The following is a 112,975-nucleotide window of genomic DNA, read 5'->3' as shown; positions in this document are numbered from 1 at the left end:
GTTTATCACCTCCACGGTGGTCGCCTGGGGGCAATATTTCTGCGTGAGCTTCTTTATTAACGACACCATTCCGGATACCGCACTCTGGGCCGGTGACAGCGATATGTTCGTGCTGGCACCGCTGATCGGTGCCTTAACCCGACTGCTGACCTTCTAAGGAGCCTCGATGAGCCAGGCGTTACGTGATTACTATACGCAGATCCAGCAGAAGCTCGGCGCACTGGCGCAACAGCAGGCGACGATCGACAGCGCTGCGGGTCTGATGCTGGAAAGCGTAACGCAGGGCAGGAACCTGTTTGTATTCGGGGCCAGCCATGCGGGGATCCTTGCTGAAGAGATGAGCTATCGCGCAGGCGGGCTGGCGATTGTTAATCCGCTATTCTCTGCGGCGCTGATGCTGAACGTGCGTCCGCTGACGCTTACCAGCGCCGTGGAGAATGTAGAAGGGCTGGGCCGGGTGCTGGTGGAAGCCTCTCCGCTGCAGCGTGGCGATACGCTGCTGATCCACTCCGTCTCCGGGCGTAATGCCATTACCATCGACGTGGCGCTGGCCGCCCGGGAACGGGGCGTCAGCCTGGTGGCTATCACCAGCCTGGCAACGGCGGCGCAGGTCACGTCGCGTCACTCCAGCGGCAAACTCCTTGCCGATCTTGCCGATGTTACCCTCGATAACCACTGCGATTATGGCGATGCGGCGGTCAGTCTGCCGGGCATGGCGCAGAAGGTCGCACCGCTATCGACCATCATGGGCGCGACCCTTGCCAACAGCCTGGTTTTGCGCCTGTGCGAGATGATGCTTGCACGTGGGCAGGTGCCGCCGGTGCTGGCGAGCGCGAACATAGACGGAAATCAGCAAATAAATAAGGATATAATGGCAAGCTGGTGCGACCAGATACACTATCTCTGAGCGGAGTTTATGCATGTACGAGTCAGATGGACTCCCCTTATACCTGAAAATAAAAGAGATCATTCTGCAAAGGATTATCTCTTTTACGTATGACGACCGCCTGCCGGGCGAACTGCTGCTGGCGGATGAATTTAAAGTGGCGCGGGGCACCATCAAACAGGCGATTGATGCCCTGGTCACTACCGGCCTGCTGTACCGGGAGCAGGGCAAAGGCACCTTTATTAACCGCGATGCGCTCCTTAAGCAATATAACGATCTGCCGGATACCCTGGTTGCCTTTATCGATCCCTGGCCGGTTCGCTTTGAGGTCATCTCATTTCTGCCGACCATGGCCGACGGTCGGGTAGCGGAGAAAATGGGTGTGTCGATTGGCACCCAGGTATTACGGCTGGAGCGCACCATTCAGCAGGGCGATAACGTCGTCGGGCATATGCTGAGCTGGTTAAACGGCCGGGTCTACAACGGCATGAGCCGTATTGATGAAGACCGATCGTTATATACCCAGCTACGTCAGAGCTTCGGTTTTTCACCCACCCGGGCGCACGAGCAGTATGCGCCGGTCGTCTGCGACGCGGCACGGGCAAGGATCCTGTCCGTTCCCGAAGGCAGCGCCATGTTTCGTATTGAACGTATTGCCAGCAATGTCGATGATGTGATTTTTGAATACAGCGTCACTTATGTGAAAGGCGCCTCGCTCTCTCTCCATCTGGCAACCAGCCAGAGCGTGGATAACGAGCAGTGGAGCTGTCGAATCTCACATTAACCTGCTTCTGGCCGCCGAGTGTCTATACTTAACCATTCGTAAGTCAAAAAGGAGTGGAACGATGACGATTCACAAGAAGGGTCAGGCCCACTGGGAAGGCGATATCAAAGGCGGGAAAGGGACCGTATCGACCGAAAGCGGCGTGCTGAACCAGCAGCCCTACGGTTTTAATACCCGTTTCGAAGGTGCGAAGGGCACCAATCCGGAGGAGTTAATTGGTGCGGCTCACGCGGCCTGCTTCTCAATGGCCCTGTCGCTGATGCTGGGTGAGGCCGGGTTTACACCGACGTCTATCGACACCGAAGCCGATGTGTCGCTGGACAAAAAAGACGGCGGCTTTGCGATTACCAAAATCGCGCTGCACAGTAAGGTGGCTGTTCCAGGGATTGAGGAATCGACGTTTGATGAAATCATCAATAAAGCCAAAGCAGGCTGCCCGGTGTCGCAGGTGCTGAAGGCCGAAATCACCCTCGATTATCAGCTCTCCCGCTAATGAATTGCGCCCGCTTCGGCGGGCGTAATAGCGTGCGCTATATCGCACGAAGCCTGAAACGACCATGCGATAAATCCTATAATCGCGCAGCGGCGCGTTAATTCCCGTGCTCGTCAGGCAGGACAGTCTTGAACTGCACCCATAGTGCGGTAAAATTATGTTGTAGTATTCAATAGATTGTAACGATAATGATGGTTTTCTGAAGCCCGGTGGATGCCGCGTTTTAGTCCGCATTATCGGATGATGGGATCGGGTTGCCGGCTGTTTAGCCAAGTACAATCATATGTTTGCAATGGAAAACTGCTATGAATATGCGAATTGCGTTAGCCCTTCTTTTTGTGATGAGTGTTGCGGGCTGTAGGGCGCCCTCTGGTCCGCCATTAAATGACGATACTATTGTGACCAGCCAGGTAAACGGCATGACGCTGACCCATCGTTACGTTGTCACACCGCCGACGGAGTTTAAGCCGGTTAACGAAGCCAATCGCGCGCTTTATCCAGCATCGCTAATGAGTCGTCCTGACTACGGCGGAAAGCTTATTCGTCAGTTGCAAACCGGAAAAACCTATATCGTGCTCGGCCAGGTGGAACACAACTGGCTGGCGCTGGCGGATGAAGACACCCCGGAGCAGCTCATTGGCTATGTTCCGCTACGCGCGGTGGTGAAAAGCGCCCTGTATGAGGCAACCGTCCGCAAACAGACGCCGCGACTGAAAGCGCGTCAGAAGACGACCTGCGTCAACGTAGACGGCAACAGTAAAGCCTGTAAGAACGCCAGCAGTGGAACCTGGATCCTCGACTAATTGACCGACCTGATTTCCGGCCGTGCGGGGAGCGCGCCGCCGGAACCTCTGTCTACGCTCCCGCGTACAGCATTTGAACGTTGTTTATTTCTTTTCGCTTTTGCATGACTTTTTAGCCCGCGCGGTACCGACGTTGTTCGTCATGAAGACCGCTGTGGCGCGTTTCATACTGAGCAGGAATACGCTATGCGATTCACCATTATTTCGACCAAACCCGGTCACCAGCCGCCACAGGGCAGCTGTGACTTTTACTCGCCGGGCGGCACCATCGGTCGCGGAACCGACAATAGTCTGGTGCTGCCCGATGACGCACGGGGCATTTCGCGACTACAGGCGATTGTTCGGATCACCGCCGACGGCGAGTGCTATATCACTAACCGTGGCAATGTCACCCGCATGGCCATCAATGATATCCCCCTTGAACGCGATCGCCAGGCAGAGCTGCAGGATGGCGACGTGCTGAGCATCGATGAGTATCGTATTGCGATTGCCGATGCGATCCTCGATACCCGACCGGTCAGCCGACTCTCCGCGATGGCGGCACCTCAGCCCACGCCTCTGTCGCCGCCGGAAGAAGGCAGGCCGACGGCGGTGCCCGGCGATGTCTGGGAAACGCTGATGGAACGCTTCTCCATCTCCGACAATATCTCCAGCAGTCGCCACAGGCCAGCGCCCGTGGCCCCGGTGGATGATGCGCTGCCGGTCTCCGTGGAAGAGACACCGTCCCGGACGCTTCCCCGAAGCGGCGTGAAGCCCCCGAAAAGACGTCTGGGTATCGATCCGCTCCCCGGCGACAGCGCTCCCGCAATCGCCAGTGAAAAGAACGGCGAGCAACTGGAGGGCGAACTGCTTGAGGCATTACTGGAAGGGATGGGGCTGAGCGACGTTCAGCCTCAGCCCCAGTTCGATCGCGAAGCGATGCGGCAGCTGGGCCAGATGTTCAGCATGTTCTCGCAGGGTACCGTGGCGCTGTTGGCCTCGCGCTCCATCCTCAAGCGCGGTGTTAAAGCCGATATGACGATGGTGCTGGACGACGCCAATAACCCGTTCAAACTGCTGCCGTCCGGTAAAACCGTGCTGATGCAGATGTTCGGCACCCGCATGCCGGGCTTTATGCCCGCGGATAAATCGGTGCGCGATGCGCTGCTCGATCTGCAGGCGCACCAGCTGGGGATGATCGCCGGGATCCGCGCCATTATTAACGCGATGCTGGCCTCATTTGACCCGGAGCGGCTGGAAGAGGCGGCAAAACGCGACGGTGTGAGCTCGCGACTGGCTCGTAAAGCCGCGTTGTGGGACTATTTCGTGCGCAGCTACGGGAAAACCGCCGGTGAGATCGACAACGACTTCCACACCCTGTTTGGCGAGGCTTTCCTGCATGCCTATGACCAGGAAGTCAATCAGTATAAAGATGCGCAAAGCGAGGCGGATAACGTATGATCGTCATAAGGCGGCTGCGCAGTGCTGCGCCGTTAAAACCGGTGATTGAGAAACACTTACAAGGATTTTTATGAAACGTTGGCTTCCGGGTTTGGCCCTGCTTGCCGTCTCTGTCGGCGCGCAGGCTGAAAACTACCGAATTGTGCAATCACCCTCGCAGAAGCTGGATGTCTGGATCGACAACATCAAAGACAACACCACCCAGAGCTGGTGCGGGCAGTCATTGCAGCTGCGCATCGTCGCAAACGGTGAGAAAAACCTCTCGCTGCTCGATAGCTTTATGCCGCGTCTTGGCGCACTGCTGGAAAGCCAGTGCGCAGCCCTGCAGCAGGTCAACTGGCTGTTTACCGCCCCTGATAATCAGATCCTCGGACAGGGGGCTGCCAGCAAAAAGAAAGAGTGGGCGTCGGAAATACACAGCGATTTAACCCTGACGCTAAATTCAGACCCCGCCTCTGACGGCCAGTCACAGCCTGCGGATCGCACGCCGTGGCAGGAGTTTACCCTTCAGGACGGCTGCCATCTGCGGACGTTCTGGCAGGGTGATGTCGGAGCCTCCGCGCTGTTTATCCCGGCGAAAGCGGACGGGAAATGCGAGAAGGGCGGCTGGCTTAACGGACGCAGCGAAGTCACGCAGGAGGGCAACGGCGGCACGAAACAGATTACGATGACCTTCGTTCACGGCTTCCCGGTAAGCGGCCTGAGTGAGACGGTCGATGCCGATCGCCTGCTGATCACCTCCGTCAACAATGAACGGATGGTAGTCAGTGCGGAAAACGCTGACCAGAGCTGGCTGATCCTGCCCTATGTCTCAGCACTCAACGGCTGGAAAGCCGACGGTACGGTGGCGGTCGAACTCCCCCGCGATATGGCCAGCGACGACGTGCGGCTGCGCGCTCGCCTTGACGCCGTACGTGCGCGCTGGACGCCCTGGCTTGAGCCAGGCACAAAACTGAATATTCTGCTGGTTGATGCGCTGCACCCGCAGCTGCGTAATCCGGCGGCAGGCACTTACCGGACTGTGAATTGAGGAATCGCCATGCATAGCGCATCTTTGCGTCAAACGATCTGCGTCGGCGCGGGACTCTTCATTAAGAGAATGACCTTATGACGGATCACGAGAATAACCGGACGGTCCCGAACGCGCTCCCGGTCGGCTATCGCTTTAACGAATTTGAAATACAGGAAGCGATTGGCGGTGGCGGTTTCGGCATTGTTTATCGTGCCTGGGACCATCAGCTGGAACGCACCATCGCCATTAAAGAATTTATGCCGTCAACGCTTGCGGTGCGCGGCGACGATATGACTCTGGCGCTGCGCAGCGAGCGCTGTAGTAAGGCTTTTTCCGCAGGGCTAAGCAGCTTTATCCAGGAAGCGCGCCTGCTGGCAAAGTTTAATCATCCTAATCTGCTGCACGTTTTGCGCTTCTGGGTGCAGAACGATACGGCCTATATGGGTACGCTGTTTTACAGCGGCACAACGCTTGCGGCTCTGCACGAGCAGCAGCCGTTGTCTATTGACGAAGCCTGGATCCGCCGGGTCCTGCCGATGCTGCTGGGTGCCGTAAAGACCCTGCACGACGATGGCTACCTGCACCGCGATATTTCCCTGGATAATATCCAGATCCAGGACAATGAGGTGCCGGTACTGCTGGATTTCGGCTCGGCCAGGCAGACGATCGGCAACCTTGTCGATGAAACGGAAACCATGCTGCGTCCCGGCTATGCGCCTATCGAACAATACACGGACGATAACGAAAGCGAGCAGGGACCCTGGACCGATATTTACGCCGTTGGCGCGGTGCTGCATACGCTGATTACGGGCGCACCGCCGCCGATAAGCGTCGTACGCAGCATCCAGGATGCCTGGCTCCCGCTGGCAGAGCGCCAGCTGCAGGGCTATTCTGTTGAGCTGCTGCAGGCGGTCGATCGGGCTCTGGCGCTACAGCCCGCCGCACGTCCCCAGTCCATAGAAGAGTTTGCCGCGCTGCTCGGCCTGCCGATTGCCGGTATTGGCGATGTCCCGACGGTCAAAAACCCCGGCACCATGCTGGTTCCGGTCGAGAGTGCTGCACAGCCTCCCGTGGTGGCCGCCTGGACGCGCTATAAAGTGCCGGGGATGGTGGCTGCGGGCGTACTGGCGGGTATTCTGGTCGGTGGCCTGATTTTCAGTGGCGGTTCGCCGTCGGAGCCTGCCGTTACGAGAGAGGGAGAGACGGCCACCACCGTAACCCCGGGTAACCCGACGACCGAACCTGCAGCGGCCGATAGCGGGACGCCGCAGCTGGTGCAGATTTATATCCGCATGCAAGAAGGCGAACAGCTCACGCTCAACGGCGAGGCGCGTAACGTCATGCCGGCGGTCAGCGGCTTTGCCTCCCTAAAGTTAAGCCCGGGACGCTACGAATTTATTCTCCGGGGTAACGGGCAGACCCGTAGTCAAACCATCACCGTGAGTCAGGCGGGCACCTGGCTGCTTAATCCCCAGCGTTAATCAATGACGCCCGAAAGGGCGTCGTTTCCTTCAGCATTTTCCGATATCATAGCGCCTCTAATAATAAACCGGGTTACAGCCCAGCAGAGCGCAACACATGTCATCACAGAAATTAGCCAGTAGAGTAAAAGACCTGCACCCGTCCGCGATCAGAGAACTGTTAAAACACAGCAAGATGGAAGGGGTGATCTCCCTTGGCGGCGGCATCCCGAACCCGCAGCTATTTGATACCGAAGGCCTGCAGATTGCGCTCGACAGAGTGATGTCCTCCGACGTCAATGAAGCCTTCCAGTACGGGATTAGCGAAGGTATCCCGGCGCTGCGTGAAGCCATTTGCGGCATCGTGGCGGATCGTTCTATTCACTGTTCAGCGGACAGCGTTCTGATCACTTCCGGCTCCCAGCAGTCGCTGGATATCCTGGCCCGTGCTCTGATTAATCCCGGCGATGTGATTGTTGTCGAACGTCCGACCTATCTGGCGGCTCTGCAGGTTTTCCAGCTGGCGGAAGCCTCCCTGGAGTCGGTGAGTACCGACGGGGAAGGGATGAACGTTGACGAGCTTGAAGCCCTGGTCCAGCGTCAGCGTATCAAGGCGGTGTATATCGTCCCGACCTTTGGTAACCCGGGTGGCGTAACCCTCTCTGAACCGCGCCGCAAGCAGCTGGTCGAGCTGTCAAAACGCCACGATTTCCTGATTATTGAGGACGATCCCTACAGCGAGATCAACTTCAGCAATACGCAGTTTAAAACCCTGCGCGGCTATGCCGAAGAGTGCGATAACCTGGATAACGTTATCTATACCTCAACCTTCTCCAAAATTCTGGCGCCGGGTGCGCGCGTTGGCTGGCTGATCGTCCCGGACTGGTTAAAACAGGCAGTGGTTAACCTCAAGCAGGCCACCGATCTGCATACCAGCACGCTGTCCCAGTCCTTAACGCTGCATTATTTGCAGACCGGGCGTCTGCCTGCGCAGCTGGAACTGATCCGCGCCTCTTACAAAGAGAAGTGTGACGTGCTGTGCCACGAGCTGGAAAAAGAGCTGGGCGACCGCCTCTCGTTCCATCGTCCGCTGGGCGGTATGTTCCTGTGGGCGACGTTTAAGGAAGAGTTTGATACGACGCTCTGGCTCAGCAAAACGCTGGAGCACGGCGTGGTCTATGTGCCGGGCGAGTTCTTCTACTGCAGCGAACCGAATCGTTCGACCCTGCGTCTGTCATACGCCAGCGTGTCTAATGAAGGCCTGCGCGAAGCCGTTGCACGTCTGAAAGCCGCCTTGCCATAAGCGTTAAGAGGCCCGGTGTTGCCGGGCCTAAAACCCTTCCTGCCGATAAAAATCGTCCAGTCGTTTTTCGCAATGCGCCAGCAGGGCGCTGTCTGACGTTGCATGATATCCCAGAAGCGCGCTATCGCCTGTCCAGACGCTTTCTGTCCTGGGGTAGTAGCGCGTGCGCAACGCAGGATCGATCGAGGTAAAAATGGCCCGCGTCGGGACGTTAAAGGCGGCAGCAATATGCAGCGCCGAGGAGTCCGCGGTATAGACAACGCTTGCCTGAGCAATCGCCCCGATAAACGCTGCGCTGGTAGTGATTTGCGGGCTGATATCTTCATAACCGGCCACGACCTGCGAGCTGAACCCTTTTACCGGCAGCGAATAACGACGCTGAAGTTCGCGGATAATCTGCGCGTGCCAGCGGGCCGGAATCGCCCGCAGCGGGGTACTGGCCCCGGGACAAAACAGGACATACGGCGCGGGGGTTTTATCGACGTTGTTCAGAGCCAGCCAGCGATTGCTTTTATATTCAGCGAGGACTTCGTCAGGCGCGATCCCGGCATGCAGGAAGAAGTAATCATGCATCTCAAGACGCTGAAAATCTGCCCTGAAAAGTTGGTTACCCATATCAATATTCATATCAAAATCCTGACACCGGTCCAGCGGCCAGGGCATATGATCCAGGCTGTCAATAATTCCGGCGGTTATCGCCGCACGATAGATAGCCTCCACGGCGGAAGATAAAACGGCGGGGCGCACGATATTGATGGTCAGACTGCGATAGCGCTGCTTCAGATAGTGGCAAACGCAAAGCCCGACGATGGAATCCCCAAGCGTTACGCCCATTCCGTTGATTACGTTGACGCGGCAGCCGTCGCGATAAGCTGCCGGACCGTGCTCAGCGTTATAGTTCTGCACCCAGGGATGAGAGAGCGGTTGCAGGTCAGGCCAGCTTTTCCCTTGTTCAATATCCCAGGAGGCGACTATCCATTTATCCGCGGCAATGAGGCTTCCGGGGAATGTCATGATATCTGTTGTCACGGGACCACCTGCAGAGAGTCGATCCCGGAAGCATAACATCTATTCGGTAAATGAGAGTGCGTCATACATGACCGCACCGCCCAGCAGCTCAAGGCTTACCCTGTTCTCGCCATGATGCAGCAGAGCGGCGTCGACGGGCAGAGCGACCGAATGATACCGACCGCTTTGTAACGCTCCACGATACAGCGTCTTATCGTTTTCATAGTGCAGCGTATCCAGCAAATGTCCGTTCACCTTTACCCGCAGTTCGGGCGAGGTCGGTTTTTGCATATCGCTGTTACTGGCGGCCGCCAGGGCGATATTAAGGTGATATTCGGGTTTATCCGCCCGCAGCGGAAACAGGATCGTCCAGGTGCCGGGACGAGTCTGAGCGTAATACCAGTCGCGTGAATAATCGCTGCGTTGTGTATCGAATATCAGGTCGGCGGGCACTTCGTTATGCCAGCGGAAATTGCGTGCCCGATCGCCAAATTTAAACTCTCCGGCCTTTCTGTCGGCAATGCCAATTGCCCAGACGGTCGGAGCAGGCGAGGACAGCGTAAAGTCGCCGAGGCTTTGCGTTTCACCACTAATTTTCACCTTCTGCTCAAGTGGATAGCCCATCTGCGTACCATCGTATGCCGCGATGGTCAGCCTGTAGTCTCCGGGCGGGGCCTTATCAATACTGAAAAATCCCTGAGCGTCAGCCCTGGCCGCATAAACATAGCCAAGCGTTTGCTGGTCCACGCGCTCATTCAGCGAAGAGGAAAGCTGAACCGTGACCGGATAGTCGGCTTTGACGCGCCCCGTCACCCGGGTGCGATCCTGGCTGTAACGCGTATCGGCAAGCCAGTGATAGGGCCAGGAAACCTGCTCGCTAAAGGCCTGTCTCTTCGCGTCCAGGAACATCTGTTCACTATCGCCCTGGTTGAAATAAAGGAGCCAGGGGCCGTAAAGTTTCTTCCAGCCGGGTGGAGCCATCATATCGGGCGTGCCGAAATGCGCACCGGTCATATAGTTAAGGATGATAGCGTCCTGATGGACCAACAGCTCCTGCTTTAGCGCATCACCGGAAAAGTATTCTCCGCTGGCATGAATCAGCCATGCGCCCTGGTGGTGTCCATAAATACCCCAGAAGGGCTGCGTACGCTGATAGCCAGCAAAATCATACTTTGAGTAAATTGAACCGTCCGGCAGGCGCCAGGTTTCATCCTGTATTTTCGGCATCTGTTCCAGCGCGGCGTAGCGCTCAGGTCGGCCGGTCTGCTCTCCGCTGTAGAGATGGTCCAGCCGTGAGGGGTCAAAACGGTAGACGTTGCGTAATTCGCTAACCTTGACGGTTTTAGGTCCGTTATTTTCCGCAACGACGTAGCTATAAATGCCCTTAACGCCTTTGCGCATAATCAGATGATACTCAAGACGCAGAAGTCCGTTCTGCTCGCTTATCCAGGCGATATGCGCCATTTCCGGCGTTTGTGCGATCACCTGTAACCGCTCGGGTTTAAAATCCTTAACGCCACCAGAGTGATAGTCAAGATAGGCGCTTCGCGTGCGGCTCGGATCGCGGGCCGCTCCAGAGAGAGAGGTAACCAGCTCCGTTCCGTCGACGCGTATCTGGCGTGCGCTGGCGTCCTCATTAAAGGACACCGTCAGCAATCCGTTATCAAAGGTGGGGCTCATGCCTTCAATGGAGAGGGTTACGGGGGCCGAGTTAGCGCTCCAGGCAACAGGAACCAGCATTGACAGGGCGATCGCGCAGCAGAACGTTCTGATCACAGAGGACTCCTTACAGAGGTCGGATATCCTGTTATTCTGGCCCGCCGACCGGGAGCTAATCCTTTGTATTATTGCCTTTTCTTCGCCTTTTCTGGCAACAGGATAAAGAAGGCCCTGTCGGGTTTCTAAAAACGATTCGTTTTTAAAATACTAACGACAAAGCCTGCACCGGATTACTCGCTGAGTAACGGCAGAGAGGCCAGCATATTTTTCAGGTTTATCGCGTCCCAGGGGAGATGTTCCGCAATGGTGATGCCCACAGCGGTGGTCCGGTTCGTGGCATGGCTGATTAACGTTATAATGTCACCAATATCCAGCATGCCTTCAGCCACATCCCCAAAATCATGCGCGCCTCGCCCCGGTCGGGCAAAGAGAACCGAGCGGAATGCCACCGGGTTCAACACATCTAAATCAACATGGATGGCAAGGTATTCGATACCTTCACGTTCAATCCAGTTCAGCACAGCTTGTGAACCACGCTTCACCTCTTCAGGAGAGCAGGTTTCGATGCCGTGGCGCGTAATAAATGCGGCTTCATACTCAAGAGGATCGTGAAGGCCGGCGAGCATCACGTTCTTCGCAGAGAGTGGCTTAGGGCCCACTTTTGCCAGTTGCGGATCGCCATGTCCCATCAGTGCCCCCAGCACATGTGCGTGGGAATGAGGAAATTGCTCCGGGGTCATCACGTCAGGGTGCGAGTCAATCCACAATACGCCAAGTCTATCGCCGTATTTATCGACCAGATAAGAGAAGGGAGCCAAAGAGACCAGACAGTCGCCGCCCAGCACGACCAGGGTATCCGGATTGTGCTGACGTATAAGCGCTTCGGCACTCTTGAGCTGGCTTATGACCTGGTGGCGGCCAACAATGCCATTCTCATTGGCAAGCGAGGTACCGCCAGGAGGAATGACAGGAACTTCCTCAACCACACCTTGCGTTTGGGGAGCGAGCCAGGCCAGCAGCTGTGAACCAAAGTAGTAGGGCGCATTGTTACCGCCCTGCCACTGGGGAAAGAGGAGACGCAGGTTGACGGAGGGCTTAGACATAAGCATGGGTCCTTAAAAATGAATGAACGTTCGTTCATTTTGAAGGCTCCCCGATGACACAGCAATACCTCCGCACCGTTCAACGCACCGATTGCTAATCACATCTTCTGCAAGGGATGGCTGGCACAGCCAGAGAAACCGCGCTAGAGTGCAGCCATTCATCTGGAGCCGGACTAAGCATGAGCAGGGATACCACCACCTATCACAACTTAATTAGCGCAGCGGCGGAATGCTTCGCAGAAAAAGGATTTAATGCAACAAGCGTAAGGGAGATTGCGACGCGTGCCGGACTGAGTCTTGGGGCGATGTATACCTATTTCAAAGGCAAGGATGAACTGATTTCCGCGATTGTACTGGAAGAGCAAAAAACGGCCCTTGCCGCACAGAACCAGCCCCTGTCAGGTACTCATCTACAGCGTCTCTGTAAGCTACTGGAGTCCTGCATCGGCGATGTGGGTTATCCGGCATCCCATCGTCTGTGGGTAGAGATCATGGCAGAATCTGCCCGTAATTCGGTTTTGCGGGATACTTTTATTGCCAGTGATAAAGTGATGAGGCAGGGGATCGCCAGAATGATTAAAGACGGAATTGAGGCCGGTGAATTCAGCGTCGATGTTGATGCAGAGGCAATGACAATACTCCTCTTCGCTATCCTTGATGGGTTGATTGCCCGGAAAGCCATCAACCCAATATTCTCTGCTGAAACGGAGATCGCAACCTTTCGCAGAACTATCCAGAAGATGCTCTCCTGATCAGGCTTTAACAATCGCCACGCCTTTCGCGGCAAAGCGCTCCAGTTCTGCATCATCCGTTGAGGCTTCAACCACCAGCGTGTTGGCCAGTGAGATATCGCCGATAACCCAGGCCGAAGCCCGGTTAATCTTCTCAGCGGAGGCGAGCACCACCGTTTCCGCCGCCCGACTGGCGAGCGCACGTTTGATGCATGATTCTTCATAGTCGCCGGTGCTGAGGCCCGCTTCGGTATGGATTCCCGTTACGCCCATAAAAAAGAGATCCGCCCGCACGTTGGCCATCGCTTCAATGGCGCTGGCGCCCACCGCCACCAGAGAGTGTTTATACAGTCGGCCACCAATCATAATCACCTCTATCAGAGGATAGTCAGCCAGACCGACGGCGATGCCGGGGCTGTGGGTGATCGCGGTAAAGGCCAGATCCCGGGGCAGACAGGCGATCATTTCGCTGGTGGTGGTCCCGCCGTCGATAATCACCACCTGACCTGATGCGATAAGTGAGGCGCCTTTACGGGCAACGATGCGCTTTGAGTCCAGCTGCAGGGTTTTACGTTCGGCAAAGGTCGCGATGGCCGCAGAGGCAGGCAGTGCGCCGCCGTGAACGCGCTGAAGCTGTCCCTCCGCGGCCAGTTCCCGCAGATCGCGACGCACCGTATCTTCCGAGACGCCAAAGTCTTCGCTGAGCTGGCGGGACTGCACCTGCCCGGCGAGAGCCAGTTTTTCGAGGATCAGCTTTTTACGTTGTGATGTCAGCATAGCGTAGGATTACCTTTGCACGATATTTCTTGAAATTGCACGATTATGCGTCTTAGTATAGTGAATCTACTGACGGAGGAGCATAAATGCAATCTGAACGTGCAAAAGTACGCATTATCGGCAGCGAAGTTTTATCCGACGACTGGTATTTGCTGAAAAAATACACCTTTGACTTCCCGCGCCGCGATGGCGAGTGGCAGCGTCAGACGCGTGAAGTCTATGACCGGGGCAACGGTGCGGCGATCCTGCTCTACAACGTTGCCCGCCAGACGCTGATCCTGACTCGCCAGTTTCGCTGCCCGCTCTACGTTAACGGGCACGATGGTTTTCTGCTGGAAGTGCCCGCGGGACTGCTGGATAACCTGGCCCCGGAAGAACGCATCAAGGCCGAGGCGGAAGAGGAAACCGGCTACAGAATCGACCACGTTCAGAAGGTCTTTGACGCCTTTATGAGCCCGGGGTCGGTAACCGAAAAGCTCAGCTTCTTTATCGCGGAATACGATGCCAGCCAGCAGACCGGCGACGGCGGTGGCGTGAAGGAAGAGGGCGAGGATATCGAAGTGGTCGAGATGGCCTGGTCCGATGCGCTGGCGGCGGTAGAGAGCGGCGAAATTGCCGATGCCAAAACCATTATGCTGATTCAGTATGCGGCGTTAAAAGGCATTATGGGTCGGGAATAAGATCTCAGGAGGCGCTGACGCACCTCCTGTATTCATTTCAGGCCGTCATAATCAGGAAAGAGCGCCTTAATGCTGGACTCAATCTCATTATACAGCTTCACATCGTAGCTCAGCCGTTTTCTCAAATAATTCATGATGATATGCATCTCTTTATTGTTTGCCGGCATATCGATACAGAAAATCTTAAACAGTTGCAGCGGAGTAAGCCAGGTAACAGGCTCAGTTGTGGCACTTTGCAGAGAGGGAAGGTGGCGCTCTATTAAGCGGCCAAAACCGCTGTTGGCCTCAGCAGGGACTTCAACCAGCAACATCCAGGGATCGCAGGTGTTATAAATTTCCTTCTTCAGAGATCCACGGAATAAAACATGATCGGCATGGATGTGAGAACAGAGTTTATCCGTAATAAAACGATTGCTCTGATTCTTAATAATGATGGCCTGGCGATAGCTCGACCATCTGGCACGCACAAAAAGAAGAGACAGCCAGTGTTTTGTTTGTTTATAGAAACCTTCATATAACACGGCATTATGGGGCGACAGACGGCCCAGTTTTTTAGACGAAGGATTAAGACCCATCTCCTCCATTGTACTGCTCATGCTCTCATGAGTCAGAAACATGGCTGGAATTTTTCCGCCTTCTTCGTAAATGTACTGAATATCAATACTTGAAAAGACAGGAACGCGGGACTGCTCGCCGCGCAGTTTCCCGAAACCGTCTATCGTTTTCTTATTCATTTAACGCCTTCCTATATCCCCCCAGCGGCTTCTCAGATAGCTCACCGCTTCCCGGGCCTGGGGCTGATTAAGATAATCTTCTCTGAACAGGATCGTGCCGTGGATCTGCGGCACGGACTCGTTGAGGTCGAGCTGTCTTTTTAGCTCCGGCACGCCGCCGCTCACCGTCCAGTCCGGCTCCATCTTTGAAGGCTCGCCCACTTTATAGAGTGCCACGCCGATATAAAGCCGCGTGCGGGTGGGTTTAACCACCTCAGCCCACCATTTTGCCAGCACGTCGTAGCGCGCCGCATCCCGGGCGAAAGGCCAGTAAATCTGCGGAGCAATGTAGTCCAGCAGGCCTTGTTCTACCCAGCGCCGGGTATCGGCATAGGACTCGTCATAGGCGGCTGCGCCACGCGTCTCGGACCCGGCCGGATCCTGACCGCGATTACGCCATACGCCGGCGGGGCTGACGCCGAATTCGACCTCAGGTTTGAGCTGCTTAATGGTGCGCGACACCTGCTCGATCAGCACCTGCGTGTTATGCCGCCGCCAGTCAGCTTTTGCAGCAAACCCCTGCCCATACTGGCGGAAGGTCTGGCTGTCGTTAAGGGCTGAACCGGGGGCTTCGGCATAGAAGTAATCGTCAAACTGCACGCCGTCGACGGGATAGCGGGCGACAACTTCCGCCACGATGCTGGTGATCCAGTCCCGTACTTCCGGAATGCCAGGGTCCAGCACATAGCGATTGCCTGCGGTGCGGATCCAGTCCCGATGCAGCACAAAAACGCTGGCCGGATGCAGCGACAACGTGCCGTTTAGCTCTGCAACGGTAGAAGGGCGTGTATTAACGGAGACGCGATAGGGATTAAACCAGGCGTGCACCCGGATACCTCGCTTATGCGCTTCATCAAGCATAAACTGCAGCGGATCGTAGCCCGGATCTTCGCCAATGGTGCCGGTGAGCATATCTGACCACGGCAGAATTTTTGATGGCCAGAGCGCGGTGCCGTCCGGCTTAACCTGGAAATAGACGGTATTAATCCCGAGGCTTTTAAGTTTATCCAGCTTGTCGGTCAGAGCCTTCTGCTGCACGCTTTTGCGTTTATCGGCGGCAAGGTTGATCGATGTTACCGGCGGCCAGTCGAGTCGGGAAACGGTAGTCAGCCAGACGCCACGAACCGGTTCCTGCTGCTGCGGCACGGTTTGCCTCGCCGGAGGAGGCGTCACCAGCGACGTTGTCGGCTTTGAGCCACATCCGGCAAGTAACAACAGGGCGATCAGAACGGCGACCGGCTTGTTCATCGTGCTTATCGTGCCTTATTGCGGCTATTAGCCCAGGGATCGTCCGCCGGAGCCGGGGCGGCTTCATTCAGCGAATCGAGATAAAGCGCTTCGACTTCAGCACGTGCCCAGGGCGTACGGCGCAGGAAAGTGAGGCTGGACTTCACGCTGGGATCTTTTTTAAAGCAGTTGATATTAATCAGCTCGCCCAGTTTCGCCCATCCGTAGCGGGCGACCAGAGCATTTATCTGCATCTCAAGCGTAACGCCATGCAGAGGATCTTTTGAAGCGTGAACAGTCATAGTGGGTCCGGTAAAGAGAAGACATACGCGCGAAAGGTTACAAGAAAGCCGAACCTGCGGCAATCAGGCTTTATCCGCCGCGTCTGTCGCCGTCCGGTAATGCGCCTCCATCGCATCCAGTGCATCCTGGTTCTCCAGCCCCCACTGGTACATCTGCTCTATGGGTTCGGCAAAGGTTCTGCCCAGGGGCGTAAGTCGATAGTCGACTTTGGGGGGACCACATCATAAACATGTCGGGTGATTAATCCGCGCTGCTCCAGCTCTTTCAGCGTCTGAAACAGCATCTTCTTTGAAATTCCCTGCAGGCTGCGCTGCAGTTCGCCGGTGCGGGCCCGATGATCCGGCCAGTGATACAGCGCATGTAACACCATGGTGCTCCACTTGACCGAAAAAAGATCCATCAGGCGGCGCGGGGGAGAATCCGCAAAGAAACACAGTTTTCCGTCTATCCAGGCAGGCATGGTTATTCTCTGTGGTTATGGTCACCAAAAGGTGACTACTATCATTATGGAACCCGTTTGCGTAAAGTTTGCCGCCTTCACTTCAAGAACGCCAGAGGCCCGATGAAAATTAACGCCCTCGTTGCCAGAGACGCAACACACCCCCTCACGTCCACGCCGATTTCCCTGCGCCCGCTTCAGAAGCAGGATGTCAAAATTGAGATCCTTTACTGCGGCGTTTGCCACTCCGACCTGCATATGGCGCGCAATGAGTGGGCGGCCAGCCGCTATCCGCTGGTACCGGGCCATGAAATCGTCGGACGGGTGGTTGAAACCGGCGATGAGGTGGGCAAATTTAAAGCCGGGGATATCGTCGGCGTTGGCGTTATGGTCGATTCCTGCCGGGAATGTCACTTCTGCAAACAGCAGGAAGAGCAATACTGCGAGGCGGGCTTTACCGCAACCTATAACGGCATCGATAAGTACACCGGCGACAGCACCTGGGGTGGCTACGCGGAGAATGTGATAGTCGATCAGCATTTTGTGGTGTCGGTTCCGCAAAACCTGCCTCTGGCGGGCGTCGCACCGCTGCTGTGCGCCGGGGTTACCGTCTGGTCGCCGCTGCGTCACTTTGACGTCAAAGCGGGGGATCGCGTTGGCGTGGTCGGGCTGGGCGGTCTTGGACATATGGCGGTTAAGCTGGCCAGCGCGATGGGCGCGGAAGTCACCCTCTTTACCACCTCGCCGGAGAAGGGCGAAGATGCCCGTCGTCTGGGGGCCAGCCACGTGGTGGTGTCGCGTGATGCGGCGCAGATGGACGCCAGTCGGCTGTCGCTGGATGTGATTATTGACTGTGTGGCCGCTCCGCACGATCTCGACCCATACCTGGCAACGCTGAAAACCAACGGTCGCCTGGTGCTGGTCGGCATTCCCGACAGTCCGCACCTGGCGCCGGATATCACGCCGATGGTGTTCCGCCGCTTAAGCATCAGCGGCTCGTCGATTGGCAGTATTAAAGAGACGCAGGAGATGCTGGATTTCTGCGGTGAAAACCAGATTACCGCCGATATTGAAATGATTGCCGGTGAGGATGTGGAGAATGCCTTTGCGCGTATGCTGAAAGGCGACGTGCGCTACCGCTTTGTTATCGATATGCAGGCAACGCGCTGGTAAAAATGAGCGTCGGCCGGGGCCGACGCTTTTCAGATTACCAGTTATCCAGCACGCGCTGGCGGACATCCTCAGGGTATCCCTGCTCAAACGAGGCGTGAAGGTGGCGCACGCTCTGTAGCGTATCAAACACCACTTTTGCGCCCTTACCGGCCACATACTCTTCTTCTTCGTAGCACTGTGGAAGGCGGATCACTCGCTGCTCGTCAAATACGACGCGGCGTCCGACCGGATGGACGCGGGTCGAGAGTACCCAGACGACCTCGCGCAGATTGGTCGGGTCAAAATCATCATCCACCACGTACACTTTCGGGATAAAGACCATCGCGTCGGTCTTAAACAGCACCTCACCGATCCGCTGAGCCAGCGCTTCACTGCTCATGCCCGGCAACTGCTCGCGCCAGTTCTGCGGTACGACAACCAGCAGCCAGTGCACCGTAGAATCTTCCGGGATCCAGGTCGTTTTAACCGGCAATCCGGCATCGCGCAGATACGTCAACGCATCCGCGGCCAGTCCCATCGCCCAGAGCGTATGGGACTCGTCCGTCGGGCGGCCGGTGATCGACATCGGCCAGATAGGATCGTCCCGGTGGGTAATGGTCTCCACGTGGAATGTCGGCTGGGCGGAAGAGCCTTCGCCCAGATAACCGCCGTATTCGCCGTAAGGGCCTTCCTGGCAGTCGCGCTCAATGGACACATGGCCCTCAATGACGATTTCCGCCGTGGCGGGGACATCCAGATCGAGGCTGACCGCTTTGACCACCGGGACCGGTTCACCGGCCAGGGTGCCGATATAGTCCGCTTCATCAGCATGCGCCGGAATGGGAATACCGGAAACGCAGGAGATCGCCGGGGCGGGACCCTGAACCAGCGCGTAGGGCATCGGCTGGCCCAGCTTGACCCATTCGGACCAGATCTGGCCGATATGCTGGCTCGGGACCATCAGCCCGACCATACGTTTGCTGTCCACCTTCATCACACGGGCAATGGACCAGTTGACCCATTTTCCGTCCGGGGTTTTCACAATCAGCGTGCCCCAGGTGTTGGTATAGCGGCCGCCGTCTTTATCATGGGCAAAAGGAATGGGGAAGCGGTCAAGGCTTGCCTCCTCGCCGCGCAAAATATTCTGCTGGCAGGGCGCATCGGCGGATGCCACGCGCACCGGCGGAATGCCTGGCTTATGACGTGCGGCCGAGAGCGCCTCAACAATATCCGGGCCGCTGGAGGCGGGATCGAGCCCGAGCGACATGGCGACGCGGGCATAGGGCATATCGCTTCGCGACGAGAGACCTGCGGGTGCGCCGAAAAGACGGAAGCCTGGCGCAACGCCCGCCACATTATGGAACAGCGGAGCCGGTGACTGAATTTCATAGCTGCGACGGGTGATGGCGCTGGGTTCAAAATCGCAGTCCACTTCACGTCTGACGTGCATAATATCGCCCATCGCGTCGAGTGCATCGATATAACTTCTTAGATCATTGTAATATTTCATCAGGCTCTCCTTAAGCCGTGGCGTGGGACGTCGGGGTTTCACCCCAGCGTTTGGTGAGATTATTTTCAAGGCCGAACTGATCGAGAATGCGGGAGGCGACGTGATTAATAATGTCGTCCGTCGATTCAGGGTGGTTATAGAAGGCCGGCATCGGCGGCATCATCATCGCGCCAGCCCGCGTCAGGGCGAGCATATTCTCAAGATGAATGGCGTTAAGCGGGGATTCGCGGGGTACCAGCACCAGTTTGCGCTGCTCTTTCAGCGTGACGTCGGCCGCACGGGCGATAAGACCCTCACCGTAGCCGCAGCGGATAGCGGCCAGGGTTTTCATACTGCAGGGAACAACGATCATCCCGTCAACGCGAAAGGATCCGCTGGAGATGGCCGCAGCCTGATCCCGCTCGCTGTAAGTCTTTGAGGCAAGAGCGATAACCTCCTGTACACTGTACGGCGTTTCCAGCTCTATGGTTGTACGTGCCCATCTGGAGATAACAAGATGGGTTTCGACATCGAGCTCTTTTAGTGCACGAAGAACACGGACGCCAATTGCAGCGCCAGTAGCGCCAGTCATGCCTACAATAAGCTTCATGGGGTTCTCTTTTCAGAAGGTTTTAAGATATAGTTTGAACTCAAACTGTTTGCGCTCGAACTGTATGCTCATCGTTTCAGGGAGTCAAGGCTGTCCATGTCAGAAAATCGCGATCTTATTCTCGCGGCCCCGCTATGGCCGCACGGTGAAAGTTCCCTTATGCACCTGATGCGGCGTGCCGGTCAGTACTCCACGACCTGCTGGGCGCAGAGCGTGGATACCGGGCTGTCGGCCGTGCAATACGCCATTCTGGTGGTCCTGGCGGAGGAGAGCGTGTGCGATCAGCAAACCCTGGGAAACCGGGCAGGATTTGATAAAGCCACCGGCACTTACGTTATCGACAGGATGAACAAAAGCGGGCTGCTCCACGTCGAGACCGACCCGGAAAATCGCCGCCGCAAGCGGGTGTCGATGACGCCGGAGGGTGAGGCTATGCTGACGCAGATGATTGCGCAGGCAATAAATGCGGAAAAGCTGATCGCCAGCGGGCTGGACGCGCAGGATATTGCCGATCTTAAGCGTCTGCTGAGCAAAATCGGTGGCGTGCAGGAGCCTGATGAAAATGCCGAAAACCACGACACCTGATCTCCCGGCAGCGCCAAAGCCCGATCTGACGATCGGTTTTTTGCTGATGCGGCAATTTACCCTGGCTTCGGTCGCAGGCCTGGTGGAATCCCTGCGCTTTGCCGCCGATGAGTCCTTCGCCAGCCGACAGATTTTTTGCCGCTGGGAGTGGATGACCTGCGATAACCAGCCGGTTACGGCCAGCTGCGGACTGCCGGTTTCACCGACGGCCATCCTCGATTTTGCCAAAGAGTGGGACTACTTTGTGATTGCTGGCGGGCTTCTGGAAGAAACGCGGCAGTCACCGGCCTGGCTCCTGGAGGCTCTGCAGGATCTGCATAAGCGCAATATCCCGATTATCACGCTGTGCAGCGGGGCCTTTGTCGCCGGTAGCGCGGGGCTGCTGGATGGTCGTCACTGTGCGATCCATTTCACCACCCGGGATGAGTTCAGAACGCGTTTTCCCAAAGCGATTCCGGTTATCGACAAAACGTATATCAAAGACGGCGGCATTATCTCCTGTCCGGGCGGAACGGCTATCGATCTGGCCGCCGATCTGATCCGCCAGCACTGCGGGCTGGTACGTTCGCAAAAGGTACTGAAATATCTGCTGGTGGATGACGCACCCGCAGGCAAAACGAAGAAGCAGACGCCCGTTAACCAGCCCGATATCTATGAGAATGAACTGGTCACGAAAGTGATTGCGTTTATGAAACACCATCTTGATTCGCCGGTGCCGCTGGCCGAGGTTGCGGAGTTTGCCGGCGTGACGTTCCGCCAGCTCAATCTGATTTTTACTAAGTGTACCAGCCACTCTGCGGCGGTGTACTGGCGGCAGATGCGGCTGGAGAAGGCGCGCAGACTGATGGCCGATTCCAGCAACAGCATCCATGCCATTGCCGCCGCTACCGGGTTTTCAGATGCGTCGCATCTTATTGCCTGGTTTCGTAAACACTATGGTGAAACGCCGAGTTCATTCAGAAAACGGCGTCGGGAAGTGGAAAAACTGATTAAAGAGTAGCTTACAGCGAGTTACGTTTGGCTATCTGCGCGGGCATATAGCCTTCTCGCGGGCTTTCTTCCTCAAGAGAAGAGGCTTCAGCCAGGCTACGGGCGTTGGTTTCCGGGGCAAGGAACCAGGACGCAATCAGTCCGAAGAAGGTAATGCCCGCGGCGATATACATGGTTGTCCCGATCCCCTGCGTCTGCAGAGAGAAGGGCACCAGCCAGGTCCCCACCGCCGCACCCACGCGCGACAGAGAAGTGCCGACACCGACCGCGCAGGCGCGGATCTCGGTGGGGAAAATCTCATTCGGATAGACCAGCTGCAGCACCTGCGCACCGCCAATAAACAGCGCATAGGCACCGAACATCAGCAGGATCAGCGCCGACGGCCCGTCACGCAGCATCCCCAACAGCAGCAGCGCCAGCCCGGACCACAGGAAGCTGTGCAGCAGCAGTTTACGTCGCCCGAGCACATTCACCAGTCTTGTGGCGATAATGCAGCCCACCACAAACAGCAGCGTAATGGCCACCGAGCCGTAAGATGCCCAGCCACCGGTGAGATGGAGCGCATCCAGCACCCTCGGGGCAAAGGCGTATACGGCAAATACCGGGATCACGGAGCAGGTCCAGAAAATGGTCACAAAGGCCATGCGCTTGCCGTAACCCGAATGCAGCAGGCTGGTGAAAGAGAGGTTTTTGCTCTCCACCTGTTCAGGCAGGTTCTCAAGGCCAAAATCGTTGCCGTAGACCTTGCGAATGACCGCTTCTGCCTCTGCGTGTCGACCTTTGCTGAGCAGCCAGCGCGGAGATTCCGGCGTGCCAAGACGGACCAGGAACAGCAGGGCACCAATCACTGCGGTACTGGCCAGCGCGAAACGCCAGGCGTTTTCACCGCCGAAATGCAGGATGGCTTCACCGGTAAGATAGGCCGCTGCCGCCCCGGCAAACCACAGGATTGTCAGGGTCGCGAGGCACGGACCGCGATTTTTCTTCGGCAGAAACTCCACCAGAAAAGCGGTTGCTACGGGATATTCAATCCCGACGGCCACGCCGCTCATAAAGCGCAGTGCAAACAACATCTCACCGCTCTGCACCCAGAACTGGGCCAGGGAGCAGACAACAAACAGCGTCGGCCCGACAAAGTAGAGCAGGCGCCTGCCAAACCGGTCGGTCAGTGCGCCACCGAAAAAACCACCAAAGAAGATACCAATCAGCGCCGAGGCGGCAATCAGACCTTCCCAGAAAGCGCTCAGACCGAGCGCGGGGGAGACCTTCATCATGGCAATGCCGATAATACTCAGGACATAACCATCGACAAAGGATCCGCCGCCGGATCGGACGGTCAGCAGCCGGTGAAAGCGATTCAGCGGCACATCTTCAACAGAAAGCGTATTTGACATAGAAACTCCTGTCTTTCCATAACGTTGTTAAATTACCTGCACGTAATTAGCGATGGGTTTTATAACAACCACGCGCATTGAGGTTTTTAATAACAACGGATATGAAATCAATATAGTTCAGGTAAGATCGTTAAACCGTTATCCATTGCAGATAAAAAGATCTTCATAAAATAATTAATGGGATGGTGCGCTCTTATATTATAGGGATCATGTTAAATACTCCTCCGGTGCAGGATAGTCGGATAAGATGTTGGTTTTATATTATTGGTTTTGCACAACATTACGCTTCACTACCGGGAGGGGCGAACCCCTCCCTTAAAAAATCAGGCGACTTCGTCTGAAAGCCGCTTAGTGACAACCACGCGGGTTGACCACCAGCAGATCAGCGACCCCAGGCTGACCATCGCCGTACCTTGCCAGAACGCCAGCGTCAGGTGCGAGTCGAGCATAAACGCGGCAAGAACGGCGGAGATAATCGGGATAAAGTAGGAGGCGGCTGCCAGTACCGTCACGTTACCGTGCAGGATCCCTATGTTCCACGCCGCGTAGCCAAAGCCCATCGCGATCGCCGCCAGGCCGAGACTGACCCACACCTGCCAGGAAAGAATAAACTCCGGCTGCGGCGCAATAAGAAATTTAATCCATAACGTTAATGCCGTTAAAATAAAGAACAACGTGATCCCATTATTGCCCTGGGCAATAATTTTGGTTACCACGCAATATATGGCCCAGATAACCGCTCCGGAAAATGCCAGGCCATAACTTAAGGGATTATCCATCACGTTATTTATCATTTCGTTGAGAGAGAATCCCTGGTCGCCACCTAATACTCTGGCAATCCCCACTACCGCGAGGAGTATCCCGGGAATAATAAACAGGCTGGTTTTCTGTCGGTTAACAATCACCGCCAGCAGAATAGTCATACTTGGCCAGAGGTAGTTCACCATACCGACTTCAATCGCCTGGCGTCCGCTGTGGGTAAAGCCCAGAGAGAGTGACAGGCACAGCTCGTAGCAGACAAACAACACGCTGCCGAGGATCAGATAGCTTCGCGGAAAGGTGCGGATCTTCGGAAAACCCACGGTAAACAGTAGCAGTACGGCGCTGCAGGTGTAGATCAACGCCGCACCTCCGATAGCACCGAAGCCATCGCTGACGCTTTTAATCAGTCCCACAATGGCGCTCCAGAGAAGGATGGCAATCAATCCAATGAGCGTCGCTTTCTTTTGGGGCATAACCCTGTACCTCTGTTTACATTTTGATCACGATCGGGGCGTCTGGTACGGCGATCTGTTAAATCCTGGTTAAATACAGTCTTAAAACTATGCCTCCGGGAAGGGGCTGTAAATACGTCAAAGAGTGCAATAATTCCGGAATGTGATCGTTATCTGAATTCATATAGAAAATTACTACGTCGAATAAACAATTTTAACAAATTGAATATAAACAACTTATTTCCTATTCATGGTACAAATTTACTATTTATACGTATTTATATTGTATTTTATATGTATACAAAAAAACATTCCTTTGTTGACCTCCCTCGAATACACATGCAAATGTTTAACAAACGCAGCGTGCCTGTGCGCAGCAGACCGTCAAGGTCGTGAATTCCCACTCTGGAGGTTAACGTGTTTACATTTGAAGGTATCTATACCCCGGCCATTACCCCGTACGCAGCCGATGGCAGCATTGATTTTGCACGTTTCTCCGATGTGCTGGAGTCCCTCATTGAAGCACGCGTGCACGGCATTATTATCGGCGGCTCCACCGGGGAGTATTACGCCCAGAGTCCTGAAGAGCGTTTTGCGCTGGTGGAGCACGCCCGCAAAGTAACGGTAGGGCGTACGGCGCTGATCGTCGGGACCGGTGCTATCCGTACCGAAGATGCGGTCACCTATGCCAAACACGCCCGTGAAAACAATGCAGATGCCATTCTGGTGACCTCCCCGCCGTACGCGCTGCCAACCGAACTGGAAAATGCGCATCATGCCCTGACCGTCGATAAAGCGGCCCAGCTGCCCATCATGCTTTACAACTATCCTGGACGGATGGGGGTCACCATGGGGGAAACCTACTTCCGTGAGGTGAGCCGCTCTGCCAACGTGGTCGCGATTAAAGAGAGCTCCGGCGATTTTAATAACCTGCATCTGCTGGCCTGCCAGTTCCCGCAGATCGGGCTCTCCTGCGGCTGGGACGATCAGGCCCTGGAATTCTTTGCCTGGGGCGCACGCAGCTGGGTCTGCGCCGGTTCCAACTTTATTCCGCGTGAACATATTGCGCTTTATAACGCCTGCGTGGTGGAGAAGGACTTCGACAAGGGCCGTAAAATTATGGCGGCGATGATGCCGCTGATGAATTTCCTCGACGGCGGTAAGTTTGTGCAGTCTATTCGCTATGGCTGCGAGCTGGCGGGCCTGAGCTCCGGCCCGGTTCGCGCGCCATTGCTCGGACTGGATGAAGAAGAAAAAGCGCAGCTGCAGGCCGTGATTGCCGACGTGAAGCGCAACGTGGCTGCGGTTTCGGCCGTGTAAGGAGGGGAAATGATACAGCTGAAAACCCTGGCCGATGTCACACGCCTGGCCCGCGAACTGCCGTTCCCGGATAAGGCATTTATAAACGGTCGTTTTGTTACGGCAGCCTCGGGCAGAACCCTGCCGACCACCAATCCGGCGACCGGAGAGCCGCTGACGGCTATCGCGGCCTGCGACAGCACGGACGTTGACGCGGCAGTCCGTGCCGCTCGCACGGTCTTCGACGCGGGAGACTGGAGCAAGCTTGCACCCGGCGAGCGCAAAACGGTGCTGCTTAAGCTGGCTGACTTGATGGAGCGCGAGCTAAACCCGCTGGCGGTGCTGGAAAGCCTCGACAGTGGCAAACCGGTGAGTGAATGCCTGGCGGTAGATGTGCCTGAGACCATTCATATTATCAGGTGGTATGCCGAAGCTATTGATAAGCTCTACGATCAGACTGCGCCCGTTGGCAACGGTGCGATGGCGCTGGTGGTGCGTGAACCTGTTGGCGTGGTGGGCTGCGTACTGCCGTGGAACTTCCCGCTGCTGATGCTGGCCTGGAAGATTGGCCCGGCGCTGGCGGCCGGCTGTTCGGTGGTAGTCAAACCCGCCGAACAAACCTCCCTGACCGCGCTGCGTGTTGCCGAGCTGGCACACGAAGCGGGGTTACCGGCGGGCGTGCTGAATATTGTCACCGGAACGGGCAAAGAGGTCGGCGAGCCGATTGGCCTGCATCCGGATATCGATATGGTGAGCTTTACCGGATCTACGGCGACCGGGCGACGCTTTCTGCACTACGCTGCCGACTCCAACCTGAAAAAGGTGGTGCTTGAATGCGGCGGCAAAAATCCGGCGATTGTTTTCGCTGATGCAGACGATCTGCACAGCGTTGCCGGACACGTGCTGAACGGTGCTTTCTGGAACATGGGTGAGAACTGTTCCGCGACGTCACGTTTGCTGGTGCAGGAAGAGGTGAAAGAGGCGCTTCTGGCTATCCTGGCAGAGCAGCTCGGCAGCTGGCGGATGGGTGAGCCTCTGGATCCGGACAACAACCTGGGCACGCTCATTTCAGCGGAGCATTTCAGCAAGGTCAGCGGCTATCTCGATACCGCCCGTCAGGAAGGACTGCGTATTCTGCACGGCGGCGCGACAGAGCAGGAGATCTATGTTCAGCCGACGATTATTGACGGGGTTACGCCGCAGAGCGCGCTGTTCCGGGAAGAGATCTTTGGCCCAATCCTCTGTATCACCACCTTCAAAACGGAAGCCGAAGCCGTTGCACTGGCAAACGACACGCCTTATGGCCTGGCGGCGTCGGTCTATACCGGCACGCTTAACCGGGCGATCCGCGTTTCCCGCGCCGTTCGCGCGGGTACGGTGACGGTTAACTGCTTCGGTGAAGGCGATGCGACGACGCCGTTCGGCGGCTATAAACAGTCCGGTTTTGGTGGGCGTGATAAATCGGTTTTCGCCCTCGATCAATATACCGAGCTGAAGACGATCTGGATCGATATCCCCAACGGCGAGGCCTGAATGAACGCCTTCTGACGCCATGTTATTAAGTGAAAGAGTGTGATGCCGTTCAGGCAGTAAATTTTTGTATTATTTTTGCTGTATACAGCCTTTTTCTGTAGGTTGAACGGCATAGCACTCAGGATACATGCGTTATTACAGGAGGCGGCAGTGGCAACGGGTAAAGCAGCGTTATATGAGGATTTAAAGCGTCAAATCTTAACGATGGAACGCGATCCGGATGAGTTACTGGACGAAGCCAGCCTGACGGCGCAGTACGGTTTATCCCGCACGCCGGTCAGGGAAGTTTTTCAGCGCCTGGCGGGAGAAGGGTATCTGGATATCGTCGAGAAACGCGGCGTGCGGGTGATCCCCATGAGCCACGCCACGCTGCGTAATTTCTTCCTGGTGGCTCCGATGATCTACGCGGCAATCGGACGCCTTGCCGTCCAGCACTACAAACCCGTCCAGCTTAAGGCGCTGAAGGAGACCCAGAAACGTTTTCGTAAGGCGGTGCAAACCCGCGATGCCGAAGCGCTGGCGCTGGAGAATAATCGCTTCCATGAAATTATGGGTGAGATGGCGGGCAATCCGTATCTGCAGCCAAGCCTGGGACGATTGCTGATCGACCACTGCCGTATCGGCCACACTTTTTTCCGCCCGCGAAATGAAGATATGAACCAGCGTCTGCACCTTGCCGCCGATCACCACGATGCTTTTATCGTGGCCATTGAGGCGCATGACGAACAGGCGGTTGTCGATCTGGTCTTCGAACACTGGGAATTGTCCCGTGAAAATATGGAAATTTTTATCGCGCCGCAGGCGCTAAAAGCCGACGACCTGATTCAGTCGTCCAACTGAATCCCCGCTATTTAAACGCTGCTGACCTCCGTCGGCGGCGTCTCTTCTGACCTTATTTTTTACCTCTTATTGACGCTTGCAGTAATTTTGCAATCCACTTAACATTTCTTAAACATAAAATATACATCATGTATACATCGTGTATTTGCGAGCCTATGATGATTGTCATAAACCCTGCATCACAGGCCCCGCGTTATCAGGGCCGGTGAATATAAAAAATGAAACCATACCGGAGTAAATACCGTGCAAAAGGTAACCTCGCTGCCCGCCGATGACGCGCTGCCGGGCTGGTATCACACCAGCGCATCCCGTACCCCACGCCCGGCGCACGTCGGACAAAAACAGGCCCGTTGGGCGATCGTAGGGGCGGGGCTAACCGGCCTCGCCGCCGCCCGTCAGCTGGCGCTGAATTTCCCCGACGATGAGATCGTGCTGATTGAAGCCCAGGAGGTGGGCTTTGGTTCCTCCGGGCGTAATGCCGGGTTCGCGATTGATGTCCCGCATGATATTGGCGCGAAGGACTATATTGGCGAGGTGAAGACCGCGAATTTAATATTGCAACTCAACACGCTGGGGCAAAACTATTTACGCGATATCGTGCGGGAAAATGGTATCGACTGTCAGATGTCAGAATCCGGGAAATATCAGGCGGCGGTGGGCGAGCAGGGGATTGCGATTCTGGAAGCCTACCGGAGCGGTCTGGAAAAAATTGGTCGTAAAACGCAGATGATTGACGGTAAGGATCTGCCGGAACATATCGGTATCTCTTACTATAAAAAAGCGCTGTTTATTCCGGGAACCATGCTGCTACAACCTTCGGCGCTGGTGAAAGGGCTGGCGGACAGCCTGCCTTCCAACGTCACGCTGTATGAATATACGCCGATTAGCGGCATTCACTACGGCGATAAAGTCACGCTGGTGCACGATAAAGGCAGCATTACCGCCGACAAGCTGATTCTGGCCAACAACGCCTTTGCGTCGCACTTTGGTTTTCTGCGCGGGCGGCTGCTGCCGACCTTCCTGTACGGCAGCCTTTCGCGGCAGCTGACCCCCGAAGAGCAGGCCAGACTGGGTGGAAAACCGGTGTGGGGCGTGATCCCGGCGCATCCGTTTGGCAGCACCCTCCGCCGTACGGTGGATAATCGCATACTGGTCCGTAACAGCTTTAGCTTCCACTCCAACGGGCGTCCCAACGAGAAGCTGCTCCGACACTATACGGAGAATCACCGGAAATCCTTCGAACGGCGTTTCCCGCTGCTGTCAGACGTTGATTTTGAATACTCGTGGAGCGGCGCGATTTGCCTGTCGGAAAACCATGAAGGCTTCTTTGGTCAACTGGCTCCAAATGTCTACGGCGCATTGTGCTGTAACGGCCTCGGCATTACGCGCGGTACGGCTACCGGTAAACTGCTGGCCGATATGATTGCCGGGAAGCAACATCCGCTGATTGATTTCCTTAAGGCGTCGCCGGGACCGAATAAAACGCCGCCGGAGCCATTCCTCTCTATCGGGGTGAATTCGGTGCTTAAATGGGGTCACTATCGGGCGGGGATGGAAGTGTAACTTACTGAAACCGGGGGAACGGCCAGGCCGTTTCCCCCTTTACGTCTTTACAGCTCAAACAGACGGCGATGCAGCGCTTTTATTGCGTCATCCGTCGATTCCGCCGGGAGCAGGATGCACAGGTTGTGGTGAGATGCGCCGTGGCAAATCATCCGCACCGGATGCGTTTCCAGTTCAGCAAAGACCGCGTTGCAGGCACCGGATGCCCGGGAGAGATCGTTCCCCACCAGGGTGACCAGATCGAGACCGGTTTCCACTTCGACGCGACAGTGGGATGACAGCTCCGTCAGCAGAGACGTGGTCAGCGTATCCGCTTCCCCGGAGGTGGCTCCGCTGGCGTTAAGGATCAGCGCGAGGCTCGATTCTGACGCCGTCATCAGGTCCAGAGACGCTTCGTGGCGTGACAGGATCCCAAAGATATCGGCCAGGAAGGCGTGGGTCGGCTGCGTATTCACATTCTGCAGCTTCAGCAGCGTCTGTCGACGGCGCACGGCCAGGGCGCGATAGCGCGGCGGATTTTCGGCATCGCGGCATACCAGGGTGCCACCGGCAGACGGATTTTTGCTCGAGCCGACAAATACCGGGATATTCTTGCGCACCGCCGGCAGCATCGTCGCCGGATGCAGGACTTTTGCCCCGAAGGTGGCCATTTCGCTGGCTTCGGAAAACGAGATCCGGTCAATACGCTGTGCCCGGGCCACGACGCGTGGGTCCGTGGTATAGATACCGGCGACATCGGTCCAGATATCGACCCGCGCTGCGGACAAGGCTTCACCCAGCAGGGATGCGGTATAATCGCTGCCGCCGCGGCCCAGTGTGGTGGTTTGCCCCGTCGAATCGCTGCCGATAAAGCCCTGGGTCACAATCAGCGCCTGTTCAGTACGCGGGCGCAGCTGTTTTTCTGCAAGCTCCGCGATGGCCGCGGGCTGCGGTTCGGCACAGCCAAAACAGTTATCGGTACGGATAACCTTGCGTGCGTCAAACCACTCGGTTTCTACGCCGCGTTCGCGCAGAACTTCCACGAACAGCAGGCTGGAGATCAGCTCTCCGTGACTCACCAGCGCATCGCTCAGCGCGACTGAACTCTCATTCGCGGCGGCGTCGGCAAGACGGCTAATATTATCGAGCAGATGATCGATTTCCTCCCCAATAGCCGTCGGCTGTTTCAGGCGAGAAATAATGTTGTATTGAATAGCGCGGAGGGTGTCTATCTTATCCAGACGATCCTGGTTTTCCAGGCCCGCAGAAAGCTCAACCAGGAGGTTAGTCACGCCTGCAGAGGCGGATAAAACAACGAGGCGAACATCCTGGTCGGCAAGGATGATATCGGCGCTGTGGCTCATCGCATCAAAGTCAGCAACGCTGGTGCCGCCGAATTTGGCAACGACAATGTGTGGAACAATGGAGGTCATAACGGTCTCATATCAGGGCGCCATTAAAAATGGCATGAAAATTTTCATTCCCGGCATAAGGGACGTACGCGGTTATCCGGTGACGTTCTCCTTACGAAATGTCCGCCCGCGAACATTTCTGATTACAACCCAGGAGCCAGCTCCCGTTGTCGATAGCCTGTTTTGCCTGTCTCAGGTTACCGGGTGTGATGCGTGTGAGTGGATTAAATACAGCGTCCTTCTTCTTTTTATGGCGTCGGTCGACGCGATCATTAAAACGTCATCTCTTCCCGCTACTGTCCGGGTAAATTTGGCGCAGAGAAAATTGAGCGCGGGCATAGTAAGTGATTTGCTCCGCTGAATCGATACTTTCCTGACGGATTGCGACAAACTTATGGCAAAAAGTCATACTCAGGCCAATAGTTTCCTCCGTTATTGCCCATAAATAGCTCAATGGACAGTAAACGACGACATTGGTATGGGTTAAGCCTAAAGCCAAATTGTTTTTTATTGTTGATTTTTAAGGTTATTTTTTGAAAGAAATTGCAAAAAATTAACTATTGAGTCCATCGTTAAAACAACATATATTAGCCGCGCTTTTTTATAGCTAACCCTTTTATGTACCCTAAATAATTCGAGTTGCATCAAGGCGGCAAGAGAGTGAATCCCCTGGAGCTTACATCAGTAAGTGACTGGGGTGAGCGAACGCAGCCAACGCAGAGGCAGCTTGAAGTATGACGGGTAAAACATTAATTCAACCCGGCGTCGAGATACCCGCGGTTGTAGGAGAGATATGATGACGGATAAAGTCCGTATTGATACTTTGAGTGCTAATTCATTACCGCAACGCAATGAAACCTTTTTAGCAAGACAAGCTGAGTTTGAATCGAACGTCAGGAGTTATCCACGCAAACTGCCATTCGCGATTGCTAAAGCGAAGGGCGTCTGGATCACCGATGTTGAAAATAATCAATATCTTGACTGCCTCGCAGGTGCCGGGACTCTGGCGCTTGGTCATAACCATCCTGATGTGCTTGAAAGCATCCAAAGTGTCATTACCAGTGGCTTACCGTTACATACGCTCGACCTGACCACTCCGCTGAAAGATGAGTTTTCCGCTTATCTGCTGTCGCTGCTGCCGGGTCAGGGCAAAGAGTACTGCCTGCAGTTTACCGGTCCTTCCGGTGCCGATGCCGTTGAAGCGGCGTTAAAGCTGGCTAAAAAAGTGACCGGTCGTTCCGGCATTATCAGCTTCTCCGGTGGCTATCACGGTATGACCCACGGCGCGCTCTCGGTGACCGGTAACCTGTCTCCGAAAGAAGCGGTCGACGGCATGATGCCGGAAGTCCAGTTTATGCCTTACCCGAACGAGTACCGTTGCCCGCTGGGTATCGGTGGCGAAGCCGGCGTGAAAGCGCTGACTTACTACTTCGACAACCTGATCAACGACGTCGAAAGCGGCGTGCGCAAACCTGCTGCGGTGATCCTTGAAGCCGTACAGGGCGAGGGCGGTGTTAACCCGGCCCCGAAAGAGTGGCTGCAGCGCATCCGTAAAGTGACGCAGGAACACGGCATTCTGCTGATCCTCGACGAAGTGCAGGCGGGCTTTGCCCGTACCGGCAAATTCTTCGCCTTCGAGCACGCCGGTATCGAGCCGGATATCATTGTGATGTCAAAAGCCGTAGGCGGCGGTTTACCGCTGGCCGTTCTCGGTATCAAAAAGCAGTTCGATGCCTGGGCACCTGGCCACCACACCGGGACTTTCCGTGGCAACCAGCTGGCGATGGCGACCGGCCTGACCACGCTGAAGATCCTGAAAAACCAGGATATTGCCGCTAAAGTTGCCGCTAAGGGCGACTGGCTGAAAGCCAAACTGGCAGAGCTGCAGAAACGTTACCCGGTTATTGGTCACGTACGCGGTCTGGGCCTGATGATCGGTATTGAGATCGTTAAGCCGCAGGAAGCTCAGGACCATATGGGTTGCTACCCGGCAGATGGCGAACTCTCTGCGCTGCTGCAGAAAAAATGCTTTGAAGCAGGCCTGATCCTGGAGCGCGGTGGCCGTCACGGTAGCGTGCTGCGTCTGCTGCCTTCTCTGCTGATCGATAACGCAGAGCTGGAAGTGTTCCTCGATAAATTTGAGAACGCGATGCTGGCTGCCGGCGTGAAGCCGGTTTAATCGGAGTGAGTGAGCGAATGTCTGATATCAATCCGATTCTGTCTGGCTCGGCGGAGAGCATTGCCGCCTACCAGGACGCTATCGAGCAGAGCACCAAAGCCGTTGTGCAGTGGTTACAGCAGCCTGAGATGTATCAGGGTAAAACCGTTGAGCAGCTGCGCGAGCGCATCAATTTAGACTTTACCTCTCAGGGCCTGGGTAACCAGGTCGCTATTGAGCGCGCGGTTGAGTATTTCCTCAAGGACAGCCTCTCCGTGCACCATCCTCAGTGCGTGGCCCATCTCCACTGCCCGAGCCTGGTCATTAGCCAGGCGGCGGAAGTGCTGATCAACGCCACCAACCAGAGTATGGATTCCTGGGATCAGAGCCCGTCCGCGACCATCATTGAGGTTAAACTCATTGAGTGGCTGCGCGAGCAGGTGGGTTACACCGCCGGCGATTCCGGGGTGTTCACCAGCGGCGGCACCCAGAGCAACCTGATGGGTCTGATGCTGGCCAGGGACGCATTTTTTGCCCGCCAGGGCCACTCTGTTCAGCAGAATGGCTTAACCGGAAACCTCAGTAAAATCAAAGTCTTCTGCTCTGAGAACGCACACTTCTCCGTACAGAAGAATATGGCGCTGATGGGGCTGGGTTATCAGTCCGTGACGCTGGTGAAAACCGACGAATTCTCGCGGATGGATGTGAGCGATCTGGCTGATAAGCTGGCCCAGGCGAAAGCCAACGGCGAGCAGGTTCTGGCCATTGTTGCCACGGCGGGTACCACTGACGCGGGCGCTATCGATCCGTTAACGGAAATCGTTGCGCTGGCAGAAAAAGAGCAGATCTGGGTACACGTTGATGCGGCATGGGGCGGTGCGCTGCTGCTCTCTGAGAAGTATCGCCACTACCTGGACGGCCTTGAGCTGGCGGATTCCGTCACTCTGGACTTCCATAAGCAGTACTTCCAGACCATTAGCTGTGGCGCATTCCTGCTTAAGGATGCCCGTCATTACCAACTGATGCGCTATCAGGCGGCTTACCTGAACTCTGACTTTGACGAAGAGCAGGGCGTGCCGAACCTGGTATCGAAATCTCTGCAGACCACCCGTCGTTTCGACGCGCTGAAACTGTGGATGGGTCTCGAAGCGCTGGGCAAAAAGCAGTACGCCGAAATCATTGATAACGGCGTGACCCTCGCACAGCAGGTCGCAGAGTTCGTTTCTGCCCAGCCTGAGCTGGAGCTGGTCATGCAGCCGCAGCTGGCGAGCGTACTGTTCCGCTTCCGTCCGGGTCAGGGCGACACGGCGTTTGTTGCGCTGCTGAACCAGCGGATCGGCGATGCGCTGCTGGCCTCCGGTGCCGCCAACGTTGGCGTAACCGAAGCCGACGGCGTGACTTGTCTGAAGCTGACGCTGCTGAACCCGGTGGTAAACCTTGCAGACGTTAAAGTTCTGCTGGCCAGCGTCACCGCCTGTGGGCAGCAACTGCTGAACGCGTAGTCTCTGCGCTGAGATAAGAGCCGACGTCAGAAATGCCGTCGGCTTTTTTATATCTGCAGGATTGATAAAGACCGGATTTCACCGGACACTAGCAATAACCTTATTTTGTTACCAGGAAACGAGCTGATATGGCCATTATCCCGAAAAACTATACGCGCCTCGAAAGTGGCTATCGCGAAAAAGCGCTGAAACTCTTCCCGTGGGTCTGCGGACGTTGCTCCCGCGAATTCGTCTATTCAAACCTGCGCGAACTGACCGTCCATCATATGGATCACGATCACACCAATAACCCGGAAGACGGAAGCAACTGGGAGCTGTTGTGCCTGTACTGCCACGATCACGAGCACTCCAAATACACCGAAGCCGACCAGTATGGTTCAACCGTTATCGCCGGTGACGATGCCCAGAAGGATGTGGGTGAGGCGACCTATAATCCCTTTGCCGATTTAAAGGCGATGATGAACAAGAAATAGTCCGCTCAGTCCGAATTAATATGCTCTTTACAGTAGCGGCGCTTCCAGGCTGCGGGCGTCAGTCCCACGGCCTTGCGAAAGATCTGGCGGAGATGGGTAAGCTTAGCCAGCATCATCGCCGACGGCCTTTTTGTCGTCGGCTTTGCCTGGCAGTTTTTTTCCGCGTAAACTTCCTGCCACTCCCTGAATGAAAATAGTTTGGCAGGAAATTCAACGATGGATTATGTAGACAGTGAATTAAACCCCGTAACAGATAGCGTAAAAAACCGATTTATAGATTTAGAAAATCATCTACAGACGCTGAGTGGGCAGGGTGAGGTGCAACTGCTTTACCGTGGAGAACAACTGCATAATATCAAAAAACGCCTGATAAAAAATCCTGGTACAGAGCAAGAAAAAGAAATTTATGAACGAGCATTTTACTTTGGCGATAAGGCCAGGCATTTTTCAGTCGATGTTTTTACGCCGGGGCGGAATTACCTCACCAATATCAATGACCATTCAAACAACACCTTCGCGTTTATTCACGATCGTATCTGCAATATTCTTAAAGACCCCAAATCATCAACCAGAGTCGAAAAATGCACCGATAATAAATTCAGACGGTACTTTCTCGGAGCAGACTCCAAAGATGATTTTCTGAAGAAAATCAACACCTGTTATACCGATAAGACCAAAATCAATGCCCGGGACTACTATTTGTACTTTCTGCACGTCGCTGGTTCTCCGGGTATCCGCAAGGAAACAATGCTGGTCTCAACATCAAAAGATAAATCCGTAGCATTGCATTTTTTAAAATCCGCGAAGAAAGATAAGGTGATCTTTCATTACTTTGTTCCTGCGCCATTCCAGGATTATGCAATCGGCCCCTGGGAAATTGAACACCACGCAAAAATCATCCATGCTACGGGACTTCCGCAGTACTCACCCAAAGGGTTATATCCAGATCAGAATGAAATCGCGATCAAAGGCGCTCTGTTCCCACAGTTTTTGTTAGGGATTGAACTGGTCGGGAAAGATAAATTTATTATAAATGCTAGTTTTAACAAATCGATTAACAAGGATAACATTCCATCAATTGTCCAGCATGGTTTAGTTATAGACCAAAGCGATTTCGGCAACTCTATCTTTGGCACCGGATATATACGCTATGGTGAAAGCGATGGCGATGGGACATTTAGCTCTTATGATGTCTGACGGTTCAACCGCTGTTTTTAGTAGTTATTCAGGTAGCATATTGACCATCGCGACGCGGGAAGTCACAGTTGCTGGGTTTATCGAGGAAACTGGTTTACCTAAGGGATAAGAAAACAATGAAAACTGCAGCAAAATTAAGTGTACTTGGCGCAAGCGTTTTACTGTTGGCCGCCTGTGACAGCCTGGATCCGGACAGTACCAAAAATGAATTCTGGTACAGCAACCCAACCGGACAGACCCTCACTTTTAAGGTTGATGACAAGGATTACACGCTGGAGCCGGGCAAAGCCGCCATGCTGAAGCTGTCGCCGGGCATGCATAAAATGCAAACGGCTAAAGGGACGCAGCAGGACTTTATGGTGTATGAGAACAACAGCGGCGGTATTATTAATCCCAATAGCTATGTCTACTATATGATGTCGGAAGTTTATGCGGTGGAAGGGAACGCGAAAAGCTTCAGGCCAGCCGTGTATGACGTCACCATCAACGGGCATGAGCTCAGTATGCCGGTTCGCAGCAGCAATGCTGTCCTGATTGACCATAACCTGTTTAACTGCAGTTATCCTCTCGGCGAAGCTTTCCCGACCGAGATCACCACCAGTAGTCAGTCTAAGGGCAACATTAAAACCAAATGCTTCGATAAAACGGAGCTGCTGGCCTATCTCGCTTCGGAATATGGTGAGAAACTGGAGCCCGCAACGCCCGCAGATGCGGCTAAAGACAGCATCAACCGAATCTTTAATTATGAGATCCCGCAGCCGGCGTTTAAAGATGCTGAGACTCAGAAAGAGGCGACAAAATTAACCGACCTGCTTAAACAGATCCAGACTTCTGATGACGTGGATATCCATGACAAGCTGAATAAAGATCTGCATCAGGCTTCAGTCGACGTGGTCGGCGCCGCTGTCAAAATGATGGCAAACAGTACCGTTGCGGAAAATGAGTATTACAATAAGTTTATTAATCAGACCGGTGAGTTCAGAACTTACGGCGTGATGCCGAAGTAAATCTGCGCAGGGACCAGGGCCGCTTATGGGAACACTCCCACAGGCGGCCTCTTTTATCTATAAGGATAAATATGCAATGTCTGCTTTACTGGAACAGCTTCATACCATAACAGAAACTAAAATAACCATTCCGGCTGAAATATCAGCCTTATATCACTGGATAGAACAAAACGGGTTAATTGAAAAGTATGACAGTGGTTTCCTGGGCGGAAGAATTAGCGAGGAGTGGGATAACGTACCGGATGTCACCTTCACCGCGTCCTACCATGATGCCCTTCGTTACTGGTTCGATGTGCCCGCAGTGACGGAAGAAATCGCCGCAAGACTGGTGATTTTTGCCTCCAGCGGCGCGGACGGTTCGATGCTGGGCATGTGGCTTGACGATGACAGGCAGGTCAGATTTGTGCATCTTGGCTCCGGTTCGGGTTCGCAGTTGTGCTGCATCGTCGCCCGTAATGCCAGAGATTTTCTCTCTCTGCTTGCGGTGGGATACAATGAGCTCGGGATGGTGTACGATTTTTCCTTATCGCCTGAAGAGGTACATGAAGGCGGGGAACTCAATGCTTCGTTCCTGGAATGGTTAAAAGAGACGTTTAATATTACCCGGCCAGAGAATGCCGCACAGATCGTGGGAGAGACTCCCGAGATCTGGTGCGAAACCACCTCGGATCCCTTTTGCCTGTGGTGTAATAAACAGTTTGGCAGCTGATTTTTGATAAGGCGGTAATAATGCATTTAATGATGGTGGTGATTTTTGCCTTCTTGACAAAACCATTTATTTTATCGCCAGTGGGGAAGGGCGATAAAGGTTTTTTCATGACGTACTTTGTCTATGGCGGCGTCGCATGTTTTATCTTTATGTTTTTATTTGTAGGTTATTTTAGCGGGATGTTTGCCGGTAATCCTGATGATTTTAATCTGCGCGGCGTGCTAAAGTCGGCGATGACGATCATGTCTTTTTATTTCATCGTTATTGCCATTGCGCTTTATAACATAGCCGTTCGCCCTGGCGGCTTTGGGAAAAAGATTGTCTGTTACTTCTTCATTCCCGTCCTGTTAATCCCGTCCCTGATAGGGATTATCATGAGCTTTTTCAGCTCCCTGATCTATTTAATCGCTTTGTATCTCGTTAATAGATTTGTCTGGAAGTGGGATATGATTGATTATCTGAAAAGGATAAGGACAGCGCGCTAAAAAGCCGTTCGGCAGCCATATCATGGCTGCCATCTGTCACGGATTATTTATCCACGCCAAAGCCCTGTTTCAGAAGTGCGGGGAGCACGTCCGGGAAATAAATGTGCTGGTAATAGCCGCTCACGCTTTCACTCCATGTCTCCCCATCGGTGCGGCTAATGGCCTGCCAGTGATCGGTCATCTGCTGGTTGTAGCGGGTGATTTTCTCTTCCAGGCCATCGGCGGCATAGACTTCGTCATGACGGAACGTCTCTAACGGAAGACGCGGTTTGTGATGCGAAGGGACATCAACGTGGCCAATCACCACGCCCGCCACGGGGAAGGTATGTTCCGGCAGCTCAAGTAGATCGATCATTGCCTGCGGGTGCAGACGGATACCGCCAATCGGTACGATTCCCAGCCCTTCGGAACGGGCCGCGGCCATCACCGAACCCAGCGCGATACCCACATCGGTTGCACCTGCGACCAGACTTTCAATGCTCTGATGCGCCACCTGTTCGTTGCCTGCCAGCTTCATGCCAACCTGCGTTTTGTACATATCCAGCACGAAGGTGATGAACACCGGAGCTTTGGCAATCCACGGCTGGCCGCCCGCTATCTGTGAAATCTGCGCGCGCTTCTGTGCATCGCGTGTGACAATGACCGAGACCTGTTGGGAGTGTACTGAAGTCGGGGCACGGTAGGCTGTGCTGATAATACGTTCAAGCGTGGCGTCATCAATGGCTTTATCGGTAAAGCTGCGCTCGCTTTTGTGGTCGTTAAACAGGTCAATAATCGTGTTCATAATATCTCCGGTGTGAATCGTAAAAGCCTAACAGCCCGGCGTCGTTTTGCATTTAACACTCTTTGCGGTATGCAGGCGAAGGTGAAGTTTGACGGATCCGGGGCGAGGGCGCTAACAACGCTATTTTCACAGGGGGATAAATAATTTTATGGCGCAGGCAGGCCGCAATGGCGCTCCGCACGGCATCCGGCGCGCCATCGCATTATTGATGTTAAACGTGCAGTTCAGCGACGACATCGGCAACGCTTTTCACGCTGTGAATGCTCCCGATACCTGTACCGAGTGAGATATAGCCGTCATCAGTATTACCTTCAAGCATACCAAGACGCAGACCACGTAATCCTCCCATCACCTGAGCCAGTTCTTCCTTGCTGGCACCCGATTTATCCAGCGCGACCAGTTTGTCAGCCAGTTTGCCCGGGAGCGAACGATAGTAATCCGGTAACGTGCGGAACAGACGCATGTCCAGCCCGTTGGCGGCGACGATTTTGTCTTTCACTGATTGCGGTACGCGGCTTTCAACGGTGCTGATAAATGCCGAACCGGCAAATACGCCCTGCGCGCCAAGGGCATGAGCGGCTCTGGCGGTTCGGCGATCGGTAATGCCGCCCGCGGCCATGACGGGGATATGTTTCACCGCGTCGGCGATCAGCGGCACAATGGAAAATGTACCTAATGCGACGCCGGGTAATGTACCGCCTTCATCAAATCCCGTAGCGACAATGATATCGGCGCCGGCGGCTTCCGCGATGCGGGTATTTTCCGGGGAGGGATTGATATCCCGATAGATGATTTTGATGCCCGCATTTTTCAATTCATCAAACAGGGCAGGGATCAGCGATCCCTCGCCGTAGCCGGTGTAGACCACGGCATGTACGCCTTCCTCTTTGATAACGTTAACAATGGAGGGCGTCCAGATGTCATTTTCAGCCATCGGGATCAGATTCACGCCGAAAGGTTTCTCGGTCAGCATTTTGGTCTTGCGAATTTCTTCGCGCATTTTTTCGGCGGTCGCTTCCGGGGTGGATACCGCGGTTTCCGCCGTTAACCCGGCATTGGGTCCCAGGACACCAAGACCTCCTGCATTGCTGACTGCAGCAACCAGGCGGGCATCGGTCAGCCACGAAAGCGGCCCTTGAATAACGTTTTTTTCAATACCCAGAATGTGGCAGACACTGTGATTTTGCATGAAGTATTTTCCTTTATCAGACAAGCACTAAGGCGGATTTTTTATCCGGAATAGCGCTAGTCTAAACGCCATTTTTATTCTTAAAAATAGCGAATATGCTTCATCACTTTTACTAAATAAGTAACAATAAGCTGGCGTTCCAACCCGACAGAGAAGTACACCATGCAGATCAATGTTTACGAGTTAATGCGGATCTTTATTGAGATCGTCGAGACAGGCAGTTTTTCCCAGGCATCGGAGAACTTACAAATCCACCGACCGGCAGTGACCAAAGCGCTGCAGCAGCTGGAGCTGCACTGCGGCGTGCGTCTGTTACACCGGACAACCCGACGCATTAACCTGACACCTGAAGGGGAAGAGTTTTACCGCAGCAGTAAGCCATTGCTGGAACAAACCGATGATTTGCTGGGGTCATTTTCCGCCGGCCGTTCGCTATCCGGGCAACTGCGTATCGATATGCCGGTATCGCTTGCCACACTGCTGGTTGTGCCCAATCTGCCTGATTTTTATCGCGCCTATCCCGGAATAGAAGTGGTGCTCAGCAGCTCCGACCGGCGTAAAGATATGCTGCGTGATGGTCTGGATTGCATTGTGCGTGTCGGTGCGCTGGAAGATGGTGACTATGTTGCGCGCTCACTGGGTAACGTAAAACTGATCACCTGTGCCAGTCCGGCATATCTTGCCGAACACGGTGTACCTGAAACGCTTGACGATCTGCAGCATCACCAGGGCGTTAACTGGTTCAACGTCAACAGTCGGCAAATTATGCCGTGGGTATTTCAGACACCATCCGGCATCGAGGAGATTCATCTGCCGGGGAAACTGGTGCTCGATAACTCAGAAGTCTACATTGTGGCTGGCCTGACAGGGTTGGGGTTACTGCAGGGAATGGATTTCTTTCTGCGGCCTTATATTAATGACGGACGCCTGGTAGAAGTGTTGCCAGGGAATCCGGTTCCGGCGCGGAGACTATCCGTACTGTATCCGCATCGACATATCTCGCCAAAAGTCCGGGTCTTTACGCAGTGGCTGGAGACGTTGTTGGAGGGGGTAAGGTGATGGTGGGAGGCTCTGGCTGTAGCGGCGTGGAACTCAAATATGCAATTTAACATAATATACATTATGCGCACTTAGGGGGCGTAAGGAAGAATCCAGCATTTAGTGGTCGTCATTGCCCTGGTTATTGATGGCCTCTGACAATGCCTTCTCCCGTGCTGATACCATCACCGTGGCCATCTTATACCGCGACTGCCCACCGGCACGGTTGTTTTGCCAGGTTTCTCCGTAAAGAAAAAGCGCCTGCAGAATCAGGCGCTTCAAAATGTCATGTTAATCGACATACTCACAGTTACAGCTGCTGTAGTCCATGTTCTTCCCTGTATACACGTGGCATGACTTTTCATGCACGTTGTCTTTGTAGAGTCGCACCGTCAGATGCGTTTTTTGTCCGTCGCGGTCTCATGAGGACCCGCGACAACCATGGCACCCGATCTGGCTCCGGCCATGTTGCTATAAGCCGCGACGGTTTTGCATTGCATGACGACGTTAGTGGCAGCCCTTTTACTCATCGGTTTTGTGGATGGCGCATCCCAGTTCGGGGAGAAATCAAGATAGGCCGCCATCGCATTCTGTGAACTGAAGAGAAACACTAACGCCATAATGGTGAAGAAGATCTTTCTCATATCAACTGCTGCCCGGCACCACATGTCTTGTTGCGTCTGTACTGCCTTATTGCTTTTAGCCATTTTCAAACTCCTAAAAATCATTATTTATAAGGAAGGTTCAGGAACTAGCTCAGGCTCCATTTGAAAAAATGGCAGAATATGAATAAAATATTTCCCCGTCATTGTATTGGAAATCACGGTAAGTCGTTAAGTTTTATTAGATATATTCAGCTCGAGTCGCAAATATTCTCAAGCCAAATCCCACACCACCGATGCGCCATTTGCGATAAGTAAACGCAGTGTATTGATCGGGGTGTGGTTAAATTAATAGAGAGATAATGAGTATTAACAAACTAAATTATCGATTATATCGATAGGCGTTTTTTTAAGTCGGTTGCCATTTCAGGCAACCGACTGATTTATATCTGGCTTTATGTTATTCACTCTGGATTTCTTCAGCATAGGCAGACCACATATAATTATCGCCAGTTTCGAACCAGCGAAGCCCGAAAATCTCCACGCTACCCTCGTCAAAAACCAGCAGTGCCGTGCAATCGATAACCTGACCGTCTTCCCGACGCTTCGCCTTGCCTTCGCAGAGCCATTCGGCAGTAGTTTTATTTAATTCAACGACATAGCTATAGTCGCCATATTTTAAGTCAAATTTAACTTTATCGCCTGCAATGCTCAGGCTGCTGAGCGCCGGCGGTTGCGAGATCCCATCAATGAGCGTCTGCGAGTTCCTATCAATGAGTTGGTAAAAGTCGCATTTATCCGTGTTTTTATATTTAACAGACATCGTTTGAACGGCTTTTTCAACAGGAACAATTTTTATTTTGACTGACTTTCCGGGGGTGCGATTAACCCGACTTAAGCTATCAAAAAGCCGGTCATATAATAAGGAATGCATCTCTTCATCAACCTCTTCGGAGAATTTGACAAGCTGCTTTTCCGTCAATTTTCCGTCAAGTTCAGGCTGATTATCCATATAGGCGGCGACGCTCATCCCCGCATAGCCAATAAATTTGCTAGGGCCAAAGATCCATTCGCCCTTTTCATCTTTGATCGCGTACCAGCATTTATATTTGCCAGACTGTGCGTAAACAGGATGATCGGGATTGCCGCGCATCCCGCCTGCAAACGCTTTAATGCCAGACGAGATTTCCGTTTTGCTGTTGCAGAGTTTAAACATGGCTGGTTCCTTACCGGGTGTTTTGGATTCGATAGAAGGCATATTAAATCCATTAACTCCAATAGATCCATTAGATCTTGCCGTTCGAAGTAAAAACAGCACTTTTTGCAAAAAGTCCCGGCCATACGACCAGGGCTTTGCCATCAGCAGCCTTACGCCGTTTTCAACTTAAACCGTGACACCGACTCCAGCAGCTGTGCCGCCTGCTCCTGCAGGCTCACGGTCGCAGCCGCGGTCTGCTCAACCAGGGCGGCATTCTGCTGGGTATCCTGGTCCATTAACGTGACAGCGTCACCGACCTGATTGACCCCGGCGCTCTGCTCCCGGCTGGCGGAGCTGATTTCCCCGACAATATCGGTCACCTTACGAATGGACATAACGACCTCATCCATGGTTTCCCCGGCGCGGTTGACCATCGCGGAGCCTTCATCGACGCGGTCGACGCTTTCCGTGATCAGGTTCTTCACCTGCTGGGCCGCATCGGCGCTGCGCTGGGCCAGATTTCGTACTTCACCGGCCACCACCGCAAAGCCTCTGCCCTGCTCTCCTGCCCGTGCGGCTTCGACCGCGGCGTTGAGCGCCAGGATATTGGTCTGGAATGCAATCCCGTCGATGACGCTGATAATGTCGAAGATTTTCGAGCTGCTGTCGTGGATAGCTTTCATATTATTGACCACCTGAGACATGATCTCGCCGCCGTTGGCCACTACGCCAGAGGCATGTTTCGCCAGTTGATTGGCCGTCTGAGCGTTGTCGGAGTTCTGCTGCACCGTGGATGAAAGCTGTTCCATCGAGGCACTGGTCTCTTCCAGCGCCGAAGCCTGGGATTCAGTGCGGCGGGAAAGTTCCTGGGTGCCGTCGGCAATTTCCCCGGAGGCCAGCGCGACCGTATGCGAAGCCTGCTGTACATCGACAATCAGGCTGGCAATTTGCGCCCGCATCAGGGTCAACTGGTATAACAGGCTGCTGGTATCTCCCGATTTGACTTCATTCCGGTCAGAAAGATCGCCTGCGGCAATATACTGCGCCATTGACATGGCCACCTGAGGATCGCCGCCAAGCTGACGAGATACCGAGCGATAGATCGAAATGCTCAGGCCGGTACCAATAATCAACGCCGATCCAATCAGGGCAATCAGCACCGTGGCGGTATGGGAAACCAGTTCGATACTTTCATCGCTGCTGGTTTTCACCGCGTGGTTATAGATATCGGCCACTTTTAACAGCGGCTCACGCACCATCACATGCAGCTTGTCGGTACCGGAGGCGATCTCCCGCAGCGCACCTTCGTTATCACCGGCATCGGAGAGCGCATAGACTTTAGCCATCGACGCTTTGTACTGAGGCCAGGCTTGTTCCGCCGCCTGGCTAAACGCCTTCAGCTGCGGATCCTGCTGGGCGCTGAGATAGCTGATGGCCTTTTGAATATCCGCTTCTGCCTTCTGGTTTAGCTCGATGGTCTGTGGACGTGAGCCCGGTGCGCCGGGAAAAACATAAGAGTATGAACGGCGGAAATGCGTTGCCATCTGGCGCGCCGCGGTGTTGAGGATCTGAACAGGAACCGCCCGCTCCTCATAAACAAACCTTTCACGCTCGCTGAGGTTGTGTAGTGCGTTAATACAAACAAGAACAATAAGTAACATCGCCGCCACGAAGAAAGCGGAAAGTAAAACCAGACGACGGGATAACCTGACTCGTTGAAGAAGGCCCATATATCTTGTCCTGCCATAAAAGATGAGAACTCTCCGTGACGCCAATGATCGGCCAATATTGCTGTTATTGGACATGGATCGACCGATCGCGTACGGAGATGCCGTTACTGAAAATAAACACCTGCTGACTACCATGTCAGGTCAACAAAGTGACGATCTGGCCTGTAGATATGCGGTGCTTACTCCTTGTATTAACGGCGAAAAACGGCCCCGCTTTACGAATTAATCTGAGTTATGTGACGCTGTTTGATATAGATCAGGCAAGTGGTAAACCAGGGTGCAAAATTTAGGATATGAACACGCTCACATTCGCACATTTTTATCAGTGCTATGGTCTGTTCTCACTGGATTGTTACTGTATGAACAGGCAAAACCTGCGTTTTTCTTCACGATCGGAACTCTCGCTCGCGAAAAAGAACGCAGGTTTTTTTGCGTATAAAACAGAGGGAACGTGACAGATGAAAAAATGGCTATTCGCTTTGCTTGTTATTTCAACGGTCGGCCAGCCGCTGATGGCTGAAGATAAGACCCATGTTAAATCGGATGAAGAGATCAATATCTACTTCGCTCGCCACGGAAAAACGCTGTTAAACACATTAGACCGCGTTCAGGGTTGGGCTGACTCCCCCCTTACCGAGGAAGGCAAGCAGGTTGCGCGCTATCTGGGTGAAGGGTTGAAAGGTATCCCTTTTACGCGTTTTTATTCCAGTGATGCGGGTCGCCAGCGTGAAACCATTGCGGTCATTTTAAAGCAAGCCGAAGTGACTGATTACCACCTTACTGAGCTGGAAGGCCTGCGTGAAGCTTATTTTGGTGGGTTTGAAGGCGGTTATAATAAAGATATGGCCAGCGCGGGTGCGCAGCAGCTAGGGCTGGCTGACGGTGCCGCGCTGTTCAGCGCGATGAAAGCGGGCAAGCTTCCGGTACGGGATAACCAGAATGCGCTGGCGAAAGCCGACCCGCAAGGGCTTGCAGAAAATTACGACCGGGTTAAAACGCGTACCCAGGCAGCGTTGGCCAGCATTGTCGAAGATGCGAAAGCCCATGGGGATAAACACGTCCTCGCCATTTCCTCGGGAACCGCGATGCAGATCATGATATCCGATCTGACGGAGGATACGGCTAAAAATAAACCGCTCTCCAATGCTGCCGTGGTCAAAATCGCCTACAAAGATGGCCGCTATAGGGTGCTGGAGGTAGGTACGCTGAAATACGTTGAAGCCGGAAAGAAATCTCTCGCGGCTAGCGCGGCAGATCGCGATCCGCCGCCATCACCACCTGCGACTGTCCCGCAATAAACGAGAAGTCCCAGGCCGTGGCGGCCAGCGACAGCAGCATTATGGCCGTCAGGATAACTATCATTGTCATTTTCATCATTTTTTCCCCGTTAACGATCCTGCCTTTATTTAACGGGGTAAATCTTAATAACAGCTTAACGCCCGGCTTTTTATCTATCAGGTCAGCTGATAGCGTCTGTCGGGCTGCATTTTCACAGGAACGTCTGCCTCGTCATTCATCTGTCGAAGATCGATCTCAAGCGCGTTGCAGATGGCATCCAGGGGCAGGTCGTTATTTTCCAGACCAAACGGCTCTTCCAGCTCTTCCGCCAGCGTATCCAGCGCAATAAAAGTGTAGGAGATCAGCACCGAGACAAAGGGCGTCATATAATGCAGATCGCTCACCAGGGCGAAAGGTAACATAATGCAGAACAGATAGACCGTGCGGTGCAGGATCAGCGTGTAGGCGAATGGCACCGGCGTATTGGCGATGCGTTCACAGCCTGCCAGCACCACGGAAAGATCGTTCATTCTCTGGTTCATGCTGTGAAACTGCATATCTGAAAAGCGCTGCTGGCGGTATTCTCGCGCCAGCCACTCGCCCATCAACAGCAGAATTCGGTTAACCGGGGAGTGGCTTCCCACCACCTTCGTGACCGCTTCCGCCGGGAGATATTCGGTGAGGGTCTGCGCCTGAGGAAAACGACGCAGGGTCATACGCAGGCTGTGGGCAAATGCGGTCTGCAGTCGGGCAAAATCACGGGTATCCAGCCCTTCTCCCCCGGCAATTTTCACTTCCCGCAGCAGAGAGCGCTGGGCGATAACCAGCTGGCCCCACAAGTGCCGCGCTTCATCATAGCGGGCGTAGCAGGCATTGTTGCGAAAACCGAGGAATATCGCGATAGCCACGCCAAGAATGCTAAAGGGCGCAATGGTCAGATGGATACCGAGCGAGCTGTACCAGGGCAAAAGCAGCAGTACGGCGAGAGACAGCAGGAAGTTCAGCAGCAGCCGGGATGTTATTTTTGCTAACACCGAGCCGTGCCAGACAAAGATCAGGGGCAGCCAGTGCTGTTGTGGTCGTACAATCATGGTTATTCAGGCTAAAATGGAGAGCCTGGATATTAAACGCGATCCAAATCACATATTCAAGCAAGTGCAGATCAAAACATTTACCTTTCCGTTACCAAATCCGCCCTTTTCTTCCTGCCCAGCTCCATCAAAGGCACGAAAGTTTCAGCCAGGTTTAATCAGTGGATATTGTATGTTGTAACTAATACAGGTGTATAAAAAACCCGGCAATCGCCGGGTCTCTCTTTTAGCACAGCGGCTTAACGGCAGCGCGCATGCCCTGGGTCACGATAGCATCCAGATCCTGCGCCACCTGCTCAACCAGGCCAGAAACCTGAGTCAGATCCTGCTCCCAGTGATCGCTGACGGCCAGTACGGAACGCACCAGCTCGCGGGTATCGATCAGACGGTCGCGATGCTGGCCCCACAGCTGCTGGAAAGTGGTCAGCCAGTGGGCATCATCCTGCACCGGATAAGCTTCGCCATTACGCTCACCGCGGTAGAAAGCGATCAGCGCCGCCAGGGCAAAGGTCAGGCGCGCCGGCAGTTTACCGGTCGCCTTCTGCCCGGCCAGAAGCTGCGGCAGGATACGGGTGCGGAACTTGGTCATCCCGTTAAGGGCGATGGAGAGCAGCTGGTGCTTAATATACGGGTTACGGAAACGCCCCGTTACCGCGCTGGCGAAGGATTCCAGCTCGTCTTTCGGCAGATCCAGCACCGGAATGATTTCCTGATAAATCGCTTTCTCCACAAAGGCACAGACTTCGGCGTCGTTCATCGCCTCGCCGACCGTATCCAGTCCAGCCTGGAACGCCACCGGCACCAGAGCCGTGTGCGCACCGTTGAGGATAGCCACCTTGCGCTCTTTATAAGGCTTGATATCGTCAACAATCAGCACGTTCAGCGGATAACCGTCAAGACGCAGTTCGGTGGCCAGTGATTTAGGCCCCTGAATCACAAACAGATAGAAATGCTCGGCGGTATCGAGGAAACCGTCTTTATAGCCCAGTTCCGCCTCCAGCGCCGCGACTTCATCACGCGGGTAGCCGGTCACGATACGGTCAACGAGGGTTGAGCAGAACGTATTCGCCTCGTTCAACCATTTTACAAAGGCTGCCGGCAGCGCCCATTCCTGAGCATAACGCAGTACCAGTTCACGCAGCGCATCGCCGTTGTAATCAATCAGCTCGCAGGGGATCAGCACCCAGCCTTTATCGGCCGCACCGTTGAAATGGGTATAGCGCTCGAACAGCAGACGGGTCAGTTTTGCCGGGTAGCTGACGGCAGGCGCATCCTCGAACTGATCACCGGCGTGATAGCTGATGCCCGCTTCGGTAGTGTTGGAAAAAACAAAGCGCATCTCAGGATTATGCGCCAGCTTCAGGAACTCATCGTAGTTGTCATACACGCTGATTTCACGGTTGACGGAACGAATCAGTCGCGCATCGCTGACGGCTTCACCCTGCTCGTTCAGACCGCGGATAATCGTGGTGTAAAGACCATCCTGGGTGCTGAGGGACGGCGGGAAATCGCTGGCAATCGGACGAACCACCACGATACCGGCGTTAAGATCGGTATGCTCATTCAGCAAATCGATCTGCCAGTCGACAAAGGCGCGCAGGAAGTTGCCTTCACCGAACTGAATGACACGCTCAGGGTAGCTGGCTCCGGGAAAATCGCGACGATTTAGTGTGTTCACAATGGGTTCCTTTTATGATTAGTCATACAACCTGAAGCTATTGGTCCAATAACTTATCAGACTTTACGACCGCTAAACCCTGTTTTGATCAATTCAAACATCTTATTAGTAAAAAAATTACAGAAACGTGCAGCAGACTGCAGCCACCGCTGCGGCCTGCTGCATTTCACACTAGATATCCAGAACGCTATCATCAAAGCCGACGGGCGCTTCAACATAGTGACTGAACTTATTCGCTAACCACGTCATATCGACACTGGCATTATCAACCGGCGGCACCATGCCCAGCGTTGAGCCACCGCCAAACATAATGTGCATAATGCCGTATTTCGGGAAGTCAGCGTATGCGGGTAGACTCACGTTAAAACCACCGTTCTTTTGATACATCGCTTCCGGCGTCTCCCCCACCAGAGCCACCATATTACCCGCGTTATTTTCGTCAAACTTGAAATTGCGGATGGCTGGATGAATGTTTTTAACATCGCTGCCCAGCGCCGGATCGCCGAGAATATAATTCGCGGCCGAGCCCCAGTGCTGGCTCTCAAAGCTGCTTGCCACACTGTCGTCGGTCAGCGGCGTTCTGCTGGATGGGATCTGCCATGGAATGACGGGCAGCGCCAGCTGTGCGCTGATTTCGGCGCAGTAGACAAAGTAGGCTTTCCATTCTGAAGGGCCGTAGCAATACGCATTCACATAAGAGCGCGTCGTCAGGTCATCGGCCTCGTAGCGGTCAATCGCCAGGAAATCCGGAATATAATTGCCGGTATAGACGCCCAACGTGGAGACATAATCGGCAGTCTGTCGCGCAGCTTTAATGGCCTTCTCATCCGTGGCATTGTCATAGACCCACTGGGATCCCCCGACGCCCCACAGGTTAATCTGCCAGCCAAAAGTGACGTCCGGAGCCAGGGTGCGAACCAGCCAGTTTACGCCCTGGATATAGCCTTTAATGTCATCGGTCACTTCAGCGGGGAGCGATTGCGTGATTTTCCAGTGCGCCAATGCCGCCTGCAGTGATGCCACAACCGGCATAGCATAATCTGCCGCCAGGTCATGCTGCTGGCAGGTTCCCAGCATATCCGGGTTAACAATAATCCCCACAGGTACTGGGTGATCGTCATCTTTATGTTTCAGCGCAGTCTGGAGCGTCAGAATAAAATTGGCAAAGCTGTGCGTCAGATGCTCGCTATTATTCAGTTCAGCCACGTCGCCACCGGAAAGCTGAACGGTATACGAGATCATTACCGGCAGAACCGGTTTGCTCAGGCTGGCTTCGATCTTCCTCGCCAGCGCGATGGTGTTTTCAGTCGCATAGTCGACTTCAAGGAACTGACCCGGATCGCCATCACCACCGCTGCCTGCATATTTGAAAATAGAGCTGGCATGCAATTCTGTCAGATACTGCTCATTATCCGCCGCAAGATTGGTGCAACCACCGAAAGTGAGATAATCGGAATTAAAGCCTTTAACCACCAGACTGGCTGATTTCTTGACCTTAATAGCCAGTAAATTATCCGTCGCAGCCACCGTAAAGGTATTATCAGCGCTGACGATATAAACCGTTTTATCGTAAATAAAATTCCCAACTTCTACGCTGTACTTACCCGGTTTTAATTTAACGGCAAAAGATTGCTGGCCACTTTTGATCACCACATGCTGAGCATAGGTCATGTCGCTGGATACCAGACGAACAGGGAAGCTTTTGCCGATATCGACCGTGGTCTGCAATGCCACAGCGACCTGGATAAAATCATCCGACGGCATAGCCTCAACGGTGACATTGCTTTCATCCAGCGCAATGCTGACGGTATCGTTAGACAACGAATACGTCGGGACCGTGAAGGTATAGCGCTGATTGTTTAATGTCACTGACGCAATGCTGACCGTCAACTGGCCGGTTTCAGGCAGATTGCTGAGATGGATGTTTTCACCCGGACGCAGAGTAAAAGCGTGCTGATAGCTGCTGCCAACGGCAAGTGAAACCGCCAGGACTTCCTCACTCAGTTCGCTAAGCGCGCCAATTGAAAAATCAACCGAGCTGGATTTCATCACCTTGCCAAAAGAGAATGCCAGCCGGGTGGTTTCCCCTGTCACCACGTCAATCGCGGAATCGCCGTCAATAAGCGTCTCCAGCGTAATGTTGCCGTCTTCACTGACCAGATTATCGACGCTGACATCATACTTTCCGGCAACAAGTTGGCCGGTGACGCTCTGGCCGGGCTTGATATGATAAGGATATTGCGTGCCAGACTGCGAAAAATACACGGCAAAAGGGACATCCTGCAGTGCCGCAACGGGTGAAGCAACACTGGTCATTTCCACCGTGCCGTAAATATCCGGCTCAGCGTCAACCGTCAGTTCAATGGTATCCAGGAAAGGTTCCAGCGCCGTTGAAAGATCGGGGTCACCTGAGGCGGAATTAAAACCGATGACGATGTCGTTATCAGCATCTATAGTGAAAGCCAAACTCTCTTTTGCGGTAATTTTCACCGCAACGTTGAACAACTGGTCACTGACTTTAGTCAGAGTGACATCAGAAGAATAGGTATTATCCCATTTATTAAACTGGATATCCTCACTGGAAATGCTTACCGGGCTTTGGAAATAAATCTCCAGAAAATTGCTTACCGTTACCTTACTGCTGTCGCTATTTTTGATATCAGAGAGCTGTACTGATGAATAGTATTCACCAGTGGTTCCTACGGTCGTTTTGAACAATAACACCACGCCAACCTCACTTATATTATCATTGAATGGAGGAGGTGAATTATATTCAGGAGGAACGATATAGCAATCTCAATAATTAACATGAGCATTGCGAAAATTAATTGGGTCAGAAATTAATATCTCTGACCCACGATAAAATATTAAAGGAATTTATAGAATACCGTGGTGCCGGTCATTTCTCCGTCAGGCATCAGGGCATAGCGCGGGATCATCCCCGCCTTCTCCCAGCCGCAATGAGCGTAAAAGGTCTCGGCCCCGCTCCCGGTGGCCGTGTCCAGCACCAGAACGTTTTTCCCGTGCGCCACGGCGACCTTTTCAAGCTCACACATCAACAGGCGCGCTATCCCCTGGCGGCGGGCGCGATCGTGCACAAGCAGCTTGGCAACGTCAGCCCGGTGGTTCTGGTTTTCCGGCTGGTCGATAATCAGCTGTACCGTACCCTGTAATTGCTCGTGTTCGTCGAAAGCCCCGAGCACCACTCGTTCATTGTCGGCAACGCTGCGGGCCACTTTTTGCCAGAATGCGGCGGCCTTATCGCGGCCAAAAGGCAGCATAAAGCTGACGGATGCGCCGCCGTTTACGCTGTTTTCCAGGATGTCACATAAAGGATCGAGATGGGCCAGAATCGCATCCCGGGAGAGGACTCGAACGGTGTGTAGCGTCGTCATATAATTCTCCTTATCAGACGCTACTATGTCTGCAACCTTTTGATAACACAATATGCGCCAGCAGAGGCTTTCCTTATACCTCGCCGTGATGCTCCGCCTTCATGGCGTACATCCGTCTGTCGGCGACCGACAGCCAGCTTTGCAGATCGCTAAAGCTATCGTGGTTAAACTCGGTGACGCCCCAGGAAAACGCCAGCTGCCAGGGATAACCAGAGGTTTTATTGAACGCTGCGGTCTCATCGACCAGATGCTGCATTGCAATCCACGCGCCCTTCTCATCCGTGTCCCCAAACACAATGGCGAACTCATCCCCGCCATAGCGCACCAGCAGATCCGATTCGCGGAAGCAGCGCTTGAGGAGCGCAGCCATCGCGCACAGCGCCTCATCCCCGGCACGGTGACCAAAGGTATCGTTAATCTGCTTAAACTTATCGAGGTCGAGCCAGCCGAGCGTCAATGGCTCGGCGCGGCGTCGTGCCGCCGAAATGGCGAAGCTCGCCAGGTTGCGAAACGCACGTCGGTTAAACAGGCCGGTCAATTCATCGGTGGTTGCCGCACTGACGCCGGCAAACTCATCCTCGACGATCCGGGCCAGATCCTGCAGATTCGCTAAATCCGCTTCGCTAAACTCACGCGGCTGATAATCCACCAGGCAGAAAGATCCAACCATCGCCCCGTCCGGCAGGCGTAGCGGATGGCCAGCATAAAAACGGATATGCGGCTCTCCTGCAACCATCGGATTGGCGCAGAAGCGGTCATCCTGTGTCGCATCGGTGATAATCAGGGGCGTCTCATGGCGGATTGTGTGGGTGCAGAACGAGTTTTTACGTGCGGGGGCGCTATAGGCCAGCCCGTCACAGGATTTAAAGACCAGCGCCTCTGCATCCACCAGCGCGATCAGGGAGACCGGAACGTTAAACAGACGTCGTGCCAGGCGGGTCAGGCGGTCGAAACGCTGCGAATTACCCGGCTCCAGCAGGCCAGACTCGTGCAGAGAGGCCAGACGTTGCGATTCATCAACAGGGGGGGCGGTCGGCTTCATCACATCTCCTTAGCGGAATCTCTTTAGAGTGTAGCCGCTTTCCCGCCGTCGTCAGTGGGTGAAGATACGATTCTTTCCTTCCCGCTTTGCGTGATAGAGAGCATCATCCGCCGCTTTTAGCCAGTCATCTGCCCGGATCATGTCCGGCGTGGCGCGGGCAATACCGATACTCAGGGTACAGATCATCGCCCGGTCTGGCAGCAGGATCATCGCCGCCGCCGCATCCATGATGCGAATGGCGATAGCCTTGGCTTCATCGGACGTGGTTTGCGGAAGCAGGATCACAAATTCATCCCCGCCAAGCCGTGCGGGCGTGTCGTTTTCGCGGCTGGTTGCCTGCAGGATTTGTGACACCGTCACCAGGAGCGTGTCCCCGACCTTATGCCCAAAGCGGTCGTTGACCTCTTTAAAATTGTCCATATCGATAAACATCAGCGCCGAACTGTGGCAGGTCTGGTTAAGCTTATACAGCTCGCTATCGATGCGCTGCTCAAGCAGGCGGCGGTTGGCGATATCCAGCAGCGGATCCATCATCGCGATACGCTCCAGCTCATGGCTTTTCAGACGCAGCCTGGAGGCAATCATATCGGTGAGCACGCTCAGGGCAATCAGGTAAATGGCGATCAGCGGCAGCGTGGCGAACATCGTGCGCTGCGACACCAGCGGATTGAATGCCATTCCCTGCGATAGCCAGCAGAGGGCAAAAACGCTGACCATCACCGCCGCCGCTTTGCGCAGCAGAGGCAGTCCTCCGGCCGAGAGCCTGTCAGAGAGCAGAATGGTTGCAATCACCACCGAAGGGAGTGGACTCACCGCCATGATGGCTATCCAGAACCCACCCGCGGCGGCATCAATAATGAGGTTCTGGTGTTCACTGACCAGCGGGAGTACGGCTCTGCGGGCGCGGAACCAGGCGACAGAGGGCCAGATAAAAGCGTTAACCGCCAGTAGGCCAATAAACCACGGCGAGCGCTGGTGTTCCAGCAGTACCGAAAGGATAGGGAAAAAACACAACAGCGTGCCGAGAATACGCATCAGAAACATACGTCTGACAAACTTACTTCCGGTGACTTGCTGATGCATCGTGGGTTTGTCAGTTACCGTCATCACATTGTTTCCGCTCTCTGGGCGGCGCTATCTTAGTAACCTTATAAAATCGTATCAAGCGATATCATTTAACAGGTTAGTAAATTCCGTGTAAAAAATGGCCATACGCACTCGACATCAGGGCGTCGCCTGCGAAACGGCCTCGTCCACCACCAGTTCCCGGGAGGAAATACGGTTTCGCCCCCCTTTCTTGGAGCGATACAGAAACTCATCCGCGTCGGCCAGCAGCTGGTTAAACAGCGAGGTGGACTGCCCCTGACCGATCCGTCCCTTAGCCACGCCAATACTGACGGTAATAAACAGGGTCTGATTACGCCAGTGGAACGGGCAGCTTTCGATCCGCTGACGCACGCTTTCGGCAAGATGCACGCCTTTGAGGGGTTCGGTAGTGGTTACCACGACGGCGAACTCTTCCCCACCCATACGGGCCACCATACTGTGCTCGCCGACCGCCTGCCGCACTTCCTCAGCAAAGGCGGCCAGTACCTGGTCACCGCACTCGTGGCCGTAGTTATCATTAATGTTTTTAAAGTAATCGATATCCAGCAGCATCACCGTCATATGTTGTCCGGTGGTAAACGGGCGTTTCTGCAGAGCTTCATACAGGCCGGAACGGGAATAGACCCGGGTCAGATAGTCATAGTCGGCGCGCAGGGAAACCTGGTTCATCAGGCTATTAATCGCTGCCACGCTGGTAGAGACAATCACCGGGCAAACCGCCATGGTTGCGATACCGAGACGCGCGGAGAACATTTGCGGCGTCTCAAGCGGCGAACCGACCGCAATATCAATGATCGAGTTGGCCACGAGGATCACCTCGGTGGCGCCCGTCACAAAGGTCAGCAGGCAGGTGGCCGGCAGTGAATAGCGGATAGCACACCAGATCAGCGCCGGGAGCGGAAACGCCAGACTGCCCGCACCGCCGATGGTTACCGACGCCACCATTGAAGCAATCAACGCCACCAGCGGCATCACCTGGCGCAGAGAGAGAACCGGCAGGCTGCGCGGCCAGGTCAGGGTCAGAATACAGGGGACAATTAACACCCCGGTGGAGAACTGCTCGCCAAACCAGTCGGCCACCAGCGGGAAAAAGGTCAGGCTGTTAAAACTGACGGATCCCGCAGCCCCCAGCAGCCCACAAAAAAAGGCACCGACCATGCAGTAGGCGAACAGCTTGAGCGCATTCAGCGGGCCCGGTGCCGCGTTTGGCCGCTTTTTATCGCGCAGCACGCACATCGCCACGATCACGATAAACACCATATTGGAGAGATTAATCACCAGCGAGGCGGTGCCCCACTCGGTAGTCAGCGCATCCAGACCCAGCATCGTGAGGTAGCAAACGGCATAGTAGTGCAGACGATTCAGCCAGACATAGCGGGCAAAAACCCCGGCCATCACGCCGTTTAGCGGCCAGAAAAGGGAGAGTTCCTCCACCAGGCGTAACATGGCACCGACGGCGTAGAAAAGGGCCGTGATAACAACAATGGTCAATATATTAAGCAGCCGACGATCTTCGCGGAAAAAAGAAAACGATGGTGTCGAAAATGTGTGCATTAACAATCTGGTCCTGTAATCACGCCTTGTTATTATTTTGTTATTGGCGGTAAATTTTAACAATATTAGCACGATTTGCGTCGGCCGGAACGTTAAGACAAATTAATACACTATTGCGTCTCATTCGTCAGTACACCGACCTGCCCAGTCGCTGGCTCAGCATCTCCAGCACCGCCACGCCGGCCAGAGAATTCCCCGCCTCGTCGAGCTCGGGGCTCCAGACGGCAATCGCCATTTCGTGGGGCACAATCGCCACAATCCCGCCGCCGACGCCGGATTTAGCCGGCAGCCCTACCCGCCAGGCAAACTCCCCGGCGTTCTGGTACATCCCGCTGGTTGCCATCAGCGCGTTCACCTGTCGGGCCTGGCGGGATGAGATCACCGGCGATGCCCCGCCGGGCGCCAGGCCCTGGGCGGCAAGGAATAAAAACGTCTGCGCCAGTTCAACGCAGCTCATCCTCAGCGCGCAGTAGTGGAAATAGTTTTGCAGCACAACGCTGACATCATTATGGAAGTTGTCGAAAGATTTCATCAGCCAGGCGATGGCCGCATTGCGCGCCGAATGGTCAAGCTCCGAGCGGGCCACCACGGGATCGTAGGCGATATCCGCCACGCCGCTGAGCTGACGCACGATCTCCAGCATTCGCTGACGCGGCGCGCTCAGGCGGCTCTGAAGCATATCGCACACCACCAGCGCCCCGGCGTTGATAAAGGGATTACGCGGTTTCCCCTGTTCTATCTCCAGCTGCAGCAGGGAATTGAACGGCTGTCCGGAAGGATCGCGTCCAACCCGCTGCCAGATCTCCTCTTCCTGATAGTGGTTCATAGCCACCACCAGGCTCAGCACTTTTGAAATCGACTGAATAGAAAAACGCTCGTCCGCATCGCCGGCAGCGTAGCGCTCCCCGTCAACGGTGCAGATCGCAATGCCCAGCTTATCGCCGCTCACCGAGGCCAGGGCGGGTATGTAATCCGCCACCTTGCCGCGCCCGGCGAGCAGTTTCGCCTCGGTCAGAATCGACCCCAGCATCTCATTATTTATGACCGTAGCCACTCTTGTGCTCCTTGCCTCCAGGTCATCTCAGAAGCGGGAGTATACCAGGCTACAGCCCTGCCGTCAGGCCGGAAGCCGAAAACGCGTCACCGCCTGGAGCAATTGATGCGACTCACTTTGCAGCTGGCGCGAAGCTTTCGAGGCGTGTCCCACCAGTTCACCGGTCTGCTTCGCCACCTGATTCAGGTTATGCAGCTGGCGGGTCATATGGTGAATACTCTCTCCCTGACTTAAGGTGGCACCCGAAATATCGTTCAGCAGACCGCTCAGGTTCCCCACCAGGCCGGTGACCTTTTGCAGATTACTCTCCAGCCGCCCCACCGCCTTGCTACCGTCCTCAATCCCCTGCAGCGAGTGGTTAATTAACTGCTGAATCGTCTGGGTGGAGTGGCTGCTTTTACGCGCCAGCAATCCCACTTCTTTAGCGACCACCGCAAAGCCACGTCCCTGATTACCGGCATGGGCCGCCTCAATCGCCGCGTTAAGTGCGAGAATGTTGGTCTGGAAGGCCACGTTATCGATTAAGGAGACGATACCGCGCATCTCCGAGGAGCGATCGACAATCGCCTGCATGGAGGCGTTCACGGTTTCCATCATCCGGTCGCCGCCTGCCGCCACTTCCCGCGCTTCGCTGGCACGGACGCTGGCCTGCTGCGCGTAGCCTGTATTCCCCTCAACGTGGGACTCCAGGCTGGCAATATGCGCGGTGACCTCTTCCAGCTCCAGCTCCTGACGCTCCGCCTGCTGCTGTAGCTTATTGTTCCCTTCCGCCAGATGGCCAATATTCTGCACCATCGCCGTCGTGGCATCGTTAACCTGCATCACCAGCTTTTGCAGGCCGGTCTGCATCTCTCCGATGCTGAGGCTAAGCTGATCCACCTCGCGGTTAAAGCGCGATACCTGCGGCAGCGGGCTGGAGAGATCCCCGGCAGCCAGGGTATTGATATGGGCAATCATCTTACGCACGGGCGCAATGACCCAGCGCGACATACCAAACCAGACCAGGAAGGCGATCACCACCAGCACCGCCGGTGCCAGCAGGAACAGCGTCTGTAGCGAACTCAGACTCCCCATTAACACCTGACGACCGCGATCGGCCTGCTGCTCGCTGGCCTGCTGAAAGCGGGCATAGTTATCGTTGAAGTCGCTCTGAAACGCCTGTACCGGCACGGCAAAGAAGGCGTCAATGGACTGGGTTTTGGTCAGGCCATCCGCCTGCTCTTTGAGCGCGTCATAAAAGAACTGATAGCTGTTAACCAGTCCCTCATCCTTCGGCGGATTCAGCGCCTGCCACGCCTGCCAGGCGGTGTTGGATTGTTTCAACGCCTCCTGGGCTTCGTCCATCAGACTGTGCCAGCTGCCTTCTGAGCCGGTTTCTTTATCCTGCATAAAATAGACGCCGGCCCGGTTAAGCAGATCGCTGGCGGTCAGCAGCGAGATACGCGCCGCATCCACCTGCACCTGCTGCTGATGAGCCTGCTGGTTGCGCTGCTCATTATGCTGGGCGTTGCGCAGTGACGTTGTGAGTAAAACTGTGGAAGAGATCTGCAGAGCGGAAAAGAGACCGATAACGCAAAAAATACCCGCAAGCAGACCAAAGTGCCGTGGAATAAAACGCCGTCCTTGGTGACGGAAAAATTGTTTGAGATTCATGATCTTCTTCTGTAAGAGCACACACTCCGTAAGTGTACGAAACAAAAGTGACAGAACCATGACATCCGGAGCGCATAAGCGCGCTCCGGATCGCGGAGTAACACTCAGAGATCAATAACGATCTTTCCACACCGTCTGGATATTACAGAACTCATGCAGCCCGAAATGTGACAGCTCCCGGCCAAAACCACTCTGCTTAACGCCGCCGAACGCCACCCGCGCATCGCTGGCGGCAAAGCCGTTGATAAAGACCCCGCCGCACTCCAGCTGCTGCGCAAAGCGCTGCGCCTCGTTGTCGCTGGCGGTAAAGACCGTCGCCGACAGCCCGAAAATGCTGTTATTAGCCAGCGCCAGCGCGTGGTCTGCATCGCGGGCGACGGTAATGGTCGCCACAGGACCAAACGTCTCCTCACGGAATGCTGTCATCTCAGGCGTGACATTCGCCAGAATCGTCGCCGGATAGTAGTTACCTTCCCCGGCAAGCTTTTCGCCGCCCAGCAGCAGCGTCGCGCCCTCTTTAAGGGTGGCGACAACCTGCTGATGCAGTTCATCGCGTAGATCGTAACGTGCCATCGGTCCCAGATAGTGTGCTTCTGTCTCCGGATCGCCCTGTTTCAGCGCGGCGACGGCCTCGACAAATTTGCGGGTAAAGGCATCGGCAATACCGGCTTCAATAATAAAACGCTTGGACGCGGCGCAAACCTGCCCGCTGTTCTGGAAACGCCCGAGGGTCGCCGCTTTCACTGCCAGTTCCAGATCCGCATCGTTTAAGACGACAAAAGGATCGGATCCGCCCAGCTCCAGCACGCATTTTTTCAGCGCGGCACCCGCCTGAGCGCCAATCGCCCTGCCCGCTCTTACGCTACCGGTCACCGTCACCGCCGCAATACGCGGATCGTTGATCGCCTGGCTGACGCCGTCGTTGGTGGCATTCACCCAGCCAAACACGCCCGCCGGCAACCCGGCATCGGCGGCAATCTGCCCAATCAGCGTTGCGCATCCCATAACGTTAGGTGCGTGCTTAAGCAGATAGCTGTTACCCGCCAGCAGAATCGGCGCGGCTCCACGGATCACCTGCCAGAGAGGAAAGTTCCACGGCATCACCGCCAGAATCGGTCCCAGCGGACGGTATTCAATCACCGCCTTATTGCCTTCAACCTGCGTCTGCTCGGTCGCCAGCATCGCCGGGCCGTGTTCTGCATACCAGTCGCAGAGATCGGCCGATTTAGTTACTTCTGCGCGGGCCTGGAGGATCGGCTTACCCATTTCACGGGTAATACAGAGCGCCATTTCCTCCGCGCGGTTGCGGATGGCAGCAGCCATTGCCCGCAGGCCTGCGGCTCTGTCCGACAGCGTGGTCTGCTTCCAGACATTAAAACCCTCGCGGGACAAGGCAATCGCCGCATCAACCTCGTCGGCGCTGGCCCAGGCATAAGACGCCAGCAGCTGGCCGGTGGCCGGGTTGATCGATTGTGCCGGGGATAGTGCGGTCATGATGTTTTCTCCGTTGTAGGGGACTTGCATTATCCTGACGGATCCTGTTATTTATGAAAACTGAATATTTTTAACGATTATTTTCACGAAATGAGAAAGGCATGGATCTGACCCAGCTTGAGATGTTTACCGCCGTCGCCCATACCGGCAGCATTACCCGCGCCGCGCAGCAGGTACACCGGGTGCCGTCGAACCTGACGACCCGTATCCGCCAGCTGGAAGCGGATCTCGGGGTGGATCTGTTTATCCGTGAGAATCAGCGGCTACGGCTCTCGCCCGCCGGACACAGTTTTTTGCGCTACAGCGAACAGATCCTCGCCCTGGTAGAGGAAGCCCGGATGGTCGTCGCCGGGGATGAACCCCAGGGGCTCTTTTCCCTCGGCGCGCTGGAGAGTACCGCCGCCGTGCGCATTCCCGGCACGCTTGCCGCGTATAATCAGCGTTATCCCCGGATCCAGTTTGACCTCGCCACCGGTCCCTCCGGGAAGATGATCGACGGCGTGCTGGCTGGCACCCTGAATGCCGCCTTCGTTGATGGCCCGGTGACGCATCCGGGGCTTAACGGGATACCCGTCTATCAGGAAGAGATGATGATTGTCGGCCCGGCAGGACACCCGCCGATAACGCGGGCGGGTGAAGTCAACGGGGCCAGTATTTACGCCTTTCGCGCTAACTGCTCCTATCGCCGTCATTTCGAAAGCTGGTTTCATGCCGACGGCGCGATGCCGGGCAAAATTCATGAAATGGAGTCCTATCACGGGATGCTGGCCTGTGCGATTGCCGGTGCGGGTCTGGCGCTGATGCCGCGCAGTATGCTGGAAAGTATGCCCGGTCATCACCAGGTCGCGACCTGGCCGCTGGCGGAAAACTGGCGCTGGCTGACCACCTGGCTTATCTGGCGGCGGGAAGCGATGTCCCGCCCGCTCGAGGCGTTTATAGGGCTGCTAAACGAACGTCAGCCACCAGCAGCTTTGTCATAAACACGCTGAGGGGATCGGGCTCGTAAGGCGCAAAAGCCGCACACGTCTGATACCCGCAGCGCGCATATAGACGGATCGCCGCCTGCTGGCGGATACCGGTTTCCAGCTGCAGCGTATGGCAGCCCCGCTCCAGCGCGGCGGCTTCCAGCGACGCGACAAGTTTTTCTCCCAGCAGCTGCCCGCGATGGGCGCTATCGATAAAGACGCGTTTGATCTCACCGCTGCCATCCGCATTAAGCACTACGGCCCCGCAGCCAATCGCCTGGCCGCGACTATCGCGGATCGCCTGCATAATCAGGTCGGATGCCGGGATCGTGCGCAGTTCGACCAGATGGTTACTCTCCTCGGGATAAAGCGCGCTCTGGTAGCGATCCAGCTTGTCGATAAGCGCCAGAATATCCGGCTGGTCGATGGGTTCGATTGCGATACGGTACATGCAGGCACTCCGGTTTTTTTATTCTGTTCATACCCTAACCCGACGCGATTTCCATCGCCCATAGCATTAACTTATAGCTGCACCGTTCGGTTGCGCTAACCCCTGTCTGGCAGTAGCTTAATCGCGTCAAAAATTTCCAGCGGAAGCCCAATGAATACCAAAGCACGTAAAGTGATGATTATCGGCACCGGCAACGTCGGCGCGTCAGCAGCCTATGCCCTGTTAAATCAGGCGATTTGTGAAGAGCTGATTCTGGTGGACCTCGACAAAGCGCGGGTTCAGGCTCATGTTGACGATCTCAGCGATGCCGCGGCCTATATGCCAGGGATGGTGACCATTTCTACGCGCGAAGCCAGCGAGTGTGCCGACGTGGATATTGCCGTGATCACCGTCTCCGGCGGCGCGCTAAAGCCGGGACAAACCCGGCTTGATGAACTGACCGGTACGGCGCGGATCGTGAAAACGATTGTGCCACAAATGATGGCGGGCGGTTTTAAGGGCATTTTCCTGGTCGCCACCAACCCCTGCGACATTATCACCTGGCAGGTATGGCAGCTCTCCGGGCTGCCCAGAGCGCAGGTGATCGGCACCGGCGTCTGGCTCGATACCACCCGACTGCGCCGCACGCTTGCTCAGGAGCTGGATATCGGTGCGCAGAGTATCGATGCCTTTATTCTCGGCGAACACGGCGACAGCCAGTTCCCGGTCTGGTCTCACTCAACGGTGTATGGCTCCCCTATTGCCGATGTCTATCAGCGGCGCACCGGTCGGGCGCTGGATCGGGTGAAAATGGCGGAAAAAGTACGTCGGCTGGGGTTTGAGATTTACGCGGGTAAAGGCTGTACCGAATACGGGATCGCGGGGACTATCGCCGAGATCTGCCGCAATATCTTTACCGGCAGCCACCGGGCGCTGGCGGTGTCCTGTATTCTCGACGGCGAGTATGGTGAAAGCGAAGTGGCCATCGGCGTCCCTGCCGTGCTGGCACAAAGCGGTGTACAACAGATTATCGAATTGCGGCTGGCTGAGGATGAGCTGGCGAAGTTTCATCACTCCGCCGCCACCATCAAAGCCAGTATTGCCCGTCTGCCTTAATCTAAAAAGATCTTGCCGACGATATAGGTGGTCGCCTGACCACCTATCAGTACCCGGTCGCCGGACCATTCACAGCGCAACACCCCGCCGCGACGGGAAACCTGGAGCGCATCCATTTTCTGGCGGCCCAGACGTGCACCCCAGTATGGGATCAGCATTGAGTGGGTCGAACCGGTAACCGGATCTTCCGCCACCGCTTCGCCCGGACAGAAGAAGCGGCTGACAAAATCCGCCTTGTCGCCAGGTGCTGTGATACAGACCATTTTACCCAGCGGGATCATACCCGCGATATCGGGGGTAATGGCCTCCACCTGCTGCTGGTTTTCCAGTACCACCATATAGTCACGGCCCACACGCACTTCCTGCGCCCCGTCGATACCGAGGGTGCTGAACAGCAGCGCCGGTGGATTAGTGACAACGTCACTCTCCCAGGCCGGGAAATCGAGCGTCAGCCAGCCATCATTGCGGCTGACGCTGAGCTCACCGACAAAACGCGTGTTAAAACGGATAACCGGCTGGTCGTAGCCCAGATGCGTCCAGATAACGTGCGCCGCCGCGAGGGTCGCATGCCCGCAGAGGTTGATCTCATACTGGGTGGTAAACCAGCGCAGCTCAAAGCCGCCGTCGTTTGCCACAAAAAACGCCGTTTCCGACTGGTTATGCTGCTGCGCCATCTTCAGCAGCGTCTCATCCGGCAGCCAGGCCGGTAAGGGGCAAACCGCAGCCGCATTGCCGCCGAAGGTGCGCTCAGTGAACGCATCGACCATATAAAAATCAATTTCCTGCATTGTCCGTTCCCGTCTTGACTATCAATAATGTTCTCTAACATCGCATAACGGCGAGAATTGCGCAGTATCTTTAGCAAAAACAATGGCGTGCTCTGTCTTTTCGCTCTGCGAGAAAATGAGACATAAATCACAAAATGCCTGTATTTTCGCCAGCGAAAGTTTTAAGATCGACGCTAATTCTCTCCGCCACACATCCAGTATATTTTTATGACAACAAACACGGTCTCACGCAAAGTCGCGTGGCTGCGGGTAATTACTCTCGCCGTCGCAGCCTTTATCTTTAATACCACCGAATTTGTGCCGGTCGGGTTACTGTCCGATATCGCCGCCAGCTTCGATATGAGCACCGCTCAGGTGGGGATAATGCTGACGATCTATGCCTGGGTGGTGGCCCTGATGTCGCTGCCGTTTATGCTGCTGACCAGCCAGGTTGAACGCCGCAAGCTGCTGATTTGCCTGTTTGTGGTGTTTATCGCCAGCCACGTGCTCTCTTTCCTCGCATGGAACTTTACCGTGCTGATGATTAGCCGCATCGGTATCGCCTTTGCCCACGCGATCTTCTGGTCGATTACCGCCGCGCTGGCGATTCGTCTGGCCCCGGCGGGCAAACGCGCGCAGGCGCTGAGCCTTATTGCCACCGGTACGGCGCTGGCCATGGTCCTCGGCATTCCGATTGGCCGCGTCGTCGGCCAGGCTTTCGGCTGGCGTACCACCTTCTTTGCTATCGGTCTGGTCGCGCTGGTCACCCTGGTGTGCCTGATTAAACTCCTGCCGAAAATGCCAAGCGAACATTCCGGCTCCCTGAAAAGCCTGCCGGTGCTGTTCCGTCGCCCGGCGCTGCTGAGTATTTATCTGCTTACCGTGGTGGTGGTCACCGCCCACTACACGGCCTACACCTATATCGAACCTTTTGTGCGGGACGTGGCCGGATTTAGCGGCAATTTCGCCACCGCCCTGCTGCTGGTTCTCGGCGGCGCGGGCATTTTCGGCAGCGTGCTGTTCGGCAAGCTGGGCACTCTGCATGCCTCAACGCTTATCGGCAGCGCGATTGGCCTGCTGCTAGTCTGTTTGCTGCTGCTGCTGCCGTCCGCGCAGAGCGAGATGAGCCTCGCGATCCTGAGCGTCTTCTGGGGTATTGCCATTATGATTATCGGCCTGGGAATGCAGGTTAAAGTGCTGGCGCTGGCGCCGGATGCGACCGACGTTGCCATGTCGCTATTCTCGGGGATTTTCAATATTGGTATCGGCGCGGGCGCGCTGGTGGGCAGCCAGGTCAGTACGCATCTCTCCATGACCTCTATCGGCTATGTCGGTGCGGTCCCGGCGCTGGCCGCGCTGGTCTGGGCGGTGATTATCTTCCGCCGCTGGCCGGTTTCGCTGGAAGAGCAGCCTCACCACTCCTGATTGATTGCCCGGCGGCCTGCTGTGCCGCCGGGATTATCCCTGTTCGACCACCTCATTCATCACCGCCGCCTGCCAGTCAAACCACGGGTTCCAGGTTAAGCGGGCGTGAATTTTATTCTCTTCCAGCAGTCCCCAGTCGGAGTACCACACCTCTTCCCCCTGCAGACAGCGCTGCGCTGCCGCCTCAGTTTGCCCGTTTGAGCACAGCGGCAGCGTGCCTTTGCGCCCGTAAAGCGGGTTGTCTGGCGCAAACAGCACCGACATATGGGAAAACTGGCTAATACGCTCCTCGGGCAGGTTATCGGACCGCACGCGCAGACGGGACAGTCCCGCCGCTTGTACCGGCGGCGTGCCGTACCAGATCACCCGGCTGGCAGGATGGGTGAAGGTAGCGTCAAAGTGATTCAGGATCCACGCCGTGTTCAGGACCGAATCGTGCTCGGTCAGCACCATCAGCACCGGTTTATCCCACTGTTTTCTGGCGATCAAATTCTGCGCGGCGGCGCTGGTGTAGTAAAACTGGGCGAAACCATTGGTCGGCACCCGCAGATAACGGGTGGCAATTTGCTGCGGAAAGACCTGGCTGGGCGGACGCAGCCAGTCGCGGAACAGGGAAGCGGCGGGCGCGAGAAAATCGTAGTCGGTACTGGATTTAAAGGCCGGAGAGAACAGCAGCATCCCGTCAACGTCCGGGTGCTGCATGGCATACTCCAGCGCCAGATTCGCGCCGGTTGAGAACCCGCCCAGCCAGAGTTCAGGCACCTCACGGCTGAGGATCTGCGCCTGCTCGCGCACAACCCGCCGCCAGTCATCCACCGAGACGTTGAGCATATCGGCAGGCCGCGTGCCGTGACCGGCCAGCAGTACGGTGCGCACCAGGAAACCTTGCCGGGCAAGCCGGGGCGCAATATCAATAAAGGATCCCGGCGAGTCACCCAGGCCGTGGATCAGCAGAATACCTTTACGCGGCGTCCCCACCGGTCGCCACTCCTGCGGCGTATTCCATGTCAGTTCGGTCTGCTTATCCAGGTTCTGAAAAGCCCGATGGCCGCTGACCCACTCCCGGGTTTGCTGCTGATAGTCGGCAAAGCTGGCCTGGCCCGTCGGGGCCATCTGCGCCCGCTGCTGGCAGCCGAGCAGAGCCAGCGAGAATACCAGCAGTAAAGGGGCAATGAGTGTGCGCATCCGCGTCCTTAGTGAGGATACTGGGTGATGATTTCCAGTACGCCGTTAATAATAAACTGCACGCCCATACAGACCAGCAGGAACCCCATCAGGCGGGAGATCGCTTCAATACCGCCCTTGCCCACCAGCCGCATAATCGCCCCGGAACTGTGCAGGCTGGCCCACAGGATCAGCGCCACGGCGGCGAAAATCAGCGGCGGCGCAACGGTAATCACCCAGGCGGGAAACTCGGTGCTGTTACGCACGGTCGACGCCGAACTGATGATCATCGCGATCGTCCCCGGCCCGGCGGTGCTGGGCATCGCCAGCGGGACAAAGGCGATATTGGTATCCGGCTCATCACGCAGCTCTTCGGATTTGGTTTTCGCCTCCGGGGACTCATGGGCTTTGTGCGGCGGGAACAGCATTCTGAAACCGATAAAGGCGACGATTAAGCCCCCGGCAATCCGCAGGCCGGGGATCGAGATCCCAAAGGTGTTCATGACCAGCTGCCCGGCATAATACGCCACCATCATAATGATAAAGACGTAGAGTGACGCCATCCGCGACTGCTGCGCCCGTTCGGCATTGTTCATATTCCCGGACAGCCCGAGGAACAGCGCAACGGTGGTTAGCGGGTTAGCCAGCGGTAGCAGCACCACCAGCCCGAGGCCAATCACTTTTATCAAATCCAGCATAATCATCCTTATCTTCCGGTGAAACCATCGGCAACAGGCGTCAGTATAAAGTTTTCTTCCCTGCGAAGGCCACGACCAGATATTGCACATTGTGCGGTTGATTATGATGCAAAGTGGCAAAAAAATGTGACACACATCACTTTAGCAAATCGTGTGGTCGGTTCTGAGGTACGGTTGACTTGTTATTGCCTGGGCAATAATATCAGCCGCAACTAAATTACTTGCCAGGGCAACCATTGTGAAAAGCACCGATGATCTCTTTAACGAGGTAATTCCCCTTGGGCGCTTAATCCATATGGTGAACCAGAAAGCCGAGCGTCTGCTCAACGAATATCTCTCCCCGCTGGAGATCACCGCCACCCAGTTTAAGGTGCTGTGCTCTATTCGTTGCCAGGTGTGTGTCCCGCCGGTTGAGCTGAAAAAAGCGCTCTCGGTCGATCTCGGCGCCCTGACCCGCATGCTCGACAGACTGGCCTGTAAAGGCTGGATCGCGCGCTGCCCGAATCCGAATGATAAACGCGGTGTGCTGGTGACCCTGACTCCTGAGGGCGCAGCCATCTGCGAACAGTGCCACCAGCTTGTTGGCCAGACAACGCATCAGGAATTAACAAAAAACTTAACGGCGGACGAAGTCGCAACCCTTGAACACCTGCTAAAGAAAGTTCTGCCGTAACAAGAGAGGTAAGAAATGTCCAGACGTAATTCTGACGCTATTACTATTCATAGCATCCTGGAGTGGATCGAAAGTAATCTCGAATCGCCGCTGTCGCTGGAGAAAGTGTCCCAGCGTTCAGGCTACTCTAAGTGGCATCTGCAGCGGATGTTTAAGAAAGAGACGGGCCACTCTCTGGGCCAGTATATTCGCTCGCGCAAGCTGACTGAGATCGCCCAGAAGCTGAAAGAGAGTAACGAGCCGATCCTCTATCTTGCTGAACGTTACGGCTTTGAGTCGCAGCAAACGCTGACGCGCACCTTTAAGAACCATTTCGACGTGCCGCCGCACAAATTCCGCGTGAACAATTTACCGGCTGAATCACGCTATATGTTCCCGCTAACCAACTGTAATTGCTAATCGCCTGTTAAGACGTATTGAGGACTTTATGAAACTGCTCGTCTCCGCCCTGTTAAGCCTGCTGGTGCTTGTTTCCGGTCAGAGTGTTGCGGAGCAAAGCCACCCGGCCGCTCAGAGTGAACACGATGCGGTGATGTTCCCTTCCGCACAGGATACATCGCCGTTCGACTTTAACCATATGAGCACCGGTAACGACAAATCCGACAAGCTGGGCGTTCCTTACTATAACTAACTCGCCCACAAAGAATGATTGCCCCGCCTGCGCGGGGCTTTTTTTTAGCCGTTAACCGTCTTCGCCCACCAGGACCGCAGGCCAAAGACGTTAATGTAGAGACCCGCCATAATCAGCACCGCCCCCAGTAACTGCGTCGCCGTCAGGGTTTCCCCAAGAAACAGCGCCGCGCTCCCCAGGCCAAAAACCGGCACCAGCAGCGACAACGGTGCCACGCGCCAGGTTTCATAGCGCCCCAGCAGCGAGCCCCAGATCCCGTAGCCCATAATCGTGGCGACCAGCGCCAGGTAAATCAGCGACAGAACGGTGGTCATATCAATTGTACGCAGGCTTTCCATCATGACGGCAGCCCCGTCAAGCAGCATTGATGCCAGCATAAAAGGCAGGATCGGGATCAGCGCGCTCCAGACCACCAGCGACATCACCGCCGGACGATCCTCGCGCTGCATAATTTGTTTATTAAAGATATTCCCGCAGGCCCAGCTTAACGCGCCCAGCAGAGTAAGCATAAAGCCGAGCAGCGCCACGTGCTGACCGTTCAGGCTGGCATAAATCAGCACCAGTACGCCAAAGACAGCAAGCGCAATGCCGGTGACCTGCCGCTGATGCAGCCGCTCGCCAAATACCAGCGCGCCGAGAATAATGGTGAAGAAAGCCTGCGCCTGCAGCACCAGCGAGGCCAGACCGGCAGGCATACCAAACTTAATCGCGCAAAACAGAAAGGCAAACTGACCGAAGCTTATCGTCAACCCGTAGCCGAGCAGCAGACGCAGCGGGACTTTCGGGCGGGCCACGAAAAACACCGCCGGGAAAGCCACCAGCAGAAAGCGCAGCCCCGCCAGCATCAGAGGTGGCATATTGTGCAGGCCGACTTTAATCACCACGAAGTTGAGTCCCCATGCGATCACCACCAATAACGCCAGCAGCCCATCTTTACGCGTCATACTTCCGCCCCTGTTTGTTCAATTTTTGTAAAGAAATCCAAGGTAACGAAAAAACGTGCGTAATAACAGCCCATTAATTTTGGCGGGGGCAAAAAGCATCCGGCGACACAGGGCGCGGTATACAACATTCTTATATCGTGTTACTCCTGAATATACACAAAATAAGAAAAGCAGCATTGTCGGGCGGGAAAATGAGTGCGGTAACAAGACGTTCCACGATGGCCTTACTGGCGTCGTCATTACTTTTAACTATCGGGCGCGGCGCTACCCTGCCGTTTATGACTATCTATCTGACCCGCCAGTATGACCTCAGCGTCGATGCCATTGGCTACGCCATGACCATTGCCCTGACCATCGGCGTCCTTTTTAGCCTCGGCTTTGGTATCCTCGCCGACCGCTTTGATAAAAAGCGTTATATGCTGATAGCGATCACCGCCTTTCTGGCCGGATTTGTCGCCATTCCGCTGGTGGACAGAGTCTGGCTGGTGGTGGTTTTCTTCTCGCTGATCAACTGCGCGTATTCCGTTTTCGCGACCGTGCTGAAGGCGTATTTCTCCGATACCCTGACGCCAACGGCCAAGGCGCGGATCTTCTCGCTGAACTACACCGTTCTGAATATCGGCTGGACGGTCGGCCCGCCGCTGGGCACCCTGCTGGTCATGTACAGCATGAATCTGCCGTTCTGGCTGGCAGCCGCCTGTGCGGCGTTTCCGCTGCTGTTTATCCAGCGCTATGTCCAGCGGGTTCAGACAAACGGTGAGGGATCCGGTAGCGTGGTCTGGTCACCTTCCGTGTTACTGAAAGACAGAGCCCTGTTCTGGTTTACCCTTTCCGGACTGCTGGCCTCGTTTGTCGGCGGCTCATTTGCCTCCTGTATTTCCCAGTATGTGCTGGTCGCCTCGACCAGTGATTTTGCCGAAAAAGTGGTGGCGGTGGTGCTACCGGTTAACGCCGCGGTGGTGGTCAGCCTGCAGTACGCGGTGGGTCGTCGTCTTTCGGCCAGCAATATCCGACCGCTGATGGCCGTCGGCACGCTGTTTTTTGTGCTGGGACTGGCGGGCTTTATGATCTCAGGTGAAAACCTGCTGCTGTGGGGCGTTGCGGCGGCGGTCTTTACTATCGGGGAAATTATCTACGCCCCGGGCGAGTATATGCTGATCGACAATATTGCCCCTGCGGGCATGAAAGCCAGCTACTTCTCCGCCCAGTCTCTGGGCTGGCTGGGTGCGGCAGTGAACCCGATGGCCACCGGGATGATCCTGACGAATCTGCCGCACTGGTCGCTGTTTGCGATCATGATGGTGGTGATAATCGCTGCCTGGCTGATGATCCTTCGTGGGATGAATATTCGCCCGTGGGGCGATGCCGTCAGCGCAGCCTGAATGCCGGGCGCAAGCCCGGCAGTTTGCTTACCAGACGTCGGCGGCCACTTCCGTCACCAGGCGTACTTTCTCCCACTGCTGGGCTTCGCTCAGCGCATTTCCCTCTTCCGTTGAGGCAAACCCGCACTGCGGGCTGAGGCAGATCTGTTTGATATCCACATACTGCGCCGCTTCCTGCAGACGCGCTTTCACACCTTCCGGGTTTTCCAGCTCGCCGTTTTTGGTGGTGATCAGGCCCAGTACCACCTGCTGATTGCCCGGACGCACAAAGCGCAGCGGGGCAAAATCGCCGGAGCGGTCGTTGTCATACTCCAGGAAGAACGCATCGACGTTAACGCTGCCGAACAGAATTTCGGCCACCGGCTCATAGCCGCCTTCGGAGATCCAGGTTGAACGGAAGTTACCGCGACACACGTGCAGACCAATCGTCAGATCGTCCGGTTTCCCTTCGAGAGCACCGTTCAGCACGCGGGCATAGGTTCTTGCCAGCTCATCAGGGCAGTCGCCACGTTCGCGGATCTGCTGACGCTGTTCGTCAGAGCACAGATAGGCCCAGACGGTGTCGTCCAGCTGCAGATAGCGGCAGCCCGCATCATAGAAAGCACGGATCGCATCGCGCCAGGTGGTGGCAAGGTCATCAAAGTAGTCGGCCAGGTCCGGGTAAACGGTGGCGTCAATCACCTTACGACCGCCGCGGAAGTGGAGCACGCTCGGACTGGGAATGGTCATTTTCGGTTCGGCACTGCCGCTGATGCTTTTCAGATAGCGGAAATCCTCCAGCATCGGGTGACTGCCAAACCCGAGTTTGCCAACGACGCGCACGCCGTGGGCTTTGGTCTGGACGCCGTTAAACTGAATGCCCTGCTCGGCTTCAAAACGCTCAACGCCCTGCAGACCATCGAAGAAATCAAAGTGCCACCAGGCCCGGCGGAATTCGCCGTCGGTCACCACATGCAGGCCACAGTCGCACTGGTGCTGAACCACTTTACGGATCTCAGCGTCTTCTACCGAGCGCAGCTGACCGGCATCGATCTCACCGGCGGCAAATTGTAGACGGGCGGTTTTAATCGCATCCGGGCGCAGAAAACTGCCGACCACATCGGCACGAAACGGGGCATGTTGACGCTGCATACTTCTCTCCTTCGGCTGGCGGCGATAGTTGCCGACAGTGATAGTTAACGACTTGAACATTTAGACACCTGGATGGCTATATGTCCAGACATTGACATAATCCCCGCCCGGCAACAAACGAGAAAAATTCACTACCCGTGAATTTTTTTCATGTTGTTTAGCTTATTAGCTAATTTTTGTTATGCTCCGTGGCCTTATCAGATGTTAAGCGCAGGCGTACAAGGAACACCTATGGCCGGATTCACCCTGGAAATGTTGTCAGAGCAGTGCGGCGTTAGTATGCCAAATCTCCGGGCATGGCAGCGGTACGGCCTGCTTAAACCCACGCGTAATGCCGCCGGAGAGCGCAGCTTCGACTACAGCCATTTACTGCGTATTGAGCTGATTGTTCAGTGGCTGGATCGCGGCGTACCGCCGGAAGAGATTGCTCAGTTGCTGAAGGGAAAAGAGGCGGCTCTGGACAACCAGTGGGAACTTTGCCAGGAGCGGGTGCTGACGGCGCTGGAGAAGCCGCAGAGCGAAAAGCTGCGCAGTATGCTGCGTAAGCTGGGTCGTGATATGCCACCGGCAATGTTAATTGACCGCGTTCTGCTTCCCCTGCGTCAGCGTCTGCGCGCCGGAAACGAGCCGTTTCGTATGACCCGCCGGGTACGCTTTGATACGCAGCTGGTGGAGTATGTCACCTTTGTGCTGCAAACCCTGCGCAAGCGCAAAGCACCAGACCTGGTGATGATCCCCCTGAATATGCGCGATCCGCTGGATATCTGGCTGCAGGCCCTGCGTTTTTCCAGCGAGGGATTTCGTATCGAGGTATTAAGCCAGCCGGTGCCTAATCCTGAGCCGGGTCTGTTTTGCTGCGACCATTATCTGCTGTGGAGCGATACCCCGCTCTCTCCGCTGCAGCAAAAGGTTCTGCAGCAGTGGCGCGATGAGGGCGTACCGCTGTTTACCGTCGGTCCCGGTTTTGAGGAACCGACGTCAGCGGCGATAGATTAATCTTCGCTGGCAAAGGCGAAACCTTCATCCTGCCAGCCGGTGATCCCACCGATCATGATTTTCACCGGTCGCCCCAGGCGAGCCAGCTTCAGTGCCGCCTGGTCGGCGCCGTTGCAGTGCGGCCCGGCACAATAGGTCACAAATAGCGTATCCGCAGGCCACTCGGCCATTCTCTGCACGGTGATGTCCCGGTGAGGCAGATGAAGCGCGCCGGGAATATGGCGCTTCGCGAACGTCTCCGCACTGCCCACCACATGCAGCAGGACAAAATCCTGCTGGTTATTCGTCAGGGCGTGATGCACATCGGCGCAGTCGGTTTCCACACTCAGGCGAGCCAGAAAGTGGGCAACGGCATCGACCGGTGCCGCCGCAGGGTAATCAGTCACAAAGCTCATGGTTTTCTCCATCGGGTTATCAGCCGAATCTAACAACAATCGCGTTGTTTCACCAGCACTTACCTTTAGCAGGCAAATGTGACAACTGCGGGTGAATCCGGACAAACGGATAAGAAAAGTTTACGTACAACTGGCAATAAATCACATAATTGCGCGCTGGTTTAATTTCAGCCCTGTAGTATCTCTTCCCACTGCCGATAATAAAAATATCGACAGCCAACAACGTAATAATGCGGAGAGCAGTATATGGAAGAGATGCATGTTTTTATCGCCGTCTTTGCGGCCATTTTATTTTCAGGGTTTCTTGCTGCGTTTTTCAGCCATAAATGGAATGATTAATGGAAAGCCCTAATGCCCCTACCTGAAGCCCGCGGTCGCCAAAAGCACCGCGGGCTTTTTCTTATCCCCACCCTGAAAAAAAGACAAAAAAAACCGCCGGAGAACCGACGGTAAAATGCTTGCATGGATAGATTTATTGTGGGCGCCGGCAACATCGTGCCAACCCGCGCCGAAAGTTAAGCTAACACGCCGTCTTTCAACGAGACTTAAACAAGCTACAGGTCCTTAATTACTCGCTCAGTCCCCGGTTTTTCAGCATCGGTTCAATCAGCGGATCGTGGCCGCGCCAGTCTCGGTAAAGCGCTTCCAGATCGACGCTATTACCACGGGAAAGGATCGCTTCCCGGAAACGCTGCCCGTTTTCCCGGTTCAGTCCGCCCTGCTCAACAAACCACTGGAAGCCATCGTCCGCCAGCATTTGCGTCCACAGATAGGCGTAATAACCCGCCGCATAGCCGCCGCCAAAAATATGAGCGAAATAGCTGCTGCGATAGCGCGGCGGCACCGCGGCCAGATCCAGGCCTTCCCGACGAATAGCCTCAGCCTCAAAGGCGCTGACATCCTCCGGCGCGGTATCCGGCGTCAGGCTGTGCCAGTTCATATCCAGCAGAGCCGCACTGAGCAGTTCAGTCATTTCATAGCCTTTATTGAAATGGCTGGCGCGGAGCATACTTTCCCGCAGCGCCTCCGGCATCGGTTCGCCAGTCTGGTGGTGACGGGCATAGCGGTTAAACACCTCGGGATGGCTGGCCCAGTGCTCGTTGATCTGCGACGGGAACTCAACAAAATCGCGCGGGGTGTTAGTGCCGGAAAGCGTGGCGTAGCGCTGGCTGGCAAACAGGCCGTGGAGCGTATGACCAAACTCGTGGAACAGGGTCACCACATCGTCCCATGAAATCAGCGCGCTATGTCCCGCCGCCGGTTTCTGGTAATTACAGACGTTGTAGATCACCGGACGGGTGCCGAAAAGCGTGGATTGTTCAACATAGTTGCCCATCCAGGCCCCGCCGCCTTTGGAATCGCGGGCAAAGAAGTCGCCGTAGAACAGCGCCAGACCGGCACCGTCGGCATCAAAGATTTCCCAGACGCGGACATCCGGGTGCCAGCACGGGATATCGTGACGTTCGACAAAACGCAGGCCAAAAAGCTGCGTCGCGCTCCAGAACACCCCTTCGGTTAAAACGCGGTCAAGGGTGAACCAGGGCTTGATTTGCGACTCATCCAGGGCATAGCGCGCCAGTCGGACCTGTTCCGCATAGTGCGGCCAGTCCCAGGCTTCGGCGGTGAAATTCCCCTGCTGGCTGTCGATAACCTGCTGGATATCCGCCAGCTCGCGTTCAGCGCGGCCTCTGGCTGCCGGGGCGATCCGGCGCATAAAGTTCAGCGCCGCCTGTGGGGTTTTCGCCATCTGATCGGCGATCTTCCAGCTGGCGAAATCGGCAAAGCCCAGAAGCGCAGCCTGACGGGCGCGGATCTGCGCCAGGCGTAACACAATGGCGCGGGTATCAGCGGCATCGCCCTTTTCGGCCCGTGACCAACTGGCGGCAAAGAGATCCTCACGCACCTGACGATCCTGCAGCGACGCCAGCGATGGCTGCTGGGTGGTATTAAGCAGCGGGATCAGCCAGCGATCGTTCAGCCCTTTCTCTCCGGCAGCAGCAGCGGCGGCCTCAATCTCTTCCGGGCTTAATCCGTCAAGCTGATGACGCGAATCCACCACCAGCCCACCGGCTTTATCCGCCGCCAGCAGGCGCTGATTAAACTGGCTGGTCAGGGTCGCCGATTCGGTATTCAGTGCTTTTAGCTCGTCTTTTTGTGCTTCACCCAACCGTGCGCCCGCCAGCTCAAAGCGCTGGTAGACTACCTCCAGCAAACGCCGGGATTCGGCGTCCAGTCCCTGGGTATCGCGCTGCTGCCAGACGGCATCCACCCGGGCAAATAGCGGACCGCTGAGATAGATATCATTCGCAAGCGCGGCCAGATCGGCCGAGAACAGCTCATCCAGCACCTGCAGTCGGTCATTGGTATGGGCGGCGGTCATGGCGAAAAAGACGCTGGTCACGCGGGTCAGGATCTCCCCGCTTTTCTCAAGCGCCTCAATGGTATTGGTGAAATCCGCCGGCGCAGGATTGCTGACAATCGCGGCGATCTCCGCCCGCTTACGGCGGATCCCCTCGTCAAAGGCGGGACGATAGCTATCATCATCGATCAGATCAAAAGGCGGAGCCTGATAGGGCAACGGGCTGGCGTTTAAAAAGGGATTGCTGGCGGACATAGGAGACTCCTGAGAATGCGTTCTCCTTAGATTATGGCAACCCCTTGATACATAGCAATGATTTCTATTCAGGCTTTATCAGCAGGCCGGTAATGCTGTCTGAACTGAGCTGCACCAGCCCTTTCCAGCCGTAGTTATGGCCGGTTTTATAATGGCGGATCTGTATCTCGCGGATATGGGGATTGGCATTGGTATCAAGCCTGTTTTGCGCGATGGGCAGGATGCTGTCACCGTAATCTTCGAAGAGTTCGCCGGTGGCGATAACCAGCTTAATATTGTGGATCGGCGCGGTGCAGCAGATCGCGTAATAAAGCGCCTCGGCGGTCTTTTGCACCGTGCCCGCAATATCATGCGCTTCGACATTAAAAGCGGGTTCGATTCCACCGTCATAAGGCAGGTGAACAATTTCCGGGTAAAATCCGTTCTCACCAAGTCCCGGCTCACCGTTGGTGCAATAGCCGTAGCCCAGACTGCCGAAGCCGGGCATAAAGGCGACATACGAGAGTGAAGGCGCGCTTTTAGCCAGCAGGTAATTCGTGCAGTGCGCGATATTATAAATTCGCGTCACGATGCCCGTGTGCGTTTCCAGCATCTGCATCAAATTGATATTGTTTTCAGGAAAAAGAGGACAGTAACGCACGCAGCCGGTGGTGTGTTCAATCCCCCCCTGCAGCGCCACGCTGGCAACACGAATATTTTCGCCCCTCAGCCCGGCCTGCACGCACAGCGCCTGGATCCCTTCCCCAACCTGGCGGACCAGTTCTTGCGGAGTCATGACCTCAGGCAGAGAGGCATTGAGTGTTGCAGTCGCGGGCAGTTGCGTATTGTAATCGTTAAGCGTGCCCTGCAGGCTGCCTCTGCGCAGCATGATATTGACGCTGTAAGCCTGCCCCGGCGTGACGGCCAGCAGCTGTTGCGGCCGTCCGGCACCGTTTTCTTTGACTTCCCGCTCTTCGATGATGCCGTCAACCAGCAGCCGCGACGTCAGTTTGGTGATGTACGCTTTCGTCACGCCCAACCGCCGGGTCATCTCTGCCCGGGAGTCGTTCTCACTGTGCAATATATTGAGGATCTGCTGTCTGTAATCCACACCGGTTTCCCTCTCACCATCACTATCATCGGGGCGCATCATAACATCCGCCAAAAACAATACGCAGTTTGTTGCTGTCAGAGGAAACAGGCGGGCACGCAAGGGTACCCGCCAGGACAGAAGAGTGATTATTTGGCCGTCACGATAATTCGGCGATAAGACGTCAGGGCGGGCTTACCGTTATCCGTAACCGCCAGGATAAGATGCTCAGTACCCGCCCGCAGTGCTTTCACCTGTGCAGTCGGTTTCCCGTTCGCGGTGAGCGCAAGAACGGCCGGCGCCGTCAGGTTATCTTCGCCACGGCGCCCCTGCACATCGTCCACGGCGACCGGCACCGAGCTGGCGGAACCGGCCTCAGGGTAGAGGAACCAGGTATAGGTGAGCGAGTCGCCATCAGGATCCCGGCTGCCTTCCGCACTCAGCGACAGGGTTTCACCCACGCGGGCATTGAGAGAGAGCGCTTCCTGGCCGCTATTGCCATTAACCACCACCTGCGGATTATGATTTGCGGTAGCATAATCTTTAATTCCCCACTCCATACGCGCGGCGAAATCATGCTGGAAAACTTCACGCCAGCGCCAGAGGGTTGCCTGCCCGGAGGTATACGATTTGCCATCAACGCCGGTGACCGTATCGGCCGCGTTAGGATTACCGGGGTAGAAATCACCGCCGCTGCTCCAGATCGGCCGGGTTTCATGCTGAGGCTGGCGCACGATATAGCGACCACCCCATCCGCCCCAGCCAGGGTTTCTTTCGCTATTAAGACCGTTACGGATCAACCCGAGTAAAGCGGGCGTATCCCCTTCCATAATAAACAGATACTGGAGATAACCTTTGCCCATCGGCCCTTTGTCACGGATATGTTCATCCAGCCAGTGCTGCGAAACCGTGGTGAAATCAGCCCCAGGCGCGTTGCGATAATATTGATCGCCGCTGATGCCGGTCCAGGTGGCCCGGGCATAATCCTCGCCGTTCTGGCTGGAGGGATCAACGATATAGGTGATGTTGGGATAGTACTGGCGGATCCAGACCCCGGCATCGTCCTGATCGGAAATAGAGTAAACCACCAGATTGCGCGTCAGCGCCGTTACCTGACTGACAGGATGCTTCGCTGAAAGGTCTTTCAGCGCCTGAGCCAGCGTATTTGCGCCACCCCACAGGTTAATAAACAGGGGATGATTTGCATCGGTGCTTTTTTCAATCGCCTTAACGAGCAGGTCCGAGCCCGCCGTGTTTTTCCCTTCCCCCGTTGCCGCCAGCCCATAGCTGGCAAGCCCCGGTGCAACAACGGCTTTAAGCTGGCTCAGCGTCGGAAAGCCCTCAGCATGTTTCAGCAGGTTAGGCTGAACGTCCCCATAGTGACCCAGTACCAGATCGATCATATCCGTATGCACTTTTTCCCGCTGCCACGTGGAGGTTGTCGCGACCAGCCCCTCAACGTTCATTTCATTGGAATAGAGTAAAAAGCGGGTCAGGGACATCTGATCGTCAGGTTCATTGCCGATATCGGTCAGGACAAACACGCGCGGTTTCTCCTGATAAGGCAGAACCGCGTTGGCCATTTTTTCTATGGATGTTGCCGCGCTGCCCGTTAGCGGCGCTGAAACGGCCAGTAACCCTGCGAGAGCCAGCCAGACTCCCTTCGCAACCCTGCTGTAATTTTGCTGCATGACGTTAACCTCTGGTCTTGTTATGGAGTGCGGGCATGATAGTTAACAAAGGAAACAAAGTTAACACAATAAAATGCAGGGTGTGATGCAGATAGCAATTTGCACAGAGCTCATCTCAGAGTAAGCAGAAATAAAGATTTAATAAATTAACACCTTTCTGCTGGGGTTAAGTTACCCCTAATCCATAGCGCGTGCTATGGTAATACCACACAAAAAACGTTGAGGAACAGTGAGATGATTATTCTGGTTACCGGCGCAACCGCTGGTTTTGGCGAGAGCATCACCCGCCGTTTCGTGGCAAACGGACACAAAGTCATCGCCACGGGACGCCGTCAGGAACGGCTGCAGGCGCTGAAAGATGAGCTGGGCGACAGCGTACTGCCGCTGCAGCTTGACGTGCGCAACCGCGCCGCCATCAACGAGGCCATCACTTCCCTGCCTGCCGCATGGCGTGAAATTGACCTGCTGGTCAACAACGCCGGTCTGGCGCTGGGCCTTGAGCCGGCGCATAAAGCCAGCGTGGACGACTGGGAAGATATGATCGACACCAACAACAAGGGGCTGGTCTATATGACCCGCGCCGTGCTGCCGGGGATGGTTGAGCGCAACCGTGGCCATATTATCAATATCGGCTCTACCGCCGGGAGCTGGCCTTATGCGGGCGGCAACGTTTACGGCGCCACCAAGGCGTTTGTTCGTCAGTTCAGCCTTAATCTGCGTACCGATCTGCACGGCACCGCCGTCAGGGTCACCGATATTGAGCCGGGCCTGGTCGGCGGCACCGAGTTTTCCAACGTGCGCTTTAAAGGCGACGATAATAAAGTGGGCAAAACCTACGAGAACACCAACGCGCTGACGCCGGAAGACGTCACCGAGGCCGTCTGGTGGGTGGCAACCCTGCCGGCGCACGTTAATATCAACACCGTGGAAATGATGCCGGTTAGCCAGACCTGGGCTGGCCTGAGCGTGCATCGCCAGGGCTGATATTCCCCTGCCCGGCCTGCGGGCCGGGTATAGGCCGCAGCCTGAAAAAAGGGTAATATTCGGACTTAACTTGCTGAAAAGAAGAACCAATGGCCGTCGAAACGCAACTCAATCCTACACAGCCCGTCAATCAGCAGATTTATCGCATATTACGCCGGGATATTGTGCATTGTTTGATCCCACCCGGAACGCCGTTATCGGAAAAAGAAGTTTCCGTGCGTTTCGATGTCTCACGCCAGCCGGTACGCGAAGCCTTTATTAAACTGGCGGAGAACGGGCTTATTCAAATTCGCCCCCAGCGCGGCAGCTATGTGAATAAAATATCCATGAGCCAGGTGCGCAACGGCTGTTTTGTGCGTCAGGCGATTGAGTGCGCGGTGGTGCGCCGGGCGGCGGGCTTAATTAATGACGGGCAGTGTTACCAGCTGGAGCAAAATCTCCACCAGCAGCGTATTGCCATCGACCGTAAGCAATTAAATGATTTCTTTCTGCTCGATGATGAATTTCATCAGAAGCTGACCCAGATTGCCGATTGCCAGCTGGCGTGGGATACCATCGAGAATATTAAAGCCACCATTGACCGGGTGCGCTATATGAGCCTCGATCACGTCTCGCCGCCGGAAATGCTGCTGCGCCAGCATCAGGATATTTTCGCCGCGCTGGAGCAGCGTGACGAGGACGCCGTTGAGCAGGCCATGACCCGGCATCTGCAGGAGATTGGCGAATCAGTCCAGCTGATCCGCCAGGAAAATCGCGAGTGGTTTAGCGAAGAGTAAACGGGAAAGCGCCTCACCGGCCCGGTCAGGCGCAGGTTTTTAGCGAACCACCAGCACCGGAACGCTGGCGTAGCGCAGGACGGATTCGGCATTGGACCCCAACAGATGGGTGGCGATCCCCGGTTTGCGCGAGCCAATAACAATCACGTCAAAAGGCTGCTCTTTGGTCATGGCCATAATCTGGTCACGCACGTTGCCAAAACGCACTTCCGTATGGATACGTCCTTCGGGGAGCTTAAACAGCCGCGAAAGATCGCGCATTTTCCGCACGGACTCGTCCTTCATATAGGCTTCAAACTTCTTAATATCCGAAGCAAAACCACGCAGGATTGCGTTGCCGCTGGCGGGCAGAATATTGACCAGCGTAATTTCCCCCTCGTCCGCCCTGGCAAGATATTCCGCATGACGGATGGCTTTGTCGCTTAAATCCATTTCAAAGATATCGACCGGCATCAATATTTTCTTGTACATAGTCTGTACTCCTTTCTGGTTTGTTCTTTCACTGTCCAAAATAATGGCACGAGCAAACCAAACGCAGGCTAAACCATTTCCGGCGAAAAGGGGTGAGGAATGCAAATAAGGGTCAGTTGGTTAAACGTAGGTGTATTGATGTAAAGAAGCATACCGCCGACGGCGGTATGCTTAATTCAGAAACTACAGCGCAGCGGCATAGGCCGCAACCGTCGCCTTCGCGCCTTTCTCCCGCAGCTGCAGATATGCCTGGGTGACCTCTGCGACAAATGTTTTTTCATGCGGTAATTCGTTGCCAAAAATCGCCTCGATGCCCAGCAGCGCCCGCACTCGTGCTTCCCCTTCCGCGCTCTGCTGTACCGCCTGCTGAATGTTTGCCAGCAGAGGATCGCTCACCTCAATCGCCGCGCCCTGCTCGTCTACGCCGCCGACGTAGCGCATCCATCCGGCAATGCCCAGCGCCAGCAGAGAGAAATCACTGCTCTTCACCAGATGCCAGCGCACGGAGTCCAGCATGCGCTGAGGCAGTTTCTGGCTGCCGTCCATCGCTATCTGCCAGGTCCGGTGGCGCAGCGCCGGATTGCTGTAACGGGTAATCAGCATATCCGCATAGTGAGCCAGATCGACCCCTTTCACTTTCAGGGTCGGGGCCTGCTGGTTAAGCATCAGCGCCCTGGCGGTTGCACGGTAGTTCGCGTCTTCCATACAGTCATTAATATGCTGGTAACCCGCCAGATAGCCGAGATACGCGAGGAAAGAGTGGCTGCCGTTCAGCATCCGCAGTTTCATCTCTTCAAAAGGCACCACGTCGGCCACCAGTTCGGCCCCGGCTTTTTCCCAGGCCGGACGACCGGCAACAAAATTATCCTCAATGACCCACTGGCGGAACGGCTCGCAGGCCACGCCGGCCGGATCCCGAACGCCGGTCAGCTGTTCAATTTTATCCAGCGTCTCAGCCGTGACGGCCGGCACAATACGGTCCACCATCGTTGACGGGAAGGTCACGTTTTTCTCGATCCACCCGGCCAGTTCCGCGTTCCGTGCCCGCGCATAGGCGAGGACGACATTGCGCGTGACGTGACCGTTTTCCGGCATATTGTCGCAGGACATCACGCTAAAAGCGGGCAGCCCGGCCGCCTGTCGCCGCGCCAGCGCTTCAACCACCACGCCAACCGCCGATTTTGGCTGCTGCGGCGCGTTAAGGTCGGCCACGATTAACGGATGATCGAGCATCAGTTCTCCGCTGGCCGGTGAGTGGCAGTAGCCTTTCTCGGTTATGGTCAGGGAGACAATCGCCACCTGCGGCTCGCACATTCTGGACAGGACCGTTTCCAGACCGTCGACCTGGGCATGCAACGCCTCTTTTACCACGCCCACCACACGGGCAGTCCAGGCATCGGCGGACATTTCAGCCACCGTATAGAGGTTATCCTGACGCTTCAGGTCGTCTATCTGCTGTTCGCCCCCGATCAGGTTAACTTCGGTGTAGCCCCAGTCGCTGCCGTGTCCGGCGGCCAGAATATCGGCATAAACGGCCTGATGGGCGCGGTGAAATGCGCCAAAACCAAGATGGACAATGCGTGAAACCAGGCCTGCGCGTGAATAGTTCGGGAGAATGGCTTTCGCCGTAAGAAGCGGATTTTCCATAATGAAGACTCTTTTGATTGCATGAAACAGTGTTTCAACAGACTACGTCGCGCCGCAAATCGCACTTTGACCTGCGACAGTCTTTGCTGACTACATTAACTAGAATGGTAACCAGATGTAACAGGAACCCGGTCCGGGTTCCCGTCAGTGTATTAAAAGTGAGCTCAGGCGAAGTCGCGCGCCCCTGCGTGTCCGGCCACGCGGGATTCCGCCGCGTCTTCCAGAATCTCAAGATCCCGGTCGCAGACTTCCGGCATCAGCCAGGCAGAGAGCAGACCGATACAGGAGTAGGCAATAATCATCGCCAGAATCGGCCACCAGCTGCCGGTCATATTGCAGAAGATCCCCGCCAGTAACGGACCAAAGCCCACCGCCACCAGACCACCAACTTCTTTCGAGATCGCCATCCGCGTAAAGCGATTACGCGCGCCGAAGATCTCCGCCATGGTGATATTTTCCAGCGCGAACAGGCCCAGCACCGCGATATTATGAATAATCACAATCGAGGTCATAATCACGCCGGGGCTATAGGACTTATCCATGATAATCGCCAGCGTCGGGTACGCCAGGATAATGGCCGAAATACACATAATAATATAAGGGATACGACGCCCGATTTTATCCGAGAGCCAGCCCAGCAGCGGGATGGTAATAAAGCCGAGAATGGAGCTGATCATTAAGGCATCGGTCGGAATACTTTTATCAAACAGCAGCGTCTGGACTAAATATCCGGCAAGGAAGGTCTGAATTAACCCGGAGTTACCCGCCTGGCCGAAACGCAGACCGGTCGCCAGCCAGAAAGATTTACTGGTGAACATTGCTTTCAGGGTCGCCTCCTCAGGCGCGACCTGCGCCGGTGCGGCTTCCCCTTCGCTGACCTGTTCAAACACCGGGCTTTCTTTCAGGTTCATTCGCAGCCAGATAGCGAAGATCATCACCACCACGCTTGCCAGGAACGGCACGCGCCAGCCCCAGGCCACCAGTTCTTCGCGATCCAGGGCAAAGAACATCACCGCCCAGATAGCCGTGGCGCTGAGGGTGCCGCAGTTGGTGCCCATCGCTACCAGCGAGGAGATAATACCGCGACGCCCTTTCGGCGCGTACTCCGCCAGCATCGTCCCGGCCCCGGAAATCTCCGCGCCCGCGCCCAGTCCCTGCACGATACGCAGCGTCACCAGCAGGACCGGCGCAAAGATGCCGATTTGCGCATAGGTCGGCAGGACGCCAATCAGCGTGGTACAGATCCCCATCATGGTGATGGTAATAAAGAGCACTTTTTTACGCCCAATACGGTCGCCCATTTTGCCAAAAATAAAGGCCCCGACAATCCTGGCAATATACCCCGCGCCATAGGTTCCCATTGCCAGAATTAAAGCCATGGCGGCCGACTGTTCCGGGAAAAATATTTCGTGGAAGACCAGCGCAGCCCCCAGGGAATAAAGCTGGAAATCCATAAACTCCAGCGCCGTCCCTAACCAGCCGGATACGGCGGCCTTTACCAGGTCGCCGGTGGTTCTTTCAGTTTTTACTTGCGTCATAGTGGCGTTCTCAAAAGGTAAGATGCGTACCGCAAACTCGCATTTAATTATTATTAACTGCCGAAGGTTAATAACACCTTGCAGCAGCGACGCTGATCTTTCTCAAACAGCTCAATCGCGTCGGTCACGTGTTGGTAAGCAAATTTGTGGGTCACCAGTCTGGACGGGTCGATCAGACCGCGGGTCAGCCAGTCGATAACCACCGGGAATTTATTGGCGTTAAGTCGCGAGGAGAAAATCGACAGCTCTTTGCCAGTGATCCCCTGCTGAACAATGCTTCCCGGCTCGCTGGAAAAGCCCATAATGACAATCCGCGCAGCCGGAGACGCAAGCGTAATGGCCTCCTGCAGAATCGACGGATGGCAGGCCGCATCGATAATCAGCGTTGGCCTGATGCCCTTCTCTTCAAGCAGCGCAGCCAGTGACTGCTGGCCATTATTAATCACCCAGTCGGCACCGCTTTTTGTCGCCATCGTCAGCCGCTCTTCAATGCGGTCGACCACGATAACCTGCTTCACGCCGTAGACCCCCTTGAGGGCCTGAACGGTCGTCAGCCCCATCGGGCCTGCACCGTAGATCAGCGCCACGTCGTTTTCCGTCGGATCCACCTGACCGGTGACGTTCGCCGCAATGGTGAAGGGTTCGATCATCACCGCGAATTCATCCGGGATCGACGCCGGAATGTGCCAGGCATTTTTCTCCGGGACCACGGCGTACTCGCTAAAGCCGCCGTCGCGATGCACGCCCAGGACGACCAGCGTGGTACAGACGTTCGGCTTGCCGATGGAACAGGGATAGCAGTGCCCACAGCTGATCACCGGATCAACGCTGACGCGCTGGCCAAGACGCTCTTGTGCCACGCCCTCGCCGACGGCATCAATCACGCCGAAAAACTCATGCCCGATTACCCTGGGGTATTTAGCAAACGGGTTATGCCCACGATAAATATGGCTGTCCGAGCCGCAAATTCCGGCCAAAGAGACTTTGACCCGTACCTCGCCCGAGGCCGGTTGTGGCAGCGGGCGCTCTTCGATAACGAGCTGATTCGGCTGCTGGATTACAATACTTTTCATCGTTTCTCTCCTTACCAGTTCCACAGCGTGCCGTCTTCGAGACGCGCAACCGGCAGATAGGCCGGGTCGTAGGGATATTTTGCCGCCAGTTTTTCATCAAACTCGATGCCCAGGCCCGGTTTGTCGCCCGGATGCATATAGCCGTTGTCGAAGCGCCAGCTGTGCGGGAAGACTTCCAGCATCTGCTCGGAATAGCCCATATATTCCTGAACGCCAAAGTTCGGCACCCAGAGGTCAAAATGCAGCGCCGCAGCATGGCAAATCGGCGAGAGATCCGACGGACCGTGCGAGCCGGTACGTACCTGATAGAGCGAGGCGAAGTCGGCAATACGGCGCATGCCGGTGATGCCGCCCGCGTGGGTGATGGTGGTGCGGATATAGTCGATCAGTTGCTCTTCAATCAGCTGTTTGCAGTCCCAGATGCTGTTGAACACTTCCCCGACCGCAATCGGCGTGACCGTATGCTGGCGAATAAGACGGAAGCATTCCTGATTTTCGGCCGGGGTCGGATCTTCCATCCAGAACATGCGGTACGCTTCAATGCTCTTCCCGAAACGCGCCGCTTCGATAGGCGTCAGACGGTGGTGCGTGTCGTGCAGCAGATGCTCGTCAAAGCCAAAGCGGCTACGCACGGCATCAAACAGCTTCGGCGTGAAGTCGAGGTATTTCTCCGTCGACCAGAGCTGCTCATCCGGCCACTGGCCTTTGGTCGCAGGCTCATAGGCCAGACCTTTACCTTTTGACATGCCGTAGGTGGTTTTCATGCCCGGCACGCCGCACTGAACGCGGATCGCCTTAAAGCCCATCTCTTTATGACGGGCGTAATCTTCCAGCACATCATCAATGGTGTGGCCGGTGGTATGGCAATAGACCATGACCCCTTCACGCGATGCGCCACCCAGCAGCTGGTAAAGCGGCATACCGGCCGCTTTGGCTTTGATATCCCACAGGGCCATATCCACGGCGGAGATCGCCGACATGGTGACCGGCCCGCGACGCCAGTAGGCACCTTTGTAGAAGAACTGCCAGATGTCTTCGATGCGGTGCGCATCGCGACCGATCAGCTGTGGGCAGAGATGATCCTGCAGATAGGACGCCACCGACAGCTCACGTCCGTTGAGCGTCGCATCACCCAGGCCGACAAGTCCGTCGTCGGTGGTGATTTTCAGCGTGACAAAGTTGCGCCCCGGACAGGTAACAAAGACTTCAGCCCCAACAATTTTCATGATTTTCCCTTACATCGCTTAACGTGATGCGGGAAATTTACCCAACTGAACTACTACCATACAAGTAGGATGATCAAAAAAGCTGCGTCCTGTCACAAAACGCAGCCCACTTTCGGGCTTACGTCCGGCCCCACCCGGCAACAATAATCAGCATCCCGCACAGGGCCACCAGCGCGCCCGCCCAGTCATAGAGGCTAAGTTTCACGCCATCCACCACTCTTAGCCAGATCAGTGCCGTACAGACATACACCCCGCCATAGGCGGCATACACTCGCCCGCTGGCCGCCGGATGCAGGGTTAACAGCCAGACAAACAGCGCCAGCGAAACCCCGGCGGGGATCAGCAGCAGCCATGACGCCCCGCGCTTCAGCCAGAGCCAGGGAAGAAAGCAGCCGATGATTTCACACAGCGCGGTGGCAAAGAATAGTAACGATGTTTTCAGCATTTTTTCATTCTTAGTGAGGCATTGTTAAGGCATGATACGCGATAATTGTCCCAGGCTGTCCATTCTCCCGGTGCGGGTATGCCGGGCTGAAGGATTGTTCTACACTGAGACCGTGAGTCAACCGTTTTCTTCCCCATAAAGGATACCGCAATGAAAATTACACTTAGCAAACGCCTGTGCCTGACGGCAATGCTGACGCTGGGTGCCATCGTGTACACTGCTTCTGCTTCCGCTCGTACCGATAAGTTAATTATTGAGTCTGGCGATAGCGCACAAAGCCGTCAGAACGCGGCGATGGACAAGGAGCAGTGGGACGATACGCGCAACCTGCGTCAGAAAGTTAACAAACGCGCGGAGAAAGAGTTTGATAAAGCCGACGTGGCTTTTGATGCCCGCGATAAGTGCGAGCAGAGCGCCAATATCAACGCGTACTGGGAACCCAATACCCTGCGCTGCCTCGACCGCAGCACCGGTCGTAAGATCAACCCGTAATTTCTCAGCGGCAGGTCCGTCCGGGCCTGCTGCACTCCGTTTCCCGATAAGGACTTCCCATGGATGACGCCCTGAACGTCAAACTCCGCCCGCTTGAGCGCGAAGATCTGCGCTTTGTTCACCAGCTCGACAATAACGCCAGCGTTATGCGCTACTGGTTCGAAGAACCTTACGAAGCGTTTGTTGAACTTTCCGACCTCTACGATAAGCATATTCACGATCAGAGCGAGCGGCGTTTTGTCGTCGAATGCAACGGCGAGAAGGCGGGCCTGGTCGAATTGGTGGAAATTAACCATGTTCATCGCCGGGCCGAGTTTCAGATAATCATCTCCCCTGAGCATCAGGGTAAAGGCCTGGCGTCACGTGCCGCAAGGCTGGCGCTAGACTACGGCTTTACGGTGCTTAACCTGTATAAGCTGTATCTGATCGTGGATAAAGAGAATGAGAAAGCGGTTCATATTTACCGCAAGCTGGGCTTTATGACCGAAGGCGAGCTGATCCACGAATTCTTTATCAACGGCGAATACCGCAACACTATCCGGATGTGCATTTTTCAGCACCAGTACCTGGCGGCGCATAAAACGCCAGGTACCAGCCTGCTGAAGCCGACGGCTCAATAGTAGTTGATGGTGTTTTTGATGGTGTAATTCTGCGTGACCGGCGGGGTTACGCTGTCATCGACAATTTTCAGCTCGCAGCTCAGCGGATTGGAATAGCGGTCATACTCACAGCGCTGGGTGACGTTCCCCAGGGGCTTATCGTTCAGCAGGCTGACGGCGGTATAGTCGAGCTTCTTACGTTTATCCTTCGACGGCGTCGCCGCAACGGAGAGCGTATCATCCTTGCTGACGGTGCTTTTTCCCAGCGGATAACCCTCTTCGTCATAGCGGTAGTTGACCTGCGCGTCTTTGCTGCGGGCGGTGGTAACAAAGCCGTTATCATCGGTTTCCCAGGTCACCCCAGCCGCCGGGAGCGCCGCCAGCTGGCATTTTCCCTGCAGACGCAGGCGTTTTTCCCGCGTTTCGGCATCCAGATAGTAGTTGGCATCCAGCACCAGCGAGACATTGCCATCATTGTCCAGATCGTGGAACTCCAGCTGATCGAAGCAGCCCTCCTGTGACAGCGCGCCGCTGACCCGCCGGGAGACCTGGCCCTTTTCGTTCATCAGGGTCTGGCTAAAATCTTTCACCGGGCCGCGCAGAGGATCGAAGTCAAACTCATTGGAAAAGCTGGCCATCTCAGGCGTATAGGCAAGCGGCGCCGAGGCGTCATCACAGCCGGTCAGAACGATCGCCAGGGCAGCGGGTATTATCAATCTCTTCACGCGGGGGTTCCTGATTTCGGGAATTCTCTCAGCCATTATAGGGAATACAATTGTTTACACTAGTCGTGCTACGCTTTTATCACCGACCTGATACAAGGAGTCAATAATGAAAATGGCATACTGGCTGGTTGCACTTTTGTCCGTCGCCTCAGCGTCCGCGCTGGCGGCACCGTCCTCCTGTGAGAATGTGAAAAACGATATTCAGCAGAAGATCGTTAACAACGGCGTGCCGGAAAGCGGTTTTAGCCTGACAATTGTCCCGAACGACCAGGCCGATCGGGCTGGCGCTCAGGTCGTCGGGCACTGTGCTAACGACACCCATAAAATCCTCTATACCCGCAACTCAGACGCCTCGGCTCAGAATAATGCCGATGTCGGATCGCAGTAATACTTGATATATCCCCCGTTGATCGGGGGATCTCCCCTCTCTTTGACTCAGAATAAACTTTGCTTACTCCTTACTGGGTAATATCCGGCTAATCATTAGGGACATTCTAATAACTATCCTAAATGATTTTTCGTGATAACTATTATTCTGGAGTATGCAATGTCAAATCAACCACAGCCCGGCGGCATTAGCCGACGGACCCTCGTCAAATCGACGGCGATAGGGTCGCTGGCCCTGGCCGCAGGCGGGTTTTCTTTACCTTTTGGTCTGAAAAGCGCCGCAGCGGCGGTTCAGCAGGCTACCCAGGGGAGTCAGGACACGATTGTCTGGGGCGCGTGTTCAGTGAACTGCGGCAGCCGCTGCGCCCTGCGCTTCCACGTGAAAGATGATGAAGTGAGCTGGGTCGAAACTGACAATACCGGCCACGATATTTACGGCGATCACCAGGTTCGCGCCTGCCTGCGCGGACGCTCTATCCGTCGCCGTATCAACCACCCGGACCGTCTTAACTACCCGATGAAACGGGTGGGCAAACGCGGCGAAGGCAAGTTTGAGCGCATCAGCTGGCAGGAAGCGCTGGACACCATTGCCGGAAGCCTTAAACACACCGTCGAAACTTACGGCAACGAATCGGTTTACGTGAACTACTCATCAGGGATCGTCGGCGGTAACGTCACCCGCTCTTCCCCGTCCGGGTCGATGATCACCCGGATGATGAACTGCTACGGCGGCTCCCTGAATCAGTACGGCACCTACAGTACCGCCCAGATCGCCTGTGCGATGCCCTATACCTACGGTTCGAATGAGGGTAACAGCACCTCGGATATTGAAAATACCAAGCTGGTGGTGATGTTCGGCAATAACCCGGCGGAAACCCGGATGAGCGGCGGTGGTATTACGTACTTCCTCGAACAGGCACGGGAACGTTCTAACGCCAGGATGATCATCATCGACCCGCGTTACACCGATACCGCCGCCGGTCGCGAAGATGAATGGCTGCCGATCCGCCCCGGTACCGACGCCGCGCTGGTGGCCGGCCTGGCCTGGGTGCTGATTGATGAAAACCTCGTCGATCAGCCGTTTCTCGATAAATACTGCGTCGGTTATGACGAGAAAACCCTGCCGGAAGGCGCCCCGGCCAATGGCCACTATAAAGCCTGGATCCAGGGCCAGGGCAATGATGGCATTGCCAAAACGCCGGAATGGGCTTCGCGCATTACCGGTATTCCGGTCGATCGCATCGTTAAGCTGGCCAGAGAGATTGGCTCCGCGAAGCCCGCCTATATTTGTCAGGGCTGGGGACCGCAGCGCCAGGCGAACGGTGAGCTTTCCGCACGCGCCATCGCGATGCTGCCAATCCTGACCGGTAACGTCGGGATCAACGGCGGCAACAGCGGCGCACGCGAATCTACCTATACCATCACCATCGAGCGTATGCCGATCCCGCCTAATCCTGTGAAAACGTCCATCTCCTGTTTTAGCTGGACCGACGCGATTGTTCGCGGCGCGGAAATGACCGCTACCCGCGACGGCGTGCGCGGCAAAGATAAGCTCGACGTACCGATTAAGTTTATCTGGAACTACGCCGGTAACGCCCTGGTCAATCAGCATTCGGAGATCAATAAAACCCACGAAATCCTGCAGGATGACAGCAAGTGCGAAATGATTGTGGTCATTGAGAACTTTATGACCTCCTCTGCCCGCTATGCCGATATTCTGCTGCCGGATCTGATGACCGTCGAACAGGAAGATATCATCCCCAACGACTACGCCGGGAATATGGGCTATCTGATCTTTATCCAGCCGGTCACCACGCCGAAGTTCGAACGTAAGCCGATTTACTGGATTATGAGCGAAGTGGCGAAACGCCTCGGTGACGATGTCCATCAGCGCTTTACCGAAGGCCGGACCCAGGCCGAGTGGCTACAGTATCTCTACGCCAAAATGCAGGCCAAAGATCCGGCGCTGCCGGGATATGAAGAGCTGAAGAAAATGGGCATTTATAAGCGCAAAGATCCGAACGGACACTTTGTGGCCTATAAAAAATTCCGCGACGACCCGCAGGCGAATCCGTTGAAAACGCCGTCGGGTAAAATCGAGATTTACTCCGCCAGGCTGGCTGACATTGCCGCCAGCTGGGAACTGGAAAAAGATGAAACCATCAGCCCGCTGCCGGTTTACGCCTCGACTTTTGAAGGCTGGGACGATCCGCAGCGCAGCACCTTCCCGCTACAGCTGTTCGGCTTCCACTATAAAGCCCGCACCCACTCTACCTACGGTAACGTTGACGTCCTGCAGGCCGCCTGCCGCCAGGAAGTGTGGCTTAACCCCATCGATGCGCAAAAGCGTGGGATCGCCAATGGCGATATGGTTCGCGTCTTTAACGCCCGCGGCGAGGTACATATTCCGGCAAAAGTCACGCCGCGAATCATGCCCGGCGTCAGCGCCATGGGCCAGGGTGCCTGGCATAACGCCGATATGGATGGGGATCGTGTCGACCACGGCGCCTGCGTCAATACCCTGACGACCCACCGACCTTCTCCTTTAGCGAAGGGTAACCCACAGCACACCAATCTGGTGGAAATCGAGAAGGTTTGAGGAGTAAGCGATGACAACCCAGTATGGTTTTTTTATTGATTCCGCCCGCTGCACCGGTTGCAAAACCTGCGAGCTGGCCTGTAAAGATTACAAAGACTTAACCCCCGATGTCAGTTTCCGCCGCATTTATGAGTACGCGGGTGGCGACTGGCAGGAGGATAACGGCGTCTGGCACCAGAACGTGTTTGCCTATTACCTCTCGATCTCCTGTAACCACTGCGAGGATCCGGCCTGTACCAAAGTGTGCCCGAGCGGCGCGATGCATAAGCGCGATGACGGTTTTGTGGTGGTCAACGAGGATGTCTGTATCGGCTGTCGCTACTGCCATATGGCCTGCCCGTACGGTGCGCCGCAGTATAACGCCGCCAAAGGGCACATGACCAAGTGCGACGGCTGTCATAGCCGCGTTGCCGACGGGCTGAAGCCTGTCTGCGTCGAGTCCTGTCCGCTGCGCGCCCTGGAGTTCGGTCCCATCGACGAACTGCGCAAACAGCACGGTGAACTGGCCGCGGTCGCCCCGCTGCCTTCGGCGCGTTTTACCCACCCGAATATCGTGATCAAACCTAACGCCAATAGCCGTCCCTGTGGGGATACCACCGGCTTCCTGGCCAATCCGCAGGAGGTATAAAATGGGCAATGGATGGCATGAATGGCCGCTGGTTCTGTTCACCGTGCTGGGCCAGTGCGTGGTCGGTGGCGTAATCATTACCGGCCTCGGCTGGTGCGCGTTACGCGACGACGAGGCCGCCCGGCAGCGCGTTGTCAGGTCGATGTTTTTCCTCTGGCTGGTGATGGGCGTCGCCTTCCTGGCCTCGGTGATCCACCTCGGTTCGCCGCTCCGCGCCTTTAACTCGCTTAATCGTATTGGCGCTTCGGCTCTGAGCAACGAAATCGCCAGCGGCTCGCTGTTTTTCGCCGTCGGCGGTATCGGGTGGCTGATAGCGTTTCTGGGCAAGATGCCCGCGCGTCCGGGGCAGGTATGGCTCGCCGTCACGATGGTGCTGGGACTGCTGTTTGTGCTGGCGATGACCCGGGTTTATCAGATCGACACGGTCCCGACCTGGCATAACGGCTACACCACCAGCGCCTTTTTCCTCACCGTCGTGCTGACCGGTCCGCTGTTTGCCGCCCTGCTGCTGCGCGTGGCCCGGATGCCCTTCAACGGCAAAATCTTCGCCGCGCTCAGCGTTCTGGCGCTGCTGGCCACGGTTGCAGTAGCGATTATGCAGAGCGTGGCGCTCGGCGAGATTCACAGCTCCGTACAGCAGGCCCGGGCGCTGGTACCGGACTATGCCGCCTGGCAGGTGGCCCGGATACTGCTGCTGGCCGCCGGTCTGGGCTGCTGGATTTGTCCGCTGGTACTGCGTAAGCAGCCGCGTATCGCCAGCCTGCTGGTCGGTCTGCTGCTGGTGCTTGTCGGGGAGCTGATTGGTCGCGGCCTCTTCTACGGCCTGCATATGACCGTCGGTATGGCGGTGGCCGGATGACGCCGGAGCAACAGGCAACATTTGCCATGACCGCCCGGGCGCTGGGGGCGCTGTTTTACTTTGCTCCTGACAGTGACCAGGCCGCCCCGCTGGTGGCGGCCTTTCAGCGCGGCACCTGGCAGGAGGACTGGCCGCTGCCGGAAGCGGTACTCGCGCCGCTGACGGACGCGTTCAGCACGCCCTGTGAGGAGCCGCTGGCAGAGGCGTGGCAGCGGCTGTTTATCGGCCCGGATGCCCTGCCAGCGTCGCCCTGGGGTTCCGTCTGGCTGGATCGCGAATCGGTCCTGTTCGGCGACTCCACCCTGGCGCTGCGTCAGTGGATGCGTGAGGAGGCTATCGCTTTTGAGTCGGCACAGAACGAGCCGGAAGACCATTTTGGCACCCTGCTGCTGCTGGCGGCCTGGCTCTGCGAGAGCGGTCGTCAGGACGCCAGCGATCGACTGCTGGCCTGGCATCTGTTGCCCTGGGCCGGGCGTTTTCTGACGGTCTTTACTCAGACGGCGACGCACCCGTTCTATGCCGCTCTCGGTCAGCTCGCGCAGCTGACCCTCGCTGACTGGCAGAGTCGCCTGCTGATCCCGGTGGCCGATAAACCCCTGTTCCGTTAACCCTCCCGGCCGGGCAGCCGCCCGGCCATTTAGTTACGGTGTCACTTCGGTTGTCATGTTTTAAGACTATTCTTTACCATGCCCCCGCATACAAGACGGTATAAGGCGTAACACCCTGTTTCCACGGCATCTTCCTGTCCCTCATCTTTGTCATTCACTGGAATCATTCCCGACCCCTTGCTATAGCTTTTTACACCCTGCCGGAACATGGCATAACAACAGGCAACGCATTTTCGTTGCTATAACGCATGCACACAGGGAGACACACTGCAATGCAAGCATCCCCCCTCCAACGCGCGCTGCTGTTTATTGCGGCCATTATTGCTGTGCTTGGCCTGCTGGCCTGGGGTATCGGACTCGATACTCTGCAGGCACGGAAAGTAGATTTGATCTATCTCGGCCAGCAGCATCTGATTCTGGTCTTTAGCTCGATGTTTCTGGCCCTGCTGGTCGGTATCCCCAGCGGCGTTCTGCTCAGTCGGCCAGCCGCCCGCGGCGTCGCTGAATATGTGATGCAGATTTTTAACGTCGGCAATACGCTGCCCCCGCTGGCGGTACTGGCGCTGGCGATGGTGGTTCTCGGTATTGGTGATACGCCAGCGATTATCGCCCTGTTCCTCGCGTCGCTGCTGCCGATTGTGCGTAACACCTACGCCGGACTCTGCTCCGTTCCGCCTTCGTTACTGGAAGCGGCGAACGGTATCGGCATGACCCGCTGGCAGCGTCTGCGCCAGGTGGAAATCCCCAACGCCTGGCCGGTGATCCTCTCCGGGGTCCGCATCGCCACCGCCATTAACGTGGGTACCGCGCCGCTGGCCTTCCTGATTGGTGCCAGCAGCTACGGCGAGCTGATTTTCCCCGGTATCTACCTGAATGACTTCCCGACGCTGATCCTCGGCGCGGCGGCCACCGCGCTGTTCGCCCTGATCCTCGATGTGCTGCTGGCCGGACTGGGCCGTCTGCTTAGCCCACACACCGCCCGATAACGATAACAGGGAGCACAATAATGAAACGTTTTCGATACCTTTTAGGCGCACTGGCGGCCAGCGTGCTGCTGAGCAGTCAGGCACTGGCTGCGCCGTTAATCCTCGCCACCAAAAGCTTTACCGAACAGCATATTCTGTCCGCAATGACCGTGCAGTATCTGCAGAAAAAGGGCTTTCAGGTTCAGCCGCAAACCAATATCGCCACCGTGATCTCCCGTAATGCGATGATCAATAAACAGATTGATATGACATGGGAGTACACCGGCACCTCGCTGATTATCTTTAACCATATCAACGAGCGGATGTCCCCCGAGGAGTCGTATGCCACGGTGAAACGGCTGGACGCGAAGCACGGTCTGGTGTGGCTAAAACCGGCCGCCATGAACAACACCTACGCCTTTGCCATGCAGCGCAAGCGTGCGGAAGCCGAAAATATCAACACCCTGTCGGAGATGGTGGCAAAAATCGAACATATCCGTCAGACCGACCCGGATAACAACTGGCTGCTGGGGCTGGACCTGGAGTTTGCCGGACGCAGCGACGGGATGAAGCCGCTGCAGGACGCCTACCACATGGCGCTGGACCGCCCGCAAATCCGCCAGATGGACCCCGGCCTGGTCTATAACGCCATCCGCGACGGCTTTGTCGATGCCGGTCTGATCTACACCACCGACGGACGGGTGAAAGGCTTCGACCTCAAGGTGCTGGAAGATGATAAGGGCTTCTTCCCAAGTTACGCTGTCACGCCTGTGGTACGTAAAGACACGCTGGAAGCCAATCCGGGGCTGGAAGAGGCGCTAAATACCCTCTCCGGCCTGCTGGATAACGAGGCCATCACCGACCTGAATGCGAAGGTGGATATTGACCACCTGACGCCGCAGCAGGTCGCCCGCGATTTTCTGCACGCCAAAGGCCTGCTGTAAGGAGAGATGATGGAAACCCTTCACTACATGATGGACAACGCGGGCTACCTCGCCACCCTGACCTTCCAGCATCTGTGGCTGGTCGGGCTGGCCGTGGGCCTGGCGATTATTATCGGCGTTCCGCTGGGGATCCTGATCGTGCGGCATAAATGGCTGGCCACGCCGGTCCTCGGTCTGGCCACGCTGGTGCTGACCATTCCGTCCATCGCCCTGTTTGGACTGATGATCCCGCTCTTTTCGCTGATCGGTCAGGGTATTGGTGCCCTGCCGGCAATTACCGCCGTGTTTCTTTATTCCCTGCTGCCCATCGTCCGTAATACCCATACGGCGCTGGACAGCCTGCCGCCGGGCCTGCAGGAAGCGGGACGCGGTATCGGGATGACCTTCTGGCAGCGCCTGCGCTGGGTAGAAATCCCGATGGCGCTGCCGGTGATTTTCGGCGGCATCCGTACCGCCGTGGTGATGAATATCGGCGTGATGGCTATCGCTGCCGTGATCGGCGCGGGCGGCCTGGGGCTGCTGTTACTGAACGGCATCGGCGGGAGCGATATTCGTATGCTCATTGCCGGTGCGCTGATGATTTGTGTGCTGGCTATTGCGCTCGACTGGTTATTGCATCGTCTGCAAGTTGTGCTGACGCCTAAGGGGATTCGCTAATGATTAAACTTGAAAATCTGACTAAACAGTTCGCCCAGAAGAACGGCCAGACCTTTAACGCCGTCGATAACGTCAATCTGAACGTCCCTGAAGGTGAAATGTGCGTACTGCTGGGGCCGTCCGGCTGCGGCAAAACCACCACCCTGAAGATGATTAACCGACTGATTACCCCGAGCAGCGGCAAGATCCTGATTAACGGTGAAGACACCAGCGATATGGACACCGTAACCCTGCGCCGCAATATTGGCTATGTGATCCAGCAGATCGGCCTGTTCCCCAATATGACCATTGAGGAGAACATTACCGTGGTGCCGAGGATGCTGGGCTGGGATAAGGCCCGCTGTAAAACACGCGCCCAGGAGCTGATGGAGATGGTCGCCCTGGATGCGAAGAAGTTTCTCCACCGCTACCCGAAAGAGATGTCCGGCGGCCAGCAGCAGCGTATCGGCGTGATCCGCGCCCTGGCGGCGGATCCGCCGGTGCTGCTGATGGATGAACCCTTTGGCGCGGTGGACCCGATTAACCGTGAGGTGATCCAGAACCAGTTCCTGGAGATGCAGCGGGCGCTGAAAAAGACCGTGATGCTGGTCAGCCACGATATTGACGAAGCCCTGAAGCTGGGCGACCGTATCGCCGTCTTCCGCCAGGGACGTATCGTCCAGTGCGCCAGCCCGGACGAGCTGCTGGCGAAACCGGCCAATGAGTTTGTCGGCTCCTTTGTCGGCCAGGACCGCACCCTGAAACGCCTGCTGCTGGTCTCGGCGGGCGACGTCACCGACCAGCAGCCGACGATCACCGTGCGGCGCTCAACCTCGCTGGCCGAAGCCTTCGGCACCATGGACGATAACGATATTCGCGCCATTACGGTGGTGGACGATGACGGCAAGCCGCTGGGCTTTGTTAAACGTCGGGAAGCGCGCAACGCCAGCGGCAGCTGCGCCGACAGCCTGCACCCCTTCCGCGTTACCGGTAAAGCCGAGGATAACCTGAGGGTGGTGCTGTCGAAGCTGTATGAGAGCAACACCAGCTGGATGCCGATTGTCGATGAGGAAGGCCGCTATAACGGCGAGATTTCGCAGGATTATATTGCCGACTATCTCAGCTCGGGCCGCACGCGGCGGGCGCTGAACATTCATAGCGACAGCTAAAAAAATGGCCCCGATTATCGGGGCCATTTTACGCCGGGATCAGGCGATGGCTTTGGCCATCGTCAGTTCCCGATCCAGCCGGGAGAGATCGATATACTGGGCCAGCTCGCGCTGTTCGGCACGCGGCAGATAGGGCAATTCCCCCACCAGCGGCCCCGGCAGTTTTTTGCTCAGCACCTCGATAATTTCCGCGTAGTGCGCCAGACCGGGGTTAATCCGGTTAGCCACCCAGCCCACCAGCGGCAGACCATCATTGGCAATCGCCTGCGCCGTCAGCAGCGCATGGTTAATGCAGCCTTCCTGGATCCCCACCACCATCAATACCGGCAGCTGTTCCTGCACCACCCACTCAGAAAGCGGGCGCAGATCGTTCATCAGACTGCGCCAGCCGCCGGTGCCTTCGACCACGACGTGATCAACCTGGCCGCTGAGGCTCTCAAGCCCCCGGGAGATCAGCTCGTAGTTAACCGGGCTGCTGTGCGCCACGCTGCTCTCTTCTTCGCTCAGCGCAACGGGATTGACGGCCTCATAGGGCAAAGACAGCGTTGAGACGCTTTGTAGCACCAGTGCGTCCCGGTTGCGCAACCCTTCCGGCGTCTCTTTACTTCCCTTCGCAACGGGTTTGTAGCCCGCCACCTGCTTACCGCTGGCGGCAAGCGCCTGCAGTAACGCACGGGACACTACGGTCTTCCCGACGGCAGTATCTGTACCTGTGACAAAGAAACGCTTAAGCATTACTCACTCCACGCTATGCCTGTAAATATCAACTAAAGTAATAATTCAGAATGGATAGAGTTTACGTGAAGGGATCGGCAGCCAGCTTGAGATAGCGCAATATTTCGGTTAACTATGAAAAAGGTTAACCCTGCAGCAAACGGATCAGCAGCGAGCCGTTGTACATCGCATCCTTAACCAGTGCGGCACTGGTCATGGTGCCCTGATTCGAAAACTGGGTGCTTTCAACGACGATATGGCGACTCCAGGCGGGAAGCGACTGCTGGCGAATGCAGTCGGCGATAGCCGGAAACAGAATTTCCGCCGCCTGATTCAGCGGTGAACCGATAAGAATTTTTTGAGGATTAAACAGGTTCACCATAATAGCGATGATCCTGCCGACGTTGGTGCCAACCCCGGCAATAATATCCTTCGCCAGGAGATCGCCCTGCAGCGCCGCCTGACACAGGGAGTCAACGCTCAGCGGCTGCCCGTGCAGCATGGAGCTCATCGACTGATTCATCCGCACCTGCGCCAGCTCCAGAACGCTGTCGATACTGGCGATGGTTTCCAGACAGCCATGATTGCCGCAGTAGCAGCGCTTGCCGTAAGGATCGACCTGGGTATGGCCAATCTCCACCAGGCTGCTGCTGCCCGCGTGCAGCAGACGACCGTCGGTGATCACCCCGGCCCCGACGTTATGGTCGATCACCACCTGAATCACATCGCGTGCGCCCCGCGCCGCGCCAAAGAGCGCCTCTGCCATGGTCCAGGCGCTGATATCGTGCTGCATAAAGACCGGCACGCCCGTATGGGCCTGCAGGGTTTCGCCCAGCGGCATCTCTTTGACGTCGTCATAGAACGGCATCCGGTGCACGATGCCGTTTTCCGTATCAATAATGCCCGGCAAGGTGATAGCGATGGAGGTCAGACGTTCCAGCTTCTGCTGCTGGCGAATAAAGAACTGGTCGATATGATTGATGATCCGCGTCAGCAGCGGCTCTTCCGCCACCAGCGGCAGCGGGTGCTGCTCTTCGACCACGCATTTGCTGCTGAGATCGCGCAGGGCCAGATGGATCACCCCGCGATTAATCCGCAAAGAGAGATAGTGCCAGGCCTCGGTTTCCACCATCAGCCCGACCGCCGGACGGCCGCGGCTGCCCGGCTCCTGAATTTCCGTCTCCTGGACCAGATGCGCTTCGAGCATTTCGCGCACGATTTTGGTAATACTGGCCGGGGCCAGCTGTGCCAGACGGGAGAGATCGATACGCGAAACCGGGCCAAGCTGGTCAATCAGGCGATACACTGCGCCCGCGTTAGTTTGCTTAATTTGATCGATATGCCCGGGCTGACTATCCGCTACCACCTCATACTCCCTTTATTTTCGCGGTTCGAAATAAACTGCGGCTATGGTGAAGGACTTCATTCAGGCCGTCAAATTTTTACTTAGCCATGTGATTTACCGCACATTTTTACCCCTCTTCGCGCCTGTTTGCCGCCTTAAGCAACAGCGCCTTAAACTGCGCCGCCGGACCGCTCAGCTCATGATGTCGGGACCAGACCAGCCACATTTCTGATACTGCATCCGGCTCCAGAATCGACACCCAGCGCATTTCCGTCAGCTTCACCCGGCGAAATGAGGCGGGCAGAATCGACACGCCCAGCCCGGCGGCCACCAGGCCAATAATGGTCATCGCCTCGCCCACCTCCTGCGTAATCACCGGCGACAGTCCGTAGCGGCGCATCAGCCCAAGAATATCGTCGTACAGTCCGGTCCCCACGTGCGGGTCGAAAAAGACAAAAGGCTCCGCCGCGAGCGCTGCCAGGCTGACCGCCTCCTGCTGTGCCAGGGGATGGTCGCGGTGGATCATCGCCAGCAGCGGCTCGCGCAGGATGGGCTGCCAGGCAAGGCTTTCCGGCAGGATGGTATTGCGCATCAGGCCCAGATCCAGGGTACCGTCATTCAGGGGCGCGATCTGCTCCCGGGTGTTGGTTTCGCGGGTCTGAATATGGACATCCCCATAGCGCTGGCGAAACTGCGACAGAGTATCGGAGACGGCTTTAATAAAGGGCGCGGAAGAGGTGAATCCCAGCCGCAGCTCCCCGCTTTCCCCCAAATGCAGGCGCTCGGCGCGGGCGGCGGCCTCTTCGACCTGGCTGAGGATCTGTCGACTGTCGGCGAGAAACTGTCGGCCCGCTGCCGTCAGGCTGACGCTGCGGTTAGTGCGGGCCAGCAGGCGCGCACCAACCTGCTGCTCAAGGATCTGGATCTGCTGGCTCAGGGGCGGCTGGGAGATATTCAGGCGGGCGGCGGCGCGGCCAAAATGCAGCTCCTCGGCGACCGCCACAAAGTAACGCAGATGACGAAGCTCAACATTCATAGGTTAAACGTCTTATTTGAGATTATTAATATATTAGACAGAATATTTACATTTTCCTACCCTGTGGAGGTGGTTATATCGTGATGTAAAACTAAGGATCCTAAGTGAGTCGTACAACAACCGCTGACGTGACTTCGGCCCCCGACGTTAGCGCGCCATCCGTTTCCCGGTCGGTCCCTTTTATTCAACGTGGCACCTCTGCCTTTATTCGCGTCACCCTGGCCCTGTTCTCCGCCGGTCTCGCGACTTTCGCCCTGCTCTACTGCGTCCAGCCGATCCTGCCGGTGCTGTCGCATGAATTTGGCGTTTCCCCCGCCAGCAGCAGTATTTCGCTCTCTATTTCGACGGCGATGCTGGCTATCGGGCTGCTGTTTACCGGCCCGCTCTCCGACGCCATCGGACGCAAACCGGTGATGGTCACCGCCCTGCTGCTGGCCTCCTGCTGTACGCTGCTGTCGACGATGATGACCAGCTGGCACGGCATTCTGCTGATGCGTGCCCTGGTGGGGCTTTCTCTGAGCGGCGTGGCGGCGGTGGGCATGACCTATCTGAGCGAGGAGATCCACCCCAGCTTTGTGGCTTTCTCGATGGGACTGTATATCAGCGGTAACTCCATCGGTGGGATGAGCGGTCGTCTTCTGAGCGGGATTTTTACCGACTTTTTTAGCTGGCGTATCGCCGTCGCGGTGATTGGCTGTTTCGCTCTGGCGGCGGCGCTGATGTTCTGGAAGATTCTGCCGGCGTCGCGTCACTTCCGGCCCGCCTCGCTGAAGCCCAAATCCCTGCTGATCAACTTCCGCCTTCACTGGCGCGACCGCGGCCTGCCGCTGCTGTTCCTGCAGGGCTTTCTGCTGATGGGCTCTTTCGTGACCCTGTTTAACTATATTGGCTATCGCCTGATGCTGTCGCCCTGGTCCCTGAGCCAGGCGGTGGTGGGCCTGCTGTCGGTCGCCTATCTGACCGGGACCTGGAGTTCGCCTCGCGCCGGAGCCATGACCGTCCGCTACGGTCGCGGACCGGTGATGATCTTCTTTATTGCGGTGATGCTCTGTGGGCTGCTGCTGACGCTGCTCTCGTCCCTGTGGCTAATTTTCGCCGGGATGCTGCTGTTTTCCGCCGGATTTTTTGCCGCCCACTCGGTCGCCAGCAGCTGGATCGGCCCCCGCGCCCGTCGTGCACGCGGCCAGGCCTCGTCGCTGTATCTGTTTAGCTACTATCTCGGTTCCAGCATCGCGGGCACGCTTGGCGGCGTCTTCTGGCATCGCTTTGGCTGGAACGGCGTCGGGGGCTTTATCGCGCTGATGCTAGTGGCCGCGCTGTTGACGGGAAGGCATTTGCATCGGCGTCTGGGGTAAGAAAGAGAAGAACAATTTTACGGCAGCAAGAATACAGCGGATGGCGGAACCATCCGCTGCATAAAACTGCCGTCCTGTTACCACAGCCCGAGAATTGAGGCTTGACCCACCATCTCCCGAACCGCGTCCAGCGACAGCAAAATCACAAAAACCCAAATATACGGATTCATAATTTGCTGTGTGTCATGAGGGGTTATCGGCATAAATTCTAGCTTATTGAGGGGAAAAAAATGATAACTGCCTCAAAAAGCTATTCGCCTGGATAAAAAACAATATACTCAACGAGATACCTTTCAGCCGAATCGAGGAATTATGGCCAGCGACAATTATCAACATCTCACGCGTCTTTTCCAGCGTCTTTCTCGTTTTTCCCATCTTTCCGCCATCGCCGGCTGGGATATGTTTGCCATGATGCCGCCGGGCGGCAGCGCGGCGCGTGGTGAAGCCCTGGCGGAGCTGAGCGTACTGCAGCACCAGCTTCTGACGGACAAACAGGTTGCGGGCTGGCTAAGCGGCGCACAGCAGGAAGATCTTAACGAGATTGAACAGGCTAACCTGCGGGAAATGACCCGCCACTATCAGCAGGCGGCGCTGCTGCCGGAAGCGCTGGTGGAGGCCAAGTCCCTGGCCGGTAGCCGCTGCGAGCATGCCTGGCGCACCCAGCGTCCCGCCAATGACTGGCAAGGGTTTGCTGAAAACCTGAAGCAGGTGGTGAAATTAAGCCGGGAAGAAGCCCGCCTTCGCGCCGACGCTAAAGGCTGTTCCCCTTACGATGCCCTGCTCGATCTGTACGAGCCGGATATGACCAGCGCCCGTCTGGATACGCTGTTCAACGATCTGAAAAGCTGGCTGCCGGACCTGTTAAAGCGCGTTGTGGAAAAGCAGGCGCAGCAGACGCTGATTGCGCCACAGGGGCCGTTCCCGGTCGCCACTCAGCGCGAACTGGGTATCGATGCCATGACCCTGCTGGGCTTCGATTTTAACGCGGGTCGTCTCGACGTCAGTGCGCATCCGTTCTGCGGCGGCGTGCCGGAAGATGTGCGCATCACCACCCGCTATGATGAAAACGAAATGCTCAGCGCCCTGTTTGGCGTGGTGCATGAAACCGGCCATGCCCGCTATGAGCAGAATCTGCCCCGCGAGTGGCTCGGACAGCCGGTAGCGCTGGCGCGATCGACCGCTATTCACGAATCCCAGAGCCTGTTCTTTGAGATGCAGCTTGGCCGCAGCGATGCCTTTATTAAAAACCTCCTTCCGGCCATTACCCGGCGTTTTGGCGCACAGCCTGCGTTCGCGCTGGATAATTTTGTCGGCTGGAACCAGCGTGTTGAAGCAGGCTATATTCGCGTCGACGCGGATGAGGTTAGCTACCCGGCGCACGTGATCCTGCGCTATGAGATTGAGCGGGCGCTGATCGACGGCGCGATCGAGGTCGACGATATCCCCGCGCTGTGGGATGAGAAGATGCAGGCATACCTGGGCCTGTCGACGAAAGGCAATTATCGCAACGGCTGTATGCAGGATATTCACTGGACCGACGGCAGCTTTGGCTACTTCCCGTCCTACACCCTGGGTGCGATGTACGCCGCGCAGCTGTTTGCCGCCGCACGCAAGGCGCTGCCGGGCCTGGATACCGCGATCGCCACCGGAGATTTCTCCGCCCTGTTCGACTGGCTGCGCCAGAATATCTGGCAGCACGGCAGCCGTTTCAGCACTTCTCAGCTGATCCAGCAGGCGACCGGCGAAGACCTTAACAGCGACTATTTCCGCCAGCATCTGACCCAACGCTACCTGTAATCTCCCCCGGCGCCGGGGCTCGTACCCGGCGTTGTACATTCCGTTACACGCCGATACCAATCACTCACGGAAGCCCCTGAAGAGGAAGGATATAGTTATTTCAACGGCCCCGCAGTGGGGTTGAATGAAAAACCAATTCGAGGGTATGAGAATGAATAAAGTATTAGCTCTGGTTGTTGCCGCTGCTATGGGTCTGTCATCTGCCGCTTTCGCTGCTGACACCGTTACCACCGCTCCGGCGACCGCTGCTGCTCCGGCCACCCACGCCGCACCGGCAAAAGCGCAACACCACATGAAGCATAAAAAAGCCGCTGCGCAGAAAGCGCAGGCTGCGAAGAAACACAAAAAAGAAGCTAAAGCTGACGCGACCAAACCGGTAGAGCAGAAAGCCCAGGCCGCTAAGAAACACAAAAAAGAAGCCGCTAAGCCGGTTGCCCAGAAGGCGCAGGCTGCAAAAAAACACAAAAAACACGTTAAGCACGAAGCCGCTAAACCGGCCGCTCAGCCGGCTGCATAATCTGGCTGCCTGATGATTCAGGTATCGTGATAAGCCGGCGCTGGATCCTCCGGGTGAAGGCGCCGCTTTTTTTTCGGAGAGCATCATGCTGCGGCGCTACCGATTTGAGATAATCTTCCTGATGCTGATTCTGTGCGCGCTGATCGCGACCCGCTTTTTCCTTAGCTGAGCCTGGCTCGCTGATTTTAATCCCGTTTTTCCCGCGCTCCGTCTATAGTTATCTCACCGGGTTTACCCCCGGTGCCGCCTTTCCCCGGCGACGGGAACAGGTTCTGAATCATCATAATTACCCCACAGAGAGTAATATGCGTAGATGCGTTGTAGTGTTACTGGGATCGTTGCTGCTGTGTTCCACGCAGGCCCTGGCCGATGATGCCGATAGCGACGCTGAAGCGATCAAGACGCTGTTTTTCGGTCATGACGACCGCACGCGCGTCAGCAATCCTGCCGCTGCACCCTGGGATGCCATCGGCCAGCTGGAAACTGCCAGCGGCAATCTCTGTACCGCCACCCTGATCTCTCCCCATCTTGCGCTGACCGCCGGACACTGTCTGCTGACGCCGCCGCGTGGCCGCCCCGATAAAGCGCTGGTTCTGCGCTTTGTGTCGCAGAAAGGTCTCTGGCGCTATGAAATTCACGGCATTGAAGGCCGGGTCGAACCCTCTCTGGGACGGCGTCTGAAAGCGGACGGCGACGGCTGGATTGTTCCCCCCGCCGCCGCCTCCTGGGATTTTGGCGTGATCGTTCTGCGTAACCCGCCCGGCGGTATTACGCCGCTGCCGCTTTTTAGCGGTGATAAGGACGCGCTGATCGCCGCCTTAAAAGCCGCCGACCGTAAGGTGACGCAGTCGGGCTATCCGCAGGATCATCTCGATACGCTGTACAGCCACAGCGACTGTCTGGTCACCGGCTGGGCGCAAAGTACGGTGCTTTCCCACCAGTGCGATACCCTTCCCGGCGACAGCGGATCGCCGCTGATGTTAAAGACCGCCGACGGCTGGCAGCTGATTGCCGTTCAGAGTTCCGCGCCTGCCGCGGAAGATCGCTGGCGGGCGGATAACCGGGCCGTCGCCATCACGGGTTTCCGCGATAAACTGGAAGCACTGGTGCATCCATAAAGGCTTCCGGCTGACGATAGCTCTTTAACAGCGCCTCCAGCGGTACCGGCTCGCTAAAATAGTAGCCCTGTAGCTGGTCGCAGCCGGCCAACTGCAGCTGGCGAAGCTGTTTCTCGTTTTCCACCCCTTCGGCCGTGACCGTCATTCCCAGCGCGCTGGCAATGCGAATGGTCCCGCTTACCAGCGCGGCCGCCTGTCCGTCGCTGTCCACCAGCCCGGCGAGCGACTTATCGATCTTGATATTGTCGAAATTAAAGCGCCGCAGATAGCCGATGCTGGAGTAGCCGGTGCCAAAGTCATCCAGCGCGACGGAGGTGCCCAGCGCTTTCAGATTGACGATCGCCGTGCGGGCGCGCTCCGGGTTTTCCAGAACGTAGGTTTCGGTCACTTCCAGCTGCAGGCGGCGGGCCGGGAAACGGGTTAGCGCCAGCACTCCGGCCACTTTGTCTTCAAATTCCGGGTCGCGGAACTGGGCGGGAGAGATATTCACCGACAGCTTCAGATCGCTCATCGGCTGCAGATCGTGACAGGCCCGGCGCAGCACAAACTGTCCGAGGGCGTAAATCAGGCCGCTGGATTCGGCAATGGCGATAAACTCATCCGGCTTCAGCTCGCCAAACCCACGGCGCGGCCAGCGAACCAGCGCCTCGACGCCGATCATTTTCAGGCTGACGGCATCAACAATAGGCTGATACCAGACGTCGAACTCGTCGTTTTCCAGACCGTAACGAATATCGCGTTCGACCATCAGCTGATATTCACGGGCGCTGTTCAGCTCGGCGTCGTAGTGCGTGACGCGCCCTTTGCCGGTGATTTTGGAATGGTACATGGCGATATCCGCCCGACGGAACAGCTCCGAACTGGTGCACTCTACCAGGGAACCGCTGGCAATACCGATACTGGCACCCATATGCAGCGTACGCTCTCCCAGTCGGATGGGCGCGTTGAAAAACTCCAGTACGCTACCGGCAAAAGCCGCCGCTTTGGCCGCCGCATGCAGCCCGCCAATCGTCATGGCGAACTCATCTCCGCCCATGCGCGCCAGCATCCCGCCGTTCGGCACCTTAACCTTAAGCACCCCGGCAATGCTGACGATCAGCTCGTCGCCCACGTCATGGCCATAGACATCATTGACGTCCTTGAAGCCGTCGAGATCGATAAAGACCACGCTTTTAATATCCGTCTCGCCCCGGGCGCTGATCTCATCGAGTCGTTCAATCAGCGCCCGCCGGTTGGGCAGATGGCTTAGCCAGTCGGTCAGCGCGGTTTCCCGCGCCAGCCGCTCACCCCGGGCCAGTTTATACAGGCCGACGCTGCTGAGCAGGATAAATAGCGTAATCAGCCCCGACGCCAGCAACACAATACGGGTGATATCCCCGGAGGCGGCCTTTGCCGCTTCCACGCCCGGCAGACGCGGGGTCCAGTTCAGATAGCCCAGCACTTCATCCGCCGCGCTACGCAGCGGCACGCTAAATTCAGAGGGGGTGCCGTCGGTGAAATTCAGGCCGTTTATCTGGAAGGTATTGCCGAGATTGGTGAGGATCTGCGCATTAAGATGACGCGTGATCACCAGATAGCGCCGGGTGCCGTCGTAGACCTGCAGGCGACCAATCATCGGCCGGACCAGGCCGATACCGATAAACGCAATCCCCGCCCGGGTCCGGGTTAGCCCGGCATAGATATGCTCCCCCGACTGCAGTGCCTCGCGATTGGCGTTAATGATTGCCCGCAGTCCTTCACCAAAAAAAGTAATATCCCGCTCGCTGAAAGGCTCGCTACGAAAAGAGCCCCACAGCACATCAAACTGCTCATCAAGGATAAAGGTGCCGTCATACAGGTTATTGATTTTAAAACCGGCTCCCCAGGTATTGTAGAGCCAGCCGGTATCCGGCTGCGGGGCGTAAACCTTGCGCACGGCGTCATCCCAGACGGCGTTATCGATAACCAGGGACCAGACGCGGTTGACCGACGTCTGTACGGCACCCTCTACCGACAGCGCCGTGCGGTGCCGGTCGATGTCGTTGGATTTCGTGCTGATCAGATGCAACGAGAGATACAGCAGGGCAACAATAGACACAATCAGCCCGATGCCCGCCATAAATATCATGGCAAACAGCGTTTTTGCTCCAGGGATATTACGCCAGCTAAACAGATTAACCATTTATGGTCCTCAACCCCGGACGGACCGGGGTTCAGATATGTTTTTGTTAAGCGTAATACAGGTTTAGATTTTCGCTGCCCGCAGATAACGGCAGAGATCACATCAGGCGAGTTTTATCATCACCAGACCCACGACCAACAAGAGCAGACCTGCCCAACCCTTGGGGTTCAGGCGCTGGCCGAAGAGTATCCAGCCCGCCGCCAGGGTCGCGGCAATACCGAATCCGCCCCACAGGGCGTAGGCCACGGAGAGATCGATGCCCTTAATCGCCTGTGACAGGGCGCTGAATGCGCCCAGGACCGCTGCCAGCGAAAGCACGCCGTACAGCGGCCGGCGGAAGCCGTCGGAGTATTTCAGGAAGATATTAGCGATAATTTCCAGCACGATGGCCAGCGCCAGCCAGGCAATATGGACCCACTCAAACGGCGACATGGCTGCCTCCGGTTTTCTTCGCTTTACGGGTGCCGGACTTAATCAGCACAATCCCCACGATCAGCGTCGCCAGGCCGGCGATTTTCATCGGTGACAGGCTTTCGTCAAACAGCGTGACGCTGAACAGAGTGATAAGCAAAATACCGATCCCTTCCCATAGCGCATAGGCCACGCCGAGGGCGATTTTTTTTACCGCAAAGGCCAGAAAAATATAGGAGAGAGAGATCATCACCAGCATCATAATAAATCCGGTGCTGCCGCCGCTTGTGCTCGCCCATTTCATCGACAGGGTGCCGGTAATTTCGGCAACGATGGCGAGGGCTAATACTATCCAATAAAACATGGTGTTCTCCTGCTTGAGAATATAATCCATCGCAGCTCACCCGGGCGGTGAACCGTAAAAAATTAAATCAGCCTCTGGCGAAATCGTACGCGCCAGTAGAAACAGGAGTGGGACTAAAGGGCCGAGCGCCAGTGTTGGTCAGCGACAAGCAGGGGTAATGATGAGGGGGGAACAGCGATTGAAGTTAACGTCCTGAACAGATTGTCCATAAAATTACAATTATCCGCGGAATTGCTTCTCGTCATTGCGGATGATAATTGTCCTCTGTAGTTGTACACGCTGAGATTTTTATCATAGCGGCCGCATTAACTCAACGGGTTTTCACTTCTTTACCTGCGGCGTTTGTTTTTTGTTAATTTATTTTCTGCCAGCGCATATTATTATTAATGCACTCGGACGATACTTTTTATTCAGGAGCCGCCATGTCCAGGCCCATCATTACGCTTAACGGCCTTAAGCTGGTTATCATGCTGGGGATGCTGGTGATCATCCTCGCCGGGATCCGTCTTGCCGCCGATATTATCGTGCCCTTTATTCTGGCGCTGTTTATCGCCGTGGTGCTCAACCCGGTGGTCCAGCGCATGGTGCGCTGGCGGATCCCACGGGTGCTGGCGATAAGCCTGCTGGTCGGTGCCATCGTGCTGATCGCCGTTTTGCTGCTGGCCTATCTTGGCACCTCCCTGAACGAACTGGCGCGAACCCTGCCTCAGTATCGTTCATACCTGGTGGTGCCGCTGCAAAATCTGGAGCCCTGGCTCCAGCGCGCCGGGATCGGTATCTCGGTGGATGAACTGATTAAATATATCGATCCTAATGCGGCGATGTCGCTGGTTTCTACCCTGCTCTCTCAGCTCTCCAGCGCCATGTCATCCATCTTTTTACTGCTGCTGACGGTGGTCTTTATGCTGCTGGAAGTTCCCCAGCTTCCGGCCAAACTGCAGCAGCTGATGGCCCGCCCGACGGAAGGCATGGGCGCGATCCAGCGCGCGCTGGACAGCGTTTCGCGCTATCTGGTGCTGAAAACCGCGATAAGCCTCGTCACCGGGGTGATTATCTGGGGAATGCTGGTGCTGCTGGAGGTGCGCTTTGCCTTTATCTGGGGCCTGCTGGCCTTCGCGCTTAACTATATTCCCAATATCGGCTCGGTGCTGGCGGCCATCCCGCCGATTGCCCAGGTGCTGGTTTTCGGGGGGCTGTACGACGCGCTGGTGGTGCTGACCGGCTATCTGCTGATCAACCTGATCTTCGGCAATATTCTCGACCCGCGCCTGATGGGTCGCGGCCTTGGTCTGTCGACGCTGGTGGTGTTTTTGTCGTTAATCTTCTGGGGCTGGCTGCTCGGGCTGGTCGGGATGCTGCTTTCGGTCCCGCTCACCATTATCGCCAAAATCGCCCTCGAACAGACGCAGGGCGGACAGAGCATCGCTATCCTGCTGAGCGACCTGAACAAGCGCTAGTCGGGAGATCCTGAATTTTATTCCATTGTCGGTCGGGCCGTTTTTTATTAGCCTGACTGACAATCGTTCGCCCGTCTCAGAAGGAAGTCCCTATGTCATCCCCCGCCGCTCCGACTCTGCTGTTGATCCAGACGGGCATGCCGCCCGCCGATATTCAGTCGCATCACGGGGATCTCCCGACCTGGTTCGCCCCGCTGCTGGCGCGCTGGGAACACGCGGTACAGACGATCCGCGTCTTTGCCGGTGAACCCCTGCCCGCGCCCGACAGCCGCACCGTGGCGGTGATCACCGGCGCCTGGGAGATGGTGACGGACCGTCTGGACTGGAGCGAACAAACGGCAGCGTGGATACGCCAGGCCGTTGCGGCCAGAGCCGCCGTTTTCGGCGTCTGCTACGGCCATCAGCTGATGGCCCACGCCCTCGGCGGCGAGGTGGACTATCACCCTGACGGCATCGAGATCGGCAGTAAAACGGTTTCTCTGACAGCCAGTGACGACCCGCTGCTGGCCGATATGCCCCGCCAGTTTCCCGCCCAGCTGACCCATATGCAGACCATCACCCGCCTGCCGGAAGATGCCGTCGCGCTGGCGACCTCCGCGCACGATCGCTTCCAGATAGTGCGCTACGGCGAGAAAGCATACTCCTCCCAGTTTCACCCGGAGATCACCCCGGCGATCCTCTCCACCATTATTCACAGCCGGGCGGAAAGACTGCGCGGTGCGGGCGTGTGCCCGGATACGTTGACCCAGGACCTTCAGGACACGCCCGAGGCGACTGAGCTGCTGACGCGCTTTGTGGCGCAGCATATGGGTTGACGCTTTTCTACTTTAATTTGAAACCGCGCGTTTGTACCGTTTGACGCAGATGTTCGCGTCCACCCATGTATGACATGCTGGTCGCCGATTCAATAATGGAGCCAGTCCAGGTTTTTTTGCTCATATTCTGCCGGGTTCGAAACGCCTGATAAGCGGTTTCATACTCGTCTAGCAAGGCACGGTAGCGGCGCTGCTGATACTGATTGTAATGCAGCACCATAGGCTGAGCGGGTCGGGGCCGAATGCTGCTGGCTCTGGCCCCATCTGGCAGCCCTACCGCCATACCAAAGGCGACAAAGCTGTATTGCGGCAGATTAATCATGTCGGCGAGATCTTTTGCAATAGCGCCATCAGGTTGCTGGATATCGCAGCGACGGCCCGGCGAGCAGGTTTTTCGCGCTGGCATATGCAAAGGATTTTTAAACAACACACCGGCATCACGCTTGGCCGCTACATTCGAATTTTGCGACTCAGCAACGCGGCAATCGACCTTATCAATACGGCATATCCCGTTATTGAAATTGCCTTACAGTATGGATACGAATCACAGCAGACCTTCACCCGGGCCATGAAATGTCATACCGGATTTAATCCTGGCGCAATAAAACGAATGCCCGCGGCTGATAAAGACAAACTCGTGCAGGAGATGAAAAAGTTAATCGGATTAGTCGGTCATTAATGACGTTCGGATTATGCGGTTCACCCCAACGCCCTAAAGTAGACTTTATGGCACTTCTGTTCGGAACTAACTGATATTCCCTTACGGGGTCTCGGCAATCATCATAGCTTCTTTATTACAGGAGAAAAGAGATGGATAAGCTGTTTACACCCGTTAAGGTCGGCGACACTACGCTACACAATCGCATTGTTATGGCACCGATGACACGTTCCCGCGCCACCGTGGGCGATACCGCAGATGCGCTAACGGCAAAATATTATCAGCAGCGGGCTTCGGCCGGGTTAATTATCACGGAAGGATCTCAGATCTCCGTTCAGGGACAGGGATATCTCTTTACACCCGGTATTTATAACGATGAGCAGGTTAAGGGCTGGGAACTCTCCACAAAAGCAGTCCATGACGCGGGCGGTAAAATTTATGTTCAGCTCTGGCACGTCGGGCGTATTTCACATCCCAGTCTGCAAAAGGATGGACAACTCCCCGTAAGTTCAGTGCCAGTGAAAGCCCAAAACGCAACCTGCTACGCCCGGAATGAAAACGGTGAGCCTGGCCCGGTTCCGGTTCCAACACCACGCGCCCTATCGATAGCTGAAATTCAGGACGTCGTGCAGGACTATGTCAGGGCTGCGAAAAATGCGATACGTGCCGGGTTTGATGGCGTTGAAATCCACGCCGCTAACGGATATTTGCTGGAACAGTTTATCAACGGCGGATTAAACGTCCGCACGGATCAATACGGCGGCATAAATCCTGAAAATCGCCTTCGCTTTGTGCTGGAAGTCACCGATGCTATTTCGCAGTCAATTGGTGCGGAAAAAACGGGGATCCGCCTGGCACCGTTCGGACGCCTGTTTGATATGCACGCCTTTGAAGGTGAAGAGGAAACCTGGCTGCTGTTGGCAGATAAGCTCAGCAAACGTTCACTCGCGTATGTTCATCTGAGTGACCAGAAAACGCTGGGTGAACAGGCTATTCCTGACGGATTTATTGACACGTTTCGCGCGGCATATAGTGGCACGCTGATCGTTGCCGGAGGGTTTGATAAGTCTCGCGCCGAATCATATCTCCAACAAGGGAAAACCGACCTGATCGGATTTGGTCGACCCTACATCGCCAATCCGGACCTGGCTGAGCGCCTCGCAAATGACTGGCCGCTGAACGAAGTCAACCGTGCAACGATGTACGGGGGCGATGAAACAGGGTATACGGACTACCCATTCTGGTCCGATACCCCGGGAAATACGGAATAATCAATCCGTAGCTTCGGAATGGTCATTAAAAAAGGTGGCAGTTATCAACATGGCAACGGCCACCTTCATGAGTGATTTAGTGGTTTAGCGATTTACCACCAGACCTCCGCCTGTGCGCCGACGGTGAATTGCTCTCTCCTGGCGTCGTTAAAGGTGAATTGAGTAATGTCGTTATCAAAGGATTTCAGATACGTGGCAAAGAAGCGGACCTCCGGACGTGAGGTCAGCATGCTGGTCCCCACTTTGAAGGTATGAAAGAACGTCGTTTTCAGACCCGATTCATGGTATTTCTTATCCCTGGAAGTATTGCGCTGATCGAACCAACCTAATTCTACACCCGTCTGGTTAAAGGTATCCCAGATATAAGCCGGGCGAAGTACCGCGCGTGTAGAGTGGAAGTCCGTATGCGCACCAGTGAAATAATCGTAAACGTCATCCCCCATCGCATACACCAGTGCATGAGCCATAATAACGTCCGGCAGTAAGTAATTCTCACCTTCCGAGAGAATGCGCCAGGCTTTACCGTTGCTGTGCTCACCAAAATATTGGCCGTTATATCCATACAAGGCACCAGAATCCGTTACCAGCCCCATGCCACTGGCGATTGAGTTACTGGCCATCTGCACGGTTAGGTTAGCAAACCCACCCCCCTGCCAGTTTTGCGTCAACACCGCC

General features: G+C 55.8%; 111 protein-coding genes and 2 pseudogenes (2 of these 113 running past the window's edge). 57 read left to right on the top strand and 56 right to left on the bottom strand.

The window, feature by feature from the left end; translation table 11 throughout:
* The 9 genes from EDF81_RS03100 to EDF81_RS03060 all read left to right on the top strand — a co-directional run.
* Positions 1 to 157, top strand: the 3' end of a protein-coding gene (locus tag EDF81_RS03100; protein ID WP_123346157.1) for a PTS ascorbate transporter subunit IIC. Its footprint begins 1,154 nt before the window's first position; the window shows 157 of its 1,311 coding nt (coding positions 1,155-1,311); its start codon lies off the left edge, out of view; its stop codon occupies positions 155 to 157.
* Positions 158 to 166: 9 nt separating this feature from the next.
* On the top strand, positions 167 to 907 hold the full coding sequence (locus tag EDF81_RS03095; protein WP_123346155.1) for a sugar isomerase domain-containing protein: 741 nt from the start codon (positions 167 to 169) through the stop codon (positions 905 to 907).
* A gap of 13 nt (positions 908 to 920) precedes the next feature.
* A complete protein-coding gene (locus EDF81_RS03090; RefSeq protein ID WP_123346153.1) occupies positions 921 to 1,670 on the top strand; it encodes a GntR family transcriptional regulator in 750 nt (249 codons plus the stop codon).
* Positions 1,671 to 1,731: 61 nt separating this feature from the next.
* Positions 1,732 to 2,163 (top strand): OsmC family protein, encoded by a 432-nt coding sequence (locus EDF81_RS03085; protein WP_123346151.1) that lies wholly within the window; start codon positions 1,732 to 1,734, stop codon positions 2,161 to 2,163.
* A 305-nt stretch (positions 2,164 to 2,468) separates the two neighbouring features.
* Positions 2,469 to 2,966 (top strand): SH3 domain-containing protein, encoded by a 498-nt coding sequence (locus EDF81_RS03080; protein WP_123346149.1) that lies wholly within the window; start codon positions 2,469 to 2,471, stop codon positions 2,964 to 2,966.
* Between the two features lie 186 nt (positions 2,967 to 3,152).
* The gene (gene tagH, locus EDF81_RS03075; protein ID WP_123346147.1) at positions 3,153 to 4,406 is read left to right on the top strand and encodes a type VI secretion system-associated FHA domain protein TagH; all 1,254 of its coding nucleotides are present in this window, start codon (positions 3,153 to 3,155) and stop codon (positions 4,404 to 4,406) included.
* Positions 4,407 to 4,476: 70 nt separating this feature from the next.
* On the top strand, positions 4,477 to 5,436 hold the full coding sequence (locus tag EDF81_RS03070; protein ID WP_123346145.1) for a hypothetical protein: 960 nt from the start codon (positions 4,477 to 4,479) through the stop codon (positions 5,434 to 5,436).
* 77 nt (positions 5,437 to 5,513) lie between these two features.
* Positions 5,514 to 6,899 (top strand): serine/threonine-protein kinase, encoded by a 1,386-nt coding sequence (locus EDF81_RS03065; protein ID WP_123346143.1) that lies wholly within the window; start codon positions 5,514 to 5,516, stop codon positions 6,897 to 6,899.
* A gap of 97 nt (positions 6,900 to 6,996) precedes the next feature.
* On the top strand, positions 6,997 to 8,181 hold the full coding sequence (locus EDF81_RS03060) for a PLP-dependent aminotransferase family protein (RefSeq protein ID WP_123346141.1): 1,185 nt from the start codon (positions 6,997 to 6,999) through the stop codon (positions 8,179 to 8,181).
* Between the two features lie 27 nt (positions 8,182 to 8,208).
* Here EDF81_RS03060 and EDF81_RS03055 read toward each other — a convergent pair whose 3' ends face one another.
* The 3 genes from EDF81_RS03055 to EDF81_RS03045 all read right to left on the bottom strand — a co-directional run bounded on the left by EDF81_RS03055 (position 8,209) and on the right by EDF81_RS03045 (position 12,011).
* A complete protein-coding gene (locus EDF81_RS03055; protein WP_184999455.1) occupies positions 8,209 to 9,210 on the bottom strand; it encodes a glycosyltransferase family 9 protein in 1,002 nt (333 codons plus the stop codon).
* A 39-nt stretch (positions 9,211 to 9,249) separates the two neighbouring features.
* Complete coding sequence (locus EDF81_RS03050) at positions 9,250 to 10,965, bottom strand: polysaccharide lyase family protein (RefSeq protein WP_311316594.1); 1,716 nt, start codon at positions 10,963 to 10,965, stop codon at positions 9,250 to 9,252.
* Between the two features lie 173 nt (positions 10,966 to 11,138).
* Complete coding sequence (locus EDF81_RS03045; protein WP_123346137.1) at positions 11,139 to 12,011, bottom strand: arginase family protein; 873 nt, start codon at positions 12,009 to 12,011, stop codon at positions 11,139 to 11,141.
* Positions 12,012 to 12,190: 179 nt separating this feature from the next.
* On the opposite strand from EDF81_RS03045, the gene EDF81_RS03040 reads away from it, so the two are divergent.
* Positions 12,191 to 12,763: a TetR/AcrR family transcriptional regulator gene (locus EDF81_RS03040; RefSeq protein ID WP_123346135.1), complete on the top strand. Its 573-nt coding sequence runs from the start codon at positions 12,191 to 12,193 to the stop codon at positions 12,761 to 12,763.
* On the opposite strand, the gene EDF81_RS03035 is transcribed toward EDF81_RS03040, so the two are convergent.
* The gene (locus EDF81_RS03035; protein ID WP_123346133.1) at positions 12,764 to 13,519 is read right to left on the bottom strand and encodes a DeoR/GlpR family DNA-binding transcription regulator; all 756 of its coding nucleotides are present in this window, start codon (positions 13,517 to 13,519) and stop codon (positions 12,764 to 12,766) included.
* 86 nt (positions 13,520 to 13,605) lie between these two features.
* On the opposite strand from EDF81_RS03035, the gene EDF81_RS03030 reads away from it, so the two are divergent.
* Complete coding sequence (locus EDF81_RS03030) at positions 13,606 to 14,199, top strand: NUDIX domain-containing protein (protein WP_123346131.1); 594 nt, start codon at positions 13,606 to 13,608, stop codon at positions 14,197 to 14,199.
* Between the two features lie 32 nt (positions 14,200 to 14,231).
* Here the strand turns inward: EDF81_RS03030 and EDF81_RS03025 are convergent, their stop codons facing one another.
* The 4 genes and pseudogenes from EDF81_RS03025 to EDF81_RS03010 all read right to left on the bottom strand — a co-directional run bounded on the left by EDF81_RS03025 (position 14,232) and on the right by EDF81_RS03010 (position 16,962).
* A complete protein-coding gene (locus tag EDF81_RS03025) occupies positions 14,232 to 14,933 on the bottom strand; it encodes a hypothetical protein (protein WP_123346129.1) in 702 nt (233 codons plus the stop codon).
* Positions 14,934 to 16,220 carry a glycoside hydrolase family 10 protein gene (locus EDF81_RS03020; RefSeq protein WP_123346127.1) on the bottom strand — a complete coding sequence of 429 codons (1,287 nt, stop codon included), beginning with the start codon at positions 16,218 to 16,220 and terminating at the stop codon, positions 14,934 to 14,936.
* A gap of 5 nt (positions 16,221 to 16,225) precedes the next feature.
* Positions 16,226 to 16,501, bottom strand: a complete 276-nt coding sequence (locus EDF81_RS03015; RefSeq protein WP_123346125.1) for a VF530 family DNA-binding protein — start codon at positions 16,499 to 16,501, stop codon at positions 16,226 to 16,228.
* 63 nt (positions 16,502 to 16,564) lie between these two features.
* A pseudogene (locus EDF81_RS03010) lies at positions 16,565 to 16,962 on the bottom strand (winged helix-turn-helix transcriptional regulator).
* 102 nt (positions 16,963 to 17,064) lie between these two features.
* Between EDF81_RS03010 and EDF81_RS03005 the strand changes: the two are divergent.
* Entirely contained in the window at positions 17,065 to 18,114 is a 1,050-nt protein-coding gene (locus tag EDF81_RS03005; RefSeq protein ID WP_123346123.1) for an NAD(P)-dependent alcohol dehydrogenase, read from the top strand.
* A gap of 34 nt (positions 18,115 to 18,148) precedes the next feature.
* Here the strand turns inward: EDF81_RS03005 and EDF81_RS03000 are convergent, their stop codons facing one another.
* Positions 18,149 to 19,603 (bottom strand): UbiD family decarboxylase, encoded by a 1,455-nt coding sequence (locus EDF81_RS03000; protein WP_123346120.1) that lies wholly within the window; start codon positions 19,601 to 19,603, stop codon positions 18,149 to 18,151.
* Between the two features lie 10 nt (positions 19,604 to 19,613).
* Positions 19,614 to 20,192: a non-oxidative hydroxyarylic acid decarboxylases subunit B gene (locus tag EDF81_RS02995; protein ID WP_123346119.1), complete on the bottom strand. Its 579-nt coding sequence runs from the start codon at positions 20,190 to 20,192 to the stop codon at positions 19,614 to 19,616.
* Positions 20,193 to 20,288: 96 nt separating this feature from the next.
* Between EDF81_RS02995 and EDF81_RS02990 the strand changes: the two genes are divergently transcribed.
* Positions 20,289 to 20,777, top strand: a complete 489-nt coding sequence (locus EDF81_RS02990) for a MarR family winged helix-turn-helix transcriptional regulator (RefSeq protein ID WP_123346117.1) — start codon at positions 20,289 to 20,291, stop codon at positions 20,775 to 20,777.
* Positions 20,749 to 21,777, top strand: coding sequence for a helix-turn-helix domain-containing protein (locus tag EDF81_RS02985; protein WP_184999454.1), 1,029 nt, complete (start codon positions 20,749 to 20,751; stop codon positions 21,775 to 21,777). The genes EDF81_RS02990 and EDF81_RS02985 overlap by 29 nt, the downstream gene beginning before the upstream one ends.
* Position 21,778: 1 nt before the next feature.
* On the opposite strand, the gene EDF81_RS02980 is transcribed toward EDF81_RS02985, so the two are convergent.
* Entirely contained in the window at positions 21,779 to 23,161 is a 1,383-nt protein-coding gene (locus tag EDF81_RS02980; protein WP_123346115.1) for an MFS transporter, read from the bottom strand.
* Positions 23,162 to 23,484: 323 nt separating this feature from the next.
* Positions 23,485 to 24,396, bottom strand: a complete 912-nt coding sequence (gene yddG, locus EDF81_RS02975; protein ID WP_123346113.1) for an aromatic amino acid DMT transporter YddG — start codon at positions 24,394 to 24,396, stop codon at positions 23,485 to 23,487.
* A gap of 396 nt (positions 24,397 to 24,792) precedes the next feature.
* Here yddG and EDF81_RS02970 point away from each other — a divergent pair, with 396 nt between their 5' ends.
* The 4 genes from EDF81_RS02970 to EDF81_RS02955 all read left to right on the top strand — a co-directional run bounded on the left by EDF81_RS02970 (position 24,793) and on the right by EDF81_RS02955 (position 29,610).
* On the top strand, positions 24,793 to 25,695 hold the full coding sequence (locus EDF81_RS02970) for a dihydrodipicolinate synthase family protein (protein WP_123346111.1): 903 nt from the start codon (positions 24,793 to 24,795) through the stop codon (positions 25,693 to 25,695).
* A 9-nt stretch (positions 25,696 to 25,704) separates the two neighbouring features.
* On the top strand, positions 25,705 to 27,207 hold the full coding sequence (locus EDF81_RS02965; RefSeq protein WP_123346110.1) for an aldehyde dehydrogenase: 1,503 nt from the start codon (positions 25,705 to 25,707) through the stop codon (positions 27,205 to 27,207).
* A 150-nt stretch (positions 27,208 to 27,357) separates the two neighbouring features.
* Positions 27,358 to 28,047, top strand: coding sequence for a GntR family transcriptional regulator (locus EDF81_RS02960; RefSeq protein WP_123346108.1), 690 nt, complete (start codon positions 27,358 to 27,360; stop codon positions 28,045 to 28,047).
* Between the two features lie 243 nt (positions 28,048 to 28,290).
* Positions 28,291 to 29,610, top strand: coding sequence for an FAD-binding oxidoreductase (locus EDF81_RS02955; RefSeq protein WP_123346106.1), 1,320 nt, complete (start codon positions 28,291 to 28,293; stop codon positions 29,608 to 29,610).
* Positions 29,611 to 29,657: 47 nt separating this feature from the next.
* Here the strand turns inward: EDF81_RS02955 and lysC are convergent, their stop codons facing one another.
* Positions 29,658 to 31,022: a lysine-sensitive aspartokinase 3 gene (gene lysC / locus EDF81_RS02950; protein WP_123346104.1), complete on the bottom strand. Its 1,365-nt coding sequence runs from the start codon at positions 31,020 to 31,022 to the stop codon at positions 29,658 to 29,660.
* 772 nt (positions 31,023 to 31,794) lie between these two features.
* Here lysC and EDF81_RS02940 point away from each other — a divergent pair.
* The 3 genes from EDF81_RS02940 (at position 31,795) to yajD (ending at position 35,134) form a co-directional block, all read left to right on the top strand.
* Positions 31,795 to 33,180: a diaminobutyrate--2-oxoglutarate transaminase gene (locus EDF81_RS02940; protein WP_123346082.1), complete on the top strand. Its 1,386-nt coding sequence runs from the start codon at positions 31,795 to 31,797 to the stop codon at positions 33,178 to 33,180.
* A gap of 17 nt (positions 33,181 to 33,197) precedes the next feature.
* Entirely contained in the window at positions 33,198 to 34,661 is a 1,464-nt protein-coding gene (locus EDF81_RS02935; protein ID WP_123346080.1) for an aspartate aminotransferase family protein, read from the top strand.
* A 128-nt stretch (positions 34,662 to 34,789) separates the two neighbouring features.
* Positions 34,790 to 35,134: an HNH nuclease YajD gene (yajD, locus tag EDF81_RS02930; RefSeq protein ID WP_123346079.1), complete on the top strand. Its 345-nt coding sequence runs from the start codon at positions 34,790 to 34,792 to the stop codon at positions 35,132 to 35,134.
* A 5-nt stretch (positions 35,135 to 35,139) separates the two neighbouring features.
* On the opposite strand, the pseudogene EDF81_RS24195 reads toward yajD, so the two are convergent.
* Positions 35,140 to 35,229, bottom strand: a pseudogene (locus EDF81_RS24195) (AraC family transcriptional regulator); the annotation flags it as partial.
* 121 nt (positions 35,230 to 35,350) lie between these two features.
* On the opposite strand from EDF81_RS24195, the gene EDF81_RS02925 reads away from it, so the two are divergent.
* The 4 genes from EDF81_RS02925 to EDF81_RS02910 all read left to right on the top strand — a co-directional run bounded on the left by EDF81_RS02925 (position 35,351) and on the right by EDF81_RS02910 (position 38,532).
* On the top strand, positions 35,351 to 36,331 hold the full coding sequence (locus EDF81_RS02925; protein WP_123346077.1) for a hypothetical protein: 981 nt from the start codon (positions 35,351 to 35,353) through the stop codon (positions 36,329 to 36,331).
* 116 nt (positions 36,332 to 36,447) lie between these two features.
* Positions 36,448 to 37,338, top strand: coding sequence for a hypothetical protein (locus tag EDF81_RS02920; RefSeq protein WP_123346076.1), 891 nt, complete (start codon positions 36,448 to 36,450; stop codon positions 37,336 to 37,338).
* Between the two features lie 76 nt (positions 37,339 to 37,414).
* Positions 37,415 to 38,047 carry a hypothetical protein gene (locus EDF81_RS02915; RefSeq protein WP_123347654.1) on the top strand — a complete coding sequence of 211 codons (633 nt, stop codon included), beginning with the start codon at positions 37,415 to 37,417 and terminating at the stop codon, positions 38,045 to 38,047.
* Positions 38,048 to 38,067: 20 nt separating this feature from the next.
* Complete coding sequence (locus tag EDF81_RS02910) at positions 38,068 to 38,532, top strand: hypothetical protein (protein WP_123346074.1); 465 nt, start codon at positions 38,068 to 38,070, stop codon at positions 38,530 to 38,532.
* Between the two features lie 43 nt (positions 38,533 to 38,575).
* On the opposite strand, the gene EDF81_RS02905 is transcribed toward EDF81_RS02910, so the two are convergent.
* Entirely contained in the window at positions 38,576 to 39,316 is a 741-nt protein-coding gene (locus EDF81_RS02905; RefSeq protein WP_123346072.1) for an NADPH-dependent oxidoreductase, read from the bottom strand.
* Positions 39,317 to 39,527: 211 nt separating this feature from the next.
* A complete protein-coding gene (locus EDF81_RS02900) occupies positions 39,528 to 40,505 on the bottom strand; it encodes a nitronate monooxygenase family protein (RefSeq protein ID WP_123346070.1) in 978 nt (325 codons plus the stop codon).
* Positions 40,506 to 40,667: 162 nt separating this feature from the next.
* Here EDF81_RS02900 and EDF81_RS02895 point away from each other — a divergent pair, with 162 nt between their 5' ends.
* Complete coding sequence (locus tag EDF81_RS02895) at positions 40,668 to 41,564, top strand: LysR family transcriptional regulator (protein WP_123346068.1); 897 nt, start codon at positions 40,668 to 40,670, stop codon at positions 41,562 to 41,564.
* Positions 41,565 to 41,935: 371 nt separating this feature from the next.
* Here the strand turns inward: EDF81_RS02895 and EDF81_RS02890 are convergent, their stop codons facing one another.
* The 3 genes from EDF81_RS02890 to EDF81_RS02880 all read right to left on the bottom strand — a co-directional run bounded on the left by EDF81_RS02890 (position 41,936) and on the right by EDF81_RS02880 (position 45,073).
* The gene (locus EDF81_RS02890; protein WP_221180802.1) at positions 41,936 to 42,250 is read right to left on the bottom strand and encodes a hypothetical protein; all 315 of its coding nucleotides are present in this window, start codon (positions 42,248 to 42,250) and stop codon (positions 41,936 to 41,938) included.
* 355 nt (positions 42,251 to 42,605) lie between these two features.
* Positions 42,606 to 43,505, bottom strand: coding sequence for a hypothetical protein (locus EDF81_RS02885; protein WP_148049900.1), 900 nt, complete (start codon positions 43,503 to 43,505; stop codon positions 42,606 to 42,608).
* An 8-nt stretch (positions 43,506 to 43,513) separates the two neighbouring features.
* Positions 43,514 to 45,073 (bottom strand): methyl-accepting chemotaxis protein, encoded by a 1,560-nt coding sequence (locus tag EDF81_RS02880; RefSeq protein ID WP_123346064.1) that lies wholly within the window; start codon positions 45,071 to 45,073, stop codon positions 43,514 to 43,516.
* 458 nt (positions 45,074 to 45,531) lie between these two features.
* Between EDF81_RS02880 and EDF81_RS02875 the strand changes: the two genes are divergently transcribed.
* Positions 45,532 to 46,371 (top strand): histidine phosphatase family protein, encoded by an 840-nt coding sequence (locus EDF81_RS02875; protein ID WP_123346062.1) that lies wholly within the window; start codon positions 45,532 to 45,534, stop codon positions 46,369 to 46,371.
* Here the strand turns inward: EDF81_RS02875 and EDF81_RS24190 are convergent.
* The 11 genes from EDF81_RS24190 to sad form a co-directional block, all read right to left on the bottom strand.
* On the bottom strand, positions 46,316 to 46,441 hold the full coding sequence (locus EDF81_RS24190; protein WP_260232641.1) for a hypothetical protein: 126 nt from the start codon (positions 46,439 to 46,441) through the stop codon (positions 46,316 to 46,318). The two genes, EDF81_RS02875 and EDF81_RS24190, sit on opposite strands and share 56 nt — an antisense overlap.
* A gap of 86 nt (positions 46,442 to 46,527) precedes the next feature.
* Positions 46,528 to 47,442 (bottom strand): bestrophin family protein, encoded by a 915-nt coding sequence (locus EDF81_RS02870; RefSeq protein ID WP_123346060.1) that lies wholly within the window; start codon positions 47,440 to 47,442, stop codon positions 46,528 to 46,530.
* Between the two features lie 226 nt (positions 47,443 to 47,668).
* Positions 47,669 to 49,120: a tagaturonate reductase gene (locus EDF81_RS02865; protein WP_123346058.1), complete on the bottom strand. Its 1,452-nt coding sequence runs from the start codon at positions 49,118 to 49,120 to the stop codon at positions 47,669 to 47,671.
* Positions 49,121 to 49,291: 171 nt separating this feature from the next.
* Positions 49,292 to 51,586: a hypothetical protein gene (locus tag EDF81_RS02860; RefSeq protein ID WP_148049899.1), complete on the bottom strand. Its 2,295-nt coding sequence runs from the start codon at positions 51,584 to 51,586 to the stop codon at positions 49,292 to 49,294.
* Between the two features lie 401 nt (positions 51,587 to 51,987).
* A complete protein-coding gene (locus tag EDF81_RS02855) occupies positions 51,988 to 52,515 on the bottom strand; it encodes a GNAT family N-acetyltransferase (RefSeq protein ID WP_123346053.1) in 528 nt (175 codons plus the stop codon).
* A 73-nt stretch (positions 52,516 to 52,588) separates the two neighbouring features.
* Positions 52,589 to 53,557 carry a sensor domain-containing diguanylate cyclase gene (locus tag EDF81_RS02850; protein WP_123346051.1) on the bottom strand — a complete coding sequence of 323 codons (969 nt, stop codon included), beginning with the start codon at positions 53,555 to 53,557 and terminating at the stop codon, positions 52,589 to 52,591.
* 51 nt (positions 53,558 to 53,608) lie between these two features.
* Positions 53,609 to 54,601: a sensor domain-containing diguanylate cyclase gene (locus EDF81_RS02845; protein ID WP_123346049.1), complete on the bottom strand. Its 993-nt coding sequence runs from the start codon at positions 54,599 to 54,601 to the stop codon at positions 53,609 to 53,611.
* A gap of 180 nt (positions 54,602 to 54,781) precedes the next feature.
* Positions 54,782 to 56,218 (bottom strand): GGDEF domain-containing protein, encoded by a 1,437-nt coding sequence (locus tag EDF81_RS02840; RefSeq protein ID WP_123346047.1) that lies wholly within the window; start codon positions 56,216 to 56,218, stop codon positions 54,782 to 54,784.
* A gap of 127 nt (positions 56,219 to 56,345) precedes the next feature.
* Positions 56,346 to 57,272, bottom strand: coding sequence for a glutaminase B (glsB, locus tag EDF81_RS02835; RefSeq protein WP_123346045.1), 927 nt, complete (start codon positions 57,270 to 57,272; stop codon positions 56,346 to 56,348).
* A 63-nt stretch (positions 57,273 to 57,335) separates the two neighbouring features.
* Entirely contained in the window at positions 57,336 to 58,925 is a 1,590-nt protein-coding gene (locus EDF81_RS02830; protein ID WP_123346043.1) for a methyl-accepting chemotaxis protein, read from the bottom strand.
* A gap of 111 nt (positions 58,926 to 59,036) precedes the next feature.
* On the bottom strand, positions 59,037 to 60,419 hold the full coding sequence (gene sad / locus EDF81_RS02825) for a succinate-semialdehyde dehydrogenase (protein ID WP_184999452.1): 1,383 nt from the start codon (positions 60,417 to 60,419) through the stop codon (positions 59,037 to 59,039).
* 101 nt (positions 60,420 to 60,520) lie between these two features.
* On the opposite strand from sad, the gene EDF81_RS02820 reads away from it, so the two are divergent.
* Positions 60,521 to 61,399, top strand: coding sequence for a putrescine utilization regulator PtrR (locus tag EDF81_RS02820; RefSeq protein WP_123346041.1), 879 nt, complete (start codon positions 60,521 to 60,523; stop codon positions 61,397 to 61,399).
* Here the strand turns inward: EDF81_RS02820 and EDF81_RS02815 are convergent.
* Positions 61,353 to 61,835 carry a GNAT family N-acetyltransferase gene (locus EDF81_RS02815; protein WP_123346038.1) on the bottom strand — a complete coding sequence of 161 codons (483 nt, stop codon included), beginning with the start codon at positions 61,833 to 61,835 and terminating at the stop codon, positions 61,353 to 61,355. The genes EDF81_RS02820 and EDF81_RS02815 overlap by 47 nt on opposite strands.
* 150 nt (positions 61,836 to 61,985) lie before the next feature.
* On the opposite strand from EDF81_RS02815, the gene EDF81_RS02810 reads away from it, so the two are divergent.
* Positions 61,986 to 62,930, top strand: a complete 945-nt coding sequence (locus tag EDF81_RS02810; RefSeq protein WP_123346037.1) for an L-lactate dehydrogenase — start codon at positions 61,986 to 61,988, stop codon at positions 62,928 to 62,930.
* Here the strand turns inward: EDF81_RS02810 and EDF81_RS02805 are convergent.
* Positions 62,927 to 63,718: a PhzF family phenazine biosynthesis protein gene (locus EDF81_RS02805; RefSeq protein ID WP_123346035.1), complete on the bottom strand. Its 792-nt coding sequence runs from the start codon at positions 63,716 to 63,718 to the stop codon at positions 62,927 to 62,929. The genes EDF81_RS02810 and EDF81_RS02805 overlap by 4 nt on opposite strands.
* 207 nt (positions 63,719 to 63,925) lie before the next feature.
* On the opposite strand from EDF81_RS02805, the gene EDF81_RS02800 reads away from it, so the two are divergent.
* A complete protein-coding gene (locus EDF81_RS02800; RefSeq protein ID WP_123346033.1) occupies positions 63,926 to 65,122 on the top strand; it encodes a sugar transporter in 1,197 nt (398 codons plus the stop codon).
* A gap of 33 nt (positions 65,123 to 65,155) precedes the next feature.
* On the opposite strand, the gene EDF81_RS02795 is transcribed toward EDF81_RS02800, so the two are convergent.
* Complete coding sequence (locus EDF81_RS02795) at positions 65,156 to 66,307, bottom strand: carboxylesterase (RefSeq protein ID WP_123346031.1); 1,152 nt, start codon at positions 66,305 to 66,307, stop codon at positions 65,156 to 65,158.
* 8 nt (positions 66,308 to 66,315) lie between these two features.
* A complete protein-coding gene (locus EDF81_RS02790) occupies positions 66,316 to 66,984 on the bottom strand; it encodes a MarC family NAAT transporter (RefSeq protein ID WP_123347652.1) in 669 nt (222 codons plus the stop codon).
* A gap of 238 nt (positions 66,985 to 67,222) precedes the next feature.
* On the opposite strand from EDF81_RS02790, the gene marR reads away from it, so the two are divergent.
* The 3 genes from marR to marB are packed head-to-tail and all read left to right on the top strand — an operon-like array spanning position 67,223 to position 68,288.
* Positions 67,223 to 67,657 (top strand): multiple antibiotic resistance transcriptional regulator MarR, encoded by a 435-nt coding sequence (marR, locus tag EDF81_RS02785; protein WP_123346029.1) that lies wholly within the window; start codon positions 67,223 to 67,225, stop codon positions 67,655 to 67,657.
* A 15-nt stretch (positions 67,658 to 67,672) separates the two neighbouring features.
* On the top strand, positions 67,673 to 68,056 hold the full coding sequence (gene marA, locus EDF81_RS02780) for an MDR efflux pump AcrAB transcriptional activator MarA (RefSeq protein WP_123346028.1): 384 nt from the start codon (positions 67,673 to 67,675) through the stop codon (positions 68,054 to 68,056).
* A 28-nt stretch (positions 68,057 to 68,084) separates the two neighbouring features.
* Positions 68,085 to 68,288: a multiple antibiotic resistance protein MarB gene (gene marB, locus EDF81_RS02775; protein WP_123346026.1), complete on the top strand. Its 204-nt coding sequence runs from the start codon at positions 68,085 to 68,087 to the stop codon at positions 68,286 to 68,288.
* A gap of 44 nt (positions 68,289 to 68,332) precedes the next feature.
* Here marB and eamA read toward each other — a convergent pair whose 3' ends face one another.
* Positions 68,333 to 69,232 (bottom strand): O-acetylserine/cysteine exporter, encoded by a 900-nt coding sequence (eamA, locus tag EDF81_RS02770; RefSeq protein WP_123346024.1) that lies wholly within the window; start codon positions 69,230 to 69,232, stop codon positions 68,333 to 68,335.
* Positions 69,233 to 69,423: 191 nt separating this feature from the next.
* Between eamA and ydeE the strand changes: the two genes are divergently transcribed.
* The gene (ydeE, locus tag EDF81_RS02765) at positions 69,424 to 70,614 is read left to right on the top strand and encodes an efflux MFS transporter YdeE (RefSeq protein WP_123346022.1); all 1,191 of its coding nucleotides are present in this window, start codon (positions 69,424 to 69,426) and stop codon (positions 70,612 to 70,614) included.
* A gap of 27 nt (positions 70,615 to 70,641) precedes the next feature.
* On the opposite strand, the gene EDF81_RS02760 is transcribed toward ydeE, so the two are convergent.
* Entirely contained in the window at positions 70,642 to 71,745 is a 1,104-nt protein-coding gene (locus EDF81_RS02760; protein ID WP_123346021.1) for a cobalamin-independent methionine synthase II family protein, read from the bottom strand.
* 231 nt (positions 71,746 to 71,976) lie between these two features.
* On the opposite strand from EDF81_RS02760, the gene EDF81_RS02755 reads away from it, so the two are divergent.
* The gene (locus EDF81_RS02755; protein ID WP_184999451.1) at positions 71,977 to 72,741 is read left to right on the top strand and encodes a MerR family transcriptional regulator; all 765 of its coding nucleotides are present in this window, start codon (positions 71,977 to 71,979) and stop codon (positions 72,739 to 72,741) included.
* Here EDF81_RS02755 and EDF81_RS02750 read toward each other — a convergent pair.
* Positions 72,738 to 73,136 carry a rhodanese-like domain-containing protein gene (locus EDF81_RS02750; protein ID WP_123346017.1) on the bottom strand — a complete coding sequence of 133 codons (399 nt, stop codon included), beginning with the start codon at positions 73,134 to 73,136 and terminating at the stop codon, positions 72,738 to 72,740. The genes EDF81_RS02755 and EDF81_RS02750 overlap by 4 nt on opposite strands.
* 246 nt (positions 73,137 to 73,382) lie before the next feature.
* Here EDF81_RS02750 and mgtS point away from each other — a divergent pair, with 246 nt between their 5' ends.
* Entirely contained in the window at positions 73,383 to 73,475 is a 93-nt protein-coding gene (gene mgtS, locus EDF81_RS23875; protein WP_148049898.1) for a protein MgtS, read from the top strand.
* Positions 73,476 to 73,704: 229 nt separating this feature from the next.
* On the opposite strand, the gene dcp is transcribed toward mgtS, so the two are convergent.
* From dcp to EDF81_RS02735, 3 genes are all read right to left on the bottom strand, one after another.
* Positions 73,705 to 75,750, bottom strand: coding sequence for a peptidyl-dipeptidase Dcp (gene dcp, locus EDF81_RS02745; RefSeq protein ID WP_123346015.1), 2,046 nt, complete (start codon positions 75,748 to 75,750; stop codon positions 73,705 to 73,707).
* Positions 75,751 to 75,814: 64 nt separating this feature from the next.
* Entirely contained in the window at positions 75,815 to 76,840 is a 1,026-nt protein-coding gene (locus EDF81_RS02740) for a helix-turn-helix domain-containing protein (RefSeq protein ID WP_123347651.1), read from the bottom strand.
* Between the two features lie 128 nt (positions 76,841 to 76,968).
* Positions 76,969 to 78,510, bottom strand: a complete 1,542-nt coding sequence (locus tag EDF81_RS02735) for a nucleoside hydrolase-like domain-containing protein (RefSeq protein WP_123346013.1) — start codon at positions 78,508 to 78,510, stop codon at positions 76,969 to 76,971.
* Between the two features lie 234 nt (positions 78,511 to 78,744).
* Here EDF81_RS02735 and ydfG point away from each other — a divergent pair, with 234 nt between their 5' ends.
* A complete protein-coding gene (ydfG, locus tag EDF81_RS02730) occupies positions 78,745 to 79,494 on the top strand; it encodes a bifunctional NADP-dependent 3-hydroxy acid dehydrogenase/3-hydroxypropionate dehydrogenase YdfG (RefSeq protein WP_123346010.1) in 750 nt (249 codons plus the stop codon).
* An 89-nt stretch (positions 79,495 to 79,583) separates the two neighbouring features.
* A complete protein-coding gene (locus tag EDF81_RS02725; RefSeq protein ID WP_123346009.1) occupies positions 79,584 to 80,270 on the top strand; it encodes a GntR family transcriptional regulator in 687 nt (228 codons plus the stop codon).
* 39 nt (positions 80,271 to 80,309) lie between these two features.
* Here the strand turns inward: EDF81_RS02725 and EDF81_RS02720 are convergent, their stop codons facing one another.
* From EDF81_RS02720 to EDF81_RS02695, 6 genes are all read right to left on the bottom strand, one after another.
* The gene (locus tag EDF81_RS02720) at positions 80,310 to 80,741 is read right to left on the bottom strand and encodes a universal stress protein (RefSeq protein ID WP_123346007.1); all 432 of its coding nucleotides are present in this window, start codon (positions 80,739 to 80,741) and stop codon (positions 80,310 to 80,312) included.
* A 183-nt stretch (positions 80,742 to 80,924) separates the two neighbouring features.
* On the bottom strand, positions 80,925 to 82,388 hold the full coding sequence (locus EDF81_RS02715) for a mannitol dehydrogenase family protein (RefSeq protein ID WP_123346006.1): 1,464 nt from the start codon (positions 82,386 to 82,388) through the stop codon (positions 80,925 to 80,927).
* Between the two features lie 164 nt (positions 82,389 to 82,552).
* Entirely contained in the window at positions 82,553 to 83,926 is a 1,374-nt protein-coding gene (locus EDF81_RS02710; RefSeq protein WP_123346004.1) for an MFS transporter, read from the bottom strand.
* A 53-nt stretch (positions 83,927 to 83,979) separates the two neighbouring features.
* Complete coding sequence (locus EDF81_RS02705) at positions 83,980 to 84,999, bottom strand: Zn-dependent oxidoreductase (RefSeq protein ID WP_123346002.1); 1,020 nt, start codon at positions 84,997 to 84,999, stop codon at positions 83,980 to 83,982.
* Positions 85,000 to 85,010: 11 nt separating this feature from the next.
* Positions 85,011 to 86,225 (bottom strand): D-mannonate dehydratase ManD, encoded by a 1,215-nt coding sequence (manD, locus tag EDF81_RS02700; RefSeq protein WP_123346000.1) that lies wholly within the window; start codon positions 86,223 to 86,225, stop codon positions 85,011 to 85,013.
* A 118-nt stretch (positions 86,226 to 86,343) separates the two neighbouring features.
* Entirely contained in the window at positions 86,344 to 86,670 is a 327-nt protein-coding gene (locus EDF81_RS02695) for a YnfA family protein (protein ID WP_123345998.1), read from the bottom strand.
* A gap of 150 nt (positions 86,671 to 86,820) precedes the next feature.
* Between EDF81_RS02695 and EDF81_RS02690 the strand changes: the two genes are divergently transcribed.
* Both EDF81_RS02690 and speG read left to right on the top strand, forming a co-directional pair.
* On the top strand, positions 86,821 to 87,162 hold the full coding sequence (locus tag EDF81_RS02690) for a DUF1283 family protein (protein WP_123345997.1): 342 nt from the start codon (positions 86,821 to 86,823) through the stop codon (positions 87,160 to 87,162).
* A 59-nt stretch (positions 87,163 to 87,221) separates the two neighbouring features.
* Positions 87,222 to 87,782: a spermidine N1-acetyltransferase gene (speG, locus tag EDF81_RS02685; protein ID WP_123345995.1), complete on the top strand. Its 561-nt coding sequence runs from the start codon at positions 87,222 to 87,224 to the stop codon at positions 87,780 to 87,782.
* On the opposite strand, the gene EDF81_RS02680 is transcribed toward speG, so the two are convergent.
* Complete coding sequence (locus EDF81_RS02680; protein ID WP_123345993.1) at positions 87,776 to 88,522, bottom strand: YnfC family lipoprotein; 747 nt, start codon at positions 88,520 to 88,522, stop codon at positions 87,776 to 87,778. The two genes, speG and EDF81_RS02680, sit on opposite strands and share 7 nt — an antisense overlap.
* A gap of 70 nt (positions 88,523 to 88,592) precedes the next feature.
* Here EDF81_RS02680 and EDF81_RS02675 point away from each other — a divergent pair, with 70 nt between their 5' ends.
* From EDF81_RS02675 to osmV, 9 genes are all read left to right on the top strand, one after another.
* Positions 88,593 to 88,874 carry a DUF1161 domain-containing protein gene (locus EDF81_RS02675; protein ID WP_123345991.1) on the top strand — a complete coding sequence of 94 codons (282 nt, stop codon included), beginning with the start codon at positions 88,593 to 88,595 and terminating at the stop codon, positions 88,872 to 88,874.
* A gap of 159 nt (positions 88,875 to 89,033) precedes the next feature.
* Positions 89,034 to 91,472, top strand: a complete 2,439-nt coding sequence (gene ynfE / locus EDF81_RS02670) for a selenate/tellurate reductase subunit YnfE (RefSeq protein ID WP_123345989.1) — start codon at positions 89,034 to 89,036, stop codon at positions 91,470 to 91,472.
* A 10-nt stretch (positions 91,473 to 91,482) separates the two neighbouring features.
* On the top strand, positions 91,483 to 92,100 hold the full coding sequence (locus tag EDF81_RS02665) for a DMSO/selenate family reductase complex B subunit (protein ID WP_123345987.1): 618 nt from the start codon (positions 91,483 to 91,485) through the stop codon (positions 92,098 to 92,100).
* A gap of 1 nt (position 92,101) precedes the next feature.
* Positions 92,102 to 92,959: a DmsC/YnfH family molybdoenzyme membrane anchor subunit gene (locus EDF81_RS02660; protein ID WP_123345985.1), complete on the top strand. Its 858-nt coding sequence runs from the start codon at positions 92,102 to 92,104 to the stop codon at positions 92,957 to 92,959.
* A complete protein-coding gene (dmsD, locus tag EDF81_RS02655) occupies positions 92,956 to 93,567 on the top strand; it encodes a Tat proofreading chaperone DmsD (RefSeq protein ID WP_123345983.1) in 612 nt (203 codons plus the stop codon). Before EDF81_RS02660 ends, dmsD begins: the two co-directional genes overlap by 4 nt.
* A gap of 272 nt (positions 93,568 to 93,839) precedes the next feature.
* Complete coding sequence (osmY, locus tag EDF81_RS02650) at positions 93,840 to 94,553, top strand: osmoprotectant ABC transporter permease OsmY (protein WP_123345981.1); 714 nt, start codon at positions 93,840 to 93,842, stop codon at positions 94,551 to 94,553.
* Positions 94,554 to 94,573: 20 nt separating this feature from the next.
* Positions 94,574 to 95,476 carry an osmoprotectant ABC transporter substrate-binding protein OsmX gene (gene osmX / locus EDF81_RS02645; RefSeq protein WP_123345979.1) on the top strand — a complete coding sequence of 301 codons (903 nt, stop codon included), beginning with the start codon at positions 94,574 to 94,576 and terminating at the stop codon, positions 95,474 to 95,476.
* A gap of 9 nt (positions 95,477 to 95,485) precedes the next feature.
* The gene (osmW, locus tag EDF81_RS02640) at positions 95,486 to 96,133 is read left to right on the top strand and encodes an osmoprotectant ABC transporter permease OsmW (protein ID WP_123345977.1); all 648 of its coding nucleotides are present in this window, start codon (positions 95,486 to 95,488) and stop codon (positions 96,131 to 96,133) included.
* Complete coding sequence (gene osmV / locus EDF81_RS02635) at positions 96,133 to 97,281, top strand: osmoprotectant ABC transporter ATP-binding protein OsmV (protein ID WP_123345975.1); 1,149 nt, start codon at positions 96,133 to 96,135, stop codon at positions 97,279 to 97,281. The genes osmW and osmV overlap by 1 nt, the downstream gene beginning before the upstream one ends.
* Before the next feature lie 39 nt (positions 97,282 to 97,320).
* Here the strand turns inward: osmV and bioD are convergent, their stop codons facing one another.
* From bioD to EDF81_RS02620, 3 genes are all read right to left on the bottom strand, one after another.
* Entirely contained in the window at positions 97,321 to 98,016 is a 696-nt protein-coding gene (bioD, locus tag EDF81_RS02630) for a dethiobiotin synthase (RefSeq protein WP_123345973.1), read from the bottom strand.
* A 124-nt stretch (positions 98,017 to 98,140) separates the two neighbouring features.
* On the bottom strand, positions 98,141 to 99,361 hold the full coding sequence (gene mlc, locus EDF81_RS02625) for a sugar metabolism global transcriptional regulator Mlc (RefSeq protein WP_123345971.1): 1,221 nt from the start codon (positions 99,359 to 99,361) through the stop codon (positions 98,141 to 98,143).
* Between the two features lie 106 nt (positions 99,362 to 99,467).
* Positions 99,468 to 100,376 carry a LysR family transcriptional regulator gene (locus EDF81_RS02620; protein WP_123345970.1) on the bottom strand — a complete coding sequence of 303 codons (909 nt, stop codon included), beginning with the start codon at positions 100,374 to 100,376 and terminating at the stop codon, positions 99,468 to 99,470.
* A gap of 104 nt (positions 100,377 to 100,480) precedes the next feature.
* Here EDF81_RS02620 and EDF81_RS02615 point away from each other — a divergent pair, with 104 nt between their 5' ends.
* Positions 100,481 to 101,731, top strand: a complete 1,251-nt coding sequence (locus EDF81_RS02615) for an MFS transporter (RefSeq protein WP_123345968.1) — start codon at positions 100,481 to 100,483, stop codon at positions 101,729 to 101,731.
* A 77-nt stretch (positions 101,732 to 101,808) separates the two neighbouring features.
* On the opposite strand, the gene EDF81_RS24340 is transcribed toward EDF81_RS02615, so the two are convergent.
* Positions 101,809 to 101,901, bottom strand: coding sequence for a KPN_01571 family protein (locus tag EDF81_RS24340; RefSeq protein WP_221180801.1), 93 nt, complete (start codon positions 101,899 to 101,901; stop codon positions 101,809 to 101,811).
* A 142-nt stretch (positions 101,902 to 102,043) separates the two neighbouring features.
* Between EDF81_RS24340 and EDF81_RS02610 the strand changes: the two genes are divergently transcribed.
* The 3 genes from EDF81_RS02610 to EDF81_RS02600 all read left to right on the top strand — a co-directional run bounded on the left by EDF81_RS02610 (position 102,044) and on the right by EDF81_RS02600 (position 105,163).
* A complete protein-coding gene (locus EDF81_RS02610) occupies positions 102,044 to 103,528 on the top strand; it encodes a carboxypeptidase M32 (protein ID WP_123345966.1) in 1,485 nt (494 codons plus the stop codon).
* Between the two features lie 151 nt (positions 103,529 to 103,679).
* A complete protein-coding gene (gene asr, locus EDF81_RS02605; protein WP_123347650.1) occupies positions 103,680 to 104,045 on the top strand; it encodes an acid resistance repetitive basic protein Asr in 366 nt (121 codons plus the stop codon).
* A gap of 305 nt (positions 104,046 to 104,350) precedes the next feature.
* Positions 104,351 to 105,163 (top strand): serine protease, encoded by an 813-nt coding sequence (locus EDF81_RS02600; protein ID WP_123345964.1) that lies wholly within the window; start codon positions 104,351 to 104,353, stop codon positions 105,161 to 105,163.
* On the opposite strand, the gene EDF81_RS02595 is transcribed toward EDF81_RS02600, so the two are convergent.
* The 3 genes from EDF81_RS02595 to mdtJ form a co-directional block, all read right to left on the bottom strand.
* On the bottom strand, positions 105,120 to 107,324 hold the full coding sequence (locus EDF81_RS02595) for a bifunctional diguanylate cyclase/phosphodiesterase (protein WP_123345962.1): 2,205 nt from the start codon (positions 107,322 to 107,324) through the stop codon (positions 105,120 to 105,122). The two genes, EDF81_RS02600 and EDF81_RS02595, sit on opposite strands and share 44 nt — an antisense overlap.
* A 102-nt stretch (positions 107,325 to 107,426) precedes the next feature.
* Positions 107,427 to 107,756, bottom strand: coding sequence for a multidrug/spermidine efflux SMR transporter subunit MdtI (gene mdtI, locus EDF81_RS02590; RefSeq protein WP_123345961.1), 330 nt, complete (start codon positions 107,754 to 107,756; stop codon positions 107,427 to 107,429).
* Positions 107,743 to 108,099 (bottom strand): multidrug/spermidine efflux SMR transporter subunit MdtJ, encoded by a 357-nt coding sequence (mdtJ, locus tag EDF81_RS02585; protein ID WP_123345959.1) that lies wholly within the window; start codon positions 108,097 to 108,099, stop codon positions 107,743 to 107,745. The genes mdtI and mdtJ overlap by 14 nt, the downstream gene beginning before the upstream one ends.
* 422 nt (positions 108,100 to 108,521) lie before the next feature.
* On the opposite strand from mdtJ, the gene EDF81_RS02580 reads away from it, so the two are divergent.
* Positions 108,522 to 109,556 carry an AI-2E family transporter gene (locus tag EDF81_RS02580; RefSeq protein ID WP_123345958.1) on the top strand — a complete coding sequence of 345 codons (1,035 nt, stop codon included), beginning with the start codon at positions 108,522 to 108,524 and terminating at the stop codon, positions 109,554 to 109,556.
* A 92-nt stretch (positions 109,557 to 109,648) separates the two neighbouring features.
* A complete protein-coding gene (locus EDF81_RS02575) occupies positions 109,649 to 110,371 on the top strand; it encodes a glutamine amidotransferase (RefSeq protein ID WP_123345956.1) in 723 nt (240 codons plus the stop codon).
* Positions 110,372 to 110,378: 7 nt separating this feature from the next.
* On the opposite strand, the gene EDF81_RS24015 is transcribed toward EDF81_RS02575, so the two are convergent.
* Complete coding sequence (locus EDF81_RS24015; RefSeq protein WP_184999449.1) at positions 110,379 to 110,693, bottom strand: hypothetical protein; 315 nt, start codon at positions 110,691 to 110,693, stop codon at positions 110,379 to 110,381.
* Between EDF81_RS24015 and EDF81_RS02570 the strand changes: the two genes are divergently transcribed.
* Positions 110,676 to 111,050 carry a helix-turn-helix domain-containing protein gene (locus tag EDF81_RS02570; protein ID WP_184999448.1) on the top strand — a complete coding sequence of 125 codons (375 nt, stop codon included), beginning with the start codon at positions 110,676 to 110,678 and terminating at the stop codon, positions 111,048 to 111,050. The two genes, EDF81_RS24015 and EDF81_RS02570, sit on opposite strands and share 18 nt — an antisense overlap.
* Positions 111,051 to 111,181: 131 nt before the next feature.
* Complete coding sequence (locus EDF81_RS02565; protein ID WP_123345952.1) at positions 111,182 to 112,300, top strand: alkene reductase; 1,119 nt, start codon at positions 111,182 to 111,184, stop codon at positions 112,298 to 112,300.
* Between the two features lie 92 nt (positions 112,301 to 112,392).
* Here the strand turns inward: EDF81_RS02565 and EDF81_RS02560 are convergent, their stop codons facing one another.
* On the bottom strand, positions 112,393 to 112,975 hold the final stretch of the coding sequence (locus EDF81_RS02560; protein ID WP_123345950.1) for a carbohydrate porin. Its footprint extends 956 nt past the window's final position; 583 of the gene's 1,539 nt are visible here — the last part of the coding sequence; the start codon falls outside the window, past its right edge — the gene reads right to left on this strand; its stop codon occupies positions 112,393 to 112,395.

Source organism: Enterobacter sp. BIGb0383, assembly GCF_003751845.1.
Lineage (GTDB): Bacteria > Pseudomonadota > Gammaproteobacteria > Enterobacterales > Enterobacteriaceae > BIGb0383.
This window is presented reverse-complemented; position numbering and strand designations above follow the sequence as displayed.

Excerpts from the sequence above, each read along its gene's own strand:
- EDF81_RS03095 (WP_123346155.1), top strand. The coding sequence starts at position 167 with ATGAGCCAGGCGTTACGTGATTACTATACGCAGATCCAGCAGAAGCTC.
- EDF81_RS03090 (WP_123346153.1), top strand. The coding sequence starts at position 921 with ATGTACGAGTCAGATGGACTCCCCTTATACCTGAAAATAAAAGAGATC.
- EDF81_RS03085 (WP_123346151.1), top strand. The coding sequence starts at position 1,732 with ATGACGATTCACAAGAAGGGTCAGGCCCACTGGGAAGGCGATATCAAA.
- EDF81_RS03080 (WP_123346149.1), top strand. The coding sequence starts at position 2,469 with ATGAATATGCGAATTGCGTTAGCCCTTCTTTTTGTGATGAGTGTTGCG.
- tagH (WP_123346147.1), top strand. The coding sequence starts at position 3,153 with ATGCGATTCACCATTATTTCGACCAAACCCGGTCACCAGCCGCCACAG.
- EDF81_RS03070 (WP_123346145.1), top strand. The coding sequence starts at position 4,477 with ATGAAACGTTGGCTTCCGGGTTTGGCCCTGCTTGCCGTCTCTGTCGGC.
- EDF81_RS03065 (WP_123346143.1), top strand. The coding sequence starts at position 5,514 with ATGACGGATCACGAGAATAACCGGACGGTCCCGAACGCGCTCCCGGTC.
- EDF81_RS03060 (WP_123346141.1), top strand. The coding sequence starts at position 6,997 with ATGTCATCACAGAAATTAGCCAGTAGAGTAAAAGACCTGCACCCGTCC.
- EDF81_RS03045 (WP_123346137.1), bottom strand. The coding sequence starts at position 12,011 with ATGTCTAAGCCCTCCGTCAACCTGCGTCTCCTCTTTCCCCAGTGGCAG.
- EDF81_RS03040 (WP_123346135.1), top strand. The coding sequence starts at position 12,191 with ATGAGCAGGGATACCACCACCTATCACAACTTAATTAGCGCAGCGGCG.
- EDF81_RS03035 (WP_123346133.1), bottom strand. The coding sequence starts at position 13,519 with ATGCTGACATCACAACGTAAAAAGCTGATCCTCGAAAAACTGGCTCTC.
- EDF81_RS03030 (WP_123346131.1), top strand. The coding sequence starts at position 13,606 with ATGCAATCTGAACGTGCAAAAGTACGCATTATCGGCAGCGAAGTTTTA.
- EDF81_RS03025 (WP_123346129.1), bottom strand. The coding sequence starts at position 14,933 with ATGAATAAGAAAACGATAGACGGTTTCGGGAAACTGCGCGGCGAGCAG.
- EDF81_RS03020 (WP_123346127.1), bottom strand. The coding sequence starts at position 16,220 with ATGAACAAGCCGGTCGCCGTTCTGATCGCCCTGTTGTTACTTGCCGGA.
- EDF81_RS03015 (WP_123346125.1), bottom strand. The coding sequence starts at position 16,501 with ATGACTGTTCACGCTTCAAAAGATCCTCTGCATGGCGTTACGCTTGAG.
- EDF81_RS03005 (WP_123346123.1), top strand. The coding sequence starts at position 17,065 with ATGAAAATTAACGCCCTCGTTGCCAGAGACGCAACACACCCCCTCACG.
- EDF81_RS03000 (WP_123346120.1), bottom strand. The coding sequence starts at position 19,603 with ATGAAATATTACAATGATCTAAGAAGTTATATCGATGCACTCGACGCG.
- EDF81_RS02995 (WP_123346119.1), bottom strand. The coding sequence starts at position 20,192 with ATGAAGCTTATTGTAGGCATGACTGGCGCTACTGGCGCTGCAATTGGC.
- EDF81_RS02990 (WP_123346117.1), top strand. The coding sequence starts at position 20,289 with ATGTCAGAAAATCGCGATCTTATTCTCGCGGCCCCGCTATGGCCGCAC.
- EDF81_RS02985 (WP_184999454.1), top strand. The coding sequence starts at position 20,749 with ATGAAAATGCCGAAAACCACGACACCTGATCTCCCGGCAGCGCCAAAG.
- EDF81_RS02980 (WP_123346115.1), bottom strand. The coding sequence starts at position 23,161 with ATGTCAAATACGCTTTCTGTTGAAGATGTGCCGCTGAATCGCTTTCAC.
- yddG (WP_123346113.1), bottom strand. The coding sequence starts at position 24,396 with ATGCCCCAAAAGAAAGCGACGCTCATTGGATTGATTGCCATCCTTCTC.
- EDF81_RS02965 (WP_123346110.1), top strand. The coding sequence starts at position 25,705 with ATGATACAGCTGAAAACCCTGGCCGATGTCACACGCCTGGCCCGCGAA.
- lysC (WP_123346104.1), bottom strand. The coding sequence starts at position 31,022 with ATGACCTCCATTGTTCCACACATTGTCGTTGCCAAATTCGGCGGCACC.
- EDF81_RS02940 (WP_123346082.1), top strand. The coding sequence starts at position 31,795 with ATGATGACGGATAAAGTCCGTATTGATACTTTGAGTGCTAATTCATTA.
- EDF81_RS02935 (WP_123346080.1), top strand. The coding sequence starts at position 33,198 with ATGTCTGATATCAATCCGATTCTGTCTGGCTCGGCGGAGAGCATTGCC.
- yajD (WP_123346079.1), top strand. The coding sequence starts at position 34,790 with ATGGCCATTATCCCGAAAAACTATACGCGCCTCGAAAGTGGCTATCGC.
- EDF81_RS02925 (WP_123346077.1), top strand. The coding sequence starts at position 35,351 with ATGGATTATGTAGACAGTGAATTAAACCCCGTAACAGATAGCGTAAAA.
- EDF81_RS02920 (WP_123346076.1), top strand. The coding sequence starts at position 36,448 with ATGAAAACTGCAGCAAAATTAAGTGTACTTGGCGCAAGCGTTTTACTG.
- EDF81_RS02915 (WP_123347654.1), top strand. The coding sequence starts at position 37,415 with ATGTCTGCTTTACTGGAACAGCTTCATACCATAACAGAAACTAAAATA.
- EDF81_RS02910 (WP_123346074.1), top strand. The coding sequence starts at position 38,068 with ATGCATTTAATGATGGTGGTGATTTTTGCCTTCTTGACAAAACCATTT.
- EDF81_RS02905 (WP_123346072.1), bottom strand. The coding sequence starts at position 39,316 with ATGAACACGATTATTGACCTGTTTAACGACCACAAAAGCGAGCGCAGC.
- EDF81_RS02900 (WP_123346070.1), bottom strand. The coding sequence starts at position 40,505 with ATGCAAAATCACAGTGTCTGCCACATTCTGGGTATTGAAAAAAACGTT.
- EDF81_RS02895 (WP_123346068.1), top strand. The coding sequence starts at position 40,668 with ATGCAGATCAATGTTTACGAGTTAATGCGGATCTTTATTGAGATCGTC.
- EDF81_RS02890 (WP_221180802.1), bottom strand. The coding sequence starts at position 42,250 with ATGGCTAAAAGCAATAAGGCAGTACAGACGCAACAAGACATGTGGTGC.
- EDF81_RS02885 (WP_148049900.1), bottom strand. The coding sequence starts at position 43,505 with ATGGCAAAGCCCTGGTCGTATGGCCGGGACTTTTTGCAAAAAGTGCTG.
- EDF81_RS02880 (WP_123346064.1), bottom strand. The coding sequence starts at position 45,073 with ATGGGCCTTCTTCAACGAGTCAGGTTATCCCGTCGTCTGGTTTTACTT.
- EDF81_RS02875 (WP_123346062.1), top strand. The coding sequence starts at position 45,532 with ATGAAAAAATGGCTATTCGCTTTGCTTGTTATTTCAACGGTCGGCCAG.
- EDF81_RS24190 (WP_260232641.1), bottom strand. The coding sequence starts at position 46,441 with ATGACAATGATAGTTATCCTGACGGCCATAATGCTGCTGTCGCTGGCC.
- EDF81_RS02870 (WP_123346060.1), bottom strand. The coding sequence starts at position 47,442 with ATGATTGTACGACCACAACAGCACTGGCTGCCCCTGATCTTTGTCTGG.
- EDF81_RS02855 (WP_123346053.1), bottom strand. The coding sequence starts at position 52,515 with ATGACGACGCTACACACCGTTCGAGTCCTCTCCCGGGATGCGATTCTG.
- EDF81_RS02850 (WP_123346051.1), bottom strand. The coding sequence starts at position 53,557 with ATGAAGCCGACCGCCCCCCCTGTTGATGAATCGCAACGTCTGGCCTCT.
- EDF81_RS02845 (WP_123346049.1), bottom strand. The coding sequence starts at position 54,601 with ATGTTTCTGATGCGTATTCTCGGCACGCTGTTGTGTTTTTTCCCTATC.
- EDF81_RS02840 (WP_123346047.1), bottom strand. The coding sequence starts at position 56,218 with ATGCACACATTTTCGACACCATCGTTTTCTTTTTTCCGCGAAGATCGT.
- EDF81_RS02830 (WP_123346043.1), bottom strand. The coding sequence starts at position 58,925 with ATGAATCTCAAACAATTTTTCCGTCACCAAGGACGGCGTTTTATTCCA.
- sad (WP_184999452.1), bottom strand. The coding sequence starts at position 60,419 with ATGACCGCACTATCCCCGGCACAATCGATCAACCCGGCCACCGGCCAG.
- EDF81_RS02820 (WP_123346041.1), top strand. The coding sequence starts at position 60,521 with ATGGATCTGACCCAGCTTGAGATGTTTACCGCCGTCGCCCATACCGGC.
- EDF81_RS02815 (WP_123346038.1), bottom strand. The coding sequence starts at position 61,835 with ATGTACCGTATCGCAATCGAACCCATCGACCAGCCGGATATTCTGGCG.
- EDF81_RS02810 (WP_123346037.1), top strand. The coding sequence starts at position 61,986 with ATGAATACCAAAGCACGTAAAGTGATGATTATCGGCACCGGCAACGTC.
- EDF81_RS02805 (WP_123346035.1), bottom strand. The coding sequence starts at position 63,718 with ATGCAGGAAATTGATTTTTATATGGTCGATGCGTTCACTGAGCGCACC.
- EDF81_RS02800 (WP_123346033.1), top strand. The coding sequence starts at position 63,926 with ATGACAACAAACACGGTCTCACGCAAAGTCGCGTGGCTGCGGGTAATT.
- EDF81_RS02795 (WP_123346031.1), bottom strand. The coding sequence starts at position 66,307 with ATGCGCACACTCATTGCCCCTTTACTGCTGGTATTCTCGCTGGCTCTG.
- EDF81_RS02790 (WP_123347652.1), bottom strand. The coding sequence starts at position 66,984 with ATGCTGGATTTGATAAAAGTGATTGGCCTCGGGCTGGTGGTGCTGCTA.
- marA (WP_123346028.1), top strand. The coding sequence starts at position 67,673 with ATGTCCAGACGTAATTCTGACGCTATTACTATTCATAGCATCCTGGAG.
- marB (WP_123346026.1), top strand. The coding sequence starts at position 68,085 with ATGAAACTGCTCGTCTCCGCCCTGTTAAGCCTGCTGGTGCTTGTTTCC.
- eamA (WP_123346024.1), bottom strand. The coding sequence starts at position 69,232 with ATGACGCGTAAAGATGGGCTGCTGGCGTTATTGGTGGTGATCGCATGG.
- ydeE (WP_123346022.1), top strand. The coding sequence starts at position 69,424 with ATGAGTGCGGTAACAAGACGTTCCACGATGGCCTTACTGGCGTCGTCA.
- EDF81_RS02760 (WP_123346021.1), bottom strand. The coding sequence starts at position 71,745 with ATGCAGCGTCAACATGCCCCGTTTCGTGCCGATGTGGTCGGCAGTTTT.
- EDF81_RS02755 (WP_184999451.1), top strand. The coding sequence starts at position 71,977 with ATGGCCGGATTCACCCTGGAAATGTTGTCAGAGCAGTGCGGCGTTAGT.
- EDF81_RS02750 (WP_123346017.1), bottom strand. The coding sequence starts at position 73,136 with ATGAGCTTTGTGACTGATTACCCTGCGGCGGCACCGGTCGATGCCGTT.
- mgtS (WP_148049898.1), top strand. The coding sequence starts at position 73,383 with ATGGAAGAGATGCATGTTTTTATCGCCGTCTTTGCGGCCATTTTATTT.
- dcp (WP_123346015.1), bottom strand. The coding sequence starts at position 75,750 with ATGTCCGCCAGCAATCCCTTTTTAAACGCCAGCCCGTTGCCCTATCAG.
- EDF81_RS02735 (WP_123346013.1), bottom strand. The coding sequence starts at position 78,510 with ATGCAGCAAAATTACAGCAGGGTTGCGAAGGGAGTCTGGCTGGCTCTC.
- ydfG (WP_123346010.1), top strand. The coding sequence starts at position 78,745 with ATGATTATTCTGGTTACCGGCGCAACCGCTGGTTTTGGCGAGAGCATC.
- EDF81_RS02725 (WP_123346009.1), top strand. The coding sequence starts at position 79,584 with ATGGCCGTCGAAACGCAACTCAATCCTACACAGCCCGTCAATCAGCAG.
- EDF81_RS02720 (WP_123346007.1), bottom strand. The coding sequence starts at position 80,741 with ATGTACAAGAAAATATTGATGCCGGTCGATATCTTTGAAATGGATTTA.
- EDF81_RS02715 (WP_123346006.1), bottom strand. The coding sequence starts at position 82,388 with ATGGAAAATCCGCTTCTTACGGCGAAAGCCATTCTCCCGAACTATTCA.
- EDF81_RS02710 (WP_123346004.1), bottom strand. The coding sequence starts at position 83,926 with ATGACGCAAGTAAAAACTGAAAGAACCACCGGCGACCTGGTAAAGGCC.
- EDF81_RS02705 (WP_123346002.1), bottom strand. The coding sequence starts at position 84,999 with ATGAAAAGTATTGTAATCCAGCAGCCGAATCAGCTCGTTATCGAAGAG.
- manD (WP_123346000.1), bottom strand. The coding sequence starts at position 86,225 with ATGAAAATTGTTGGGGCTGAAGTCTTTGTTACCTGTCCGGGGCGCAAC.
- EDF81_RS02695 (WP_123345998.1), bottom strand. The coding sequence starts at position 86,670 with ATGCTGAAAACATCGTTACTATTCTTTGCCACCGCGCTGTGTGAAATC.
- EDF81_RS02690 (WP_123345997.1), top strand. The coding sequence starts at position 86,821 with ATGAAAATTACACTTAGCAAACGCCTGTGCCTGACGGCAATGCTGACG.
- speG (WP_123345995.1), top strand. The coding sequence starts at position 87,222 with ATGGATGACGCCCTGAACGTCAAACTCCGCCCGCTTGAGCGCGAAGAT.
- EDF81_RS02680 (WP_123345993.1), bottom strand. The coding sequence starts at position 88,522 with ATGGCTGAGAGAATTCCCGAAATCAGGAACCCCCGCGTGAAGAGATTG.
- EDF81_RS02675 (WP_123345991.1), top strand. The coding sequence starts at position 88,593 with ATGAAAATGGCATACTGGCTGGTTGCACTTTTGTCCGTCGCCTCAGCG.
- ynfE (WP_123345989.1), top strand. The coding sequence starts at position 89,034 with ATGTCAAATCAACCACAGCCCGGCGGCATTAGCCGACGGACCCTCGTC.
- EDF81_RS02665 (WP_123345987.1), top strand. The coding sequence starts at position 91,483 with ATGACAACCCAGTATGGTTTTTTTATTGATTCCGCCCGCTGCACCGGT.
- EDF81_RS02660 (WP_123345985.1), top strand. The coding sequence starts at position 92,102 with ATGGGCAATGGATGGCATGAATGGCCGCTGGTTCTGTTCACCGTGCTG.
- dmsD (WP_123345983.1), top strand. The coding sequence starts at position 92,956 with ATGACGCCGGAGCAACAGGCAACATTTGCCATGACCGCCCGGGCGCTG.
- osmY (WP_123345981.1), top strand. The coding sequence starts at position 93,840 with ATGCAAGCATCCCCCCTCCAACGCGCGCTGCTGTTTATTGCGGCCATT.
- osmX (WP_123345979.1), top strand. The coding sequence starts at position 94,574 with ATGAAACGTTTTCGATACCTTTTAGGCGCACTGGCGGCCAGCGTGCTG.
- osmW (WP_123345977.1), top strand. The coding sequence starts at position 95,486 with ATGGAAACCCTTCACTACATGATGGACAACGCGGGCTACCTCGCCACC.
- osmV (WP_123345975.1), top strand. The coding sequence starts at position 96,133 with ATGATTAAACTTGAAAATCTGACTAAACAGTTCGCCCAGAAGAACGGC.
- bioD (WP_123345973.1), bottom strand. The coding sequence starts at position 98,016 with ATGCTTAAGCGTTTCTTTGTCACAGGTACAGATACTGCCGTCGGGAAG.
- EDF81_RS02620 (WP_123345970.1), bottom strand. The coding sequence starts at position 100,376 with ATGAATGTTGAGCTTCGTCATCTGCGTTACTTTGTGGCGGTCGCCGAG.
- EDF81_RS24340 (WP_221180801.1), bottom strand. The coding sequence starts at position 101,901 with ATGAATCCGTATATTTGGGTTTTTGTGATTTTGCTGTCGCTGGACGCG.
- EDF81_RS02610 (WP_123345966.1), top strand. The coding sequence starts at position 102,044 with ATGGCCAGCGACAATTATCAACATCTCACGCGTCTTTTCCAGCGTCTT.
- asr (WP_123347650.1), top strand. The coding sequence starts at position 103,680 with ATGAATAAAGTATTAGCTCTGGTTGTTGCCGCTGCTATGGGTCTGTCA.
- EDF81_RS02600 (WP_123345964.1), top strand. The coding sequence starts at position 104,351 with ATGCGTAGATGCGTTGTAGTGTTACTGGGATCGTTGCTGCTGTGTTCC.
- EDF81_RS02595 (WP_123345962.1), bottom strand. The coding sequence starts at position 107,324 with ATGGTTAATCTGTTTAGCTGGCGTAATATCCCTGGAGCAAAAACGCTG.
- mdtI (WP_123345961.1), bottom strand. The coding sequence starts at position 107,756 with ATGTCGCCGTTTGAGTGGGTCCATATTGCCTGGCTGGCGCTGGCCATC.
- mdtJ (WP_123345959.1), bottom strand. The coding sequence starts at position 108,099 with ATGTTTTATTGGATAGTATTAGCCCTCGCCATCGTTGCCGAAATTACC.
- EDF81_RS02580 (WP_123345958.1), top strand. The coding sequence starts at position 108,522 with ATGTCCAGGCCCATCATTACGCTTAACGGCCTTAAGCTGGTTATCATG.
- EDF81_RS02575 (WP_123345956.1), top strand. The coding sequence starts at position 109,649 with ATGTCATCCCCCGCCGCTCCGACTCTGCTGTTGATCCAGACGGGCATG.
- EDF81_RS24015 (WP_184999449.1), bottom strand. The coding sequence starts at position 110,693 with ATGATTAATCTGCCGCAATACAGCTTTGTCGCCTTTGGTATGGCGGTA.
- EDF81_RS02565 (WP_123345952.1), top strand. The coding sequence starts at position 111,182 with ATGGATAAGCTGTTTACACCCGTTAAGGTCGGCGACACTACGCTACAC.